This is a genomic window from Marinobacter sp. ES-1, from assembly GCF_000475255.1.
Classification (GTDB): Bacteria; Pseudomonadota; Gammaproteobacteria; order Pseudomonadales; family Oleiphilaceae; genus Marinobacter; species Marinobacter vinifirmus.
In genome coordinates this window covers 1-86,139 of record NZ_AXBV01000013.1, presented here as the reverse complement: position 1 = coordinate 86,139, position 86,139 = coordinate 1, and the positions used below count along the sequence as shown (strand labels likewise).

90 protein-coding genes and 2 pseudogenes are annotated in these 86,139 nt (G+C 53.2%); 79 read left to right on the top strand and 13 right to left on the bottom strand.

All coding sequences use genetic code 11. The annotated features are described in order from the left end of the window. The first annotated feature begins 145 nt into the window (after window positions 1-145). A complete protein-coding gene (locus Q668_RS17335; RefSeq protein ID WP_152521751.1) occupies window positions 146-634 on the top strand; it encodes a pilin in 489 nt (162 codons plus the stop codon). Window positions 635-923: 289 nt separating this feature from the next. On the opposite strand, the gene Q668_RS00995 is transcribed toward Q668_RS17335, so the two are convergent. Beyond that, a complete protein-coding gene (locus Q668_RS00995; RefSeq protein ID WP_227498246.1) occupies window positions 924-1,922 on the bottom strand; it encodes a transposase in 999 nt (332 codons plus the stop codon). A gap of 233 nt (window positions 1,923-2,155) precedes the next feature. Here Q668_RS00995 and Q668_RS00990 point away from each other — a divergent pair, with 233 nt between their 5' ends. After that, entirely contained in the window at window positions 2,156-2,461 is a 306-nt protein-coding gene (locus Q668_RS00990; RefSeq protein WP_022987718.1) for a BrnA antitoxin family protein, read from the top strand. Between the two features lie 209 nt (window positions 2,462-2,670). Further along, window positions 2,671-3,144: a DUF4124 domain-containing protein gene (locus Q668_RS00985; RefSeq protein ID WP_022987717.1), complete on the top strand. Its 474-nt coding sequence runs from the start codon at window positions 2,671-2,673 to the stop codon at window positions 3,142-3,144. A gap of 55 nt (window positions 3,145-3,199) precedes the next feature. Here Q668_RS00985 and Q668_RS00980 read toward each other — a convergent pair whose 3' ends face one another. Further along, the gene (locus tag Q668_RS00980) at window positions 3,200-3,574 is read right to left on the bottom strand and encodes a helix-turn-helix domain-containing protein (RefSeq protein ID WP_022987716.1); all 375 of its coding nucleotides are present in this window, start codon (window positions 3,572-3,574) and stop codon (window positions 3,200-3,202) included. After that, window positions 3,571-3,693 (bottom strand): type II toxin-antitoxin system RelE family toxin, encoded by a 123-nt coding sequence (locus Q668_RS17710; protein WP_152521750.1) that lies wholly within the window; start codon window positions 3,691-3,693, stop codon window positions 3,571-3,573. Before Q668_RS17710 ends, Q668_RS00980 begins: the two co-directional genes overlap by 4 nt. On the opposite strand from Q668_RS17710, the gene Q668_RS00975 reads away from it, so the two are divergent. Continuing rightward, window positions 3,661-3,906, top strand: a complete 246-nt coding sequence (locus Q668_RS00975; protein WP_413771523.1) for a type II toxin-antitoxin system RelE/ParE family toxin — start codon at window positions 3,661-3,663, stop codon at window positions 3,904-3,906. The genes Q668_RS17710 and Q668_RS00975 overlap by 33 nt on opposite strands. Before the next feature lies 1 nt (window position 3,907). Then, a complete protein-coding gene (locus Q668_RS00970; RefSeq protein ID WP_022987715.1) occupies window positions 3,908-4,210 on the top strand; it encodes a helix-turn-helix domain-containing protein in 303 nt (100 codons plus the stop codon). Between the two features lie 94 nt (window positions 4,211-4,304). On the opposite strand, the gene Q668_RS00965 is transcribed toward Q668_RS00970, so the two are convergent. Together Q668_RS00965 and Q668_RS00960 are read right to left on the bottom strand one after the other, a co-directional pair. Beyond that, entirely contained in the window at window positions 4,305-5,387 is a 1,083-nt protein-coding gene (locus Q668_RS00965; protein WP_036218757.1) for an IS630 family transposase, read from the bottom strand. A 157-nt stretch (window positions 5,388-5,544) separates the two neighbouring features. Then, window positions 5,545-5,826, bottom strand: coding sequence for a pyrimidine/purine nucleoside phosphorylase (locus tag Q668_RS00960; RefSeq protein WP_022987713.1), 282 nt, complete (start codon window positions 5,824-5,826; stop codon window positions 5,545-5,547). A 91-nt stretch (window positions 5,827-5,917) separates the two neighbouring features. Here Q668_RS00960 and Q668_RS00955 point away from each other — a divergent pair, with 91 nt between their 5' ends. The 3 genes from Q668_RS00955 to Q668_RS00950 all read left to right on the top strand — a co-directional run bounded on the left by Q668_RS00955 (window position 5,918) and on the right by Q668_RS00950 (window position 7,014). Continuing rightward, on the top strand, window positions 5,918-6,376 hold the full coding sequence (locus tag Q668_RS00955; protein ID WP_022987712.1) for an alpha-ketoglutarate-dependent dioxygenase AlkB family protein: 459 nt from the start codon (window positions 5,918-5,920) through the stop codon (window positions 6,374-6,376). A gap of 93 nt (window positions 6,377-6,469) precedes the next feature. Then, a complete protein-coding gene (locus tag Q668_RS16705; RefSeq protein ID WP_081697530.1) occupies window positions 6,470-6,715 on the top strand; it encodes a type II toxin-antitoxin system CcdA family antitoxin in 246 nt (81 codons plus the stop codon). Then, a complete protein-coding gene (locus Q668_RS00950) occupies window positions 6,715-7,014 on the top strand; it encodes a CcdB family protein (RefSeq protein ID WP_022987711.1) in 300 nt (99 codons plus the stop codon). The genes Q668_RS16705 and Q668_RS00950 overlap by 1 nt, the downstream gene beginning before the upstream one ends. A 46-nt stretch (window positions 7,015-7,060) precedes the next feature. Here Q668_RS00950 and Q668_RS00945 read toward each other — a convergent pair whose 3' ends face one another. From Q668_RS00945 to Q668_RS00935, 3 genes are all read right to left on the bottom strand, one after another. Further along, entirely contained in the window at window positions 7,061-7,699 is a 639-nt protein-coding gene (locus Q668_RS00945) for a c-type cytochrome (protein ID WP_022987710.1), read from the bottom strand. A gap of 146 nt (window positions 7,700-7,845) precedes the next feature. Next, on the bottom strand, window positions 7,846-9,174 hold the full coding sequence (locus tag Q668_RS00940; RefSeq protein ID WP_036218755.1) for a membrane protein: 1,329 nt from the start codon (window positions 9,172-9,174) through the stop codon (window positions 7,846-7,848). After that, window positions 9,167-9,706: a hypothetical protein gene (locus Q668_RS00935; protein WP_152521749.1), complete on the bottom strand. Its 540-nt coding sequence runs from the start codon at window positions 9,704-9,706 to the stop codon at window positions 9,167-9,169. Before Q668_RS00935 ends, Q668_RS00940 begins: the two co-directional genes overlap by 8 nt. 184 nt (window positions 9,707-9,890) lie before the next feature. Here Q668_RS00935 and Q668_RS00930 point away from each other — a divergent pair, with 184 nt between their 5' ends. Beyond that, on the top strand, window positions 9,891-11,252 hold the full coding sequence (locus Q668_RS00930; RefSeq protein ID WP_022987707.1) for an MBL fold metallo-hydrolase: 1,362 nt from the start codon (window positions 9,891-9,893) through the stop codon (window positions 11,250-11,252). Window positions 11,253-11,278: 26 nt separating this feature from the next. On the opposite strand, the gene Q668_RS00925 is transcribed toward Q668_RS00930, so the two are convergent. The 4 genes from Q668_RS00925 to Q668_RS00910 all read right to left on the bottom strand — a co-directional run bounded on the left by Q668_RS00925 (window position 11,279) and on the right by Q668_RS00910 (window position 13,008). After that, a complete protein-coding gene (locus Q668_RS00925) occupies window positions 11,279-11,497 on the bottom strand; it encodes a hypothetical protein (RefSeq protein ID WP_022987706.1) in 219 nt (72 codons plus the stop codon). A 252-nt stretch (window positions 11,498-11,749) separates the two neighbouring features. Then, the gene (locus tag Q668_RS00920) at window positions 11,750-12,031 is read right to left on the bottom strand and encodes a type II toxin-antitoxin system RelE/ParE family toxin (RefSeq protein ID WP_022987705.1); all 282 of its coding nucleotides are present in this window, start codon (window positions 12,029-12,031) and stop codon (window positions 11,750-11,752) included. Next, window positions 12,003-12,278: a type II toxin-antitoxin system ParD family antitoxin gene (locus tag Q668_RS00915; protein ID WP_022987704.1), complete on the bottom strand. Its 276-nt coding sequence runs from the start codon at window positions 12,276-12,278 to the stop codon at window positions 12,003-12,005. Before Q668_RS00915 ends, Q668_RS00920 begins: the two co-directional genes overlap by 29 nt. Before the next feature lie 58 nt (window positions 12,279-12,336). Further along, window positions 12,337-13,008 (bottom strand): transposase, encoded by a 672-nt coding sequence (locus Q668_RS00910; protein ID WP_022987703.1) that lies wholly within the window; start codon window positions 13,006-13,008, stop codon window positions 12,337-12,339. A 241-nt stretch (window positions 13,009-13,249) separates the two neighbouring features. Between Q668_RS00910 and Q668_RS00905 the strand changes: the two genes are divergently transcribed. The 6 genes from Q668_RS00905 (at window position 13,250) to rfaH (ending at window position 16,859) form a co-directional block, all read left to right on the top strand. Beyond that, window positions 13,250-13,588 (top strand): helix-turn-helix domain-containing protein, encoded by a 339-nt coding sequence (locus Q668_RS00905; protein ID WP_036218751.1) that lies wholly within the window; start codon window positions 13,250-13,252, stop codon window positions 13,586-13,588. After that, a complete protein-coding gene (locus tag Q668_RS00900; protein WP_227498245.1) occupies window positions 13,575-14,834 on the top strand; it encodes a type II toxin-antitoxin system HipA family toxin in 1,260 nt (419 codons plus the stop codon). The genes Q668_RS00905 and Q668_RS00900 overlap by 14 nt, the downstream gene beginning before the upstream one ends. Window positions 14,835-14,938: 104 nt before the next feature. Beyond that, the gene (gene cysQ, locus Q668_RS00895; protein WP_022987700.1) at window positions 14,939-15,706 is read left to right on the top strand and encodes a 3'(2'),5'-bisphosphate nucleotidase CysQ; all 768 of its coding nucleotides are present in this window, start codon (window positions 14,939-14,941) and stop codon (window positions 15,704-15,706) included. Between the two features lie 78 nt (window positions 15,707-15,784). Continuing rightward, window positions 15,785-15,985 (top strand): hypothetical protein, encoded by a 201-nt coding sequence (locus Q668_RS00890; RefSeq protein WP_022987699.1) that lies wholly within the window; start codon window positions 15,785-15,787, stop codon window positions 15,983-15,985. Beyond that, window positions 15,976-16,131, top strand: coding sequence for a type II toxin-antitoxin system PemK/MazF family toxin (locus tag Q668_RS17705; RefSeq protein WP_022987698.1), 156 nt, complete (start codon window positions 15,976-15,978; stop codon window positions 16,129-16,131). Before Q668_RS00890 ends, Q668_RS17705 begins: the two co-directional genes overlap by 10 nt. Before the next feature lie 248 nt (window positions 16,132-16,379). Next, window positions 16,380-16,859: a transcription/translation regulatory transformer protein RfaH gene (gene rfaH, locus Q668_RS00880; RefSeq protein ID WP_022987696.1), complete on the top strand. Its 480-nt coding sequence runs from the start codon at window positions 16,380-16,382 to the stop codon at window positions 16,857-16,859. A gap of 183 nt (window positions 16,860-17,042) precedes the next feature. On the opposite strand, the gene Q668_RS00875 is transcribed toward rfaH, so the two are convergent. Continuing rightward, window positions 17,043-19,082: a vWA domain-containing protein gene (locus Q668_RS00875; RefSeq protein ID WP_022987695.1), complete on the bottom strand. Its 2,040-nt coding sequence runs from the start codon at window positions 19,080-19,082 to the stop codon at window positions 17,043-17,045. Between the two features lie 729 nt (window positions 19,083-19,811). Between Q668_RS00875 and Q668_RS00870 the strand changes: the two genes are divergently transcribed. From Q668_RS00870 to Q668_RS00580, 64 genes and pseudogenes are all read left to right on the top strand, one after another. Then, the gene (locus tag Q668_RS00870; protein WP_036218749.1) at window positions 19,812-21,308 is read left to right on the top strand and encodes a capsule assembly Wzi family protein; all 1,497 of its coding nucleotides are present in this window, start codon (window positions 19,812-19,814) and stop codon (window positions 21,306-21,308) included. Window positions 21,309-21,399: 91 nt separating this feature from the next. Next, window positions 21,400-22,521 carry a polysaccharide export protein gene (locus Q668_RS00865; RefSeq protein WP_022987693.1) on the top strand — a complete coding sequence of 374 codons (1,122 nt, stop codon included), beginning with the start codon at window positions 21,400-21,402 and terminating at the stop codon, window positions 22,519-22,521. Between the two features lie 6 nt (window positions 22,522-22,527). After that, window positions 22,528-22,962: a low molecular weight protein-tyrosine-phosphatase gene (locus Q668_RS00860; RefSeq protein ID WP_022987692.1), complete on the top strand. Its 435-nt coding sequence runs from the start codon at window positions 22,528-22,530 to the stop codon at window positions 22,960-22,962. Window positions 22,963-22,977: 15 nt separating this feature from the next. Then, complete coding sequence (locus Q668_RS00855; RefSeq protein WP_022987691.1) at window positions 22,978-25,182, top strand: polysaccharide biosynthesis tyrosine autokinase; 2,205 nt, start codon at window positions 22,978-22,980, stop codon at window positions 25,180-25,182. 137 nt (window positions 25,183-25,319) lie between these two features. Next, window positions 25,320-26,849, top strand: a pseudogene (locus Q668_RS00850) (ATP-binding cassette domain-containing protein); the annotation flags it as partial. A 283-nt stretch (window positions 26,850-27,132) separates the two neighbouring features. Further along, window positions 27,133-28,206 carry a dTDP-glucose 4,6-dehydratase gene (gene rfbB, locus Q668_RS00845; RefSeq protein ID WP_036218774.1) on the top strand — a complete coding sequence of 358 codons (1,074 nt, stop codon included), beginning with the start codon at window positions 27,133-27,135 and terminating at the stop codon, window positions 28,204-28,206. 190 nt (window positions 28,207-28,396) lie between these two features. Next, window positions 28,397-29,278 (top strand): glucose-1-phosphate thymidylyltransferase RfbA, encoded by an 882-nt coding sequence (gene rfbA / locus Q668_RS00840; RefSeq protein ID WP_022987688.1) that lies wholly within the window; start codon window positions 28,397-28,399, stop codon window positions 29,276-29,278. A 1-nt stretch (window position 29,279) separates the two neighbouring features. Continuing rightward, entirely contained in the window at window positions 29,280-29,843 is a 564-nt protein-coding gene (locus Q668_RS00835; RefSeq protein ID WP_022987687.1) for an acyltransferase, read from the top strand. After that, window positions 29,840-30,970: a dTDP-4-amino-4,6-dideoxygalactose transaminase gene (rffA, locus tag Q668_RS00830; protein WP_022987686.1), complete on the top strand. Its 1,131-nt coding sequence runs from the start codon at window positions 29,840-29,842 to the stop codon at window positions 30,968-30,970. The genes Q668_RS00835 and rffA overlap by 4 nt, the downstream gene beginning before the upstream one ends. Next, window positions 30,963-32,087: a hypothetical protein gene (locus Q668_RS00825; protein ID WP_022987685.1), complete on the top strand. Its 1,125-nt coding sequence runs from the start codon at window positions 30,963-30,965 to the stop codon at window positions 32,085-32,087. Before rffA ends, Q668_RS00825 begins: the two co-directional genes overlap by 8 nt. Window positions 32,088-32,137: 50 nt before the next feature. Beyond that, window positions 32,138-33,328 carry a UDP-N-acetylglucosamine 4,6-dehydratase gene (locus Q668_RS00820; protein WP_022987684.1) on the top strand — a complete coding sequence of 397 codons (1,191 nt, stop codon included), beginning with the start codon at window positions 32,138-32,140 and terminating at the stop codon, window positions 33,326-33,328. A gap of 7 nt (window positions 33,329-33,335) precedes the next feature. Further along, entirely contained in the window at window positions 33,336-34,496 is a 1,161-nt protein-coding gene (locus tag Q668_RS00815) for a LegC family aminotransferase (protein ID WP_022987683.1), read from the top strand. Between the two features lie 17 nt (window positions 34,497-34,513). Then, entirely contained in the window at window positions 34,514-34,948 is a 435-nt protein-coding gene (locus Q668_RS17700) for a MaoC family dehydratase (RefSeq protein ID WP_022987682.1), read from the top strand. Between the two features lie 10 nt (window positions 34,949-34,958). Beyond that, entirely contained in the window at window positions 34,959-35,768 is an 810-nt protein-coding gene (locus Q668_RS00805) for a GNAT family N-acetyltransferase (protein WP_022987681.1), read from the top strand. Further along, window positions 35,758-36,933, top strand: a complete 1,176-nt coding sequence (gene neuC / locus Q668_RS00800) for a UDP-N-acetylglucosamine 2-epimerase (protein WP_022987680.1) — start codon at window positions 35,758-35,760, stop codon at window positions 36,931-36,933. Before Q668_RS00805 ends, neuC begins: the two co-directional genes overlap by 11 nt. After that, the gene (locus tag Q668_RS00795; RefSeq protein ID WP_022987679.1) at window positions 36,923-37,612 is read left to right on the top strand and encodes a PIG-L deacetylase family protein; all 690 of its coding nucleotides are present in this window, start codon (window positions 36,923-36,925) and stop codon (window positions 37,610-37,612) included. Before neuC ends, Q668_RS00795 begins: the two co-directional genes overlap by 11 nt. A 2-nt stretch (window positions 37,613-37,614) precedes the next feature. Next, window positions 37,615-38,685, top strand: coding sequence for an N-acetylneuraminate synthase (gene neuB / locus Q668_RS00790; protein WP_022987678.1), 1,071 nt, complete (start codon window positions 37,615-37,617; stop codon window positions 38,683-38,685). Next, window positions 38,675-39,349: an acetyltransferase gene (locus Q668_RS16695; protein WP_081697529.1), complete on the top strand. Its 675-nt coding sequence runs from the start codon at window positions 38,675-38,677 to the stop codon at window positions 39,347-39,349. Before neuB ends, Q668_RS16695 begins: the two co-directional genes overlap by 11 nt. A 3-nt stretch (window positions 39,350-39,352) precedes the next feature. Next, window positions 39,353-40,408 (top strand): nucleotidyltransferase family protein, encoded by a 1,056-nt coding sequence (locus Q668_RS00785; protein ID WP_022987676.1) that lies wholly within the window; start codon window positions 39,353-39,355, stop codon window positions 40,406-40,408. After that, entirely contained in the window at window positions 40,401-41,102 is a 702-nt protein-coding gene (locus tag Q668_RS00780; protein WP_022987675.1) for a cytidylyltransferase domain-containing protein, read from the top strand. Before Q668_RS00785 ends, Q668_RS00780 begins: the two co-directional genes overlap by 8 nt. A gap of 84 nt (window positions 41,103-41,186) precedes the next feature. Then, window positions 41,187-42,080 (top strand): glycosyltransferase family 52, encoded by an 894-nt coding sequence (locus Q668_RS16690; protein ID WP_161628518.1) that lies wholly within the window; start codon window positions 41,187-41,189, stop codon window positions 42,078-42,080. A gap of 97 nt (window positions 42,081-42,177) precedes the next feature. Beyond that, a pseudogene (locus Q668_RS00770) lies at window positions 42,178-43,105 on the top strand (IS5 family transposase). 183 nt (window positions 43,106-43,288) lie between these two features. After that, window positions 43,289-44,281: a glycosyltransferase family 2 protein gene (locus Q668_RS16555; protein ID WP_022987671.1), complete on the top strand. Its 993-nt coding sequence runs from the start codon at window positions 43,289-43,291 to the stop codon at window positions 44,279-44,281. Between the two features lie 4 nt (window positions 44,282-44,285). Then, on the top strand, window positions 44,286-44,858 hold the full coding sequence (locus Q668_RS17695) for a glycosyltransferase (protein WP_152521748.1): 573 nt from the start codon (window positions 44,286-44,288) through the stop codon (window positions 44,856-44,858). 351 nt (window positions 44,859-45,209) lie between these two features. Continuing rightward, the gene (locus tag Q668_RS16685) at window positions 45,210-46,094 is read left to right on the top strand and encodes a capsular polysaccharide synthesis protein (RefSeq protein WP_081697527.1); all 885 of its coding nucleotides are present in this window, start codon (window positions 45,210-45,212) and stop codon (window positions 46,092-46,094) included. Between the two features lie 90 nt (window positions 46,095-46,184). Then, entirely contained in the window at window positions 46,185-47,270 is a 1,086-nt protein-coding gene (locus Q668_RS00760) for a glycosyltransferase (RefSeq protein ID WP_022987670.1), read from the top strand. Next, window positions 47,267-48,385, top strand: a complete 1,119-nt coding sequence (locus tag Q668_RS00755) for a glycosyltransferase (RefSeq protein ID WP_036218747.1) — start codon at window positions 47,267-47,269, stop codon at window positions 48,383-48,385. The genes Q668_RS00760 and Q668_RS00755 overlap by 4 nt, the downstream gene beginning before the upstream one ends. After that, complete coding sequence (gene asnB / locus Q668_RS00750) at window positions 48,385-50,349, top strand: asparagine synthase (glutamine-hydrolyzing) (protein ID WP_022987667.1); 1,965 nt, start codon at window positions 48,385-48,387, stop codon at window positions 50,347-50,349. The genes Q668_RS00755 and asnB overlap by 1 nt, the downstream gene beginning before the upstream one ends. 48 nt (window positions 50,350-50,397) lie before the next feature. Then, window positions 50,398-51,438, top strand: coding sequence for an EpsG family protein (locus tag Q668_RS00745; RefSeq protein WP_022987666.1), 1,041 nt, complete (start codon window positions 50,398-50,400; stop codon window positions 51,436-51,438). Window positions 51,439-51,622: 184 nt separating this feature from the next. Further along, the gene (locus Q668_RS00740; protein ID WP_227498244.1) at window positions 51,623-52,210 is read left to right on the top strand and encodes a YdcF family protein; all 588 of its coding nucleotides are present in this window, start codon (window positions 51,623-51,625) and stop codon (window positions 52,208-52,210) included. Between the two features lie 68 nt (window positions 52,211-52,278). Beyond that, on the top strand, window positions 52,279-53,310 hold the full coding sequence (locus tag Q668_RS00735; RefSeq protein ID WP_022987664.1) for an NAD-dependent epimerase/dehydratase family protein: 1,032 nt from the start codon (window positions 52,279-52,281) through the stop codon (window positions 53,308-53,310). A gap of 29 nt (window positions 53,311-53,339) precedes the next feature. Beyond that, window positions 53,340-54,431: a glycosyltransferase family 4 protein gene (locus Q668_RS00730; protein ID WP_227498247.1), complete on the top strand. Its 1,092-nt coding sequence runs from the start codon at window positions 53,340-53,342 to the stop codon at window positions 54,429-54,431. 111 nt (window positions 54,432-54,542) lie between these two features. Further along, entirely contained in the window at window positions 54,543-55,559 is a 1,017-nt protein-coding gene (locus tag Q668_RS00725; protein ID WP_022987662.1) for a DUF2235 domain-containing protein, read from the top strand. Window positions 55,560-55,744: 185 nt separating this feature from the next. After that, on the top strand, window positions 55,745-55,996 hold the full coding sequence (locus Q668_RS00720; protein WP_022987661.1) for a DUF2442 domain-containing protein: 252 nt from the start codon (window positions 55,745-55,747) through the stop codon (window positions 55,994-55,996). Between the two features lie 177 nt (window positions 55,997-56,173). Further along, a complete protein-coding gene (locus Q668_RS16680) occupies window positions 56,174-56,413 on the top strand; it encodes a type II toxin-antitoxin system ParD family antitoxin (RefSeq protein WP_081697526.1) in 240 nt (79 codons plus the stop codon). A gap of 307 nt (window positions 56,414-56,720) precedes the next feature. Continuing rightward, entirely contained in the window at window positions 56,721-57,005 is a 285-nt protein-coding gene (locus Q668_RS00715; RefSeq protein WP_036218763.1) for a type II toxin-antitoxin system RelB/DinJ family antitoxin, read from the top strand. Then, entirely contained in the window at window positions 56,992-57,261 is a 270-nt protein-coding gene (locus Q668_RS00710; RefSeq protein WP_022987659.1) for a type II toxin-antitoxin system YafQ family toxin, read from the top strand. The genes Q668_RS00715 and Q668_RS00710 overlap by 14 nt, the downstream gene beginning before the upstream one ends. A gap of 212 nt (window positions 57,262-57,473) precedes the next feature. Then, window positions 57,474-58,217, top strand: coding sequence for a phosphoribosyltransferase (locus tag Q668_RS00705; RefSeq protein WP_022987658.1), 744 nt, complete (start codon window positions 57,474-57,476; stop codon window positions 58,215-58,217). Window positions 58,218-58,493: 276 nt separating this feature from the next. Then, window positions 58,494-59,621, top strand: coding sequence for a Fic family protein (locus tag Q668_RS00700; RefSeq protein WP_081697525.1), 1,128 nt, complete (start codon window positions 58,494-58,496; stop codon window positions 59,619-59,621). Between the two features lie 197 nt (window positions 59,622-59,818). Further along, a complete protein-coding gene (locus Q668_RS00695) occupies window positions 59,819-60,187 on the top strand; it encodes a GxxExxY protein (protein ID WP_036218735.1) in 369 nt (122 codons plus the stop codon). Between the two features lie 62 nt (window positions 60,188-60,249). After that, the gene (gene pgm, locus Q668_RS00690) at window positions 60,250-61,815 is read left to right on the top strand and encodes a phosphoglucomutase (alpha-D-glucose-1,6-bisphosphate-dependent) (RefSeq protein WP_022987655.1); all 1,566 of its coding nucleotides are present in this window, start codon (window positions 60,250-60,252) and stop codon (window positions 61,813-61,815) included. A 264-nt stretch (window positions 61,816-62,079) separates the two neighbouring features. Continuing rightward, window positions 62,080-63,141: a UDP-N-acetylglucosamine--undecaprenyl-phosphate N-acetylglucosaminephosphotransferase gene (gene wecA / locus Q668_RS00685; protein ID WP_036218733.1), complete on the top strand. Its 1,062-nt coding sequence runs from the start codon at window positions 62,080-62,082 to the stop codon at window positions 63,139-63,141. A gap of 466 nt (window positions 63,142-63,607) precedes the next feature. Continuing rightward, complete coding sequence (locus Q668_RS00680) at window positions 63,608-65,017, top strand: lipopolysaccharide biosynthesis protein (RefSeq protein ID WP_036218730.1); 1,410 nt, start codon at window positions 63,608-63,610, stop codon at window positions 65,015-65,017. A gap of 214 nt (window positions 65,018-65,231) precedes the next feature. Beyond that, window positions 65,232-66,338, top strand: coding sequence for a glycosyltransferase (locus tag Q668_RS00675; protein ID WP_081697523.1), 1,107 nt, complete (start codon window positions 65,232-65,234; stop codon window positions 66,336-66,338). 28 nt (window positions 66,339-66,366) lie between these two features. Further along, window positions 66,367-67,122: a hypothetical protein gene (locus tag Q668_RS00670; RefSeq protein ID WP_022987651.1), complete on the top strand. Its 756-nt coding sequence runs from the start codon at window positions 66,367-66,369 to the stop codon at window positions 67,120-67,122. 38 nt (window positions 67,123-67,160) lie between these two features. Further along, window positions 67,161-68,432, top strand: coding sequence for a hypothetical protein (locus tag Q668_RS00665; protein ID WP_152521746.1), 1,272 nt, complete (start codon window positions 67,161-67,163; stop codon window positions 68,430-68,432). 15 nt (window positions 68,433-68,447) lie between these two features. Beyond that, window positions 68,448-69,551, top strand: coding sequence for a glycosyltransferase family 4 protein (locus Q668_RS17690; protein ID WP_081697522.1), 1,104 nt, complete (start codon window positions 68,448-68,450; stop codon window positions 69,549-69,551). Beyond that, window positions 69,551-70,810, top strand: a complete 1,260-nt coding sequence (locus tag Q668_RS00655; protein ID WP_022987647.1) for a glycosyltransferase family 4 protein — start codon at window positions 69,551-69,553, stop codon at window positions 70,808-70,810. The genes Q668_RS17690 and Q668_RS00655 overlap by 1 nt, the downstream gene beginning before the upstream one ends. Before the next feature lie 25 nt (window positions 70,811-70,835). After that, the gene (locus Q668_RS00650; RefSeq protein WP_022987646.1) at window positions 70,836-71,432 is read left to right on the top strand and encodes a sugar transferase; all 597 of its coding nucleotides are present in this window, start codon (window positions 70,836-70,838) and stop codon (window positions 71,430-71,432) included. After that, complete coding sequence (locus Q668_RS00645) at window positions 71,432-72,058, top strand: acetyltransferase (RefSeq protein ID WP_022987645.1); 627 nt, start codon at window positions 71,432-71,434, stop codon at window positions 72,056-72,058. Before Q668_RS00650 ends, Q668_RS00645 begins: the two co-directional genes overlap by 1 nt. A gap of 6 nt (window positions 72,059-72,064) precedes the next feature. Then, a complete protein-coding gene (locus tag Q668_RS00640) occupies window positions 72,065-73,240 on the top strand; it encodes a DegT/DnrJ/EryC1/StrS family aminotransferase (RefSeq protein WP_036218727.1) in 1,176 nt (391 codons plus the stop codon). 14 nt (window positions 73,241-73,254) lie between these two features. Continuing rightward, entirely contained in the window at window positions 73,255-75,219 is a 1,965-nt protein-coding gene (locus tag Q668_RS00635; RefSeq protein ID WP_022987643.1) for a polysaccharide biosynthesis protein, read from the top strand. A gap of 108 nt (window positions 75,220-75,327) precedes the next feature. Continuing rightward, window positions 75,328-75,603, top strand: a complete 276-nt coding sequence (locus Q668_RS00630; RefSeq protein WP_022987642.1) for a type II toxin-antitoxin system Phd/YefM family antitoxin — start codon at window positions 75,328-75,330, stop codon at window positions 75,601-75,603. 15 nt (window positions 75,604-75,618) lie between these two features. Further along, on the top strand, window positions 75,619-76,050 hold the full coding sequence (locus tag Q668_RS00625) for a putative toxin-antitoxin system toxin component, PIN family (RefSeq protein ID WP_036218724.1): 432 nt from the start codon (window positions 75,619-75,621) through the stop codon (window positions 76,048-76,050). Between the two features lie 24 nt (window positions 76,051-76,074). Beyond that, complete coding sequence (locus tag Q668_RS00620; RefSeq protein WP_022987640.1) at window positions 76,075-77,739, top strand: MBL fold metallo-hydrolase RNA specificity domain-containing protein; 1,665 nt, start codon at window positions 76,075-76,077, stop codon at window positions 77,737-77,739. Window positions 77,740-77,824: 85 nt separating this feature from the next. Next, window positions 77,825-79,087, top strand: a complete 1,263-nt coding sequence (tviB, locus tag Q668_RS00615; protein WP_022987639.1) for a Vi polysaccharide biosynthesis UDP-N-acetylglucosamine C-6 dehydrogenase TviB — start codon at window positions 77,825-77,827, stop codon at window positions 79,085-79,087. A 160-nt stretch (window positions 79,088-79,247) separates the two neighbouring features. Next, window positions 79,248-79,505, top strand: a complete 258-nt coding sequence (locus Q668_RS00610; protein ID WP_022987638.1) for a helix-turn-helix domain-containing protein — start codon at window positions 79,248-79,250, stop codon at window positions 79,503-79,505. Continuing rightward, a complete protein-coding gene (locus tag Q668_RS00605; RefSeq protein WP_022987637.1) occupies window positions 79,502-80,710 on the top strand; it encodes a type II toxin-antitoxin system HipA family toxin in 1,209 nt (402 codons plus the stop codon). The genes Q668_RS00610 and Q668_RS00605 overlap by 4 nt, the downstream gene beginning before the upstream one ends. 103 nt (window positions 80,711-80,813) lie before the next feature. Then, complete coding sequence (locus Q668_RS00600; protein ID WP_022987636.1) at window positions 80,814-81,182, top strand: histone-like nucleoid-structuring protein, MvaT/MvaU family; 369 nt, start codon at window positions 80,814-80,816, stop codon at window positions 81,180-81,182. A 246-nt stretch (window positions 81,183-81,428) separates the two neighbouring features. Next, on the top strand, window positions 81,429-82,319 hold the full coding sequence (locus Q668_RS00595) for a DUF6160 family protein (protein WP_036218721.1): 891 nt from the start codon (window positions 81,429-81,431) through the stop codon (window positions 82,317-82,319). A 21-nt stretch (window positions 82,320-82,340) separates the two neighbouring features. Next, the gene (locus Q668_RS16670; RefSeq protein ID WP_081697521.1) at window positions 82,341-82,571 is read left to right on the top strand and encodes a DUF4160 domain-containing protein; all 231 of its coding nucleotides are present in this window, start codon (window positions 82,341-82,343) and stop codon (window positions 82,569-82,571) included. Next, window positions 82,552-82,794 (top strand): DUF2442 domain-containing protein, encoded by a 243-nt coding sequence (locus Q668_RS00590; RefSeq protein WP_022987633.1) that lies wholly within the window; start codon window positions 82,552-82,554, stop codon window positions 82,792-82,794. Before Q668_RS16670 ends, Q668_RS00590 begins: the two co-directional genes overlap by 20 nt. Before the next feature lie 52 nt (window positions 82,795-82,846). After that, on the top strand, window positions 82,847-84,295 hold the full coding sequence (gene sbcB, locus Q668_RS00585) for an exodeoxyribonuclease I (RefSeq protein ID WP_022987632.1): 1,449 nt from the start codon (window positions 82,847-82,849) through the stop codon (window positions 84,293-84,295). A 401-nt stretch (window positions 84,296-84,696) separates the two neighbouring features. Continuing rightward, window positions 84,697-85,908, top strand: a complete 1,212-nt coding sequence (locus Q668_RS00580; RefSeq protein WP_022987631.1) for an argininosuccinate synthase — start codon at window positions 84,697-84,699, stop codon at window positions 85,906-85,908. The last annotated feature ends 231 nt before the right edge of the window (window positions 85,909-86,139 follow it).

Genomic DNA, 86,139 nt, shown 5'->3' with positions numbered 1-86,139 from the left:
TTACTTTCGAACCCATTAGTAACATTTTCTTGCATTTGGCATGGGGCCTGCTTAAGTTACCGCACGCTCAGCGCGGAAACGGGGCAAAGCTCCACCGCCCCGGAGCTGGATAAACGAAAAAATGACAACTCTTGAGGTTGATAACATGCAAAAGATTCAGATGAACAAAGGTCAGCAGGGTTTTACTCTGATCGAACTGATGATCGTTGTGGCGATTATTGGTATTTTGGCGGCTGTGGCTATTCCGGCTTATCAGGATTACACCATTCGTTCAAAAATTGTGGAGCCTGTAAACGCTGCTGGAGCTGCTAAGGCTTCGATTTATGAAGTTTACGCAGCATCCGGATCTATGCCTGCTGGAGATGCCTCAAAAGGTTTGGCGAAGGATCTTAAAACAAATCTTGAAGCTCTCGATACAGTAACCGCGGTAGAGTTTGAATCAGCAACAGATACCTTCGCTATAGTAATGACTTTGGCTGATCTTGGTGGCTCAACTAGCTCTAACAATAGACTTACATTCGTTTATACCGGTGCAAACACTGGCCTTTCTGTAAATTGTGCCAGTGATTCAGGTGCGACTAAAGCAACCAACGTTGACGAAAAATACCTGCCTCAGGCATGTCGAGCTTCATAAGATGATCATGGACAGGCACTTGATCAATATAAGATGATCATGGACAGGCACTTGATCAATCATGGATCAATCATGGACAGGCACTAGCCTGACCAGATCCCCAAAGGCCCGGCGGTTTCGACCCCGGGCCTTTGTCGTTTCTGGCCGTTTGTCTACTGCGTCTATTTCGGGGTTATGGCAAAGCAGCGCCAGCAACTCGCGGCGAATCCTGGAAATTCCTGGATTCTAGGCGTGTGAAGTGCTCGGCAGGTCCGCCGATAGTTAAATTTGAAAAAGAAGGGGAGGGAGCCTAAGCCGCTTGTCGTCGCCGTCCAGGATTTCGGTAATCCTGATAGCTATCTTCAAAGGCAGTCGCCCGGTGGCACCACCGTTCCGGGTCCAGATTCAGTCGTTCCAGAATCGGCAGTGCGTTTTCGACAATAGCGCCCCGTTTGTCACTCCGGCTGATCCGCCCGGTGCAATCCACCAGTTCCAGGTAATCTGCAAAGCTGAACAGGATGCCTCGCTGGAAGCCGTTTCGAATCACGCCTTCAAAACCCAGCAGCGGTTTTAACGGTACCGCAAAATCATTCAGTGCCTGCTGTTCCGTCTGTCGTGCAATGGCTTCCGCCAGATTGAAGCTAGGATGAATGCGTTCCTTAATGCTGGTGTGGTCGGAAGTTTCTGGAGTCTCCGCCATGGCGGCCCGGATAGGGTTCAGGTCAACATAAGCCATGCAGGAAAGGAGGGCTTCTTCGGTATCTAGAGCCTGGGATTTGAATCTACTCTCCCAGAAATGCCCCGTGCACTCATCTTCCCGGTTGGCTTGCCTCGCAATTGGTTCATTCAGGCATTTCATAAACCAGCTCAAATCCGCCAACCGCTGCCGGAAGGTTTCCGAGTACGCCTCCACTCGCCGAAGCTCTGCCGTACACAGCTCATCACCCCGGTGATATCGCTGCACCAGTGGTGGCCCCTTGTAAAGGCTGCACCAGCGCGCCAGCACCTCATCCATACTCCAGGGTTCCACCTCATCCGGGCTGAGCTTCACCACCAGGTGGTAGTGGTTCGACATCACCGCATAAGCTGCGACATCTACCGCAAACACAGATGCCAGAAGCCGGATTCGCTCTTCAATCCAGCCCCGCCGGTGCTCATAACAGCGCCCGGTGGCGCGGTCCTGCCCGCACAGGAATGTGCGGCGCACGCAGCGTGAGATCACGTGGTAGAAGGGGGTATCTGAAACGCTGACCAGTTCTGCTCTGGCTTTGGGCATGGTGGGGTCCTTGTCTTCCGTGACTGTTGACATGGTCATATCATGCATCAATAATTCGGATCTGTATAGATGTACAGTATTTTGGTGTTTTAGTGTGTTTCCCTTATTTCTGCTATTTCTCAAACTCTATTTTTGTATGTACAATAAATCCAGATGAATATTGAATTCGATCCAAGGAAGGATGAGAAGAACACTGAAAAGCACGGTGTTTCGTTAGCTGATGCCGCCAGGCTCGAATGGGATTGGGTGTGGTTTATGGAGGCTTTATGCAGACAAAATCTAAATCAGGTCGGAAGTTTACGCTGCCCTCGAGTGATGAAGAGTCTGGCATTAACGAGGGGATTGCACAAGACGCAGATACACGCGAGCTCACGGAAGAAGAGTTCCGCCGGTTGCGTCCGGTTGGTCGGCCCAAAGCGGAGACCACTAAAGAACGGATAACTATCAGACTTTCACCGGAGGTCGTTGAGCAGTTTCGCGCCACAGGCAGCGGCTGGCAAACCCGAATGGACAAGGCGCTTCAGGAGTATCTGAGAACCCACAGTCAGTCCGATATTGAGAGGTTGGGATAATGCACAACAATCGAGGGAATCTACTGCGCTAGAATTTGTCGAGGGAATCTACTGCGCTAGAATTTGAGCACAGCGTGATTCATGGACAGGCACTAGCCTGATCATGGACAGGCACTAGCCTGATCAATCACGCCACCAGCCATCTTTTACACTCTTTCACCAACACCCCTCCAGATTTGCGCTATGGTAAGCATAAAAAGGAGGTTAGCATGCTCAAAAGGACGCTGCTTTTAATTAGTCTTTCCATCCCCACCCTTGGTCACACTGCAGTTTACCAATGCAAGACCAACGGCCAGACGGTGTTTTCAGACCAGCCCTGCGGCGAAGATGCCCGGCGCATTCAGGTTAAAGCCCCGGCACGCATTGGCGGAGGCTCAATGTTGGGTAAGAGTGGCCAGGAATTTCTCGATCACAGGGACCGGAAAAGTGAGGTCGAAAGCATAGACCGGAGTATCGAGCGCCTGGAACGTCAGAAAGCCCGTGCAAAAATGAACATGGACAACGCGCTCATTCGCTATCAGCGGCAAAAAGCCAACGCCAACAACAACCTGGCCGGTGCCACCTGGGAAGGCTCGTTAGCTCAGGAAGCAGAGGTGCTTCGCAAGCGGTATCAGGCAGAGATTGACGGAGTTAACCGGGAAATCGACCACCTGCGTGCGGAGCGGCGGCGAATACTTCAATAACCGGGTCAGACCCCGCTAAAGATCATGGACAGGCACTAGCTTAGTGCTAGGTCAACTAAGCTAAATCGTCCATCCCAACATCAAGCGCCTCGGCCAGGGCTTTCAGAACTTTGGTGGACGCAGTTTTGCCAGTGTTCTCAATCTGGCTGATGTATGACTTGCCAACTCCGGCCGCCTTGCCAAGGGCTTCTTGGGTCAGCCCCCGGTATTCTCGCCAGATCTTCACCGGGTGTTCTTTCCCGGTTATCAGGCGTTCGGCAATGTCTCCCGGAACGGTTTCATCCTCGCCGATGGCCAGCTCCTTCATTGCAGCGCTGGCGTCTGCAGCATCCTGCGCATCTTCAGCAAGTGCCAGCAGCTCGAGATACTCGTTGTAGGGCACCACGGCATATTCTGGTTTGCCTTCTCGTTCAATAATTTGAGCACTCATTTGTAAACGTCTCCTCTTGTGCCTATCTTCAGCACCAGTACCACCAATTCACCGTTATCAATACGGCATATTGCCCGATAACTCCCTTGCCTCAGCCTCCAGAAGGGCTGGCCTTTCATTGGTTTCCAGTCGCCTTCATAATGAAAGAGTTGCGGGTGCAAAGTAAAGGCAGGCCCATTCGGGCATTCTTTGCATTCGATCCTGCCCGTACAGGCATAATTCTCTGTGCTGGTGAGAAGACAGGAAAAGACAAGCGGTTTTATGATGAGATGATTCCACTGGCAGATCGAGAATTTACCGCCCATTTGGAAATGCTCAAGGGAGGAATCTGATATGGCAAGTTCTTTGGACGCACTGCTGGCTAACGAAAAGCCGGAAGTTGTCAGGCAGGCGCAGCTAAAGGCTGATCGCATACTTATGGAGATTCGTCTCAGCGAGGTGCGTGCATTATTGCAGAAAACCCAGAAGGATATGGCGGAGGCCATGGGTGTGACCCAGCCTACGATTGCGAATATGGAAAAGGCTGGTAAAGACTTGAAGCTATCATCTATTAAGCGATACGTGGAGAGTGCGGGAGCGAAAGTCCGTCTGGATATTGAGCTTCCTGATGGGACTCATCTGGCCATTCCTCTGTAAAAGCACTGGCTGATTTTCGTGCGCGTCATACTAGCTATGGACAGGCACTAGCTTATTCGTGGACAGGCACTAGTGTCCCGTCTGGGTAATCCCTTTATTTATTATCAATAACACTCAGCTTTGCTCGCGTCACTGAAGTCATAATCGATTCTGCACTCTTGTGCCAGCGGAACGGCTTTGCCAGTTTCTCATTGTGAGTTTGGATAAAGCGACGAATCGCCTTCTTCAGTTCGCCGACACTGGTAAAAATGCCACGATACAAAGCGCGGCGTTCCAGTTGACCAAACCAACCCTCCACGGCATTCAGCCAAGAGGCGCTGGTGGGTGTGAAGTGAAGCTTGAACCGGGGATGTTTTTCCAGCCAGGCTTTCACCTCTGGTGTTTTGTGAGTCGAGCTGTTGTCCAGAATCAGATGAAGGTCCTGCTCTTTCGGTGTTTCTCGATCAATTTGTCTCAGGAAATCGAGAAACTCTTTGGCGCGGTGGCGTTGTGTAATGCGCCCAATCACTTCGCCGTTCAGGATATTCAGGGCCGCGTATAAGCTGGTCGTCCCGTGCCTCTTGTAATCGTGGGTACGGCGCTCGATCTGGCCGGGTTTCAGTTGCAGCTTTGGTTGAGTGCGATCCAGTGCCTGGATCTGCGTTTTTTCGTCAACCGACAGCACCAGCGCGTTATCCGGCGGATTCAGGTACAGGCCAACGACATCGAAAACCTTCTCAGCAAAGTCCGGATCATTGCTTATTTTGAAGGTTTTCAGCCGGTGCGGTTTCAGGTCAGCGGCTTTCCAGATCTGATGCACTTGCCAGCGACTGACACCGGCATATTCGGCCATCAACCGGATGCTCCAGTGGGTAGATTCCTTGGGCACCTTTTTGACCGTGTCATCAAGAATTGCTTTAACCTTTTTCTGATCCAGCTTTCTGGGTTGTCCAGGTCTTGGTGCATCCCGAAGACCGCTCAGGCCCTGTTCGGTGTAACGATTACGCCACTTAAATACCGTGGCCGTCGTGGTTCCCAGTTGCTCCGCAACGACTTTGGGTGATTCACCGGCATTCAGGGCCAAAACGATTCGTGCTCGCAGAACAAGATTCTGACTCAGCGTGCTTGTTCGCAGCCAGCTTTCCAGCTCCAGTTGATCGTTTACCGTAAGATTAAAGGGTGCTGGTTTCCGGGCCAAAACAGAGTCTCCGAGCTCGTGAACAATAGCTCGAATTGTAGCACATTTTCGCTTAGGAATTAACCAGACGGAACACTAGCTTATTCGTGCGTAGCTGCATGGACGAACGGGTCGTTCGTATTATGAACGAAGAGTAAGCGGGTCAGACCCCCGCAGCTTATTCGTAAGTGCAGAAGTAAGCCGTATCCACCTCAGCCTTCACCTTAAAACTGGTATTCGCTGCCACCTCAAAAGCCTTTCCGGCATCGTATCGAACCCAGTTCTCACTGCCCGGCAGCTGAACCGTCAGCGCGCCACTGACAACCGTCATCACTTCCTTTTGGCTGGTACCGAACTCATACTCACCCGGGCTGATGACGCCCACGGTGGCAGGTAGTGTCTCGCCCTGGAAGGCGATGGATTTTACTTTGCCGTCGAAGTACTCGTTTACACTCAGCATGGCCGTGATTCCTTATAAATTGGGCGGCTAATATACTGCAAGATCCCGTGGACAGGCACTTGTTAATTACTTGTTAATTAACGAGGGCACTATGGACCTCTTCGACCAATTCACCCCGCCAGAAAACCTGCTGCCCTGGTATGGCGACCGGCCGTTTGCTTATACCTATTCAAGGGCCACCAAGCAGGCGCTGCCCTGGGTTCCGGTGCTGGCGGAGTTGAAAGCGCTGGTCGAGCAGTGCAGTGGCGAGCCCTATAACTCCTGCCTGCTCAATCTTTATCATAGCGGTGAGGAGGCAATGGGTTGGCACAGTGATGACGAGCCCGAGCTGAAAAAGCACGGCGCAATCGCTTCGGTGAGCCTCGGGGCGCCGCGGCGGTTTGTCTTCCGGCACAAGCAGAGCAAGGATCAAATAAAGCTAATGCTGGAACACGGTAGCCTGCTGGAGATGAAGGGAAGTACCCAGGCCTTCTGGCAGCACAGCCTCCCGGCGACGAAGACGGTGCAATCGCCGCGGATTAATCTGACATTTCGGGCTATGGTGGTGTAGCGGGGTCAGCCCCCCGGTACATTGCCTGTTCACTGTTGATGCCCAAGAACCATGCGCATATACTGATTCAAATACTGTTCGAGGGGGCATGCCATGCGAACTACTGAAGTTGCGAAATCCGTACGTAAACCAACGAATCTGTCGCTGGATAGTGCTCTTCTTAAAGAGGCAAAATACCTTGGAATCAATGTCTCGCGGTCTGCAGAGGCAGGAATTGCGGAAGCAGTCAAACTTCATAAGCGGAGCAAATGGCTTAACGAGAATGCCGAAGCGATTGAAAGCTCGAATGCCTATGTTGAAGCCAACGGCTTGCCTCTTGCACGACATCGGCAGTTCTGATGTCCCGTTTCGATATTTTTGAAAATGAAGAAGGGGCAGGGTACCTGCTGGATGTACAGTCCGACCTTCTCAGTGGCTTGAACACACGAGTAGTCGTGCCGTTACTGCCCAAATCGTCGGCGCCATTCCCTGCGCAGAGGCTCAATCCGGTGTTCAGCATCAACGGCATGGAAGTCGTCATGGCTACTCAATATATAGCCGCTGTACCGGAAACTGAGTTGCGCTTTTGCTCCGGTAGCCTTGCTGAGCTGCAGGATGAGATTGTCGCAGCACTGGATATGCTGTTTTTGGGCTTTTGATTCCACCCCACCAAATGTACCGGGGGTCTGACCCCCACCCCAAAAATCACAAGGTAGTCAAAAACGCCGCCAGCTCCTCAACATCTCCGGCCGTTAACGGGGCGGCAATCCCAATCATCGGTGAGCTCTGCGCCGCCGGGTCCATCTCTTTGAAGCGCTTCAGGGCGATCTTGATGTATTCCGACGGTTGGCCAGCCAGGCGCGGCATATCGCGGAAGCCTTCGGCCTCTTTGCCATGGCAGGCAGAGCACTTCGCCTGAAACTTGGCGCGGCCAGCGTCGATCAGATCGGGAGCAGGGCTGGTGCGGGGCTTGGCTTGTTGCAGGGAGTAGTACACAGCAATGTTGATGCGCTCTTCCACGGTGAGGGTTTGCGCCAGCTTGCTCATCACGTAGTCTTCACGCACGCCGTTGCCGAACTTCTCGAATTGCTCGAACAGGTAAAGCGGGTGCTGGTCGGCCAGATTCGGAATGTAGTCACGCCTGCTGTTGCCGTCTTTCCCGTGGCAAGAGCCGCAAAACAGGATGCGCTCCTTGCCCGCAGCATAGGCGGCATCGCGCCGGGAATCATCGGCCATAATCGATTCCAGCTCACTCAGAGCTTGGTGAACCGATTGGGAAAACGCCACCGGCGCCGCCATCATTCCGGCTACCATCAACCCGCCCATACACAACTTCCGCAGCATCTCGCACCCTGCCATCTGAAAATTGTGCCAAGAATATAGACATACCCGCAGGCCATTCTTGCTAAAGATCAATAAAATCCAACTTGGGGTCAGACCCCCGATACACTTTGCCGGGCAAAATGTACGGGGCTGACCTGCTTCGTTGATTATCTGATGGAAACCTCGAACTCGCCGGATTCGTTGTCTTCTGTTACTTCTACGTCAAACATCATGTGCGAGGGAGCATCGCCGGTGGGTTCGCCAAGCGTTACGCTTCTGGTGCCCAGAGCGCCGTCTTTAAAGGAGGCAATCTGCAGTGTCGCTGTTCTGCCATCTGCGCGACTGTAATTGGCGATGCCAACCTGGTAAGTACCGGTTTGCAGGGTTTCTGCTTCACAAGATGCGAAATAGTGTTCGGGGCCATTGGCTGTGGTGTTATCAACATCCAGGTAGCCGGATTGTCCGCTCATGGTCTGATAGAAGACATGGGAACCGCCGGGTTCATACACGTGCAGGTCGACATCGCCAGTACCGTTCCAGGTCAGTGTGGCGGTAAAGAACCCTGTCTCGGCTTCTGCCGGCATCTCTGGTGGTTGCACAGCTGCCAGTTCATTCTCGATATCTCCCACAACTGCGGCACCAATATTCAGTGCAGGGTTAAGGTAAATCTCCAGAAGCCCGTGCCCCAGGATGTCTGTTTCACCATTCAGGCCCGCCGGGCGATCCAGATAGGCTGGGATAATGTCAGTTATGTCCTGCACACCTCCGGTAGCCCGAAGGGCGTTGATGACAAGGTCTTTGTCCGCGAGGCGATGAGGCCCGTTGGCCATGGGTGTCGCTGGTGCAATATGTACCAGTTTCAATGATTCGGCATCGGTTTGAGATGCAGCATAATCATAAGCGGAATTGGCAAAGAGGTTCCCTTGTGAATGAGCGACCATCACTATCTGTTTACCCTCAACTATCCAGGTATCAAGACGTGATTGATGCTCTGCGTAGTTGTTGAGAGTTGGCGGATTGTCTGCCAGTGAAGTCAGTGATTCCACGATAGATGCACGGTACCAGTCCAGGAAGTCATCGCGAATCTGGGGCAGGGTGGTTGCCAGTTGCCCCAGCTTCTCCCACCAGGTGCCGCCACCGTTGATGAGTTCCAGTGCGAGCTCGAAGCGGCCGTGAAGTATCTGCTCCTGCTCGAGAACCCGTTGCTGGAAAGTTTCTACGAAATCTTCGAGGCCGTTGGTGTGGTTATACATGACCTCGTAGCGAATGTTCTCGCCGTCGGCTCGTTCGTTGCCATGAATACGGCGAAACTCATTCAGCGCACGATGAGCTTCGGCGCTAGTGGTCTGCACCCCATTAAAAAATGCAAAGATAATTCCCGAATCCCGGCAAAGATTCCTTGTTTCAACAGCTTGTGCCCATGCCTGAATAGGCATTGCTGCTACCAGCAAGATGGCCATTCCAACGCTGACAAACTTCCGTGTTTGCTTATTCACAACTGTTTCCCTCCGGCAGCGACCAGGATGAACCATCCAGCGCTTTGTTGAACTCCATGTACTGTTTCAATCGTTCTTCTGTGTTGAATGTAACGGCTTCCAGGTTCCGGGACACGACAGCCGGTTCCGCGCCAGAGTTGGCATCACCAAATACCTCGTAAATACAGGCAGTGGCGCGAGAGATCAGCTGGTTGGTTTGGCGAACGGCCGTGGGGTTTGTAAGGTCTGTACTCAGCACCGACTGATTTGCTTTTGCCGCCTGGTTAGCCGCGGCAACCTGTTCGGTGTCGGAGAACTGGAGGGAAATGTATTCGTCGATATCATCACGAATGCCATTAGTGTCGGTGTCCGTACCGGGCAGTGATGCACTTCGATCGAGTTTGGGTATTTCTCCGGAGTCCTCAAGGGATTGCAGTGTAACTGCAGGGGGTGTTTCCGGTGGTTGAGAGGCGGATTTCGAGGTGTCGCTGTCGTTATCTCCACATGCGACAAGCGCCAGTGCCAACGGCAGGCACAGCAGTTCCGTCTTCATGTTCAGCTCCATTGAAATGTCAGGATCGTCATTGAACCCGGCGCGATTGTATACATAACTTTACATTCATATCAATTGGGGGTCAGACCCCCAATACATTTCACCCCGCAAAATGTTTTTGGGTCTGACCCGCAGTACGGGGTAAGCTGGAAATATCATTCAGCAGACAAGGACATACACGCCTATGAAACTTCGCTTCCTTGGTGGTACTGGCACCGTAACGGGCTCCCGTTATTTGCTTTCAGATGACTCCCATCGCCTGTTGGTCGACTGCGGTATGTATCAGGGCGTGAAAACCCTGCGGCGGCGGAACTGGGCGAAGTTTCCGGTGGATCCTTCCAGCATTGATGCGGTGGTGCTCACCCATGGGCACATTGACCATTCCGGCTACCTGCCGGCGCTGGTGAAGAACGGGTTCAAGGGCAAGATTTACTGCACTAAGGCCACCCATGAGCTGTGCAAGGTGTTGCTGCCGGATGCGGGTTTCCTGCAGGAAGAGGATGCCAAGTACGCGTTTCGGAAGAAGTTTTCCAAACACGAACACCCGGAGCCGCTGTTTACCGAGAAGGATGCCTGGGAAGCGCTCAAGCACTTCGAATCCCTGCATTACCACGAGAAATTCGAGCCGGTGAAGGGCTTTGAAGTTACCTTCACTCCAGCCGGGCATATTTTGGGCTCGTCGTGCGTGCATGTTCACCACAAAGGCGCGGATCGCACTGTGGTGTTCAGTGGCGATGTGGGCCGGCAGGATGACATCATCATGCGTCCGCCGGAGCCGTTACAGAAGGCGGATGTATTGGTGTGCGAGTCCACTTACGGCGATCGTACCCATGGCGAGTCTGACCCGGAGCGGGATCTGGCGGAGATTATCACCAAGACGGCCGGGCGTGGTGGTATCACGCTGATGCCCGCGTTCGCTGTGGGTCGCGCGCAGATGCTGCTATACGTGGTGCACAAACTGATGGGCGAGGGCAGAATTCCCAAGCTGCCGGTGTACCTGAACAGCCCCATGGCCATCAAAGCCACGGAGATCTTCATCAAGCACCATAAAGAGCACAAACTGAACCATGCTCAGTGCGAACTGATCGATGACAAAACCCAGTTCGTGCGCACGGTGGAAGAGTCCATCGAGCTGGATGCCGCCCGATATCCCTGCATCATCATCTCTGCCAGCGGCATGGCCAGCGGCGGTCGCGTGCTGCACCATCTGAAAACCCTGCTGCCGAACCCGCGCAACAGCGTCGTCTTCGCCGGCTTCCAGGCCCCCGGCACCCGTGGCGATGCCCTGGTAAACGGCGCCGAAGACGTGAAAATTCACGGCGAATACTGGCCCGTGAAAGCGGAAATCCACAACCTGAACTCAATGAGCGCCCACGGCGACTACAATGAAATCCTCGCCTGGCTGGAGCAGGGCCACCTGAAGCCCGAGCGCGTGTACGTTACCCACGGCGAAATGCTCGCCAGCGATACCATGCGCAAGCGCATTACTGAGAAATTTGGCTGGCATGCGGAGGTGCCGGAGTTGTTTGAAGAGGTGGAGATCTGAACCCGGCTTCGCCGCCTGCCGTATTCTCAAGCCACCTCGGAAAGTTGCTTCTCCAGACTTTCCGGCAGCGTAATGCGGACAAACAGCTGCTCGGGGAAGAGGTAATCTTCCCCGGATTCATCGATCACCCGCAGCATCCCGACGGCCTTCGCCTGTGGGTCATCGATGAGTTCATAGAGCTTACGCGGCTCAAGCGATGCCTCGTAGCCCTCATTGCTGGTACAAACCACAAAATGATGAGACATAGTATTACTCCAGAAACCGCTTGATCTTAAACTCTTTCTTACCAATACCTGAAGCTTCGTACCAGTGCACTTCCGCTTCCATAGCCTAATCAAACCCAGGAAACCCGCTCCCGCCGAATCACATGCTGGGGCATCCCGGCCGGACAAATCCTTGGTCGGCGGGGTATCACACATTACTTGTGGGTTAGTTTGAAAGTACAACAATCTGTCTCGCCCCTCTGTCAGCGCCATTCGCCAAAGCCTGAAACGCCGCTAAACCCAATCCTCTCGCTCATGCCGAACACGGATAATGAATATGCCGCCGGTATCTATAATTTGATAGATAACGATATGCACCCCAAAAGGGTGGATTCTCACCGGCGGCGATAGTTCCAGCCGCTCTGGCGCTGCAAGTGGGTTGCTGGCAAGGAAATCAAAGCAAGCTTCCAGTCGTGCATGGTATTTGGCTGCTTGCAATTCTCCGAAGTTTTCCAGCCCGTGCACGTAAATAGAAATAACATCTTCTTCAGCCTTCCTGCTGAGAATGTACCCCATCACTGTCACCATCCATGGCTAGCTTTTTAGCAACAGCTCTCAGCTCATCCATAGAGCGTGTTCCCGGCCCGCTGGCAATGCCGGCGGTAACGAGAGCTTGCAGTTCTTCAACTTTACGCAATCTGTCCTGATCCTTGCGAATCAGATCCCTCACGTAATCGCTGGTATTCGAATAGCGCCCGGATTGCGCTTGCAGCTCCGCCCAGTGTTTCATGGCTTCGGGCAGGGAAATGTTCATGGTTGCCATAAATAAGCCCTCCTGACGGTAAATTATGGCAAAGATTGCCAGTCGAGGCACGTATGAATCAAATCCAGGAAACCCGCTCCCGCCGAAACCCCACCGGCGCCGTCCCTGTACCCGCAGCATCCCCATACCGCTCCTTCATCCGCTTTTGGAAACCCTCAGAACCCAGCGCCAGCCCGGCAATCGCGGAATAGCGAATCTGGTCTTCCACCGCCTCCGGCATCGGGCTGACCACAAAATTGCGATAACTCACCAGCCGCTGATCGGCATCCGGCTGCAATTCCAGGTAACAAGGGTGGGGCACATGAAAGCGCGAACCGCTGCCGTAGGCATGGCATAAATAGCTGGACCACTGGTATTCGCCGGCGTAATCCACCATGCCCGCCTTCACCGGGTTCAGTTCAATGTAGCGCTGGCATTGCAGGAAATACTCCTCGGTATCCACCAGGCAAGACTTGAAACGCCCCTCCCACAAGCCTCCGGTGCGCTCGTACCGGGCGTTGTAATACTGCGCGTAAGACTGCCCGATCGACTTCATAAAAGCCGACAGCCCGTCATCAGTCTTCGGCGTTACCAGCAGGTGAGTGTGGTTGGTCATGAACACCCACGCGTGAATATCTACCTCGAACTTCTCCTGGTAGCGCGTGAGATACATCGAATAGGTGGCGAAATCAGACAAATCCTGAAAACAAACCTGCCGGTTATTGCCCCGCTGAATCACATGCTGGGGCATCCCGGCCGGACAAATCCTTGGTCGGCGGGGCATCACACATTCCTTGTGGATTAATTTGAAAGCGCAACAATCTGCCCCAGCTGCGCCAAAATTTCAAGCCCGGGTCAGACCCAGAATACATTTCACCCCGAAAAATGTACTGGGGGTCTGACCCCGTTTTGAAAGCTGGCAGGTTGCAATTTCATCATAATGAGCTATTAATAACTCGCAAGGGCTTAAAATGGGTTTTTTATAAATCACTATGTCGAAAATAAGTAGCAGGCCATATTCCAGATACAATCGAACAGCCCTCGAGCTGCTCGCTACGTCCATCCGAAGTGAGCGCCTCCGGCAAAAACTGACAGCACAGGAGCTGGCAGAGCGGGCGGGCATATCTCGAAGCATGCTTCAGCGTATCGAAAAAGCAGACCCAGCCTGCGCCATTGGTGCGGTGTTCGAGGTGGCTACGATTCTTTCGATCCCTCTTTTTGAGGAGGATCCTGCAGCGCTTGGAAGGGCTCTGGCCACTGCAAAACAGACGCTGGCCTTGCTGCCAAAGTCGGCAAGAAAACCAAGGACGGAAGTGGATGATGATTTCTGATAGCGAAGCGTATGTCTGGATCTGGCTGCCCGGTCAGGTTGAGCCGGTTGTGGCGGGCCGGCTGGAAGCGGAGAACGGTCGGCTCAGCTTCACATACGGTAAGAGTTACTTGAGCCGAATTGAGCAAACGCCGGCAGCCATTCCGATCTATGAGCCGGAACTACCATTGGGCAAGGGTGTAATCCAGCCGCCTGATGGATTGGAAATGCCTGGTTGTATTCGGGATGCGGCGCCCGATGCCTGGGGCAGACGGGTCATCATCAACAAGCGCCTTGGTCTGAAGGGTGCAGGTGTAGATCCCGCACGGCTGGATGAAATCATCTACCTGCTCGAATCCGGCTCCGACCGAATCGGAGCTCTGGATTTTCAGCGTTCGCCGACAAACTACGAGGCGCGAGCTGCAAAAAATGCCACCCTTGAAGAATTGCTAGCATCGGCCGACCGGGTTGAAAAAGGAATTCCGCTAACGCCGGAGTTGGACCAGGCGTTGTTCCACGGTAGTTCCATCGGTGGCGCCCGGCCCAAGGCACTGATTGAAGACGGCGGAAAAAAATACATCGCCAAATTCTCCTCAACTACCGACATCTACAACGTAGTCAAAGCCGAATACATCGCCATGCGTTTGGCAGCCATAGCGGGGCTAAGTGTCGCGCCGGTGCGGCTGACCTCCGTGGCCAATCGGGATATCCTGCTGATCGAGCGCTTCGACCGAGAGCACACAGCCAAAGGCTGGGCCAGAAAAGCCGTGGTATCGGCGCTCACCATTCTGAGCCTTGACGATATGATGGCGCGCTACGCCAGTTACGAAGACTTCGCTGAAATCATACGGCACCGGTTCGCAAACCCCATTGAAACCCTTCGAGAACTCTTTACCCGTCTGGTATTCAACGTCTTGTGCGGCAACACCGATGACCACGCCAGAAACCATGCAGCCTTCTGGGATGGTCGGCAACTTCAACTTACGCCGGCCTACGACATTTGCCCCCAAGGCAGAACCGGCAACGAAGCCTCTCAGGCCATGCTGATTGCGGGCCACAACAATCTGAGCCAGCTGGCCACCTGCCTGAAGGCCGCATCTTCATTCCTGTTGCCCCCATCAGAAGCCGAAGACATCTTCGACCACCTGATCAGCACCATAAACACCCACTGGGCCAACGTGTGCGACGAAGCAGCGCTGAGCACCGTAGATGCAAACCTCCTGTGGCAGCGCCAATTTCTCAACCCCTTCTCCCTGCAGCGCTACTGAAGCCCGGGTCAGACCCCCAATACATTTCACCCCGCAAAATGTACTGGGGGTCTGACCCCCAAAGTTTGTTAACATGGGGGAAAACGGTCAGGCAGGATGCAATCATGCACTACAGCTCCATACTTCCGGATGTGATCAGGCTGGCGGATGAGGCCAGTGAGAAGGTGCTTCATATCTACGAGTCCGATTTCAAGGTGCGGTACAAGGAAGACAATTCGCCGATTACCGCGGCGGATGAGGCGGCTCACGAGATCATCTGTAAGGGCCTGCGCAACATCAGCCGGGACATTCCGATTCTTTCGGAGGAAGGCGCGGAGATTCCCTGGGAAGAGCGCAAAAGCTGGCGCCGGTTCTGGCTGATCGACCCGATTGACGGCACCAAGGACTTCACCCAGCGCAGCGGCGAATTCACCGTGAATATCGCCATGATCGAAGACGGCGTGCCGGTGATGGGCGTGGTTACGGCACCTGCTCTGAAAGAAGCCTTCTGGGGGATCAAAGGCGAAGGCGCCCACATGCGCGACCGCACTGGTCGGGTACACCGAATCCGCGTGGCAGAACCCCGGGAAACCCTGCGGGTAGTCGCCAGCAAAAATCACCTGAACGACGAAACCCGCGCCTTCATCGACACACTCGGCCCCCACGAAACCGTGCAGGCCGGCAGCTCCCTGAAATTCTGCCGCATCGCCGAAGGCCATGCCGACATCTACCCGCGCATGGGCCCCACCAGTGAATGGGACACCGCAGCGGCCCATGCCATTCTTCTCGCGGCTGGGGGGCAGGTGCAGACGGTGGATGGTAAGCCGTTGGTGTATGGCAAAGAGGATATTTTGAATCCGCACTTTATTGCGGCGGGTGGGTGGTATTTTTAACGAGCGGGCCAGACCCCCGGTACATTTTGCTTTGCCAAATGTATCGGGGGTCTGACCCCGGATAACGGGGCAGAAGTTATGTACGCAATTGAGTTTGAAGCCCAGATCAAAGATGGAGTGGTCAAGATTCCCGAACAGTACGCGCGGTTAATGAATGCGCACGCTCGGGTAGTTGTGCTTATAGATAATGCCGACCAGGAAACGAAAGCGATGTCTGAGCATTCTGCGAGCACCATTGATGAGTGGAAGGATCCACAAGAGGACGAGGTATGGACATAAAGCCCGGCGATGTCGTGCTTTGCGAGTTTTACTTTTCAGACTTTCAAAAGAGCAAGCGCCGGCCGGTAGTGGTGTTGAAAGATAACTTGCCCTTTGATGATTTCGTAGGAATCCCGATAAGCAGCAAGATTGAGAAGCTTACGTGATCTCCAAGGCTGTGGTGCAGAAGAAGTATGGTGAGCTGACAGAATCCCGCTTTGAGCAGCTGCATGGGGATTTTTGCCGCTACTTTGGCTGTTGCTGAGTTTGGACGACAGGCGCTGGCAGAAGGGTGGGGTCAGGCCACGTGGGGCCCGACCCCTTTGTAGCCTGAAAGTTTTAAAGCGGGTCAGACCCCCGATACATTTTGCCTTGGCAAATGTATCGGGGGTCTGACCCCGGATTGGGGAATGGGATGACCTGGTACGCGTTACAACATAAGCCTGCGCAGGGCGATCGGGCGGTTCAGCATTTGCAGAACCAGGATGTTGCCTGTTTCTACCCGAAGATTGAGGTGGAGAGGGTGAAGGGCGGCAAGCGGGCGAAGCGGCTGGAGCCGTTATTTCCGGGGTATGTATTTGTGAACCTGGAGCAGACGAACCCTATGTGGGCGAAGCTGCGGTCTACCCGGGGGGTGATTCGGGTGGTGAGTTTTGCCAATAAGCCGGCGGCGATTGCGGATGAGGTGATTGATCACATCAAGGCCAGCATGGATAAGGTGGCGGAGCAGGGTGGTATCAAGCCGGGGCAGGCGGTGGAGCTGGATGATGGGCCGTTTAAGGGCATCGGGGCGATTTTTCAGGCTTACGATGGGGAAGAGCGGGCGATTGTACTCATAACCTTTATGCAGAAGCAGCAGCGGGTTAGTGTGCCGGTTTCGGCGATTCGGCCTTAGTGGAGATGGGGTTGGCTCTGGAGTAGGCAGGGAGTCTGACCCGTAGGGTCAGACCCCTTTGTCAGACCCCTTTGTAGCCTGCAGGGTAAGTAGCACCTGGCTTGCGGGCTACTCAGGGGTCGGGCCCTACGTGGCCTGACCCCTCCCTTTTGAAACTCAGGGTCAGACCCCTTTGTAGCTGGCTTAGTTAATTACCTCATATCGAATTGTGATCACATCACCACCCACTGGCAGTGCGGTGCCGCGCAGCAGTACGGTGTTCGACAGCGGGCGGTAGATCCAGCCGTTTTGGGCGTCCTGGCTTACCGGAACTACGGTGCCGTTTTTGCGCACTTCGATGGTTACCGGGTCTACGTTTTCCGGCAGTTCGAAGCGGTTGCTTACGCCGCCGGCGTTTTTGGAGATTTCTTCCATGAACGCGCTGAAGTCCTGGGTGGCGCCGATGTTGCCGAAGGAGCCGCCGGTGGCCAGGGCCAGGTCATCGTACTGGCTGTTGGGCGCGTCGTTCTCGTCAACCAGCGAATACACGGTGTAGCCACGTTCGGTGAACAGGTTGATCTGAGGATCAAACTCCGCACCACCTGCCGAGCGGCGGGTGTACTGGCTGGGCTCGTCGCTCAGGATCACCACAGACAGTGAAGAACCACTGCGTGGGTAACCCTCCGCAGTCACCACGCCATCCTCCGCATCGCCCTGTGCGGTCGACAGCAGCGCCTGCTCAGCGTTATAGATGCCGGTTTCGGTTGCAGAACCGTAGGTGCCCTGGTTCACCACATCATCACGGAACTCCTGCAGATCATTGGTGAACGCACCGTCTTCATTGGTGTCGGCCAGTTCAATGGTTTCACCGGTATTAATCGTACCAATCTGGAAATCCAGGCCGGAACTCTGCATCACATTCACAAACGAATCCGCCGCATCCGCCAGCGATTGTTGGTCGTCGCTCATACTGCCGGAATTGTCGATCACAAACAGGAAGTCCGCCAGGTTGCTGCCGCCTTCCACGGTGAATTGCTGTTCACCGGCGGTACGGGTAACACCCGGGGCAGACACGTTGCGGCCGCTGTTCAGGCGGGAAATCGCGTTCTCCCAGGTGTTCAGCTTGGCGGCCGGAGTTACAGATGCAATCAGCACCAGCTTGTCGTCATCGGCTTCTGGGGTGCCCTGGTCCTGATACACCACGGTCATGAACAGGCGGAACTCGGTTTCAGGCGTTTCAGAAGCCAGGCTCGCCGGCAGGCCGGTCACTTCGCCGCCCACAGCGTTCACGCCCAGCAGTGAAACCAGTGCATTGGCCACCTCAGTAGGCTTGGCGCCGTTGGTTACCGATAGCGTATAAACGCCGTTGTAGATCATGCCGCCGAATAGCTGGCCGGTAGATATGTTTGCAACCGACAAGCCGTTGTCCCCCAGGTTAATCTGATCGGCGAAGTTCTGCAGCACGTCGCGCGCATCAGAGCCAGCAGACATCACCGGCCGCTCAGCCACAAACGAGGCTACCTCGCGGGTGGCCAGCGAGCTGGCGGTAGTATTAGTGGCTTCCATCGTGCTGGCCGAACTGGCGAAAGCCATGCGTACCGGTTGAGACGTAGCCGGAGCCGCGAATGCCTGAACAGACGCCGGTTCCGCCACTGCTTCCGAAGAACCGGCAAACATCATCGCACCGTCGAAATCGCCGCCCGGCTGTTCTTCCGGCACATCGAATTCCGCAGGAACAGAGACCGCTGCCGAGCCGGTCGCTACCGTTTCTACCTCAGTGGTGTTCTCCTCCGGTGTGGAGGTGTCTTCGCCTGTGTCAGCGTTGCCATCCGGCACCACATTACACACGTCAAACGACTTCTCCACCGTGCCATCGCGCACGGCCTCCACCAGGTAGCCGCCGCTGGCACAGCGCTCGCTGCCGGTATCCAGCGTGGTCACCCGCAGAAGGTCGCCGTCCATGTTTTCCACAACCGTGCCGCTGCAAATCTGCACCCGGTCGGTAACTTCATCGGCATCCAGAATGCTGTTGAAGTTGGCATCCAGCCCTGCGGCAATCTCTCGGCCGCCTTCCGGGCACACGCCGTTGGCTGGAATGTTCCCGGCCACGGCAAACAGCCCCATATCGTCATCATCGGGAATGTAAGCCCCATCGTTATCCGTAAGCCAGCAACCGCTCAAAGACAACGAAGAAGCCGCCATAGCAGCAGCCAGCGCAGACCGCCCAAACCTTACCTTGTTCATCCTTTAACTCCTTGGTGTTTTTGTTCCGGGCAGGGGAAACCGCAAACGCCTGCAAGCGCACAGGCGAAAACCCACACCAGGCAGCCCGGGCCCTGGTGCGAGAAGAGAGAAAACTGTGGGAGAGAGAAAAACTGCATGAGGAAGAATCCTTTCTTGTGTCACTACTGGCCGAATCCTTCGGCCGACATGTAGAGAGTAGTGGCATAACTGGAGTGTTTCAAGTTTGCATTTAAATTTTATCGTTTGTGGGGTTTTATGCTTTACTTGGTGAATGGCGCTGGGTTGGGTGGGGAGTCTGACGCCTTTGTAGCCTTTGGGTCATGTGCGCCAGACCTTGCAGGCTTCAAAGGGGTCGGGCCCTACGTGGCCTGACCCCACCCTTCTGCCGGCGGCGATCTCCTGGTTAGAGAATGGCTCTGGAGAAGGCAGGGAGTAGGCAGGGAGTTCGGAGTAGGCAGGGAGTCTGACCCGTGGGGTCAGACCCCTTTGTCAGATTCCTTTGTCAGATTCCTTCGCAGATTCCGGTTTGCAATTTTTTACATTGTTTTTGAGGTGTAAGTCCTTGATTTTGAATTATTGGCCTAAGATGTCACTTGTTTGTAACACCGGAACCCGTACAATCGCGCCGGTTTTCGAGCAAATCCTCATAACCCTGACAAGGAGTCAGTTGGGAAATCTTCCCTCCGGCACAGCCGCTGCCCCCTTGTCCATACGTTGAACAGTCTTCTTATGCCCTCAAAACACTGGACCCTGGTCGGTGGGGCGGTAGCGTGCCTGACGGCGCTTTCCTACACCGCGACTACCCATGCAGCCCCCTGGATTGAACCCGGCGACAGCCGCACGCGTTTTGCCTTGCAAAAGCTGGCGGACCGCGGCCATTTTGATCGTACGGTATCCACCTGGCCGGTAATGTGGAGCACGGTGGCGCAAGACATCAACCCCAGCGTTACCTCAGACCCAACCGCCACCGCAGGCGCCATGGCCTACCTGAATGCCGAAGAACGGGCGCAGTTCCGCACAGGCACAAGGGCCGAATTCATCCTGGCGGGCAGCACTGAGCAGCCCCTGGTACAAGGCTTCGGCAACGCGCGGCAGGAAGAAGGCCAGGCCACGCTGGACTGGCAATGGCAGGGCGAACACTTTGCCATCGGCCTGTCACCCACCGTGGTGGCCAACCCCACAGACGACGAACAATACCGCTACGACGGCAGCTACCTGGCCGGCACTCTCGGTAACTGGGTATTGGGCGCAGGCGCCATCGAACGCTGGTGGGGCCCGGGCTGGCAGTCCAGCCTGATTCTCTCCAACAACGCCCGGCCCATGCCCGCCGTATGGCTCAACCGCAAGCGGGATCTGGCACCAACCTCCAAATGGCTCAGCTGGATTGGCCCCTGGAACCTCACCGTGTTCGCCGGCCAGTTTCAGGACAAACGCACCATCGATAACGCCAAACTCATCGGCATGCGCTTCACCTTCCGCCCTGTGCAAGGGCTGGATATCGGCCTGTCCCGCGCCATTCAGTTTGGTGGGGAAGGGCAGCCGGAAAACAGCTCCGCCCTGTGGGATGCGCTCATCGGTAAAGAAAACGGCCAGCAAGGCGAAGGCCAGGACCCCGGCAACCAGCTCGGCAGCATTGACATCCGCTATGGCTTCGCCTTGGGCAACCAATCCATGGGCCTGTACACCCAAATGATGGGCGAAGACGAAGCCGGCGCCTTCCCGGCCCGCAAATCCTGGCTGCTGGGCACAGACTGGACCACCGGCCTGTTCAACACAGACCAGCAATGGTTCCTGGAATACAGCAACACCACCGCCGATGACTTCCTGGGCGATGCCATGCCCAACGTCACCTACGAACACTTCCAGTACCGCACCGGTTACCGGCACCACGGCCGCAACCTGGCCAACAGCTTCGAAGGCGATGCCGAAACCCTCACCCTGGGCGCGCACCAGTTCTTCGACAACGGCAACAACCTCTCGCTAACCTTCAGCTACGCCGAATTTAACAGCGATGGCCAGGTACGCGCGCAAATGCCAGACCCAGACGTGCGCTACTACATCCCCGCCACCCACCAGAAAACCGGTATCGTCAACCTGGGCTACGGCACCGCCCTGTTCAACGGCCGGCTGGACCTCAACCTGCGGGGCACCGAAAAGAAAATCCAGCTTGCAGGCATAGAGCTGGACCAATGGTCCGCGAGTGCCAGCTGGCGCTACCGTTTCTGACCAACGCCTGAAACCTGACTAATGCAACAAATCCATAATCCGGCTATCATCACCGGCCTGATAACCAAAAAAACATCCCGGCATTTCAACTATGGTATTGCGTACACTCATCACCCTGGCCGCCGTGCTGGCACTGTCCGGCTGTGCCTTTGCCCCCGGCTCGCACATCAACACCAGCGGCTGGAACCCGGATTACCAAAGCCCACCGGAAGAAGACTTCACCCACCTGGTACAAGTAAAACGCATAGGCCCAGACACCCTGCGCAACGCCATCGTGGCCGACGTACCGCCACCGGCGCCAAACCTGGTTCGTGAAGACAGCGACTACCAATACAAAATCGGCATTGGCGACGTACTGCAAATCACCGTATGGGACCACCCGGAACTCACCATACCTGCCGGCTCCAACCGCAGTTCGCAGGAATCCGGTAACGTGGTTAATGAAAACGGCACTATCTATTACCCCTACATCGGCTACGTGCAAGTGGCCGGCTTGACCACCCAGGAAGTGCGGGAAGAAGTCGCCAGCCGCCTGGCCCGCTACATTGAAGCTCCGCAAGTTGATGTCTCAGTTGCGGATTTTCGCAGCCAGCGTGTCTATGTAAGCGGCGCGGTTGATGAACCCGGTGTGTACCCGCTCACTAACGTACCCACCCGGCTGGTGGATGTGGTCAGCCTGGCTGGCGGGCTGGAAGAGGGCGCAGACTGGCGCAATGTAACCCTTACCCGGGATGGCAAAGACTACCGCCTGTCACTTAAAGCCATCTACGAAACCGGCAACAAACTGCATAACGTACTTCTGCAGCAGGGCGACGTCATCAACGTCCCTCTGGGCGATGACCAGAAAGTCTTCATGCTGGGCGAAGTGGGCAGCACCAAAACCCTGCCTATGGGCCGCAACGGCCTCACCCTGGCCGAAGCGATATCCAACGCAGGCGGCCTGAACGAGCGCCAGTCTGATGCCACCGGCGTATTTGTGGTGCGCCGTACCGAGAATGCTGACCCAGACAGCGACCACCTCATCGACATGTACCAGCTCAACCTGAAAGACGCCACTGCCCTGGTACTGGCAGACGGCTTCACCCTTAACAACCGCGATATGGTGTACGTAACCGCTGCCCCGTTGGCGCGTTGGAATCGCGTTGTGTCGCTGCTGGTGCCGTCGTTTACCGCCCTGTTCCTGGGTGACCGCGCTGTAAACCTGGGCGACTAACCCCGTATGTTCAACCGCATACTCGTGCTCTGCACCGGCAACATCTGCCGCAGCCCGGTGGCTGAAGCCATGTTCAAAGCCGGCCTGCCGGGTAAAGCGGTGGAGTCCGCCGGCCTTGGCGCGCTGGTAGACCACCCAACAGACCCGAGCGCAGCGGAACTGGCCCGGCAAGCCGGCCTCGATGTGAGCGAACACAAAGCCCGCCAGGCCACCACCGCCATGTTCAGAAATGCAGACCTCATACTGGTAATGAGCGAAGGCCAGAAAGCCCGGGTAGCAGAGCTGGACCCAACCGCCTCCGGCAAAACCATGCTCATTGGCCACTGGCTCCCGGGCCGGCCAGACATCCCGGACCCCTACAAAAAAAGCCGCGAAGCCTTCGCCCACGTACACCAACTACTCGAAGAAGCCGTAACCGCCTGGCTTCCCCGATTGAAATAACTCCAAGAGCCACGAATGACCCAAGCAAACAATACCGCAGCAACCAACCGGCAAGACAACGACGAAATCGACATCGGCTTTCTGCTCGGCAGCCTGTGGGACCACAAAATTTTCATTGCAGTCATGGCTGTGATATTCACTGCCGCTGGTCTGGTGTACGCGACACTCCAAACGCCCATTTATCAGGCAGACGCCCTGGTACAGGTAGAAAAGAAATCCGGAACCATTCCCGGAGCAGATATGGGTCAGATGCTGGGCGGCAATGGTGGCAGCGATACCAGTACAGAAATCGAGATTTTCCGCTCCCGCATGATTTTGGGGAAAGTGGTTAACCAGACCGATCTGGATATCGCCATTCAGCCCACCAGCCTACCAATACTCGGAGACTGGCCGCGGAGAAAAGGCATAACCCGCCCGGGATTCATGGAAGGCAAGCCATCCGTGTGGGCAGGTGAAACACTGGAAATCAAAGAGCTGGTTACCAGCCACGCAACCAACACCATGGTGATGTCGTTGCAGTCTCTGGGTAACGGCCGTTATCTGCTGAAGGACACACAAGGCAGCGAGTTAGGGCAAGGTATGGTTGGCCAGAAGCTCACGGTGGAAGAGCCCTGGCTGGAACTGACCGTTGCGGAACTCAACGCGCCAGCCGGAGCCGTATTCACCGTTGTAAAAAGAAGCCACCTATCCGCCATCGGCGGCCTGAAAGGGCGGCTTGGTATTCAGGATCAGCGCGGTACCGGTATTCTGCGACTTACGCTGAGCGGGCCAGACAGGGACGAGCTGGTGCGAAGCCTGAATGCCACGACCCAGGTATTTTTAACGCAGAACGTTGCCCGTCAGGCGGCCGAGGCTGAAAAGAGTCTCGAGTTTCTGGAGGAGCAGGCTCCCAAATTACGGGAACAGCTCAACGAAGCCGAAAACCGCCTGAACGAATACCGCCTGCAAAGCGACAGCATAGACCTCAGCTTTGAAACCCAGAACGCCCTCAACAGCCTGGTGAGCATCGAAGCCAGCCTGAACGAACTCCAGCTGCAGGAAACCGAACTGGCCCGGCGCTTTACCCCCAACCACCCGGTGTACCGCTCCCTGCTTGAAAAGAAAGAACAACTGCTGCGTGAAAAAGCCCGCCTGGAAGAGCGCACCGGCAACCTGCCAGAAACCCAGCAGCAAATCCTGCGCCTGAGCCGGGATGTACAAGTCACCCAGGAAATCTACGTGCAACTGCTCAACCGCATGCAGGAGCTGCGCTTGGCCCGGGCCGGCACCGTGGGTAACGTACGCATACTGGACGACGCCGTAGTGCAAGGCCAGGTAGCCCCCAAGCGCAACCTGATCGTCGCCGTGGCCGGCATGAGCGGCCTGCTGCTGGCCATGATCATCGTACTGCTGCGCGCCGCCTTTAACCGGGGCATCGTATCGCCGGAACAGCTGGAAGACCTGGACCTGCCGGTCTATGCCACCGTGCCTCTGTCTGAAGAAGAAAACCGCCGCAGCGCCAAAGGCAAGAAAGCCGGCAAGCGCAAAGCCAAATCCAAAGGTGGCCTGCTGGCCGTACGCAACCCGGCCGACCTCTCCATAGAAGCCATCCGCGGCCTGCGTACCTCTTTACACTTCGCCATGATGGAAGGCAGCGACAACCGCCTGGTCATCACCGGCCCAAGCCCCGCCATCGGTAAAAGCTTCATGGCCAGTAACCTGGCCGCCATCTGCGCCCAGGCCGGCCAAAAGGTGGTGGTGGTCGACGGCGACATGCGCAAAGGCCACCTAAACGAAGCCTTCAAACAGGATTCCCACAACGGCCTTTCGGAAGTGCTCTCCGGCAAACTGGAATTCGCACAAGCCGTAAAAACATCTGAAGTAGAAGGTCTGAGCTGGGTAAGCCGAGGCAGCGCCCCGCCCAACCCCTCAGAACTGCTCATGCAGGCCAGATTCACCGAGTTCCTGGATTACCTGAGCGAACACTTTGACCTGGTAATCATAGACACCCCACCGATCCTCGCGGTAACAGACGCCGCCATCATCGGCAAACAATGCGGCACCACCCTGATGGTCGTGCGCTTTGGGCAAAACACCCCCAAAGAAATCCAGATAGCCGAAAACCGTCTGGCCACCGGTGGCGTTACCCTCAAGGGCACAATCCTGAACGCCATGGAAAAGAAAGCGGCGACCAGTTACGGGTATTACGGGTACTACAACTACTCCTACAAATCCGAGTAAGCAGGCTACAAAGGGGGCTGACCCCACGCCCCCACAACCAGCAATCTACAAAGGGGTCTGACCCTACGAGGTCAGACCCCCACCAAAGCCAGCGACAATCACCAATCCAGCGCCAATCACCAAAAAAGCACCCATTAATGTTCACCCAGCTAAAAGAACTCTACTCCCTCCTAACCAACGAGCAGCGCAAAAAGCTCCGCCGCCTCCAATTCCTGGTCGTCCTCATGGCCTTCGCAGAGCTGGGCAGCGTACTCTCCATCGGCCCCTTCATGGCCCTGGTAGGAGACATGAGCCAACTCCAAGGCGACGGCATAGTAGGCGACATTTACCGCATGAGCGGCTTAGAAGACCCCCGCACATTCCTGTTCTGGACAGGCATCGGCGTTCTGGTGGCCCTTACCATCGCTGCACTCATTTCCATGTTCACCATCTGGCGCCTGTCCATGTACGGTGCAAGGGTTGGCGCAGAGCTCAGCAGCCGCCTGTACAGCCATTACATGCACCAACCCTGGCTTTTCCACGCCAGTGGTAGCAGCAGCCAACTCACCAACCAGATTGCACAGGAATGCGGGCGAATTACTAACGGCATCATCAACCCGTTAATGCAGATGAACGCCCGCATCGTGATGGCCGCACTCATGGCCGTAGCAATCTTTATCTTCAACCCGGCAGTGGCTATCACCGGATTAGTCATCTTCGCAGTAGCCTATATGGCCATGTACAGAATCGTGCGCCAACGCCTGATCAGAAACGGCGGCACCATCACTTCTGCCCAGCGTATGCGCTTCAAGTTAATGGGGGAAGGGTTCGGCGGCATTAAGGATGCACTCCTGCTTGGTAGGCAGCAGGTTTTCACGGACCGGTTTGATCAAGCCAGCATCCGCTTTGCCGATGCCCAAGGCAAAAACCAGGTAATGAGCCAGGTACCCCGCTTCGTCATGGAGCTAGTGGCCTTTGGCAGCGTAATCTTCCTGATTCTGTACCTGCTCGCCGCTCACGACGGCAACCTGGGCACCATACTGCCATTGCTCTCCGTCTATGCCCTGGCAGGTTTCAAGTTGCTTCCGGCCTTTCAGCTAATATACAGCAGTATTTCCGGCATACGAGGTAACCTGACTGCCTTCGAAGGGCTCCGCGATGACCTGAGAGCCAGCGCAACAGCAACCCTTCAGCTTGCCCCCAGTGAGAACTCCGGCGAGCATTTAGCCCCCCGCAAGACTATCGAACTCAAAAACGTACAGTTCACCTACCCCGGCAAAGCAGAGCCTGCGCTTCGGGATTTAACGATCAACATAGGCGTCAACCAAGTTATCGGCCTTGTAGGCGCCTCTGGCTCAGGAAAGTCGACAGCTATAGATATCTTGCTTGGCCTCATCCAGCCGGAAAACGGTGAGTTACTGATCGACGGTAAACCGATCACGAAACAGCAGCTCCGCGCCTGGCAGAATTCCCTGGGATTCGTGCCGCAATCCATCTTCCTGGCCGACAGCAGCATCCGCGAGAACATAGCTTTCGGCTTGCCCCCCGAGTTGGTAGATGAAGAAAAGGTACAGCGAGCAGCCACCATGGCCCATTTGGATGAGCTACTGGCAGAGCTGCCGGAAGGATTAAACACCAGAGTCGGGGAGCGGGGTGTTCAGCTTTCAGGTGGCCAGCGCCAGCGCATTGGCATTGCCCGTGCGCTCTACCACGATGCAGATGTTCTTATTCTGGATGAGGCCACCAGCGCACTGGATGGCATTACGGAAAAACTGATTATGGACGCAATTCATGATTTCTCCGGCAAGAAAACCATCATCATGATTGCGCACCGTTTGGCTACCGTTAAAAAGTGCGACTCCATCTACCTTCTGGCCAATGGCCAAGTGACAGATCAGGGAACCTACGCCGAACTTTGCCAGCGCAACGATGTTTTCAAGCGGATGGCAGATCATGCCTGAGAAGAACTCTATGAAACTCCTAGTCACCGGCGGCGCCGGCTTCATAGGCTCCGCCGTAATTCGCCACATCATCACCCACACCAACGATGAAGTGGTCAACCTCGACAAACTCACCTACGCCGGCAACCTCGAAAGCCTGGCCGAGGTCAGCGATAACGAACGCTACAGTTTCGAACAAGTCGACATCTGCAACCGCGCCGAAGTAGACCGCGTACTGGCCCAACACAAGCCAGACGCCATCATGCACCTGGCGGCCGAGAGCCACGTAGACCGCTCCATAGATGGCCCGGCAGACTTTGTCGAAACCAACATCGTAGGCACCTACACCCTGCTGGAAGCCACCCGCCAATACTGGCAGGCGCTGGAAGCCGAAAAGAAAGCCAACTTCCGCTTCCACCACATCAGCACAGACGAAGTCTACGGCGACCTCCCGCATCCGAGCGAAACGCCAAACGCGGAAGAGCACCTGTTCACCGAACAAACCGCCTACGCCCCCAGCAGCCCGTACAGTGCCAGCAAAGCCAGCTCAGACCACCTGGTACGCGCCTGGCAACGCACCTACGGCCTGCCGGTACTGGTCACCAATTGCTCCAACAACTACGGCACCTACCACTTCCCGGAAAAGCTCATCCCGTTGATGATCCTCAACGCCCTGGAAGGCAAGCCGCTCCCGGTATACGGCAAAGGCGACCAGATCCGCGACTGGCTGTTTGTGGAAGACCACGCCCGCGCCCTCTACAAAGTCGTCACCGAAGGCCAACCCGGCGAAACCTACAACATCGGCGGCCACAACGAAAAACAGAACATCGACGTAGTGCACACCATCTGCGACATCCTCCAGGAACTCCGCCCGCAGGAGCGCAGCTATCGGGATCTGATTGCCTTTGTGCAAGACCGCCCCGGCCATGACATGCGCTACGCCATAGACGCCAGCAAAATCCAGAAAGAACTGGGCTGGGCCCCCGAAGAAACCTTCGAAACCGGCATCCGCAAAACCGTCCAGTGGTACCTCGACAACCTCGACTGGTGCCAGCGCGTACAGGATGGCAGCTACCAGCGCGAACGCCTGGGAACAAACAATTGATTTGCCACTAAATCCACGAAAGAACACAAAAAAATCTTTTATTCTTTATTTTTATTTCGTGTCCTTTAGCGGATTTCGTGGCAAAAAAAGTCTCGAAGGGGTCTGTCCCTACGTGGACAGACCCCCATGGCACCAAATTTGATCAGCGGGTGGTCCCCTCACACTCCGAATTGAAGTCAAGGAAGCAAAAGTGAAAGGAATAATCCTGGCAGGCGGCTCCGGCACCCGCCTGTACCCCATAACACTCGGCACCTCCAAACAACTCCTGCCGGTGTACGACAAACCCATGATCTACTACCCGCTCTCTGTACTCATGCTGGCGGGCATCCGGGATATCCTCATCATCACCACCCCGGAAGATCAGGCCGGCTTCAAGCGCGCACTCGGCACCGGCGAACAATTCGGCATCAACCTCAGCTACGAAATCCAGCCAAGCCCGGACGGCCTAGCTCAGGCCTTTATCATCGGCGAAGAGTTCATCGGTAACGACAGCGTGTGCCTGGTACTGGGCGATAACATCTTCTACGGCCAAGGATTTACTCCCAAGCTTCATGAAGCGGTGGAGCAAGTGAACAAACAGGGTGGGGCTACTGTGTTCGGTTACCAGGTAAAAGACCCGGAAAGGTTCGGCGTGGTTGAGTTCGATAGTGCTCAAAAAGCTATTTCTATTGAAGAAAAGCCCACTAAGCCAAAATCACACTTTGCGGTTACTGGTCTTTATTTTTACGACAACAAAGTGATCAACATTGCCAAATCTGTTCAGCCATCAAATCGTGGTGAACTGGAAATTACAGACGTGAACCGGGCGTATCTTGAAAAAGGCGAATTGAAGGTAAACCTGTTAGGCCGAGGTTTTGCGTGGTTGGATACTGGTACCCACGAAAGCCTCCTGGAAGCGGCACAATTCGTAGAAACTATCGAGAAACGCCAAGGTTATAAGATCGCCTGCTTGGAAGAGATTGGTTACAACCAAGGGTGGTTGAGTCAGCAGCAGCTTGAACAGCAAGCTTTGCAACTCCAAAAAAACAACTATGGAGATTATTTGAAGGCTTTGGCGAGGGGCGAGGAATAGGATGGCTTATCTGTCTAAAGAGCAGCTTTTGTCGATGGGCTTCAAGGCTCTAGGTGAGAGCGTAAAAGTCAGTGACAAGGCGAGTATTTATAATCCTGATCAGATTGAGCTAGGTGATTTCTCAAGGATTGATGATTTTTGCGTGATATCGGGCCGCGTGGCTATTGGAAAGTATGTTCATATTGCGCCCTTTTGTTTGGTCGCGGGGGGCGAAAAGGGCATCTTTATGGACGACTTTTCCGGGCTGGCGTACGGAGTTCAGGTGTTTTCACAATCGGATGACTATTCCGGTCGAACGCTAACGAACCCTACCGTCAGTGACAAATTCAAGTGTGAGCGTAAAGCCGCGATTCGAATTGGCAGGCACGTGATTATTGGTGCAAGTTCGATGGTATTTCCAGGTGTAGATTTGGCTGAAGGGTGCTCCGTCGGTGCGATGACTCTAGTGAACAGAAGCACCCAACCCTGGGGTATCTATGCAGGCAACCCCGCCCGAAGAATCAAAGATCGCAAGCAGGATCTTCTAGAACTCGAAGCGCAATTTTTGAAAGAGCAGCAAAAATGATCCCGTTTAACAAACCGCCTGTTACGGGTGCTGAAGAGCAATATATCAAACAGGCGCTGGAGAGTAACAAACTCTCCGGCGATGGCCCTTTCGGCAAAAAATGCCAGAACTGGTTTGAAGCCAACCTTCCAGCCAAGAAAACACTGCTGACTCCTTCCTGCACTGCTGCACTCGAGCTGGCTGCCATCTTGATCGACATACAGCCCGGCGATGAGGTCATCATGCCGAGCTACACCTTCGTAAGCACGGCAAATGCCTTCGTACTCCGGGGCGCAAAGATCGTTTTCGTGGATATCCGGCCCGATACCATGAATATCGATGAACGCCTGATCGAGGCAGCAATCACTCCCAAAACCCGAGCCATCGTGCCTGTGCACTACGCTGGTGTTGCCTGCGAGATGGACTCCATCATGGCCATTGCAGGGCGCCATAACCTTTACGTGGTTGAAGATGCAGCTCAAGGCATGATCAGCAGCTACAAAGCGCGTGCGCTGGGAACCATCGGCCATCTGGGAGCTTTCAGCTTCCATGAAACCAAGAACTATACCAGTGGCGGTGAAGGTGGTCTGCTGATCATCAATGATGAGCGTTTCGCAGAGCGTGCGGAGGTCATTCGGGAGAAAGGCACCAACCGGAGCCAGTTCTTCCGGGGTATGGTAGACAAGTACCAGTGGGTGGATATTGGCAGTAGTTATTTGCCGAGCGAATTGCAGGCCGCATACCTGTGGGCTCAGTTGGAGCATGCAACCGAAATCAATGAATCACGCCTGAACGCCTGGCAATATTACTGGCAACACCTGCAGCCGCATGCGGAACAGGGGCGCATTGAACTTGCAACCATTCCAGGCGCCTGCGCTCAAAACGCCCATATGTTTTACCTCAAAACCTCCGGGCTGGAAGAGCGTACCGCGTTGCTGGAGCATTTGAAACGCCGGGATATTCTTGCAGTATTTCACTATGTGCCGTTACATACCGCCAAAGCCGGTGCTGCATTCGGGCGATTCCACGGCGAAGATCGCTTCACTACCGCCGAAAGCGAGCGGTTGGTGAGATTGCCAATGTTTTTTGGCATTTCGGAACAAGAGCTAAAACAGGTTGTCGAGGCGGTTATTTCTTTCTATGAGTAAGAATTTGATGGACTTGGACGGGAAACACGTATTTTTTATCAGCGATCGCGACCGCTTTTTTTACCTCTTTGGCGACGCATTGATCGCCAGGCTCGGTTTGCCAGCTGAATGCATTGTTTCAGTTGTATTCAAGAGTGGCATGAAGCCAGTCAGTTCGCCCAGATTAATCGACGTCGCCTACGTGAATTATGAAGATGTAGGAATTGAAAGTTTATCTAAGGCCAAAAGCTTGACGTTCATGTCTTTGAACGAATGGAACTCTCCAATTGTTAAGCGATTAATTGACGCTCATGACGAATTTCTTGAGAAAATTCACATTTTCATCACCGATGATGAGGTCGACCGCTGGAAAATTAATCATGCTGCTAATGGGCAGTTATTAGAAGACCCGAGTTTACATATTTCATCTGATTGTATTTCTGTGCTTAAGCGGGTTAGGTATTTTATAGCCCCGAAGCCCTACTTTCACGATAAAATACGTGAGGTTTCGAACAGGCGTGATATTGAGTTTATAGATGCCAGTATCGTTTTTGATGTGCTACCTCACGAATATTCAGAAATGATGCGTCGAGTATTTTGTGAGAACTTTGAGTATGGAGTCGGGAACCATCGCGTCCTTGTGGGCACCAAGGGATATTCTTGGAAGGATTTATTTAAGTTTCTAAAGAATCCTGTTTTCCAAAAATATGCGCCAAATACCGATTTTTTTTGTTTCATTAGCCCGAGTCGAAGGCTTATTGTCGAAGCGTTCGGACTATACAGAAAGATTATTGGTCGCGATTTTTTTAATATTACCTACTTAGCTCCAATGTCGCCTCAGATGTATAATTCAATGTTAGCTTCATGCACCCACCTTATCCTTCAGGATCGTGGTGGGGCGAGTACTGCCAGACTTTTTGCCAAGTGGGGCCGAGGCCGAATTGCAGTACGTAGGAATTCTCCAAATCATACCTTTTTAGAAAAATGCTATGGCGTTGACCTATACGTTTTTGATCATGAGAAAGACATAGATGCCAATTTTTTTAACGGAAGTGGCTTTGATCCTATCGAAAGTGCAAAAAATGTGTGTGCTGAGGAACTGAGGTCTCTATCTGTCCTTGCATCGCTGTATTCTTAATTGATTCACTACTACTTTAGCCCTCGCTGTCTCTGATATCCAGGTAAAGCATGACTTCAATCCTAACCCTCATCGGCCGAGAAAAAGAACTCTTCTCCAACGACATTACCAACCACGAAAGCCAACTAGCCGAAATCGTCAGCTCCTCCCGCTTTCTCGTCCTGGGCGGAGCCGGCTCCATAGGCCAGGCCGTCACCAAAGAAATCTTCAAGCGCAACCCCGCCAAACTCCACGTAGTAGACATCAGTGAAAACAACTTAGTGGAACTAGTGCGCGATATCCGCAGCAGCTTCGGTTACATCCCGGGCGATTTCCGCACCTTCGCACTGGACATCGGTTCGCTCGAGTACGATGCATTCTTTAAGGCGGACGGCGGCTACGATTACATTCTGAACCTCTCCGCCCTAAAGCACGTGCGCAGCGAAAAAGATCCATACACCCTCATGCGCATGGTGGATGTAAACGTTTTCAATACCGACAAAACGCTGCGGCAGGCGATTGATGCTGGCGCCAAAAAATACTTCTGTGTGTCCACCGACAAGGCGGCCAACCCGGTCAACATGATGGGCGCGTCCAAGCGCATCATGGAAATGTTCCTGATGCGCAGAAGCCTGCAGATGGACATTTCCACCGCCCGCTTTGCCAACGTAGCGTTTTCTGATGGTTCCCTGCTGCATGGTTTTAACCAGCGCCTGGAAAAACGCCAGCCGATTGTTGCGCCGAACGATGTTCGTCGTTATTTCGTTACTCCGAAAGAGTCCGGTGAGCTGTGCCTGATGTCTTGCATCTTTGGCGACAATCGGGACATCTTCTTCCCGAAGCTCAGCGAACAGCTTCACCTGATTTCGTTTGCCGATATCGCCGTGAAGTACCTGGAGGCAAAGGGCTTTGAGGCGGTGCTGTGCAGTGATGAAGACGAGGCCCGGGAACTGGCGAAAACCCTCCCGGAGCAAGGCAAGTGGCCATGCCTGTTCACCTCCAGCGATACCACCGGTGAGAAAGACTTTGAAGAGTTTTTCACCGATCAGGAAACACTGGATATGGAGCGCTTCGAGAATCTTGGCATCATCAAGAACGAAGCCGATTTTGATGAGCAATTGCTAGCGGAGTTCGAAGATCGAATTGCCGCGATGAAGCAAGACCTGGACTGGACCAAGCAGGACCTGGTGGACCTGTTCTACCGCATGATTCCGGATTTCGGGCACAAAGAAACCGGCAAATATCTCGACAGCAAAATGTGAGGCAGCTTTGAGCGACCAACTGATCCGGTTTGTCAGAGACTATTTCGGAACCAACGAGTTTATCCCGCTTCACGCCCCGGTATTTCCCGGCCGTGAGAAGGAATACGTGGCTGACACCATCGAGTCTACCTTTGTCTCCAGCGTTGGCGCCTATGTGGACCGGTTCGAGCAGGATATGGCCGGTTACACTGGCTCGCCCAAGGCGGTCGCCACGGTCAACGGAACGGCCGCCCTGCACATTGCGTTGAAGCTTGCGGGCGTAGAGGCGGGTGATTTGGTCATTACCCAGCCGCTTACCTTTGTGGCCACCTGTAATGCTATCGCCTACTGCAATGCTGAACCGGTGTTTATCGATGTAGACCGTGACACTCTGGGGCTGTCCGCCAAGGCGCTCGAAGCCTGGCTGGACGAGCATACAAAGCTGGACTCCGAAGGCGTTTGCCGCACCCGCGCAGATAACAAGGTGGTTCGGGCCTGTGTGCCCATGCACACCTTCGGCCATCCTGCGGACCTGGATGGGCTGGTGTCGGTCACCCGCCGCTGGAATATTGCGTTGGTAGAAGACGCGGCCGAATCTCTGGGTAGCTATTACAAGGGTAAGCACACCGGTACCTTTGGCGCGCTGGGCACGCTCAGCTTTAATGGCAATAAAATCATGACCACCGGTGGCGGCGGGATGATCCTGGCCGGCGAGGCGTTGGCCACTCGCGCCAAACACCTGACCACCACCGCCAAGAAGCCGCACCCCTTCGAGTACATACACGACGAGCTGGGGTATAACTACCGGTTACCCAACCTGAATGCTGCACTGGGGTGCGCCCAGTTGGAGCAGCTGGAAACTTTCATCGAGGCCAAGCGGGCCTTAGCTGCCGCTTACGAAGGGTTCTTCTCAGGCACAGACCTGGAGTTCGTGAAGGAGCCTGCAGACTGCCGCTCGAATTACTGGTTAAGCGCGGTAATCTGTGAGGACAAAGCCCACAGAGACGAGCTGCTTGAATCCACCAACCAGCAAGGGGTCATGACCCGGCCCATCTGGGCGTTGATGAACCATCTGGCCATGTATCAGAGTTGTCGCCGTGGTGATCTGAGTAATTCGGAGTGGCTGGAAGCGCGGGTGGTGAATTTGCCGAGTAGTGTGGTTATCAGAAACTCTAGCGCAGTCGTTTAGAACAAGGAGCAATAGTGATGAGCCTAGTTCCAATCACCGATCCTAATCTCCGAGAATCTTTGCTGGGATCTTGCTATACAGCCTGTAAGTTGATGGATGATGAGTCCGTAAGGGGGTTCGCAGAAATCTCGGGCGACACTAACCCCATTCACCTTGATGATGATTACGCATCTGAGTCGCGATATAAGAAGAGGATTGCGCATGGCTTACTTTCCGCTTCCTTGTTCTCCGGTATTTTTGGTACTCAGTTTCCTGGGGCCGGTTGTGTGTATGCAGAGCAATCATTAGTTTTCAAAAGGCCTGTCTACATTGGAGATGAGGTGGTCGCGACAGCGGAGCTCGTTTCGATTGATGACTCCGGCCAGTCGCTAGAGTTTGACACTCGCTGTGAAGTCAAAGGACGGCGAGTGCTCGAGGGTAGGGCGAAAGTGTTTATCCCAAAACAAAGATAAAGGGTTTTTTATGAGGACGGTTATAGTTAAAGACAAATCTGAGTTGCTTCGCTATAAAAAAGAAATTCTTGATTTGTTTCGTGAGTCATATGGAAAAGACCTGCCTAGTGATTTGTGGGATTGGGCGTATATTAATAATCCTTTTGGGAATCCTTACGCTGCATTAGCATTTGATGATGGACTTGTTGCACACTACGCCGTCATTCCATATCCATTGATGAATAAGTCGGGCGCTAAGCAAAAATCCTTTCTTTCTATGACAACCATGGTCGCGAAAACTCATAGGAAATATGGGCTTTTCACTAAGTTGGCAACCTTAACTTATGATGAGCTGAAAAAAGATGGTGCAGATTTCGTCATGGGTTTTCCAAACCAGATGTCTGCTCCGGGGTTCAAAAAGCGGCTGGATTGGGAAGTTCTCCAGCCAGATATTGTTGTTTCCGTTAATCGCGAAGAGTTAGAAGAGATAAGCAACCTTCATAGCTTAAATGAAATTGAAAAATCGTCTAAATTAGTCGTAAATCTTTCACACACTGAGATTCGTGAGTGGCGGTTAGCAAAGCCGGGAGTAACTTATTCATGGTTAGACAGTCTTGCCTATAAGTCGTACAACGAAGAGATTGATGTGATGTACTACGAGTCTGCTGCTGATCTCAGGCGGCTCCCGGCTGCTTCTTCCTACAACCTTCTTCTACCAGCAAATATTATCAGCGATATAGGCACCGTTTCTTTTGAGTATATGTTCGGTGGTCTTGGCCTAAACAAAGAATTCGACCCTAATAGTGTCCTCAGACAGATGTGTCTTTCCGATGTGTTCTGAAAAGTTGAAGATCTTTGCGTTCACCTCAATTAGGTCTGAGTATGACCTGATGAGTGCTCTGTATAAGAAGCTCGAGCAAGATAGTAGTGTGGACTTTCAGTTAGTAGTGTCAGGCGCTCACTTGGTTCCGGCGCTGGGAGGCTCTGTTTCAGAGATAGAGAACGATGGATTTAGGGTCACCTATCGGATAGAGACCTTACTTGCTGCTGACAGTCAGGCTTCCAGGGTTAAGTCAGCCGCTATACTTCAGTCAGCGGCTGTCGACATCTTAAGCAATGAAGCTCCGGATCTTGTAATGTTCGCCGGAGATCGGGAAGATGTGCTCATCTACGCATCTGTTTGCGCCTTTTTGAATATCCCCTCGATTCACTTTTTTGGTGGTGATCACGCAAAAGATGGTCATGTCGATAATCCAGTTCGCCATGCCACCTCAAAGCTCGCTTCGCTCCACTTTGTTAGTACCGAGGAACACAAAAGACGACTGTTGGCAATTGGTGAACCTGACAGTCGGATCTTTGTTATTGGGAGCGTTGCGCTTGATAAATTTATCAGCGAACCTGTTGTGCCTAAAAGTGAAGTACTAAAGCGTGTAAAAATCGATTCTGGCGCTGGGAATGGAAAAATTGCGGTTCTTATATTCCATCCAGTAGATTCTGAGCGGGAGCGAGCCGGCGCCTATGTCCATAACATGGTCAGCGTGCTGAATAGCCTTGGGTATCATGTGTGTGCAAGCATGCCTAATAGTGACCCGGGCAACCGTGCTATTCGAGAGGCGTTAATAAAGCTAAAGGGTTCAGCGAGCCTTACGGTTTACGAAAACCTGTCAAGGTCACTGTTTATCAATTTGCTGCGGTCATCAGACCTAATGATAGGTAATTCGTCGGCCGGTCTTCTTGAGGCTCCCTCTATTCCTTTGCCGGCTGTGAATGTTGGAGAGAGGCAGAAAGGCCGTCTTGCCTCAAATAACGTAGTTTTTTGTGGTGGCTCGATAAGGGCTATAAACGACGCAGTCTTGCGTACGGAATCGGAAGATTTCCTTTCACAACTTCGCCGTAGCTCTAACCCTTATGGAGACGGGCGCAGTGTTAACCGTGCTTACCGGCTGATCAAAGAGCTTCATTTTTCAAACTATGTCCGCAAGCCGGAGGATCCTCTTGAAAATTGAGTCTGTGTTTCCTGAAACGGTTCTAATAATTGCACCTCACCCAGACGACGAAACCCTTGGCTGTGGCGGTACGATCCTCAAATTAAAAGCTCGGGGTGTATCGGTTCACTGGCTTATTGTTACAACCATTGAAGGCGTTTCGGGCTTCCCTCAGGAACGAGTGCCAGTCCGTGCCCAGGAAATCGAATCCGTTCGGAAAGCCTACTGCTTTGATGGTGTGCACCATTGTTCTCTGCCCGCAGCCGCTTTGGATACTTTAGGGAAGGGCGAGCTCATAGGAGCTATCGGTGCTGTCATCAAAGGTGTAAGGCCGGATTGCATCTATATCCCCTACCGAAACGATGTCCACAGTGATCATGCAGCGGTATTTGACGCCGCAGTTTCCGCTGCAAAAACTTTTCGTTCGCCGTTTGTTAAGGCGATTTACGCTTATGAAACGCTATCGGAAACGGATTTTGGTCTGCGCCCAGACGATCCCGGATTTCGGCCCAATCTTTATGAAGATATCTCAGGGTATCTGGACCAAAAAATCTCCATAATGTCGCTGTTCGATGGCGAAATGGGGCAGTTTCCGTTTCCCCGTAGCGAGGACTGTCTTCGCGCATTGGCTACCTTGCGTGGGGCACAGGCTAATTGCCGTGCCGCCGAAGCTTTTATGATTCTTAAGGAAATACGCTAACCATGTCTGTTCTGATTATTGCTGAAGCGGGCGTAAACCATAATGGTGACAAGGAAAAAGCGTTTGCATTAATTGATGCAGCGGCCGCAGCGGGTGCTGATGCGGTGAAATTTCAAACGTACAACGCAGAACGCCTTGCCGCCATATCTGCGCCAAAAGCTGCTTATCAAAAGCAAACTACAGACTCTAGCGAATCCCAGTTTGAAATGCTCAAAAAGCTCGAGCTACCGGAGAGCTGGCATTTTGAACTCAAGCAGTATGCAGAGAAGCAGGGTATTACATTCATATCGACAGCCTTTGATCTGCAAAGCCTGACGTTTCTTGAAGGGCTTGATCTCCCCTTTTACAAAATTCCATCCGGTGAAATTACGAACGCGCCTCTTTTGCGGGCGTTTGCCAGAACAGGTAAGGACGTAATCCTGTCTACGGGTATGGCAACACTTGGGGAAGTTGAGCAAGCGCTTGCGATACTTTCTTGGGGTTATCTACGTGGTGAAGAACCTGAGTCACTATCTGAAATCTGGCAAAACTGGTCTGGCGGAGATTCCGAGAGAGTTATCAGGGAGAAGGTTTCGTTGCTCCACTGTACGTCTCAATATCCAACTCCAATGGCCGAGGTAAACCTGACGGCGATGGATACCCTAGGTTCTGCTTTTGGTTTATCTGTTGGTTATTCAGATCATACAGAGGGACTTTTAATCCCGGTCGCGGCAGTGTCTCGAGGCGCGGCCATTATAGAAAAACATTTCACACTTGACCGAGCTTTGCCTGGTCCGGATCACAGGGCCTCGCTTGAGCCGGGCGAACTGAAAGAAATGGTGAGCCAGATTCGGGCGGTTGAACTCGCTCTGGGTGACGGCCGGAAGAAGCCTCAGCCAAGTGAGTGGGATACCCGCGCCGCTGCGAGGCAACAGATTATTGCGACCGAAAATATCATGACCGGTGATCTGCTTACCGTCGATAATATCGGAACTGCGAGAGCGGGCTCGGGCGCTTCTCCTCTGTATTATTGGGATTTGGTCGGCTCAGTAGCTAGTCGAGATTACTCAAAAGGTGAACCTGTTGAGCGCTAATTCGGCCTCGGAGGCGGCCCGTGACGTCATCCTGTTAGGCGCTGGTGGACACGCGAAAGTTTTGCTGGATGCGCTGGGGCTGGCAGGCGTTCAGGTGAAGGGTGTTGTTGATCCTGTTCTTGCCGGAACAGGTACGCTTTGGCGCGGTATCCCTGTCATTGGGGATGACGGTGATCTTCTCAAGGTAAATCCCGATCAGGTAATTCTCGTAAATGGGACGGGCAGCCTTCCCTCCAGCTCACTGAGGCATCGACTATTCAACCGTTTCACGGAAGCCGGGTTTCAGTTTATGAATGTCATTCACCCTTCAGCGTTGATTGGTGCGGGTGTAGAACTGGGTGAGGGGGTGCAGGTAATGGCAGGAGCCATTATTCAGGCCGACACCGCTATCGGGAGCAATAGCATTATCAATACCGGTGCGCTGGTAGATCACGATTGTGTAATAGGGCCGGATGTTCATCTTGCTCCTGGAGTGGTTGTTTCTGGTGGAGTAACAATTGGAGAGGGTGCTCATGTTGGTACTGGATCATCGATTATCCAAGGAATATCTATCGGAGCAGGTGCCGTTGTGGGAGCTGGCACAGTTGTGGTGAAGGATGTTCGAGAACGCCATAAATTGCTGGGCCAAGCTCCCAGGCCATTAATCAAGTTGGATTCGGAGTAATTAATGAAGCCCTGGCGTAAAGCCCTCGTAAACAGCGACGCTACCTTGGAACAGGCCATTGAAGTTCTGGATAAGGCCGCACTTCGGATCGCCCTGGTGGTCGATGCCAGCGACACGTTGCTGGGTACCCTGACCGACGGTGACGTGCGCAGAGCGCTCCTGAAACACTTACCGCTGGAAACGCCGGTTAACCAGGTGATGAACGCCCAGCCCAAGACAGCGGAGCAGTCCTGGACGGAAAGCCGCATTTTGGCGGTGATGGAGCAGCACGAATTACTGCAGCTCCCCTTGGTTGATGCTGAAAAGCGCGTTGTAGGGCTGGCGAACCTGCACGACATTCTGAACAAACACCGTCACGACAACCCTGTCTTCCTGATGGCGGGCGGTTTCGGCACACGTCTGAGGCCGCTGACCAACAACTGTCCTAAGCCCATGCTGAAAGTGGGTGACAAGCCCATCCTTGAGCAAATCCTGTTGAACTTTGTTGAGGCCGGCTTCCACCGTTTCTACATCTCAACCCACTATATGCCGGAAGTGATCCGCGATTACTTCGGAAATGGTGAGAAGTGGGGCATAAGCATTCAGTACGTACATGAAGAAGAGCCCCTGGGAACCGGCGGCGCGCTGGGTCTGCTGCCTCATGACGAGATCGATCAGCCTTTGTTTATGATGAACGGCGACCTGCTGACCTCGCTGAACCTGCACAGTTTTCTGGAGTTCCATGAAACTCACAATGGTGTCGCCACTATGTGTGTGCGGGAATATGAGCATCAAGTGCCTTACGGCGTCATCACCAGCGAAGGCACCCAGATTAAATCGATGGTCGAGAAGCCCGTTCACCGGTTCTTTGTCAACGCAGGAATCTACCTGCTGGACCCTGTGCTGGTAAAAAGTGTGGAACCTGGTACCCGGATTGACATGCCAACGTTGCTGGAAGGGCAGATTGACGGCGGTAATGCCGTGAATATGTTCCCGATTCATGAGTACTGGCTGGATATCGGGCGGATGGACGATTTTCACAAGGCGCAAACGGAAGTGCAGGATCGGTTAAATGGGTGATACAGGCGATATTCTGGTTGTTATTCCCGCCCGGGGCGGCAGCAAGCGCTTACCCCGCAAAAACGTACTGCCACTGGCCGGCAAACCGCTGATCTGCTGGACTATTGAAGCGGCGCTGGAAGCGAAGCTGAATGCACGGATTATGGTGACCAGTGATGACGAGGAAATCCTGGCCATCGCCCGGCAATATGGAAGCCAGGGCGTAACTGCCTATAAGCGGCCTGATGAACTAGCTACCGATACCGCTTCAACCGCTGATGTGTTGATTGATGCGATAAAAGCCGAGCAGGCAGCAGGCCATGATCCGAAAACTTTAGTACTCTTGCAGCCGACGTCGCCGCTTCGCAATGCCGAGGATATTCGGGGGGCATTGGATGTTTATCGGGAAGGTAGGTGTGAAAATACGGTTGTAACGGTTTGTGAGGTAGATCATCCGACCGCCTGGGTTGGGACGATTGCTGAGGGGGCGAGGCTTGAGGGAATTGATCTTAGCGGGAAGCGTTCTCAGGATTATCAGAAGGAGTATCGGCTGAACGGGGCGGTTTATGTGGCTCGGGTTGATTGGTTGGTGAGTTCAGGGGTGGTTTTTACGGAGCGTTTGTGTGCTTCGGTGATGCAGAGAGAACACTCAGTTGACGTAGATGAGTTGCTGGATTTAAGGGTCTGCGAAGCTGCTTTATCTAATCAAAAATAACTTGATGTTTGAGTGTGTTTAATGGGCAAGTCGCCGAATCTCTTGATTGTACGGACTCCATTTCAGGCTTGGTTTTGTCTTCAATTGATCGATCATCTGGACATAGCTAACTACGACCTCCTGTATATTACCCATAACAATTCAGAAGAAGATAAATCCTATTTTAGTCGTTTATCCAGCAGTGCCACGATCTCTGACTATGCTTACCTTCCACCAGAGCGATTTGATCTCTTTACGCACCTAAAGCTTCGGTTAAGGTTGCGTTCATGGTTCCGTGATTGTGGTTATAAGAATGTATATGTTGCTAGTATAAATTCGCTCGTAATAAATGCACTTGTCTGTAGGCTTTCGTTTGCTAAACTTTACACATTTGATGACGGTGCGGCTAATTTAGTTAGAGGTGGCCCCTATTATGCTGATCCTGCTACAAATAGAATGAAGCTTTACAGGAGCCTTTTTAGAGGTTTGGCGGTTGAAAAGATTAGAAAGAGAATAGCACGGCATTACTCATTGTATGAAGGGTTTGGAAATATAGTCGATGATAACAGGATGACGTATTTGCGGGGGTGGCGGAACGAGTTTGAGCTAGTTCGTGATATAGGATTTTTAAGAAAACGCACGAAAAGATACTTCATTGGAGCGCCATTTGAGGAAGTAATGTCTAGCCGAGAGATTGAAAAGATGATCGATTTCATGCTGGTTGTGGGCATCGATGGTTATATTAAACACCCGAGGGAGAAAAAAGAGCTACCGATAGGTGGCCTAATAATTGATAAGGGCGGCAGGATAGCTGAGGAGGTTATACTTGAAGACTCGGCAGGGTGCGAGGTGGAATTGTATGGTTTTTTGAGCAGTGTAATGATCAACTTGCGGGGTGTTTCCGGAAAACGGGTGGTTTTCCTTCCTGGTCATCATAGATTAACGGGGGTTGGTGAGCTTGCTAGAGAGTCAGGCTGTCAAGAGGTCTATTTAAACTGACTTGAATTTCATTCTATAAAAACCTAGTGAGACTCTGAATAAGTCCCAAGATCAGCGATAATATGGCCATCTTCAACCGTATAGGATCGTTGCCTCCATGGATCAGATCACCTTCTCCGAAGCTGAGTACCAGACCAAGAAGCGCAAGACGCGTCGCGAGATCTTTCTGGAACGGATGGACAGACTGATTCCTTGGAAGCAGCTGGAGAAGAAGGTAGCCCGGTATTACCCCAAGGGCCAGAACGGACGGCCTCCGTATCCCCGGTCTGCCATGCTGCGCGTCCATTGCATGCAGTTGTTCGATAACCTCAGTGATCCCGCCATGCAAGACGCCCTGTACGAGATCGAATCCATGCGCCAGTTTGCTGGTCTGAAGCTGGATCACCTGCCGGACGAAACCACGATTCTCAAGTTCCGCCATTTTCTGGAGCAGCATGGCTTTGGAAAGGCGCTGTTCAAGGAAGTGATCAAGCACCTGGAGAAAAATGGCCTGATGCTGCGCGAGGGCAGCATTGTTGATGCCACCATAATCTCGGCACCCAGCTCCACCAAGAACAGTACCGGCAAGCGTGATCCGGAGAGGCACCAGACTAGAAAGGGCAACGAATGGCACTTTGGTATGAGGATGCACATTGGTGTCGATGACACGCTGGGTCTGATTCATAGCATCGATACCACCGCTGCCAACGTTCACGACATCGTGCCCACCGACAAACTGCTGCATGGTAAAGAGCAACGAGTTTTAGGCGATGCCGGTTACCTTGGCATTCAAAAGCGGGACGAGCATAAGCACCGCGAAAACGTCTCCTGATTCATTGCCAAATGACCTGGCACCCGACAAGCTTAAAGCAGAGAAAATCAAAGCCAGCGTACGTGCCATAGTGGAGCATCCCTTCCGCTACATCAAGCAGGTCTTCGGTTACAGTAAAGTCCGCTATCGCGGCTTGGCCAAGAACAACAATCGGCTGCATTTGCTGGCCGCGTTCAGCAGCCTGCTTATTGGTGAAAAATATCTGCTGGCGTAGGGCTAGTCTGTCCGTTTTCCGCCAAAACGGCGGGAAACGGGCAAACAACACACAAACAACTGGAGGTTGGTGTCTGAACTCTCGGTTTTTTGCCGGCTTATGCCGATGCTGGTGAAAATTGGCGGTTATTCAGACCTTCCCTAGAGAACTGGTGGTGAATAATTTTTGTATAAAGGTTGGGTTATGAGCAATATGTTCTTCTCCGTTGTTATCCCTCTTTTTAATAAAGAGAAGTATATAGAACGTGCTATTGCAAGTGTTTTGAAGCAGGAGTTTAATAACTTTGAATTAATTGTAGTTGATGATGGCTCAAAAGATGGGAGTGTGGCAAGGGTTGAGTCTTTTAATGATCCGAGGCTGAGGCTTGTGAGGCAGAGTAATCAAGGAGAGGGTCCTGCCAGAAACTCTGGTGTGAAAGAGGCATGCGGCAAGTGGGTGGCTTTTTTGGATGCAGATGATATGTGGATGCCCTCCCACCTATCTTGCTTAAAAAAAGCCATTGATGCCTTTGAAGGCGTTGGGATGGTTAGTTCTGGCTCAATTGAGGTTGAAAATGATATTGTTCCTGAAATGTTGGGAGGCCTTAGTCAGCGAGCGCCACGTCTGGTTAATTATTTTTCTGAGGCATCTAAGACCATCGGGGTAATAAATAGTTCTTCGGTCGCTGTGCGGAGGGATGTGTTTGCAAGGGTAGGCGGTTTTGAAAATTACAAAATGGGGTGCGACTTAGAGTTTTGGGCTCGAGTTGCTTTGGAATATCCTGTCTCAATTATCGATGAGTTGACATCGGTATATTTTAGAGGCACTGGGGGCGTCATGGAGAGTCAAGACAATGAGCCCACGTTAGAATCTCGCCGTTTGCCCGCTTCTTTAGGAGAGATTAGCCCCTCGGTGTCAATGTTGTCCCAACGCCTGAATGATCTTCCTCTGGAAGGTGAATGTCGCGAGTCGGTTGTGGAGTACATTAATTCACGATTGGTCCAGGCTATGCGAGGAGCATTGTTTCAGGGTGATATTGCTAGAGTTAAAGCTTTACGGGCCCTTTGTCTTAGTCCTCTAGTTGGCGCTCAGCAGCGTGCCTGGTGCACCTTAGCTCGTTTGCCTACCTTTGTTTTGGTCGCAATGTCTCACGTTAGAGCTCTCTCCAAATGGATTTATCTGAGATTAAAGAGGTAGTAGTTTGTCAATCTGCATATATTCACCAAGTGAAAAGATTTGGGGCGGTGGTCAAATTTATATCGATAATTTGTGCCGCTACCTGAATCGCAACGGTATGGAGGGGGTTATTTCAACCTCTGAGCCTGATAGTTTTTCGTCTCCAACCATCCGAATGCCGTCAGTTTCAAGTAAAAGAGAGCGGCTCCTTAAAGCGCCATTGCTTGCCAAATCTCTCAAGAGACGAGGTGTTGAGGTTATCGTACTCAACGATCTTTCCTCCTTATGGCTTGCCCCCATCTTCCGGTTTTACGGATTAAAGGTAGTCTCTTTACTCCATCTTTACCTGCAGCGGAAAAATAAAGCCGGGCTTGGGCACGGGTGGCTGGAGTTCCATATGTTGCGGATGGCAAGCCGTTTCGCCCACCGAGTGTACAGTGTAAACAAAGACAACCAGGAGTCATTCCCGGTCTCGGTGGAGCATGGTCACCTCAATATACTATCGAGGAAACATGGGAAACATGGGAAACATGGGAAACATGGGAAACATGGAGCAGCTAGCGAGAGATCGCGGACAGACACAGAAACCTATACGTGAGCTTTCGGACGTATCGCCATCACTCGCAATGCTAGCGCAGTTCGCTGAGAAAGATCCGTCAATTCTACGGCGAGAGGATATTCGTCTTTATATTAACGGTCGATTGCGGAGTGGAATGCGTGGGAACATTCGGCAAAGTATGCCTTCACGTGCACGGGCTCTACGTCGATTGATGATAGAGCCAGTTGACAATCATGTAAGATTGCTCGGTTTAGCTTCCTGGTGTCCGATCGTGGTTCTCAAGTTCTTAAATTTTGGCTATGGTTTGCTGCGAACCTAAAATCGTTTCGTTTTATTAGTGTTGATATTAATTATCCTAACTTTGATTAAAGTGAGATTTTGGGGTTGAGAATGTTAAGGAAGTTTCAGGCCATTAGATCCTCGGTTAAATATATTGGATTATGGAAAACATTTTTCCGTTTCTTGCCTTCCCGTTTTATTTCTTCAAGTAATTATAAAGCCTATTGTAGGCGCTGTTATGTTGAGTCATGCTGCCATGAAATTATAAATGAAAGTTTAGATTTTGATTGGAGCGGTAAGGTAGTTAATCGAAATATATTTGTATTTTGGTTCCAAGGTTTCGATGCTGCACCTGAAACTGTAAGACAGACTTTTAATTCCTTGAAGTCCACCCATGGTGACAGTTTTGATGTAATATTTGTCGACAAATTTAATGTTGGCGATTTTTGTGAAGATAGTCAAGCCAATGTCGATATGGTAGAGTCTGGCTTGCTACACCCGGCTCATTTTAGTGATATTCTACGTTTCTCTTTAATATATAAGCATGGAGGAGTCTGGCTTGACGCTGGAATGTATTACTTAGATGATATTGGTGAAATGCTAAAAGGAAGGTTAAGAAGTTTACAGGTCCTGGATAGTCAGTCTAGTTCAGTGTATGTTTCAAAAGGTCGTTGGTCTGGTGCTGTCTGGGGCGGACTAAAGGGGGACCCCTTTTTTTTGAGTGTAACGAAATGTCTTAACTTATTACATGCGATTAGCGGTCCTTCCATAGAGTTCCTTATCATGGATGATGTTTTGGATTTAATTATATCAAGGTCAAATTCTATAGCGAGTCAATTAACTGACTCTCCATCCGTGCGTAATATATATAGCCTTCAGCGGTCTATAATTCAAAATTGTTGCTCAGGCCAAGTCGTAGCTCAAAATCCGATTGGTAAATTGACTCATAAATACGATGATCTTAATTCCGAATTTCTCTCATTGATAATGAAGTGATTATCTGGGCGTTGTTTAATTGTGTGGTATGAAATATTTTCAAAATCTATTTTGGCTTTTAAAGTATTTATATAGGGGAAAGGTAACGCTTTGACAGTTTGCATTTACTCTCCCAGTGAGAAAATCTGGGGCGGCGGACAGATTTATATCGATAATTTGTGCGGCTACCTGAATCGCAACGGTATGGAGGCGGTTATTTCAACCTCTGAGCCTGATAGTTTTTCATCTCCAACCATCCGAATGCCTTCCGTTTCAAGTAAAAGAGAGCGGCTCCTTAAAGCGCCATTGCTTGCCAAATCTCTCAAGACGAGAGGTGTTGAGGTTATTGTGCTCAACGATCTTTCCTCCTTGTGGCTGGCCCCCATCTTTCGTTTTTACGGACTAAAGGTAGTCTCTCTACTCCATCTTTACCTGCAGCGGAAAAATAAAGCCGGGCTTGGGCACGGGTGGCTGGAGTTCCATATGTTGCGGATGGCAAGCCGTTTCGCCCACCGAGTTTACAGTGTAAACAAAGACAACCAGGAGTCATTCCCGGTCTCGGTGGAGTTCGTGGGGAACTTTATCTCACCTTGGTTTTTTAGCGCGTCTGGTTCGGATGAGAAACAGTACGACGTGGGCCTGATTGCACGCTTGTCAGCTCAGAAAAATATTCCCCTTTTCGTAAAGCTCCTGGCGAGGTTGAACGACGTTTCCGAGCGGCCCATCACGGGGCTGATCGTGGGCAAGGGAGAGGAAGAAGCTCTGGTGCGCCATGAGGTCGAGCGCTTGGGCATGCAGGAGTTGATTGAGCTTCGTCCGTGGGTAGATAGGCAAGATTTGCCGAGCGTTTACGACCAACTCAGGTGTTTCGCTATTACCAGCCATCACGAAGGCTTTGCCACTACGTTGCTCGAGGCTCATGCCCGTGGAATACCTGCAATTACTACCCACAGCGCTGGCTACTGTGCCGAATTTGTAGAGGGAGTTGATCCAGTTACCGGTATAGCCTTTGACCCCCTTGATGTGGAGTCCGAGACGTTTGTTTATGATGTGATCGATCTGATCGAAAATAGTGGCTCATATCATGAAGCTTGCCGTCTTAAGGCAGAGCAATTTACCGAAGAGAGAGTGCTCGGGCATATCCAGGCTGGAATTGAGTCATTGATCGGACGGCGCTCTACTAAGGCTGGAGAATGAAAGTGCTACTCGTGATCACCAGTCTGGGCGTTGGCGGCGCCGAGCGATTGGTGACGTCTTTGGCGGATCGCTACGCTGCCATTGGTCATGAGGTAATGCTGGTTCGGTTTCATGGTGAGGCCGAATTGCGCCCTGGCGACCCGCGGGTGCGGCTCGAGAATCTGGACATGCGCCGCAGCCCAGTGGGTGTGCTGGTTGCAATGCGGCGATTGCGCCGATTGGTTCTTGAATTTCGACCAGATGTAGTAAATAGCCATTTGGTGCATGCCAATATCCTTACCCGGCTGTTGCGGCTCGTCACGCCCATTCCCAGTCTGGTATCCAGTGCCCACAATACCAACGAAGAAGGGCGCTTTCGAATGTTGGCCTATCGCTTAACAGATCGATTGGCGGATATATCGACGAATGTTTCTGAGGAAGCAGTTCAAGCATTTGAGAGCCAAAGAGCTCTTTTGCCGGGTCGAATGTATGCCATACACAATGGCATTGATACAGAGGATTTTGTCTTTGATCAGAACGCACGGGATCGCATCCGGACGGAGCTTTCGTTAAGCGACTCTACCCCTCTGATTATTGCAGTCGGGCGTCTGTGGGAGCCAAAAGATTACCCCAGTTTGTTGATGGCTATGTCCGATTTGGCTTGCAGGTCTGTCAAATTCAGGTTGGCAATTATTGGCGATGGGCCGCTGCGAAGTGAGTTGAAAGAACTTGCCCACTCCTTGGGCATTGCTCACCAAGTGGACTTTTTGGGTGTTCGGCACGACGTTCCCGCACTGATGTCTGCTTGCGATGTGTTCGTCTTGTCCTCCGCCTGGGAAGGTTTCGGCTTGGTTGTGGCCGAGGCTATGGCCTGTGAGCGAGTTGTGGTGGCAACGGATAGCGGCGGTGTAAGAGAGGTGGTTGGAGAGGCCGGATATCTGGTGAAGCCGCGGGATAGCGAAGCGTTGTCCGGTGCGATAGGCCAGGCGCTGCGTTTGTCCGATGTCGAACGTAAATTAATGGGAGAGGCGGCCCGCGCAAGAGTTATCGAGAAGTTTTCACTGGCGGCAACAGCTGATCGGTATCTCGCCGTCTTTCGTGGTGAGACTCCACAAATGGCAGAAGGTTCGCGCTGATGTGCGGCATTGCAGGCTTTTGGGCTTTGGGGCGCCCGGATGAGTTGGTGGCGCGGCGCATGGCCGATGCCATTGTCCATCGCGGCCCCGATGACAGTGGTGTGTGGAGCGAGCCTGAAATGGGCCTGGCACTGGCACACCGGCGGTTGTCGATTCTCGATCTTTCTCCTGCCGGGCATCAGCCGATGGCATCGGAATGTGGTCGTTACGTCATTGTGTTTAATGGCGAAGTATACAACCACTTGGAGCTTCGAAAGCGGCTGCATTTGGCCTCGGGCGTTGATATCCCCTGGCGGGGCCATTCGGATACCGAAACGCTTTTATATGCCTTCCGTGAATGGGGCATTGAGAGTGTGCTTCGACTTGCCAGCGGTATGTTCGCCATTGCGGTGTGGGATCGGGAGGAGCAATGCTTGACGCTGGCCCGGGATCGGTTTGGTGAGAAGCCTCTCTATTACGGCTGGGTGGGTGGTGCCTTTGTATTTGCGTCTGAACTCAAAGCCTTGAAGCAATACCCCGGGTTCCGGGGTGAACTTGAATCTGGGGTGCTGGAGCGTTATCTGCGTTTCGGCTGTGTAGGTGGTGAGCAGAGTATTTTCAAAGGGGTGAGTAAGTTACTGCCCGGGTCACTTCTGAGGGTTTCTCTGGCAGACATGAAGGCGGGAAAGTGCCCTCAGCCTGCAACATGGTGGTCTGCCGTTGATGTCGCTCGTTCTGCTCGCCAGAGCGCCCCAGAATCGCGCGAGCAGGCGTTGAATAATGTTGAGGGGGCTCTAAGTGCCTCTGTTCAGCGCCAAATGGCGGCGGATGTACCGCTGGGTGCGTTTCTCTCAGGAGGTGTGGACAGTTCTCTGATAGTGGCCCTGATGCAGGGCCAGTCAACCCGGAAGATTCGAACGTTTTCGGTAGGGTTTGATGACCCGCGTTATGACGAGTCAGAACATGCAGCTGCCGTGGCTGCGCACCTTGGAACGGAACATACCACGTTGCGGGCAACCTCCCAGATGGCTCTGGATGTGATTCCGAAACTGCCCGATTTATACGACGAGCCGTTTGCAGATTCCTCTCAGATACCTACCTTTCTGATCTCCAGCCTCACACGGCAGCATGTCACGGTTGCGCTTAGTGGCGATGCAGGTGATGAGCTGTTTGGGGGGTACAACCGTTATGTATGGGTGCCCCGAGTCTGGGGTAAGCTTGCGCGTATGCCAAAACCCTTGCGACAAGCTCTGGCTCGTATGCTGAAGAGCGTAACCCCCAGTGGATATGATCGCTTAATGGGGGTGGGTAGCCGCATTCTACCTTCCCGTCTTCATATCCGAACTTTTGGTGAGAAGCTCTACAAACTGGCGGATGTGCTGGCTTGCACTTCTGACAGGGCACTTTATGGTGGCTTGGCCTCCATGAATCGCCACCCTGAAGACTTGCTGGAATCTGAATATTGTTCTGGTAAACCTGTAGAGCAGTTATATCCCGCGTTGGCCGGGTTTGATCAGGTGGAGTGGATGATGTTGATGGATACCCTCAACTTCATGGTGGACGATGTTCTGGTAAAGGTTGACCGTGCGAGCATGGCAAGCAGCCTTGAAGTTCGGGCTCCTTTTCTTGATCCGGATGTGTATGCTGCGGCCTGGCAATTGCCGCTGGATATGCGGGTTCGAAATGGCGAGGGCAAGTGGGCTTTGCGACAGATTCTTTACCGCCATGTGCCCCGTGAGCTGATCGAGCGACCCAAGATGGGCTTTGCCGTGCCGCTGGATGACTGGCTGCGTGGACCGTTGAGAGAGTGGGCAGAAGATCTTTTGAGTGCGTCTTCCCTTGCTATGGTACCTGCACTCAACCCCCGTGCGGTGCAGGCCATGTGGCGAAACCATTTGCAGGGTAAGGGCCATTTTGCACAGCAGCTATGGACGGTGCTGCAGTTGAGCGCTTGGGCAAAGCGGTGGCAACCATCTGTTGGTTAGGTCGCTGTCGATTGGCTTGGTTTTTGGTTTTCTTACCTTAGGAAATTCATGATTCCTTACTGGTTGTTTTTTCTTGTACCGGCGGGCGTTGTGCTGGCTAATCGTCGGTTGACCGAGAAGTCCAGGCTTTATTCCTGGGGTCTTGTTTGGTTTCTTTTCTCTCTGGCTATAGGTTTGCGTTATCAGGTTGGGGGGGATTGGTTCAACTATTTGAGACTGTTCGAGCAATACTCCGATAAGAGCTTTTGGCAGTTGATTTTTGGTGAAGATCCAGCCTATTACCTGCTGAGCTGGCTAGTGGCACAAGCCGGAGGTTCCATCCTTTGGGTGAACTCAGTTTGCGGGATGATTGTAATGGCTGGGGTGGTGCGCTTCGCCAAAGCCCAGCCGCTATCCTGGCTCGCATTATTGGTGGCAGTTCCGTACCTGATTATTGTTGTTGGCATGGGTTACACCCGGCAGTCGGCAGCCTTGGGGTTGCTTCTCATCGGGCTGGTATCACTCGGTAATGGTCAGATGCGATGGTTTGTTTTCTGGGTGATGCTCGGAGCAGCTTTCCATAAGTCAGCTGTTCTTATGTTGCCTGTTGCCGCTTTGGCTTCCACCACGAATCGCGGTTGGAGCTTGCTCTGGATTGGCCTGATGTCTCTGATTGGAGGGTATCTTTTTGTATTCGATTCTGCGGATGCGCTGTGGGCTAACTATGTTGAGGCCGATTACCAATCTCAGGGTGGATTGATCCGGGTCCTTATGAATGCGGTTCCCGCAATGTTGTTCTTCGTCTTCCGGCGATATTTGGGATTGACGGAAGCGGAGGATAAACTTTGGTTCTGGATGGCCTTGCTGTCTTTGGTCTGCATTCCCTTAGTTGTTTTGTCCTCTACAGCGACCGATAGGGTCGCGTTGTACCTCATTCCGATTCAGATGTTTGTCTTCGCCCGTTTACCGTTTGTGGTGACTGATCCACGGCATCGTGGCTTGGTTGCGCTTGGGGTAATTGGATATTACGGGCTTGTGCAGGCGGTTTGGTTGTTTTTTGCGACGCATGCTTATGCGTGGTTGCCATATCGGAATATTCTTTGGCTCTGAGTATTCAAGAGGCGAGTAGTCCATGTTTGTAGTCTCCAAGCTCGCCATAGTATTGATATCGCCTTTGGGGGCATCTCTATTCGGTGGCCTGTTGGCTGTAGTTGCAGCTCTTACGGGCCGCAGGCGATTTGCCGTCTGGCTCGGCGCTTTGGCGTTAGTGTGGCTGTGGTTTTGGTCTTTGCCTGTGGCCAGCAACTGGGTGCGCGGCTATCTGGAAGATCAACACCCACCCATGGCGGTTCATGAAGTGCCCCAGGCAGAGGCTATTGTGGTGTTGGGCGGCGGTGTGTCGCCTGCCGGCCATGGCGACCTGTATCCGAACCTTGAATCCGGTGCTGATCGGGTTTGGCATGCCGCCCGGTTGTTTCATGCTTCTAAGGCACCATTGGTGCTGCTGACCGGCGGCAGTGATCCTTCGCACAGTGCTGCGTCTGAAGCTGAAGCTATGGGCCTGTTTATGCGGGATCTGGGAGTTCCCGGCCAGGCCTTGGTTCTGGAAAATCGGAGCCGGAATACCAGCCAGAATGCAGAGTATTCGGCGGATATTCTGGCAGAGCAGGGCATTAACCGGATTCTTCTGGTTACGTCTGCCTATCACATGCCAAGGGCGAAGGGATTATTCGAGGCTCAGGGGCTTGAGGTTATTCCGGTAGCGACCGACCACGAAGTACTGTCCCGGCCTTTGTGGCGAAACCTGCTCCCTGAAACCAGTGCACTGGATGGGAGTAGCCGGGCGATCAAAGAGATTGTCGGGCGTTTGGTGGGGCGCTAACTATCTCTTCCGTATTTTTTGTGTCTTTTCGTGGTTTTCGTGGCCAATAAATTCTAAAAGGTTCTCTGATGCTGTCTGCTGATAATCGGCGCTACCCCCAACTTCTCGACCAACTCCCCAGCCAACCCAAAACCTGGCTAATCACCGGCGCAGCCGGCTTCATCGGCTCCAACCTTCTGGAGCACCTGCTGAAGCTGAACCAGCGCGTAGTAGGGCTGGACAACTTCGCCACCGGTTACCAGCGCAATCTGGACGAGGTTCGCAGCCTGGTGTCTGCAGAGCAGTGGGCGCGGTTTGATTTCATCGAGGGCGATATCCGCAACCTGGAAGATTGTGCCCGGGCCTGCGAGGGTGTGGATTACGTGCTGCACCAGGCCGCACTGGGTTCGGTGCCCCGGTCTTTGAATGATCCTGTCACCACCAATGCGGCCAATATTACCGGCTTCCTGAACATGCTGGTGGCGGCGCGGGATGCGGGGGTGAAGAGTTTCACTTATGCGGCGTCCAGCTCTACCTATGGCGATCACCCGGCCTTGCCGAAGGTGGAGGAGAACATTGGCAAGCCGTTGTCGCCTTATGCGGTCACCAAGTATGTGAATGAGCTGTATGCGGAGGTGTTCGCCCGCAGTTACGGCTTCAAGGCCATTGGCCTGCGTTACTTCAATGTGTTCGGCAAGCGCCAGGACCCGGATGGTGCCTACGCCGCAGTGATTCCAAAATGGACTGCCGCCATGGTGCGCGGTGAGGATGTGTTCATCAACGGAGATGGCGAGACCAGCCGGGATTTCTGCTTTATCGAGAATGCGGTGCAGGCCAACCTGCTGGCGGCCACGGCGGAGGATTCTGTCAAGAATGAGGTTTACAACGTGGCGGTGGGTGACCGCACCACGTTGAATGATCTGTTCGCCGCGCTGAAGAGTGCCCTGGCGGAGAACGGCGTAGTGTATGACAAAGAGCCGGTGTACCGGGATTTCCGGCCGGGGGATGTTCGGCATTCCCAGGCGGATATTGGTAAGGCGGCCAGTAAGCTTGGGTATGCGCCGGAGTTTCGGATTTTTGAGGGGATTGCCAGGGCCATGCCTTGGTATCTTGAGCATTGAGCGGGCAGGCGGGTGCGCTTTTGAAGCCGGTGGTTTTTCTTACATCTAATACCTCCTGGTATTTGTATAACTTTCGCGCGAGTACGATTCAGGCGTTGCGTGAGCAGGGTAACCGGGTGATTTGCCTGTCGCCGCCGGATGACTTCAGCCAGCGCCTGGTGGATGAGCTGGGGGCGGAGCACATTGCCTTGCCGCTGGATGGCAAGAGCACGGGTGCGGTGCAGGAGCTGCGGAGCCTGCGGTTTATCTGGGCGGTGATGCGCCGGTATCAGCCGGATTTTGTGTTCAACTTTACGGTGAAGATGAACATCTATTGCGGCCTGGTGTGCGCGCTGCAGAAGATTCCGTTCGCCAACAACATTTCCGGCCTGGGTACGGCGTTTATTCACGATTCCTGGCTGTTCCGGCGGGTGCGGCAGGTGTATGGCCTGGTAAACCGCCGGGCGCAGCGGTTGTTCTTTCAGAATGAGGAAGACCTGGAGGTGTTCCGGGGCAAGGGGATGCTGGGGGATACGCCCTACACCCTGTTGCCGGGCTCCGGCGTGGATTTGCAGCGGTTTCAGGCGTCGCCCCTGCCGGAGGGCGGGCCGTTCACCTTTATTATGATTGCCCGTTTGCTGGGGGATAAGGGCGTTCGGGAATATGCCGAGGCCTGCCGGCAGTTGAAAGCCGAAGGGCTGGATGTGCGCTGCCTGTTGGTGGGGCCGCTGGGGGTGAGTAACCGCACGGCGATTTCCGAAGAGGAGGTTCGCCAGTGGCAGGCCGAGGGCATTGTGGAATACCCGGGTGCCACAGACGACGTTCGCCCGCTGATTGAGCAGGCCCATGTGCTGGTGTTGCCCTCTTACCGCGAAGGCATGCCCCGCACCGTTCTGGAAGCCGGCGCCATGGGCCGCCCGGCTATAGTGACCGACGTACCCGGCTGCCGCCATGCCATAGAGCCGGAGGTGACCGGGTGGTTGTGTGAGGTGCGCAGTGCGGAGTCTTTGGCCGGGGTTATGCGGCGGGTTTTGGGGATGGATGCTGCTGAGGTGCAGAGGGCTGGGGAGGCGGCTCGGGGGAGGATGGAGGAGCGGTTTAGTGAGGATGTGGTGGTTGGGGCTTATTTGGGGTGTTTGTGATTTTCTTTGTTCGTGTTTTTTCGTGGATTTCGTGGCAAACAATCAATAAAGAAGGGTAGGGGCAAGCCCTATAAAAGGAATTCCAATTAACTCCAGGGAACAGGAGGCACTATGAAAAACATCATCATTTGTTCAGACGGAACCTGGCAATCGCCGGAATCCGACACCTCTACCCACGTTCTGCGCCTGGCTGAGGGCATTGCCCCGGAAGATGCGGCCGGTAATAAGCAGGTGGTGTTTTACGACTGGGGTGTGGGTTCGGAGGGGGACAAGTTCTCCGGCGGTATTACCGGCAAGGGCATCGACAAGAACATTCAGGATTGCTACCGCTTTGTGGTGCATAACTACGAGCCGGGGGATGCGCTGTATCTGTTCGGGTTCAGCCGCGGTGCCTATACCGTGCGTTCTCTGGCGGGGCTGATTCGCAACTGCGGGATTTTGCGGCGCGAGCATGCCGAAAAGGTGGGCCATGCCTATGCCCTGTACCGCAACCGAGGCCCGGCCTCTGCCCCCGGGCGGCAGAAGGCGGGGACCTTTCGCAGGAACTACGCGGTGGCGGATGTGAGCCGTATTCACTTTATCGGCGTGTTCGATACCGTCGGCGCCCTGGGCATTCCCGCGCCGTTTCTGGGTACCCTGGGTACCAGCCGCTACCTGTTCCACGACACCGAGCCCAGCCGCATCATCAACCACGCCCGCCATGCGGTGGCCATAGACGAAAACCGGCAGGATTTCGAGCCTACCCTGTGGAGCCCCAAGGCGGGGATTGATTTGCAGCAGGTGTGGTTTGCCGGTGTGCATACCGACATCGGCGGCGGCTACCCGGACCACGCCCTGGGCGATATCCCCGGCGAGTGGATGGCCCGCGAAGCCCAGGCCTGCGGCTTGGGCCTGGAACCCCACTTCCTCCTGCGCCTGAACCCGGATTATGCAGGGCGGCAGCATAATGAGTACAAGGGCTTCTATAAGGCCATGGGGCGTAAGCACGTGCGGGCGGTGGAGCCGGTGGTGCATGAGAGCGTGCGGCGGCGGTGGGAGGATGATTCGGTGCCGTACAAGAGCCCTGGGTTGGCGGAGTTGGTTGGGCGTTTGGGGTGGGGTGGTGTGAGTTTGGTTGGTACGGATTAAAGATTTTTTTGCCACGGAAGGACACGGAAGAAAAGAACTGAAAGCCTCATGGCCACGGACACTCACGGACACTCACGGACGCTCACGGACAAAGAAAAAAACATTTTTTAGTTTTTCGTCCGTGTGGGTCTGTGAGTGTCCGTGGCCAAAAAGGAATTTCCATTAACTCCAGGAGGATGCGTGGCATGACTATTTCGCCTGAGAAAGTCTGGTTTGATGAGGATAACCTTTGGGTGTTGTTGTCAGATGGCCGAACGGTTGGTGCGCCTCTTGTTTGGTTTCCCCGTTTGTTGAATGCTGATAGTGCCAGCCGCAAAGATTATGAGCTGAGTGTTCATGGTATTCACTGGGATGCCCTGGATGAAGACATCAGCGTGCATGGGCTGTTGGCTGGGTGGGGGGATCAGACTCACCCAAAGCGTGAGAGTGTGGCTTAGTTTGTGCGCCAAGCGGGTGGGCGTTGTGAATTTTTGCCACGAAATCCACGAAAGGACACGAAAAAATAAGAATACTTTGCCGCTGCGGGGTACGACCCCTTTGTAGCCAGGTTGGTTTGGCGGGTCAGAAGGAATGCTATCCTGCACCAATAGTATGATCTTTGGGGTGGTGTGCTTATGACAACTGTTCGCAAGACAATCACTTTGACAGATACCCAGAGCAACTGGGTTAAGTCTCGGATTGCTCGTGGTGATTTTACAAACGATAGTGAGTACTTTCGTGATTTGATCCGGAGGGATCAGGAGCGCAGTGCCGGGTTGGAGCAATTACGGGCAGCGTTGCTGGAGGGAGAGGAAAGCGGTTTGAGCAATCGCACGCTGGAGGAGATTCGTCGGGCAGCCAGGGATTCTGCGTAATCAAGGTGTTGGGGTGGCGCTGGAATAGCTGGCAATCGCCGGAACCCGGCACGTCTACCCAGGTTCTGTGCCTGAGCCCGGATTATGCGGGGCGCCAGCACGTGCGGGTGGTGTGGGTTTGGTGGGTGACTGTTAAAGGCTTTTTTGCCACGAAAACCACTAAAGGACACGAAAAAATAGGAATACTTTGGCTAGAAAAAGGAATTGCAATTAACTCCAGGGAGCAAGGAAGCGCTATGAAGAGCATCATCATTCGTCCGAAATTTGCGTTACAATGTCTGACAACGTAAGACAAATGGAGCGCGTCATGAAAACCGAGATGCTTAGTGCCCGTATAGACCACGATACCAAGGTTGCGTTCTCGCATATTTGTGACGAGGTTGGCCTTAGCCCGTCACAAGCCATTAAATTGTTTGCTCGTGCGGTTATTAATCACGGCGGGATTCCCTTTGAGATCAAGGTGCCGCAGCCGAATGAAACGAGCACTGCTGCTATGCAGGAACTCAGGGAAGGGAGGGGGCACCGCGCGGAGTCGCTGGATAGCCTTTTAGAAGAGCTCACGGATGGCAAAATCGCGCATGCACAGCCTTGAATACTCAACCCAGTTTAAAAAAGACTTCAAAAAGATAACGAAATTGCCCATCCCGGATATTGTCGAGGTGGGACGCATTATCTCTAAGCTGCAGCGTGATGAGCCACTGGAAGACAAGAATGTCGACCACGCTCTGACCGGCAACTGGCATGGTTTCAGGGATTGCCACATCAAGCCAGACCTGGTTTTGATCTACAGGGTTGATAACGGCACGCTGCAGCTGGCGAGAATTGGCAGCCACAGTGAGCTTTTTTAGAGAAAGCCTGGTCAAGAAAAGGAATTCCAATTAACTCTAGGGGGGGAGGTGTGGATTTGGTGGGTGACTGCTAAAGACTTTTTTGCCACGAAATCCACTAAAGGACACGAAAAAATAGGAATACTTTGGCTAGAAAAAGGAATTCCAGTTAACTCCAGGGAGTAAGGAAGCGCTATGAAGAGCATCATCATTCGTCCGGAATTTGCGTTACAATGTCTGACAACGTAAGACAAATGGAGCGCGTTTACGCAATACCCCCCGATGCGCAGCATTTTCATCTTTTTAGTACTGATGAGGATCTAAAAGCGCATTCGTCATACACTGCAGCCAAAGGCGGTGACCCAAATGCCGCACTTGAGTTGATCGAGGATCTTGCTTTCGATTTTCTGTACGGTCTTCGAAGAGAGTTTCCAGAGGGTGCGATATTTGTCTCGCCTTTTGCGAGGGAGGCATCGGGTGATAATGCGTTGCCGCTTATTTTATCGCTCATGGCTGCAGAGATATTCAACGGTGAAAGTGAAACCGATATCGTTCAGCTGCAGCGTGTTTTTCATACAGGTGCTGATCCGATGGAGAGGCTGCGCTTGCGGCCATCGTTTGAAGGTGCGGTGAAGAGCGGTGCTCATTATGTTCTGGTTGACGATGTTACGAGCATGGGAGGCACTCTGGCAGAGCTTGCGAATTATCTGCTGCTCCATGGAGGGCAGGTTCTTGGTACACTGGTGTTAGCTAACGCTGGTCGTTCTAAGGATTTTCGGCCAGCTAAACAGCATATAAGGCTATTACAGGAGCGTTTTGGAGATGAAATCAGACAAATCTTCGGAATACACACGTCCGCCCTCACAGCTAACGAAGCAGGATATCTCGTCGGCTTTCGAACAGTTGACGAGATCCGAAATCGATGCCTTAAGGCAGAAAAAGAGACACATCTCCGCTTGCTATCAAAAGGTTATTGAAGCTCATATTAAGCAACGTTTGTCATCAGTCTGAGTCTGAACACTGATTGGTGATGGCTGAGGCTGGGGGTTAAGGGCTTTTTTTGCCACGAAATCCACGAAAGGACACGAAAGGGTTAAAAGATAAAAAAACGTTTTTTAATAATTTTTTCGTGTTTTTAGTGGATTTCGTGGCAAAAATTCTCTCTAAGAAGGGGCGCCAGCTTTGGTTGAGCCGTTAAGTTTTTTCTAACGGCTCATTATTTCATGCTAAAGTGAGCCGATAGATATCTGCTAATGGCTCATTCGATGTATACATGGCAACTGGACAACTGGCCTGCTTACAGCTTTGATCAGAACTCTGCAGAGCTCTGGACGAGTAAGGCTCTTGCGGCGTCTCATAAGATTCTTGGGGCGATGGCGGTTGTGCCGGAAAGCCTTGGTAGCGAAGCGAAGTTGGATCTTCTGGTCAGCGCTGCGATCGAAACCAGTGCGATTGAGGGCGAATCGCTTAATCGCGCGGATGTGCGCAGCTCCATCAAGAATCATTTTTTGAGCCCCAATGAGAAGATGGCGGTACATGACCCGGTAGCGGCAGGTATCTCCGCTCTGATTCTTGAAGTGATGGACCTTTACGAAGAACCATTAACAGCGGAACGCCTGCACCACTGGAATGAACTGGTGCTTCCGGTGCACAATTCTGGCCCGTTTCTGGGCCCGGCCGGCATGGCGGGGCAGTGGCGTACCCATCCAGATGCCATGCAGATAGTCTCTGGCCCCGTTCACAATCCAACGATTCACTTCGAGGCCCCGCCTTCTGTGCGTGTGCCCGAGGAAATGCAGCGGTTCCTGGATTGGTTTGAGGATGACTCCCGCGCCTTACCTGGTGTGGCGCGTGCGGCGATTGCTCATCTGTGGTTTGAAACGATTCACCCCTATGAAGACGATAATGGCCGGGTGGGGCGGGCTGTTGCGGATGTGGCTGTGTGCCAGATGCTGGGGCAGCCGCTGATGATGAGCCTGGCGACGGTGTTAAGTCGGCATCGGAAGGCTTATTACCAGCAGCTTAACAAGGCGTCGAAAGATACGCTGGATGTGACGCCTTGGGTTAATTGGTTTGGCGAGCGGGTTGTTGAGGCGTTGGAAGGTGCGTTTGATGTTATTCAGTACGTGGTGAAAAAGGCCCGCTTCTGGGACGGGCTCGACACTGAATCGCTGAATGACCGACAACTTAAGCTGATTCGCAGGATGCTGGGCCAGGATGCGCCGAGCTTTGAAAATGGGATCAATGCGGCGAAATATCAGAATTTAACGCGTTGCTCCAAAGCCACGGCTACCCGGGATCTCCAACACCTGGTTGCGGAGGGTGTGCTGGCGCCCATTTATAGCAAAGGGCGCTATGCTCGGTATAAGCTGGACTTGTGATTCTGTGGGTTAAAGACTTTTTTGCCACGAAATCCTCGGAAGGACACGGAAAAATGAAAAGATAAGGACTGTTTGGCCACGAAATCCACGAAAAAACACGAAATTAAAGATAGAAAGCTTTTGGTTTTTCTTATCAGTCATCTTTGTTCGTGTTTTTTCGTGGATTTCGTGGCAAAAAAAATCAGTAAAAGGACTAGATGATGCTCAAGGAAAAAGAGCTTTGTTACCGGATTACCGGTTGTGTATACGAGGTTTATCGCCACCTGGGTTGTGGTTTTCTTGAATCGGTGTATCAGCGGGCGTTGGTACACGAATTGCGGGCTGCTGGGTTGGCTGTGGAGTCTGAAGCCGCGGTTACCATCAACTACAAGGGCCAGCCCCTAGCCGAGCACCGTTTGGATTTACTCGTGGAGAATCGCATTATCGTTGAGCTAAAGGCCCAGCAAAAAGTCCCGCTCGCAGCAGAATCCCAGTTAATCAACTACTTGAAGGCGACAGGTCTGAAACTCGGCTTGTTAGTCAACTTTGCTTTTCCCAAAGCCACAGTAAAGCGCATCATTTATTAATCTCTCAATTTTTTCGTGTCCTTTCGTGGATTTCGTGGCAAAAAAAGGAACTCTCTCCACCAATGAACAAAGTACTGGCAGCCTACAAAGAACACACCCCCAACCCCCAGAACCCCGCTGAAAGAGTATCCTTCGGCACTTCCGGCCACCGCGGCACGTCGCTGAACCGCAGCTTCAACCGCTACCACATCCTGGCCATTACCCAGGCGGTGGTGGACTGGCGCAGCAAGCAGGGCATTACCGGCCCAATGTATGTGGGCAAGGACACCCACGGCCTGTCTGGCCCGGCGATGGATTCGGTGTTGGAGGTGTTGGCGGGTAACAGTGTGGTGACGCGGGTGGATGCTGCCGGTGGCTTTACGCCTACGCCGCTGGTGTCTCATGCCATTCTGGTGCACAACGCCGATAAGCCGGCGGCGCTGGCGGATGGGTTGATCATTACGCCCTCTCACAACCCCCCGGAGGATGGCGGGATTAAATACAGCGGCCCGGACGGCGGCCCGGCGGGTACGGATGCTACGGGCTGGATTGAGCAGCGCGCGAACGAATTGCTGGAAGTCGGGCTTGCGGGCGTGAAAACCTCGCCGCGCCGGCAGGCGGTGGTGGCGGCCGAGCCCTGGGATTTTGTGCAGGAGTACGTGCAGCGGCTGGGGCAGGTGGTGGATATGGACGCCATTGCCAGCAGCGGACTGAAGCTGGGTGTCGACCCCATGGGCGGGGCAGCGCTGGCGGTTTGGGATGCCATTGCCAAGCACTATGGCCTGGACCTTGAAGTGGTCAACCGCAACCAGGACCCGGATTTTGCTTTCATGCCCCCGGACCACGACGGCAAGATCCGCATGGATTGCTCCAGCACTGCGGCCATGGCCAACCTGCTGACCATCAAAGACCGCTTCGACCTGGCCTTTGGTAATGATCCCGACGCCGACCGCCACGGCATTGTCGACGCTGCCGGCCTGATGAACCCGAACCATTACCTGGCGGTGTGCATCGATTACCTGCTCAGCCACCGGCCGCAGTGGGGCGCGGGGCTGAAGGTGGGTAAAACCCTGGTGTCGTCTTCCATGATCGACCGCGTGGTAGCCGGGCAGGGCCGGGCGCTGTACGAAGTGCCCGTGGGCTTCAAATGGTTTGTGGAAGGCCTGCACACCGGCCAGCTGGTGTTCGGCGGCGAAGAAAGCGCCGGGGCGAGTTTTTTGACCTTCGACGGCCAGCCCTGGAGCACCGATAAAGACGGCGTTATTTTGTGCCTGCTGGCGGCGGAGATTCGGGCCAAGACCGGCAAGTTGCCCAGTGAATACTATTCGGAACTGACGGCTAAATACGGCGCACCGGTGTACCGCCGCAAAGACTTCCCCGCGACGGTGGAGCAGAAGCACAAGCTGAAAACCCTGAAGCCGGAGGACTTGCCGTTTACCGAGCTGGCCGGAGACCCGATTGTGGAGGCCATGACCACGGCGCCGGGCAATGGTGCGGCGATTGGTGGGCTGAAGGTGACGACCCGGAACGGGTGGTTTGCGGCGCGGCCTAGTGGGACTGAGGATCTTTGTAAGACTTATGGGGAGAGTTTTTTGGGGGCGGAGCACCTGGGTCAGATTTTTGTGCAGGCTGAGACGCTGCTTAGGTGAGGAGTCTGCGAAAAGGGCGCGAAGGGGTCTGACCCCGGTGGGGTCAGACCCCTTTGCCGGGCCCCGAAGGGGTCTGACCATCTGCCAACGCCATTCTCCCTGACCATCTCCTTGGTAAAACAACGTTAAATCCCTCCGGGTATGTAACGTAAAGTTAACACCTCCGCTATACTGTCTACTTTGTGCTCATAGCACAGGGTTTGTTTAGCAGCTAAGGTGGTCCCCCTGCTTAGTGGCATTATTGAATTAACGAGAGACCTACACATGGAAGCGGCTAGTTCCGTCGGCCTTATGGCTGGCTTTTTTTCTTATCTCTCATTGTTTTTCCTGCGCCCGATTGCTTGCAGGGTGCACTTGTTGGATACGCCTGACCACCGGAAACTCCACAAGGGGTCGGTGCCGCTGATTGGTGGCTTGAGTGCTTTTATAGGCGTGAGCGTGGCCTGGATGATTGGCATGCCGCTGATCAGTGGCCATGGGCTGTTCCTGATTTGCGCCGCGCTGCTAGTGATTGTGGGGGCAGTAGACGATGCCCGGGACCTTCCTGCGAAATTCCGCCTGGGTGTGCAGGTTCTTTTGGGCGCTGTACTGACTTTTGGCTCTGGTACCTCGCTGGTAACCTTTGGTGATTTGCTGGGTTTTGGGCCCATTGAGCTCGGTATTCTCGGGCCTTTGGTGACCATTGCCGCGGTAATTGGTGCCACCAACGCCTTTAACATGGTGGATGGCATCGACGGCCTGGCTGGTAGCCTGTCGCTGGTGGCGCTGGGCTCTTTGGCGTTGTTGTTCAGCACGTCCTCCGGTTTGGTGGCTGAGCTGGCGCTGGCGGTTGGTATAAGCTGCGCGCTGGTGCCTTACCTGATGGCTAATCTGCGCATTCCCCCCTTCCGTAACCGCATTTTCATGGGCGATGCGGGCTCTATGTTCATCGGCTTTGCCGTGGTGTGGCTGCTGGTAAACGCCACCCAGCCCGGCGAAATGGCCATGCGCCCGGTAACCGCCCTGTGGATTATCGCCATCCCTTTGATGGATATGGTCGCCATCATGGTACGCCGCGCCCGCAAAGGGCAGTCGGTAATGAAGCCAGACCGTGACCACCTGCACCACATCTTCATGCGCGCCGGATTCTCCGACCGCGAAGCCCTGCTGATGATCACCATAGTGGCCATGCTGTTCGCCAGCGTTGGACTGCTTGGTGAGTTCTTCCACCTGCCCGAGTGGCTGATGTTTGCGGCGTTTGTTGGATTGTTCGCGCTGTATGACTGGTCGCTTAGCCATGTTTGGCGGTTGTTGGTGGTGGTTCGGAAGAAGGTTAGTCATCAGTAGTTGTTTTTTGGTGCATCGCTCCCCTCCTGACGGATACAAAGGGGTCTGACCCTACGGGTCAGACCCCACCCTTCTCTTGCGGCCATCTCCCACCAAGCACCAAACCCCCGCCAAACTCTTTACTCCCGGTAACTGAATTTCCGCCATAACTAACGTAGAATTGCGCCGTTTATTAACAGTATTTTGTGTGCATGGATCGGCCTCCCATCTGGGGTGGCGTGAATGCTTATTGCCTGACTACGCTGATTTGGGTTGGTGGGGCGGTAGCGTGCCTTGGCGTTCCGGACACGATCTTAATTATTATGAAAGTAAAGCGAGATGACTCTGAAGGTATATATACGGGAATCATTCGTGCAGCAACCGGGGCGACTTGGCTATAGCGCGGGGGCTTATTGGCTGGGTTAAGAGTTATCAGCCTAACGTATCCGTTACTCTGTTTCCTCTAAGACATATCTGAGAAATATCTGTGACACCTAAGCAAATTGCAGCTTTCGCTATAGGCCCTATTGGTGGCGCCGTTATCGGCCTTATCTCCCTGCCAGTTATCACCTGGCTTTTCTCTCAGGAAGACGTCGGTCGGATGGCCATGCTTCAAGTCACCCTCAGTTTCAGTATTTTACTATTCAGCTTGGGGCTAGACCAATCATATGTCCGGGAGTTTCACGAAGCAGAGAGCAAGCCCGCACTGTTGAAGTGCGCGATGCTCCCCGGGCTGGTGTTGTTGCTGGGTACCGTCTCGGCGCTGCTGTTACTCGGTGGGAAACCGGCTGATTGGTTGTTTGATGTACCTGCCTTGCATCTGAGTTTGTTAGTAGCCGTGGCTTTGATAGCCAGTTATATCGCTCGGTTCTTGTCGCTTGTACTTCGAATGAATGAGCGTGGCTTGGCGTTCTCAATGAGCCAGCTGCTCCCAAAACTGCTTTTGCTCGTCATTATTGGAGTCTACATTACTGTAGGCGCCGATAAAGACCTGACTAACCTTGTGCTGGCGAATACCGCAGCCATCGCCTTCGTTTGCGCAATCTTCGGATGGAATACTCGGTCAGACTGGTATCGTGGTATCCGAGCCACGCTAGATATCGATCAGCTAAAAGGCATGCTCCGCTTTGGGCTACCGTTAATTTTGGGTGGCTTGGCGTTCTGGGGCCTCACTGCCATAGACAAGGTGTTCCTGCGCACTCTCGCTAGCTTCGAGGAGTTGGGCGTTTACTCGGTGGCCGTCAGCTTTGCTGCCGCAGCCACCATTCTGCAGGGCGTCTTCTCAACTGTTTGGGCGCCCACTGTTTACAAATGGGCCAGCGCAGGCACGGGGCTGGAGAGCGTACACAAAGTAAGCCGATATATTTTGGCTTTGGTCACTCTGGGCTTTGCCTTAGCCGGATTGTTGTCCTGGGTAGTCACCTTCTTCCTGCCAGCCAACTACGAGCCAGTGCAGTGGATCGTGGTGTCCTGCATGGGATACCCCTTGCTTTACACGCTTTCTGAAACAACCGTTGTAGGCATCGGCATCTCCCGGCGCAGTTCCTTCTCGATGCTAGCAGCCATTACCGCATTTGCGATTAACTTGGTTGGAAACTGGTGGCTCATCCCCATCTTCGGCGCCGCTGGCGCTGCGGTGAGTACCTGTGTTTCCTTCTGGGTGTTCTTCTTTCTGCGAACCGAGTTCTCAATCTACCTTTGGAAACCTATGCCCCGGCTTGTGCTGTACTCCTTCACCCTGGTTTGTGTTGCCGGCGCAGCAGTTTTCACACTTTGGGGCCAGGTTTTGAAGGGTTGGATGGTTGGGTATTGGTTGGTTGTGCTGGTGTGCTGGGCGGTAGCCTTTCGGGAGGAAGTTCTAGAGGTGGCTGGTTTCTTTCGGCGGAAGGTAGTCTGAATAATGTGCAAGTGCGTTACACTAAATGACAGAATGTCGTATTGCCTGTCCGCTGCACTAACTTATTTATGCTTTAATCGATTATTAAATATTTGGGGCTCTTGTGTCTAAGGTACTGTTAGTTACATCGCGATTTCCGTATGGCAATTCGGAGCAGTTTCTGGAGCATGAGCTACCGTATTGGGGTAAGGAAGAGCTTAAGATATTACCGCTCATGTCAGATAGCGAAACGGAGCGGGCATGTGGCTTTTGTATTAGTGATAAATTTAATATTTCACGGTTAAGTCGATCCGAGAAAATAGTTTCAGCACTTTATATTTCTTGCGACATGGAGTTTTGGAAGGAATTGCTTTTTATAGTTTCAAGATGTAAATTTAAAAGTTTTAGACCCCTTCTTATATATGCAATTCTCTCCAATCGCCTGTACCTAAAAATAAATAAAGCCAAAGCGGAGTTGAAGCGCGCCGAAGTGGTTTACTGCTATTGGAGCAACTGGTCCTTAAGAGCCTTTGCAATGGCAAAGCGACGGATTCCTAACCTGTCTTTTAAGCTCATAACGAGATCCCACCGAGTAGACTTGTACGCTTATGCTATGCCTGGTGGCTATATGCCGTTTCGGCACAGGTTTTACCGCCAAGTTGATGCATACTACCCGATCTCAGAAGATGGTAAACGTTATCTTTCGAAGAATTACGGAGTACCTGCTGACAAGATAAAGATCCATAGACTTGGAGTGCCAAAAAAGATGGTCTCAGATCCAGGAGCGGAGCCAATCCGTGATGGCATCAAATTAATCAGTGTCTCGTACGCGAAGCGGGTCAAACGCCTAGACCGGATTGTAGATGCTATTGCGCTAATCCATCGTAAGTGCCCCGAAACCAAGGTGTCGTGGGTGCATATTGGCGGGGGGGAGCTTCTTCCAGAGATCCAAAAATACGCTGTTAGTCAAGGGGTTGAGTGCGAATGGTTGGGAATGCAGTCCAATGAATTTGTCTTGAAGTACCTGTCCAAGGCTCAGAGAGCGATTTTCGTGAATGTTAGTGATAGCGAAGGCGTTCCGGTGTCGATTATGGAGGCGCTTTCATTCGGAATCCCTGTGGTTGCTACGGATGTCGGTGGCACTGGAGAGCTGGTCAGCAAACGTGTGGGCAGGTTGATAAAGGCCCCATTTGAAATAGAAGAGATCGCTGACGGGCTTATTTCAGTTTATGAGAACTATCCCAGCCCTCGTGAGCTAGAAGGCGTCTATATGGCAAAGTGTAGTGGTAAGAACTATGAAAGTTTCATCGATGATATATTGAGTATGAAGTCAAATTATTAAGCTGCTTCTGTTTTTTTAAGGGAATTTTATGAATGGTTCAGTAGATTCTCAGCCTTTGAGTCTAATTGATCTTGTCAAGATACTCTATTTTCGACGATATGTGTTTTTAGGTGTTTTCGGCCTAATTATGTTACTAGGGATCTGGTACGTAATGTCAAAGGATGAAGCGTACCAGTATAGCTCGTTCTATTCATTGGGGGTTTTGGCGGACGGAGAGTATCTGGAAAGTCCAAAGACGATGGAGTTAAGGGTTAAGGAAATCGGGTATCCTGCTGTTCTAGAGAGGCAGCGATCCTCTGGTGACGGTGCAGCTAATATTGACGTTGTGATTGATTCCCCCCCCAACTCTGGGATGGTCAGGCTTTTGACCTTTGCGCCCGAAAGTATCGAAGAAGAGGTAGTTGAGGTCCACAAAGCATTAATTGCATTTATTGATTCGCGCCAGACCAAGCGATATGAGCACCAGAAGGAGGAGTATGAGACTGAGTTGAAGTCCGTGCTAAATATCCTGAACGCTGAGCCCAGTGGACCATTTAATTCCGCCTCCTTGCCAGTGTTGTTGCAGGAAAAGGCCGAATTGGAACGCTCTCTGAGGTCGATGGTTCCGGGTGATGCAATTGTGACCGCTCGGGTGAGCGATGAACCTGCAGGGCTCTCGAAGGTTATTATAGTACTGGGTTTGCTTATTCTAAGTACTGTTTTTGGCTTGATAATTGCCTATGTTGCGGAATTTTTAGCACTGGTGCGCGATTCCTTGAAAAGAGATTCTCGATATGGTGGATAACCTTGTGATAATCCATCGCTCGCTGTGAGCATGCTGCAGTGAATCAAGTACCTTTGCGCGGTCTTTTCTTCCTTGCGGCATATGCGATTATCTTTCCGAAGGTTCCTGCTTTTGGGATTGGGCTGGGCTTGGACGATATATTGGCATTGCTGTTGTTTCCTTGCTTGATGTTCCACGTTTTGGTTAATTCGGGGCGCAAGTATGTTTGGGAGTTTTGGTTAGTTGTATTGCTGTTTTTGGCTTTTATAGGCATTTATTTTTTTTTAGGAAGCTGGAAGAATTACCAAAGGCTTGGTGTTGTTCGGTATCCGACCGAACTTTGGCAGTATGCGAAAAGACTATCTTTTTTCTTGCTTGGCTTCTTTTTTGTATTAAATGTCGAGAGAGGTGAAAGTAAGGCAATAAAAACTGTGTTATGGGCCTATTTTTTAATTTTGATGATTGGAGTGCTGCAGTTAGTTGCTGGTTCGATAGGAGAGTTTTTAGCTCAGCTTTACGGTAGAAGTGAGCACCAGGTTGAGCGGCTAGTGGATAGAACGTTCTCTGCGAAAAGAGTCTTTGGAACTGCAGGGCATCCAAATGCCTGGGGCGGGTTCTCTCTATTTGTATTCTCTGTCGTTGCTCCATTCTTTCTTGATGGAAGAGCTTTCTCAAGGCGAACACGTTTGCTCCTCGGAATATTGGTTGGCTTCGCTTTAATTAATGTTCTGTTTTCGAGCTCAAGAGCGGCTATTCTGGGGCTTGGTATGGTTTCGCTTTCACTTTCGGTGTGGTATCTGTTTACTTCAAGGGTTCGCGAACCAACCAAGGCTTTGTTGATATCTGCTTCAATGCTTTCAGTTTTCATTTTTCTTATTTCATTTAAAGAGCGAATTTTTAACCTAATATTCAGGTTTTCAGTTTTGTTTGAAACCATGGGTGGTGGGCGCGACGAACAAATAAGGGCTGGGCTTTCAGTTCATCATGGGATGTTTGATAGTTTAATTGGTTCAAGCAATTATGTGCAGAGAGTATTAGGGGTGTCTCATGGAGTAGAGGTGGAGCCTGTTTATCTATTTATAAATTACGGTTTCCTAGGAGTCTCCTTTATTTTCCTGATTATGGCTTCGATTTTTTATTGCGGCATGCGTCTGGCTTTTTCTGGGCATTATTATGCGCCCATTGGCTTAGGGGTTATGCTAGCCATTGTAGGGTATTCTACTTTTTCTTTGGGGTATTTTTTCTTTCAAGAGTTGGTGGTTGGTACGCCTTTTTGGTTGTACGCCGGTATTTTTATGGCGTGTTACCAAAGATCCTTAAGTCATCGATAAATTAGTGTTGGTCTGATGCTTCATTTTTCGAATAATTATATTTCCAGCAAGGTTCATGGTAATCTTGTTGATGCTCTTGGCAGGTTGTTCGGTAAACAGCATGTGCTCGTCCCAGTTCGTCGTCAGAGTGACGTTGGAGTTAATGATTCGAGTCAGCCTGGGGTTCACGTTCATTATTATCCATATCCAAACTTACTTAGATACTTCCCTCTGATCAAAGTTCTTTTTATTTTTCTTCGATCCTTGTCCAAGCTTAATTCTGACTTAGTTGAAGGTGCGAGGCAGTCTGGGTGTCTTGCGCATAATCTTTGGAGTGATGGGGTTCCGGTTCTTTTGCTCTCAACCGTCTGCCGTTTCCGATACCTTGTGGTGGTAAGGAATACTGACATTAATGTTTTTGTTCCTAAGCTACCCCATTACAGGTGGTTAGTCAGGTTGGTAATAAAGAGGTCTGAGGGTCTGGTTTTTATTAGCCCTGCTCACAAGAAAAGGTTTGAACGGAGTTGGCCCGGGCTTATTTCTTCAGCACGTAAGGTTGAGGTGATTCCTAATGGGGTAGGTGAATTTTGGCATCGTAACCGGTTGACCAATACCATCAGGCGACCGGTTAGTGCTTGTTTTGTTGGAAAATTTGATGAGAACAAGAATCTGAGAAGATTAGTTCAGGCAGCAGAGCTGTGTTTTGCTCACGACCCGGCGTTCCAGCTCGTTTTGGTTGGTGGCACAGAGAGCGAGTTTCTGAAGATTACTGGGGTTCGGGCTGTTCCGGATTATGTTGATATCAGGGGTTACCTTGCTTCGCCCCAGGCGTTAGCTGACATACTTCAACGGTGCCGTGTTTTTGTGATGCCGTCCTTACGGGAAACGTTCGGCTTAGTATTCATCGAAGCGTTATCTCAAGGGTGCACGCTCGTGTGCTCAAGAGGGGAGGGTATAGATGGTTTCTTTGAGTCGGAGTATGTGCAGTCGGTTGACCCGACCAGCTCTAAGGAAATTTATAAAGCTGTGGAGCGAATGTTGTCTAGTTATGAGAAGGGTTGCTCAATTGACTGGATGCACGAACAGCTCGATCACTTCGCGTGGCCTACGATCGCGGATAAATATAACAGGCTATTTTAATGAAAGTAATTTACCTCCACCAATACTACACCTCCCCAGAAATGGCCGGCGGCACCCGTTCCTACGAAATGGCCCGCCGCATGGTAGCTGCCGGCCATGAAGTCCATATGGTCACGAGCTATCGCGAACCGGATGGCAGCCGGCAGGGTTGGTTTCAAACCAACGAGGCTGGTATCCAGGTGCACTGGTACCCTGTGCCGTACTCCAACCATATGAGCTTTATTCAGCGCTTGAAGGCTTTCTTCTCTTTTGCCTTGGCTGCCCGCAAAAAAGCTCTCCAGTTGGATGCCGATATTATTTTCGCAACCAGTACGCCGCTAACCATTGCGCTGCCTGCGGTCCCTGCTTCCCGAAAGAAAAAGATCCCCATGGTGTTCGAGGTGCGGGATCTCTGGCCAGAAATGCCAATTGCTGTTGGTGCGTTGAAGAACCCGCTACTCAGGTTCGCGGCTCATCGGCTCGAGCATTGGGCCTATCACAATGCGGAAGCCGTGGTCGCGCTTTCTCCTGGCATGAAGGAGGGCGTATTGCGTACGGGGTATCCTGCCAAGAAAGTTGCAGTGATTCCCAATAGCAGCGACAACGCGGAGTTTCAGTACAACGCAGAAGTCGGCGCAAGATTTCGGGCGCAGCGTGAGTGGCTGGGTGAGAGGCCTTTGCTGGTTTACACCGGTACCTTTGGGCCAACCAATGGCGTTGGCTATATGGTGCCGGTTGCGCAGGAGTTGCTTCGCCTGAATTCAGGTGTTCGCATTCTTTTGGTGGGTGAGGGTAAGGAAAAGTCAGGGATAATCGAGCAGGCTGAACAAGCCGGTGTGCTGGGTAAGAATCTGTTTATCGAGGGAATGCTCCCGAAAAGAGACATTCCCGCCCTATTAAGTGCGGCCGATATGGCTTCTGCACTGTTTATCGATCTTCCAGAGATGCGGCCAAATTCCGCAAACAAGTTTTTTGATGCCCTGGCTTCTGGCACGCCGGTTATGCTCAATTATGGCGGCTGGATGCATGAAATGGTTCAGGCTAAAGGCTGCGGGCTTGCCATGTGGCGCCAATCTGCTGCCGATGTGGCCGCAGAATTGGATAAAAAGCTTCATGACAAGGAATGGTTGGCGCAGGCTGGAAAGTCTGCAAGGCTGCTGGCAGAAGAACACTTTGATCGCGATGTGCTTGCGGACCAACTAATACAGGTTTTGCAGGCAGCTGCTGATGGGCAGGCTGAGTTGGCGGCGCAGATCGCGCCGGGTGAATACCGCTTTTAATTCTGGCTATGGATGCTGAATTCTGATGATTAAAAGGTTGTTTGATATTGCCGCGGCTGGGGTTGGGCTTCTAGTGCTTGGTCCCGTTTTTGTCGTAGTTGCTTTTTTGATCCGCCGCAAACTCGGGTCCCCCATCTTCTTTCGCCAAACCCGCCCCGGCCTGGACGGAAAGCCGTTCGAGATGGTGAAGTTCCGCACCATGCTGGATGCCACGGACAAACACGGCAACCCCCTGCCGGATGACCATCGCATGACCCCCTTCGGCAGCTTTCTGCGCGCTACCAGCCTGGATGAGTTGCCGGAACTCTGGAATGTGCTCAAGGGCGATATGAGCCTGGTAGGCCCGAGGCCGCTGTTGATGGAATACCTGCCGCTTTATTCGAAGGAGCAGTACCGCCGCCATGAAGCACGCCCGGGTGTGACCGGCTGGGCCCAGGTGAATGGCCGCAATGCGATTTCCTGGGAAGATAAGTTCAAACTGGATGTCTGGTATGTCGATAACCAATCTTTCTGGTTGGATTTGAAGATACTGTTCCTAACGGTAAAGAAAGTGCTGGTTCGAGATGGCATCAGTGGTGAAGGTGAAGTGACGATGTCAAAGTTTACCGGAACAAAAGACTGATGCGGTTAGCGATTCTTGGCGCCAGTGGTCACGGCAAGGTGGTGGCGGATGCCGCCAGTTTGAGTGGTTGGGTGGAGATTGTTTTTTTTGATGATGCCTGGCCTGCCGTTGCCAAGAACGGTCCTTGGGAGGTTGTTGGCAGAAGCCCGGATTTGTTGGCCAAGGCTGCTGAGTTTGACGGCGCGGTTGTTGCGATCGGTAATAATGGTATTCGCATGGCCAGGCAGCAGGAGTTGGTGTCTGCCGGGCTGAAGTTGATCTCCGTGATTCACCCTTCTGCGATTGTCAGCCCACATGCCTCGGTGGGTGCCGGAAGCGTTGTGTTTGCCAATGCGGTTATTAATGCCTGCGCCAATCTGGGCGCCGGCTGTATTGTAAATACTGGCGCAGTAGTAGAGCACGATTGCGAGGTGGGAGACTTTTCCCACCTTAGCCCGAACGCGGTACTTGCTGGTGGAGTTACCGCTGGGCAAAAGGTTTGGGTGGGTGCCGGCGCCATCGTGAAGCAGTTAGTTGTGCTGTGCGATGAGGTTACAGTCGGTATGGGAAGCGCTGTATTGAGAGATGTTCCTGCCGGTAAGACTGTTGTTGGCGTTCCAGCTCGCCCCATTAATTTTCAGGATTGAGTTTTTATGTTGAATACTGCGTTTTCGCCTTGGCCTTCTTTTACTCAGGAAGAGGCGGATGCTGTCTCTGCTGTGCTTTTGTCAAACAAAGTGAACTACTGGACTGGCACCGAAACCCGCGAATTTGAAAAAGAATTTGCCGCGTTCGCTGGTACCGATCATGCGGTAGCGGTTGCCAACGGTACGGTGGCGCTGGACTTGGCTCTGAAGGGGCTGGGCATAGGTGCTGGCGACGAGGTGATTGTTACGTCTCGCACTTTTCTGGCGTCGGCTTCGTGTATTGTGAATGCGGGAGCTACGCCGGTATTCGCGGATGTAGATCGGGATTCCCAGAACATCAAGGATGAAACGGTTCGCCCCTTGGTAACTGAACGAACCCGGGCCATTATTTCAGTGCATTTGGCCGGCTGGCCGTGTGATATGGATAGCCTGAATGCCCTGGCCAGAGAGCACAACCTGTTCGTTATTGAAGATTGTGCCCAGGCCCATGGCGCTACCTATAAAGGCCGGCCGGTAGGTTGTTTGGGAGATGTGGCGGCCTGGTCGTTCTGTCAGGACAAGATCATGACCACGGGTGGGGAAGGTGGCATGGTGACTACCAATAACCGCGAATTGTGGTCCGGCATGTGGTCATTCAAGGACCATGGCAAGAGTTGGGAAGCGGTTTATGAGCGCCAGCACCCGCCGGGGTTCCGTTGGTTGCATGAGAGTATTGGCACCAACTGGCGGATGACGGAGATGCAGGCAGCCATTGGTCGCATTCAGCTGACCAGAATGCCGGACTGGACTCGTGCCAGGCAGGCTAACTGCGATTTAATCTGGGCTGAGGCCTCAAAACATAAGGGCGTGAGGGTGCCTGTTGTGCCTGGCGACATTGGCCATGCTGGTTATAAGTGCTATGTGTTTGTTGAGCCTGCCGGATTGAAGGCAGGGTGGGATCGCGACCGCATTATGGCTGCCATCATTGAACGGGGCGTGCCGTGTTTTTCCGGTTCTTGTTCTGAGGTTTATCTTGAGAAATGTTTTCAGGATTTGTCCCTCGCGCCTGCAGAGCGGTTGCCTGTTGCCCGTGAGTTGGGGGAGACCAGCCTGATGTTTTTGGTACACCCCACGCTGACTGAGGCTGAGATGGCGAAAACAGTGGAAGTACTTTCCGGGGTTATGGCAGAGGCCTCTTGCTGAAACAGGGAGTTGTGGTGAGAAATAAGCTGATCAATCGCATCCTGCATCTATCCCGACCCAAGAAGCGGGCGATTTCCGTTGTAACGGATTTTGTGCTGCTGTCGCTGGCCATTTGGGCGGCGTTTGCCTTGCGATTCGAGAATTCCGGGTGGATACCCTCGGAAAAGCAGCTCTGGGTATCGCTGGCTACCGTAGTGGTGACGGTTGGAGCCTTCATAAAGCTCGGCCTTTATCGGGCCGTGATTCGATACATCAGTGAACATGCTTTTCTGGCGATTCTTGTTGGCGTTGTTTTCTCGAGTATTGCGCTGATTGTTTTGGGGTTCTTGTTCCAGACGTTGGTGCCCCGTTCCGTGCCGGTTATCTATGGGGCTTTCGCCTTCATGCTTGTTGCGGGTACGCGTTTTGGTGTGCGCACAGTCGTTCGGCGCCGTGGTGATCGCTCCAAAGACGGCGTTCTGATTGTGGGTGCGGGGCCGAAGGGAATGCAGTTGGCTTCCGCCCTGGCACAGGGTGTGGAATACCGGCCGCTTGGTTTTGTGTCGATGCTGGAAGCCAACCACAAGTCCATGATCGGCAATTTGCCTGTCTACTCTATGGAGTTCATCGATAAGGCGATTCGGGAGTTGGATGTTTCTCGAGTGTTGCTTGCGATAGAGGACTCTGAGCCGGTTAACCGCAAACAACTCATGCAAACCCTCGAAGGCCTCTCCGTCCCGGTTCAAACCGTACCTTCAATGTCGGAACTGGTTGCTGGCCTGGCCCGAATCAACGACATTCGGGATTTGGAAATCGAAGATCTCCTGGGGCGGGACCCGGTTCGGCCGGATGCGGCCATGGTGTCCCAAAGCCTGTTCGGCAAGGCGGTGCTGGTGACCGGTGCCGGTGGCTCCATTGGTTCCGAGTTGTGTCGGCAGATTCTGCGTCACAAGCCGTCGAAGTTAGTGCTGCTCGAGCAGTCCGAGTTTTCGTTGTATGCCATCGAGCGCGAGTTGCAGTCGATCAACCAGATCGAGGCGCTGGGTGTGTCTTTGCATGCGGTGCTGGGCAGCGTAACTCATCGTCGCCGCTGCGAGGCGGTGATGCGGGCTTTTGGTATTCAGACGGTTTACCACGCGGCGGCCTACAAGCATGTGCCTCTGGTTGAACACAATGTGATTGAGGGTGTGCAGAACAATGTGTTCGGTACCTTCCATACGGCTGAGGCGGCGATTGCTACGGGCGTTGAGCGCTTTGTTCTGATTTCTACCGATAAGGCGGTTCGCCCGACCAATGTGATGGGGGCATCCAAACGCATGGCGGAGCTGGTGCTTCAGGGCCTGGCCCAGCGGCAGTCCGGCACTGTGTTTTCGATGGTGCGCTTTGGCAATGTGCTGGGGTCTTCTGGCTCGGTTGTACCACTGTTCCGGGACCAGATTCGCGATGGCGGGCCGGTAACGGTGACTCACCAGGATATTATTCGCTACTTCATGACCATCCCCGAAGCCAGTCAGTTGGTGCTGCAGGCCGGCAGTATGGGGAAGGGTGGTGAGGTGTTTGTGCTGGATATGGGTGAACCAGTTAGAATCGCCGACCTTGCCCGCAAGATGATTCACCTGATGGGCCTGGAAGAGAAAACTGAGGATAACCCGGACGGTGATATAGCGATTATCTACACCGGCTTGCGCCCGGGTGAGAAATTGTACGAAGAGCTGCTGATTGGTGATAATCCGCAAGGTACGGCTCATCCTCGGATTATGATGGCGCGGGAGGTTTCTCTGCCGTGGGCGGAGGTGGAAGATTTTCTGAGCAAGTTCGCTCATGCCAGCCAGGCGTTTGATTGTCAGGCGGTTATTGAACTCTTGAAGCAGGCGCGGACTGGCTATGCGCCGAATGGCGAGCTGGCGGACCTGGTTTGGTGTAACGGCGGGCAGGGGGTGAATGAGGCCAGGCCGGATGGCAAGGTGCTGAAGTTTGGGGTTTCGCCGCAGGATGTTTGAGGGCTCCAGCTGAACTGTGTTTGGGTAGGTACCATACCCAGACAAGCCTCTGGCGTTTAGTGTCTGGTAGCGATATGATCATTATGATTGATATGGTTGGAGGCTGCCATGATTACTGAAACCAGCGCAGTGAAATTCCGCCAGAACCTGGGCGAGATGATAAATCAGGTTCAATACCGGCATGATAGTGTCTTGATCAAGAAAGACGGCAAGCCCGTGGCCGCTTTAGTGGATGCTCGTTTGTTCAACCGTATTCGTCGCCTGGAGGCTCGGTTTGATGCGTTGAGCGCCCGCCTTGAGCAAGGGTTTTCCGGGGTTCCTCAGGATGAGGGGCTTCGGGAAATAGAGGATGCTGTTTCCGGCGTCCGGTCGGAAAACCCTTAGGAGTTTTAACCAGGGATGGCTTCTATTCAGGTAGTTCTTGATACCAATGTAATAATTTCAGGTTTGGCATACCCTTCAAGCATTCCCGGAAAAATCATGCAGGCTTGGCGTGGCGGGGCACTGGATGTGGTTCTCTCCGAGTTTATTCTAGGCGAAATTCGCAGGGTACTGCCGCGGCTGGCTCATCGTCATGGCATGACCGAGTCTGAAATTGATGACTTTGTGGATATTCTCAGTTTTCTGGCGGAGTTGGTTGATCCGGAGGCTTTACCCGACGGTGCCGTGAGGGATGAAAACGATACGCCGGTTTTGGGCACGCTTCTGGCAGGAATGAAGCTCCATGGCGTGGATTACCTCGTAACGGGCGATAAAGACCTGCTTGTCTTGGCTGATGAGTTCCCGGTGATAACGCCGGCAGACTTTTGGGCCAAGCATGGTGGATTATAGTACCAGGCAACAAGGAATGTTGAGATGATTGAGATTTTGCACCATGGTGCGGTGAATGGGGTGACTGGCTCTTGCCATGAGCTTCGGCTTTCTATAGCTGATATCGGTGCCATGGGGGTCTGTCCACGTAGGGACAGACCCCTTGTCGACCTTGGGCTGCTCAATTCGCAGGCTACAAAGGGGTCTGACCCTCTGGGGTCAGACCCCACCCTTCTGCCAGCGCCGGACTCCCATCTGGGCATCCTGATAGACTGCGGCCTGTTCCAGGGCCAGGAAGACAAGCAGCGCGCCAATGCTGGCGACCTGGCCATCGACTTCTCCATCACCCACATCCGCGCCCTGGTGGTCACCCACGTGCACATAGACCACGTAGGCCGGATTCCCTACCTGCTTGCCGCCGGCTTTGATGGCCCTATCATCTGCTCCGAGCCTTCGGCCATCATGCTGCCGGAAATTCTGGAAGACGCCCTGAAAATTGGCTTCACCCGGGACCGTTCGCTGATCAACCGCGTGCTTGATCTGATCCGCGCCCGCATTGTGCCGGTGCCTTATGGCCAGTGGCATGAGGTGTTTAATGAGGGTGAGTGTTCGCTTTCGGTGCGTTTGCAGCGGGCCGGGCATATTCTTGGGTCGGCGTATGTGGAGTGCGATGCCCGGGCCGGGAATTATGATGAGCGTGTGGTGTTCAGTGGAGACTTGGGTGCGCCGCACTCGCCGCTGCTGCCGGAGCCGGTTTCGCCTGAGCGGGCAGACCGTTTGGTGATTGAAAGCACTTACGGCGATAAAGATCATGAAGACCGGGAAACGCGGCGTTACCGGTTGAAGCAGGTGCTGGAACATGCGCTGGCGGATGGGGGGACGGTGTTGGTGCCGGCGTTCAGTATTGGGCGGACGCAGGAGTTGTTGTACGAGATTGAAGGGCTGATCGCTGAGTTTGGTGATGAGCCTGTTGCTGAGCTTGGTGCCAGCGGGGTCAGTCCACGTGGGGACAGACCCCAGTCAGACAATAAGCAGAATTCGCAGGCTACAAAGGGGTCTGACCCTTTGGGGTCAGACCCCACCCTTCTGCCTGAGCCCATCTCCGGTAAACCTCTCACCTGGGACCAACTAGAGATAGTTGTAGATTCCCCCCTGGCCGCCGAGTTCACCAAAATCTACCGGGACCTCAAACCCTTCTGGGACGCCGAGGCCCGCGCCCTGGTGAAAGCCGGCCGCCACCCGCTTTCCTTCGAACAGCTCACTGTGATCAACTCCCACGAAGACCACCTGAATGCCGTAGAATACCTGGCCAAATCCCACCGCCCCTGCGTGGTGCTGGCCGGTTCCGGCATGTGCGCCGGGGGCCGGGTGGTGAATTACCTGAAAGCTATGCTGGGCGATGCCCGTAACGACGTGCTGTTCGTCGGATATCAGGCTGCCGGAACGCCGGGCCGTGATATTCTCACCTATGGCCCTAGAGGTGGTTGGGTAGAACTTGATGGCGAACGCTATGATATCCGCGCCCAGGTTCACCAGGTCGGCGGCTATTCCGCCCACGCGGGGCAGAGTGATTTACTGCGCTTCGTGGAAGGCATCCCCGACGCGCCCAAACAGATTCGTGTAGTGCACGGCGATGACGACGCTAAGCGGGCACTGCAAGCAAAGCTGAAACAAATGGTACCCGGCACCGAAGTCCTGGTACCCCATTAATTTTAATTCGGGGTCAGACCCCCGGTACATTTGGCATGATGAAATGTATCCGGGGTCTGACCCCCAAACGCAGTTTGGAGGATGGATGAAGAAGATTGCGGTTGTTGGCCTTGGCTATGTGGGGCTGCCGTTGGCGGTGGCGTTTGGCGAGAAGCGTGAGGTGGTGGGCTTCGATATCAATGCTGGCCGTATTGCTGAGCTGAAGGATGGCGTGGATTTCACCCGCGAGGTTTCCCGTGAGGAGCTGGGGGCGGCGAGTAAGTTGTCGTTCACCGACTCTCTGGACGGCATTGCCGATTGCCAGATTTACATCGTGACGGTGCCGACTCCGATTGACGAGTTCAAAACCCCGGACCTGACGCCGCTGGTGAAGGCCAGTGAGAGCGTAGGCAAGGTGCTGAAGGCCGGCGATATCGTGATTTACGAATCTACGGTGTATCCGGGCGCGACCGAAGAGGTGTGTGTGCCGGTGCTGGAGAAGGTTTCCGGCCTGACGTTCAATAAGGATTTTTTTGCCGGCTACAGCCCGGAGCGGATCAACCCGGGCGACAAGGAGCACCGGGTGACCACCATTATGAAGGTAACATCCGGCTCTACTCCGGAGATTGCGGACGAGGTGGATGCGTTGTATGCAGGCATTATCACTGCCGGCACCCACAAGGCCAGTTCCATCAAGGTGGCGGAAGCGGCGAAGGTGATCGAGAACACCCAGCGCGATCTGAACATCGCCCTGATGAACGAGCTGTCGATGATCTTTGCGCGGCTGGGGATTGATACCCACGAAGTGCTGGCGGCTGCGGGCACCAAGTGGAACTTCCTGCCGTTCAAGCCCGGTTTGGTGGGCGGCCATTGCATTGGTGTAGACCCGTATTACCTGACCCATAAAGCCGAGGCGATTGGTTATCACCCGGATATTATCCTGGCTGGCCGCCGAGTGAATGACAATATGGGCCCCTATGCTGCCGCGCAATTGGTGAAGATTATGATTAAGCGCGGCCTGACGATTGCCAATTCCCGCGTACTGGTAATGGGCCTGACCTTCAAGGAAAACTGCCCGGATTTGCGTAATACCCGGGTAATTGATGTGGTTGAAGAGTTGCGCGATTTCGGTTGCTCCGTCGATGTAACCGACTGCTGGGCTGATAATGCCGAAGCCGAACACGAATATGGCATCACCCTGGTAGATAACCCGGAGAAAGGCAGATACGACGCTGTATTCCTGGCCGTTCCCCACAACGAATACGCCGCCATGAGCGCTGAAGAGCTGCGCAGCTACACCGGCGACAACGGCGTGCTGTGTGATCTCAAAGGCGTGTTGCCGCTGGGGCAGGCGGATTTCAGGCTTTAACGCCAAACTAATCTCCCGACAAGCGTCTCCCCTGGAACGGGGTCAGACCCCCGGTACATTTCATGATGCAAAATGTACCGGGGGTCTGACCCCGTTTTTTTGTTTTTGTGAATATACGCTACACTCAATTACCGGAAGATAAATTGAGGATTATATTCACGTGAATATCACCGAGTTGTCCGTTCTCATCCGAACCGAGCGCAAGCGCGCCGGGCTTTCGATGCAGTCTCTGGCGGAGCTGGCGGGGGTTGATCGTACTACGTTATCCCGGCTGGAGAATCAGCGGTTGCCGGAGCTGGGCTATGCGAAACTGGAGCGTATCCTGGCGGTGCTGGGGCTGGAGTTTGCGGTAAGGCCTGCCGGTGCGTTGCCTACGCTGAATGATCTGAAGCGGGATAGAGGGCAGGGCGACGTATGAGTAGCTTGCATCGGGCTGTTGTGGAGGTTTCCGGAGAGGTTGTAGGCGATCTGGCGGCGCCGGGCCGGCCGGAGCCTGCTGTTTTTATGTATGGGGCGGAAGTGCCGGAGAGCTCGGCGGTGTCTGTGACCATGCCGGTGGCGGGGCAGGTGTATTCCTATGATGGCTTGCATCCGGTGTTTGCCCAGAATCTGCCGGAAGGTTATCTGGGCGATATCATTCGCAAGCATGTGGCCAAGCTTTATGGCTCGGGTGATCTGACCGTTCTGGCCGCCTTGGGGCGGCACCAGGTTGGGCGCGTGGTGGTTTCTGACCCTGGCGCAGAAGCGGGTAGTGAATTCGCCGATGGGGAGTCTTTGTCGTCGCTCTTGAGTGCGGATAATGCCGGGCTATTTGAGGAGCTTCTGGATAAGTACGCCCTTCGATCCGGAGTGTCCGGCGTGCAGCCAAAGGTGCTTGTGCCCGGCACGATCAGCGAGAAAACCACACTTCGAACCCGCGGTTATATTGTAAAGACCTGGGGCGACGATTATCCCCAGTTGGCGGCTAATGAATATTTCTGCATGACAGTGGCCAAAGCCTGCGGTTTACCGGTTCCGGATTTTTATTTGTCGGATAACGGGCGTTTGTTTGTTATGACCCGCTTTGACCGCGATGATTCGGGCAATTGGCTGGGTTTTGAAGATGCCTGTGTGTTGCAGGGCCTTTTGCCTGCAGACAAGTATTCTGGCAGTTATGAAAAACTGACCAAAACCATGAGGGCGTATCTTTCTCCTGAATATCGGGTTCGGGATTTGCGGTGGTTGTTTCTTTCTGTGGCGGTGTCGTGGGCGGTTCGCAATGGTGATGCTCATTTGAAGAACTTTGGCTTGCTGTATGAGAGTCCCTTTGCGAAAAGGTGGCTTGCGCCGGTGTACGACATTGTTTCAACCACACCTTATCTGAGCGGGGATGTTCCTGCGCTGACTCTTCAGGGCCGGAAGGTTTGGTGGCCGGTTGATTATCTCGTGCAGTTTGGCCGACTGTCTTGTGGTATGTCTGCGTTGCAGGTTTACAAAGATCTTGAGTTGCTGGCCAGTAAGTTAGAGTTAGTGGCGCAGGATATCGAGCATTATTGCAAGGCCAATCCGGAGTTTTGTGAAGTGGGCGGTGTAATGGTTAATACTTATCAGGCAAGTGCGCAAGAGATCATGAAGAGTCTTTAAACAAATAACTTTGCCATACCCCTATTTGTTTATTATTATTCCGCCCGACACATGGTCTTTATGATCTTTGTTTAAAACCCCACAGATAATAGGTTTTAATTTCATGGCAAAAATTAACGATTATTACCAGAAGAAACAGCTGATGGAAAAGCTGGCTGCAGAGCTGGAGAAGCTGGAAAAAGATCAGGCTTTGAAATCCGAGCTGGAGTTTGAAAACAAGGTTCGTGATTTGATGAAGCAGTTCGACAAGTCTCCGAAAGACGTGCTGCAGATTCTGGCTGCGATTGATCCCACCATTGCTGGCGGCAAGGTTGAAGCGCCTGCTGGCACCCGTGCCAAGCGCCCCCTGAAAACCTACAAGAACCCGCACACCGGTGAAGTGGTTAAAACCCGTGGCGGCAACCACAAGACTCTGAACGAGTGGCGTGACAAGTACGGTAAGGAAGCGGTTCAGAGCTGGCAGGAAGCCTGATTTCAGAGTGAGTGTGAACGGCATCATGGAAGGTGTAAGTTAACCTTCGGGTAATGAGTGGATGTGATGCTGTTCACTCTTTGATTGGCTTTGTCTGAGTATAGTGAGGATTGAGGTTCGCCAGAAACAGTTTGTTACACAGAATAAAGCGAACCCCGTGCCAGCACCGGAAAAACATAATAAACGGGCGGCATAGCGAGCTGGGCGTTGAAATCGGCTCACTAAAACAATTCAGAGACACGAACTATGACAAAGTTAGCGTATGGATGCGCTGCCCTTGCCACGCTCCTGCTGGGTATTTCGCCCGTTGCTCAGGCGGAGCTTGAACCTATTTCTGATAACAGAATGGGGGAGGTTACCGGGCAGGCCTTTATGAACATCGAAAATATTCCCGGCAATGGGGTGGATTACACCCGAATGACGCTGGGTATTGATGTTGAAACCCGCGTTAATATTGACGACATTCAGGTCGGCCAGATTGATGGCGGCACTGACTTTTCCGCACAGCACCTCGCACTAGGCCATATCGCCCGCAACGACGGCGAAACCTTCAATGGCGTTACCTATAACAAAGGCGAAGCTATTCCTTTTGAAGCCCGTAAGCCCTATATCGAACTGGCCGAAGATTCTGCCGGGCTGAAGGGGTTCCGGATGGGGTTTGCGGAGGCTCGTGGGTCGGTTTCTTCTCATACTGCGAGTTTTAGTGGCAATATTACCGGGCTGAAGATTCGTGACGATGAATTTGACAACAGTGTATATGACGCGACTCTTTATGCAGGAGCCGGGCTGGCTGAGACGAGTAACCGGGCAACGCATGTGGGTTTAAAACTGCCGGGTGTCGATACTACTTGTAACGAAGGTGCTGGCTGCGCGCCCCTCACAAACCTGCGTTCAGTGACCGTCGGTGAAGACAGTGGTATTGAGGGTGTGAGTGGCTTTACCGATGGGTTCTTTATCGGTTTCCAGCGTGACGGCATGGATTGGCAGAGTCTGGATGGTGCCAATACCATCAATGCTGGAAAAGGCGTGTTCATCAACTTACCGGTTAATATGACGGTAGATATGAGCCAGCTGACTGGTGATGGCGTAGACCGCTTTCGCACACACCAGGTGGATTTGGGCAACAATCTTTTCTGACAACTCACATAAGTGGCAAGGATGCCAACATTACTTCTCCTGAATGGATTCAAATTCTTCTTCTACGCCAATGATCATCCTCCTGCCCACGTGCATGTGCTTAAAGGCGAGCGATGGGCTAAGATTGAAGTGGTTTCTTTGGCCGTCAAATACAGCACGCTGAAGAATCAGGAATTGAAAGAGTGTCTTTCGATTGTAGAGAGCCATCAGTCTGAGTTTCTGGAGAAATGGAATGCCTGGTTTCAAAGGTAAATCCGTTCACATCGATGATCGCCACCTGCACGTCGAGCTTGAGGACGGGCGGGTAATTTCTACGCCTGTGCATTGGTATCCGGAGTTAGAAAAGGCGTCTATCTCAGAAATTCGCCAGTACCGGTTTATTTGCGACGGCACGGGCATTGAGTGGCAAGCGCTGGATTACCATTTGAGTATTGAGGCGATGTTGTCTGGCAATGCCCGGCAAACTGCTGCGTGATTTTGCTACACTCCTGCCTCATCTGATTCATTGATTCGCAGGAGTCTCCCCCTTGATCCGCTCTTTCTACTGGCACGACTACGAAACCTTCGGCGTAGACCCGGTGCACGACCGCCCCTCCCAGTTTGCCGGTGTGCGCACGGATGCGGATCTGAACATCATCGAAGACCCGCTGGTGATTTACTGCAAACCCGCGGATGACTACCTGCCTTCTCCCCAGGCCTGCCTGATTACCGGCATCACCCCGCAAAAGGCGCTGCAAGACGGCTATCCGGAAGCGGAGTTCATTGCCCAGATCAACGAGGCGTTCAGCCAGCCCGGCACCTGTGCGGTTGGCTACAACAGCCTGCGTTTTGATGACGAAGTGACCCGCCACACCCTGTACCGCAACCTGCGCGATCCATACGGACGGGAATGGCAGAACGGCAATTCCCGCTGGGACATTATCGATATGGTGCGGCTGACTTACGCCCTGCGCCCGGATGGCATCAACTGGCCAAAGAAAGAAGACGGCAGCCCCAGCTTCCGGTTGGAAGAGCTTACCGTGGCCAACGGCATTGCCCACGATGCGGCCCACGATGCGATGTCTGATGTGTTGGCGACGATTGCCGTGGCCAAGCTGATCAAGGAAAAACAGCCCAAGCTGTTCGACTTTGTGCTGAAGCATAAAGACAAGCATTCCGCCCGCCAGATGCTGGATACCGCAACGCTGAAGCCGGTGTTCCACATTTCTGCCAAGTACCCGGCCACACGCGGTTGCTGCGCGCTGGTGGCGCCGGTGGCGGATCACCCCACCAACAAAAACCAGGTAATTGTCTACGACTTGCGGGAAGACCCGGGCGAGCTGATCAACGCCAGCCCGGAGCAGATCCGTGAGCGGGTGTTTACTTCACAGGCGGAGCTGGGGGAGGGCGTTAGCCGGTTCCCGCTCAAAGGGGTGCAGGTTAATAAATGCCCGGTGCTGGCGCCGGCCAATATGCTGTCCACCTTATCCAAGGAACGGCTGGCGGAGCTGGAGCTGGACGGCGACGTACTGCGCACCAACCTGGCCAAACTTCGCAACGCCCCGGACCTTCCCGCCCGCATTGCCCAGGCCTTCGACCACCAGTTCGACGGCAGCGACCTGACCGACCCGGACGAGCAGCTCTACGCCGGTGGCTTTATCAGCAATACCGATCGGGAGAAGCTGAACTGGCTGATCTCCGAACCGGTGGAGACATTGGGTGAACAGGAAGTCCGCTTTGAAGACGAACGGCTTCCGGAAATGCTGTTCCGCTACCGGGCCCGCAACTACCCGGCCACCCTGGATGGCGCGGAAATGGAACGCTGGGAGCAGTTCCGAAGCCAACGGCTGATGAGCCCCAAAAAGGGCTGGCGCTCGCTGGAGGCCTATGGGTTGGAGTTGCAGAAACTGGCGGCCGATCCGGAGCTTTCGGACCGGAACAGGCAGATTCTGGAAGACCTGCATCTTTATGGCGAATCGATCATCCCTTATATGTAAGGACTTTCTTGGCCACGGAATCCACGGAAGGACACGGAAAAAGCAAAGACTAAAGATTTTTTTGCCACTAAAACCACGAAAGGACACGAAAGGATTAAAGCATTTTAGGCCACGGACGCTCACGGACAAAGAAAAAAGCGCTTTTGGGGTTTTCGTCCGTGTGGGTCCGTGAGTGTCCGTGGCTAAAAAGTCAGTTTTCCTGTTCTCTATTTTTTCGCGTTCTTTCGTGGATTTAGTGGCAAATCATTATTTTTTCCGTGTCCTTCCGTGGATTCCGTGGCAAAAAATGGTCTTTAGCATTTCTTTCCGTAGCCCTCGGTCGAATAGCCATTCCCCCGGCCATCCCGTACAATATGGCGCTTCTATTTAATACATCCATTCTGTTCAGTCTGGAGCAAAGCATGTCTGATATTAAAAAGGTGGTGCTGGCCTATTCCGGTGGCCTGGATACTTCCGTTATTGTTCGGTGGTTGCAAGACACCTACGGCTGCGAGGTGGTGACTTTCACCGCCGACATCGGCCAGGGCGAGGAAGTTGAGCCGGCGCGTGCCAAGGCGGAAGCGCTGGGCGTTAAGGAAATCTACATCGAGGATTTGCGCGAAGAGTTTGTGCGCGACTACGTGTTCCCGATGTTCCGCGCCAACACCATCTACGAGGGCGAGTACCTGCTGGGTACCTCCATTGCCCGCCCGCTGATTGCCAAGCGTCTGATCGATATTGCCAATGAAACCGGCGCCGATGCGATTTCCCACGGTGCGACCGGTAAGGGTAACGACCAGGTGCGTTTCGAACTGGGCGCCTATGCGCTGAAGCCAGGTGTGAAGGTGATTGCTCCCTGGCGTGAGTGGGATCTGAACTCCCGCGAGAAGCTGTTGAAGTACTGCGAAGAGCGCAACATTCCGGTGGAAATGAAGAAGGGCAAGAGCCCGTACTCCATGGACGCCAACCTGCTGCACATTTCCTACGAAGGCATGAACCTGGAAGATCCCTGGGCGGAAGCCGAGGAAGACATGTGGCGCTGGAGTGTGTCTCCGGAGGCCGCTCCCGAGAAGCCGACTTACGTTGAGCTGACCTACAGGAAGGGCGACATTGTTGCCGTTGATGGTCAGGAAATGAAGCCGCACGTGGTTCTGGAAACCCTGAACAAGCTGGCCGGCGAGAACGGTATCGGTCGCCTGGACATCGTTGAGAACCGCTACGTGGGCATGAAGTCCCGCGGCTGCTATGAAACACCGGGCGGCACCATCATGCTGCGCGCCCACCGCGCCATCGAGTCCATCACCCTGGACCGTGAAGTGGCGCATCTGAAAGATAGCCTGATGCCCCGCTACGCCGAGGTGATCTACAACGGCTACTGGTGGTCCCCGGAGCGTGAAGCCTTGCAGGCGCTGATCGACCAGACTCAGGAATACGTGAACGGTACCGTTCGCCTGAAGCTGTACAAGGGTAACGTAGACGTTGTTGGCCGGAAGTCTGAAGACTCCCTGTTCGACGAGAAGATTGCGACCTTTGAAGAAGACCAGGGTGCGTACGATCAGAAGGATGCGGAAGGCTTTATCAAGCTGAATGCGCTGCGGCTGCGGATTGCGGCTGGTAAGGGGCGTAAGCTCTAAGTAATAAAAAAGCCAGCTCATATGAGCTGGCTTAAAATTATTCGGAAAGAACGAAAGTGCCTGAAAAATTCGTTAATCCTGTGGGAGAGTACCCATACGGCGGCGGAGGTACTGCACGGCTCCTCCGCCATGGGGGGATACTGCTTCATTCCACGATGCTAGATTAAGGCCTTCCGTTCTCTCTGTCTGTTTGTGATCTGTGTCGCAGTGTTACCCAACACACCGTAAAGC

Coding starts and splice junctions, on each gene's coding strand:
- Q668_RS00650 (WP_022987646.1), top strand. CDS start 70,836: ATGATTAAAAGGTTGTTTGATATTGCCGCGGCTGGGGTTGGGCTTCTA.
- Q668_RS00755 (WP_036218747.1), top strand. CDS start 47,267: ATGAAAGTGCTACTCGTGATCACCAGTCTGGGCGTTGGCGGCGCCGAG.
- Q668_RS00970 (WP_022987715.1), top strand. CDS start 3,908: ATGGCAAGTTCTTTGGACGCACTGCTGGCTAACGAAAAGCCGGAAGTT.
- rfaH (WP_022987696.1), top strand. CDS start 16,380: ATGACCTGGTACGCGTTACAACATAAGCCTGCGCAGGGCGATCGGGCG.
- Q668_RS00720 (WP_022987661.1), top strand. CDS start 55,745: ATGACTATTTCGCCTGAGAAAGTCTGGTTTGATGAGGATAACCTTTGG.
- Q668_RS00935 (WP_152521749.1), bottom strand. CDS start 9,706: ATGAAGACGGAACTGCTGTGCCTGCCGTTGGCACTGGCGCTTGTCGCA.
- Q668_RS00865 (WP_022987693.1), top strand. CDS start 21,400: ATGGTATTGCGTACACTCATCACCCTGGCCGCCGTGCTGGCACTGTCC.
- neuB (WP_022987678.1), top strand. CDS start 37,615: ATGTCTGTTCTGATTATTGCTGAAGCGGGCGTAAACCATAATGGTGAC.
- wecA (WP_036218733.1), top strand. CDS start 62,080: ATGGAAGCGGCTAGTTCCGTCGGCCTTATGGCTGGCTTTTTTTCTTAT.
- Q668_RS00600 (WP_022987636.1), top strand. CDS start 80,814: ATGGCAAAAATTAACGATTATTACCAGAAGAAACAGCTGATGGAAAAG.
- Q668_RS00960 (WP_022987713.1), bottom strand. CDS start 5,826: ATGCTGAGTGTAAACGAGTACTTCGACGGCAAAGTAAAATCCATCGCC.
- pgm (WP_022987655.1), top strand. CDS start 60,250: ATGAACAAAGTACTGGCAGCCTACAAAGAACACACCCCCAACCCCCAG.
- rffA (WP_022987686.1), top strand. CDS start 29,840: ATGATCCCGTTTAACAAACCGCCTGTTACGGGTGCTGAAGAGCAATAT.
- Q668_RS00695 (WP_036218735.1), top strand. CDS start 59,819: ATGATGCTCAAGGAAAAAGAGCTTTGTTACCGGATTACCGGTTGTGTA.
- Q668_RS17710 (WP_152521750.1), bottom strand. CDS start 3,693: ATGAAAGGCCAGCCCTTCTGGAGGCTGAGGCAAGGGAGTTATCGGGCA.
- Q668_RS00925 (WP_022987706.1), bottom strand. CDS start 11,497: ATGTCTCATCATTTTGTGGTTTGTACCAGCAATGAGGGCTACGAGGCA.
- Q668_RS16680 (WP_081697526.1), top strand. CDS start 56,174: ATGACAACTGTTCGCAAGACAATCACTTTGACAGATACCCAGAGCAAC.
- cysQ (WP_022987700.1), top strand. CDS start 14,939: ATGCACTACAGCTCCATACTTCCGGATGTGATCAGGCTGGCGGATGAG.
- Q668_RS17705 (WP_022987698.1), top strand. CDS start 15,976: ATGGACATAAAGCCCGGCGATGTCGTGCTTTGCGAGTTTTACTTTTCA.
- Q668_RS00905 (WP_036218751.1), top strand. CDS start 13,250: ATGTCGAAAATAAGTAGCAGGCCATATTCCAGATACAATCGAACAGCC.
- Q668_RS00590 (WP_022987633.1), top strand. CDS start 82,552: ATGCCTGGTTTCAAAGGTAAATCCGTTCACATCGATGATCGCCACCTG.
- Q668_RS00605 (WP_022987637.1), top strand. CDS start 79,502: ATGAGTAGCTTGCATCGGGCTGTTGTGGAGGTTTCCGGAGAGGTTGTA.
- Q668_RS00890 (WP_022987699.1), top strand. CDS start 15,785: ATGTACGCAATTGAGTTTGAAGCCCAGATCAAAGATGGAGTGGTCAAG.
- Q668_RS00995 (WP_227498246.1), bottom strand. CDS start 1,922: ATGTCAACAGTCACGGAAGACAAGGACCCCACCATGCCCAAAGCCAGA.
- Q668_RS00715 (WP_036218763.1), top strand. CDS start 56,721: ATGAAAACCGAGATGCTTAGTGCCCGTATAGACCACGATACCAAGGTT.
- Q668_RS00950 (WP_022987711.1), top strand. CDS start 6,715: ATGTCCCGTTTCGATATTTTTGAAAATGAAGAAGGGGCAGGGTACCTG.
- tviB (WP_022987639.1), top strand. CDS start 77,825: ATGAAGAAGATTGCGGTTGTTGGCCTTGGCTATGTGGGGCTGCCGTTG.
- Q668_RS00930 (WP_022987707.1), top strand. CDS start 9,891: ATGAAACTTCGCTTCCTTGGTGGTACTGGCACCGTAACGGGCTCCCGT.
- rfbB (WP_036218774.1), top strand. CDS start 27,133: ATGAAACTCCTAGTCACCGGCGGCGCCGGCTTCATAGGCTCCGCCGTA.
- Q668_RS00870 (WP_036218749.1), top strand. CDS start 19,812: ATGCCCTCAAAACACTGGACCCTGGTCGGTGGGGCGGTAGCGTGCCTG.
- Q668_RS00705 (WP_022987658.1), top strand. CDS start 57,474: ATGTCTGACAACGTAAGACAAATGGAGCGCGTTTACGCAATACCCCCC.
- Q668_RS00655 (WP_022987647.1), top strand. CDS start 69,551: ATGAAAGTAATTTACCTCCACCAATACTACACCTCCCCAGAAATGGCC.
- Q668_RS00735 (WP_022987664.1), top strand. CDS start 52,279: ATGCTGTCTGCTGATAATCGGCGCTACCCCCAACTTCTCGACCAACTC.
- Q668_RS00625 (WP_036218724.1), top strand. CDS start 75,619: ATGGCTTCTATTCAGGTAGTTCTTGATACCAATGTAATAATTTCAGGT.
- neuC (WP_022987680.1), top strand. CDS start 35,758: ATGTGTTCTGAAAAGTTGAAGATCTTTGCGTTCACCTCAATTAGGTCT.
- Q668_RS00915 (WP_022987704.1), bottom strand. CDS start 12,278: ATGGCAACCATGAACATTTCCCTGCCCGAAGCCATGAAACACTGGGCG.
- asnB (WP_022987667.1), top strand. CDS start 48,385: ATGTGCGGCATTGCAGGCTTTTGGGCTTTGGGGCGCCCGGATGAGTTG.
- Q668_RS00805 (WP_022987681.1), top strand. CDS start 34,959: ATGAGGACGGTTATAGTTAAAGACAAATCTGAGTTGCTTCGCTATAAA.
- Q668_RS00990 (WP_022987718.1), top strand. CDS start 2,156: ATGCAGACAAAATCTAAATCAGGTCGGAAGTTTACGCTGCCCTCGAGT.
- Q668_RS00595 (WP_036218721.1), top strand. CDS start 81,429: ATGACAAAGTTAGCGTATGGATGCGCTGCCCTTGCCACGCTCCTGCTG.
- Q668_RS00945 (WP_022987710.1), bottom strand. CDS start 7,699: ATGCTGCGGAAGTTGTGTATGGGCGGGTTGATGGTAGCCGGAATGATG.
- Q668_RS17700 (WP_022987682.1), top strand. CDS start 34,514: ATGAGCCTAGTTCCAATCACCGATCCTAATCTCCGAGAATCTTTGCTG.
- Q668_RS00780 (WP_022987675.1), top strand. CDS start 40,401: ATGGGTGATACAGGCGATATTCTGGTTGTTATTCCCGCCCGGGGCGGC.
- Q668_RS00825 (WP_022987685.1), top strand. CDS start 30,963: ATGAGTAAGAATTTGATGGACTTGGACGGGAAACACGTATTTTTTATC.
- Q668_RS00580 (WP_022987631.1), top strand. CDS start 84,697: ATGTCTGATATTAAAAAGGTGGTGCTGGCCTATTCCGGTGGCCTGGAT.
- Q668_RS00920 (WP_022987705.1), bottom strand. CDS start 12,031: ATGGGGTACATTCTCAGCAGGAAGGCTGAAGAAGATGTTATTTCTATT.
- Q668_RS00875 (WP_022987695.1), bottom strand. CDS start 19,082: ATGAACAAGGTAAGGTTTGGGCGGTCTGCGCTGGCTGCTGCTATGGCG.
- Q668_RS00985 (WP_022987717.1), top strand. CDS start 2,671: ATGCTCAAAAGGACGCTGCTTTTAATTAGTCTTTCCATCCCCACCCTT.
- Q668_RS17335 (WP_152521751.1), top strand. CDS start 146: ATGCAAAAGATTCAGATGAACAAAGGTCAGCAGGGTTTTACTCTGATC.
- Q668_RS00980 (WP_022987716.1), bottom strand. CDS start 3,574: ATGAGTGCTCAAATTATTGAACGAGAAGGCAAACCAGAATATGCCGTG.
- Q668_RS00675 (WP_081697523.1), top strand. CDS start 65,232: ATGTCAGATAGCGAAACGGAGCGGGCATGTGGCTTTTGTATTAGTGAT.
- Q668_RS00955 (WP_022987712.1), top strand. CDS start 5,918: ATGGACCTCTTCGACCAATTCACCCCGCCAGAAAACCTGCTGCCCTGG.
- Q668_RS00630 (WP_022987642.1), top strand. CDS start 75,328: ATGATTACTGAAACCAGCGCAGTGAAATTCCGCCAGAACCTGGGCGAG.
- Q668_RS00900 (WP_227498245.1), top strand. CDS start 13,575: ATGATGATTTCTGATAGCGAAGCGTATGTCTGGATCTGGCTGCCCGGT.
- Q668_RS17690 (WP_081697522.1), top strand. CDS start 68,448: ATGCTTCATTTTTCGAATAATTATATTTCCAGCAAGGTTCATGGTAAT.
- Q668_RS16670 (WP_081697521.1), top strand. CDS start 82,341: ATGCCAACATTACTTCTCCTGAATGGATTCAAATTCTTCTTCTACGCC.
- Q668_RS00645 (WP_022987645.1), top strand. CDS start 71,432: ATGCGGTTAGCGATTCTTGGCGCCAGTGGTCACGGCAAGGTGGTGGCG.
- Q668_RS00710 (WP_022987659.1), top strand. CDS start 56,992: ATGCACAGCCTTGAATACTCAACCCAGTTTAAAAAAGACTTCAAAAAG.
- Q668_RS00855 (WP_022987691.1), top strand. CDS start 22,978: ATGACCCAAGCAAACAATACCGCAGCAACCAACCGGCAAGACAACGAC.
- Q668_RS00745 (WP_022987666.1), top strand. CDS start 50,398: ATGATTCCTTACTGGTTGTTTTTTCTTGTACCGGCGGGCGTTGTGCTG.
- Q668_RS00620 (WP_022987640.1), top strand. CDS start 76,075: ATGATTGAGATTTTGCACCATGGTGCGGTGAATGGGGTGACTGGCTCT.
- Q668_RS00860 (WP_022987692.1), top strand. CDS start 22,528: ATGTTCAACCGCATACTCGTGCTCTGCACCGGCAACATCTGCCGCAGC.
- Q668_RS00700 (WP_081697525.1), top strand. CDS start 58,494: ATGGCTCATTCGATGTATACATGGCAACTGGACAACTGGCCTGCTTAC.
- Q668_RS00785 (WP_022987676.1), top strand. CDS start 39,353: ATGAAGCCCTGGCGTAAAGCCCTCGTAAACAGCGACGCTACCTTGGAA.
- Q668_RS00820 (WP_022987684.1), top strand. CDS start 32,138: ATGACTTCAATCCTAACCCTCATCGGCCGAGAAAAAGAACTCTTCTCC.
- Q668_RS00640 (WP_036218727.1), top strand. CDS start 72,065: ATGTTGAATACTGCGTTTTCGCCTTGGCCTTCTTTTACTCAGGAAGAG.
- Q668_RS16685 (WP_081697527.1), top strand. CDS start 45,210: ATGTTAAGGAAGTTTCAGGCCATTAGATCCTCGGTTAAATATATTGGA.
- Q668_RS00725 (WP_022987662.1), top strand. CDS start 54,543: ATGAAAAACATCATCATTTGTTCAGACGGAACCTGGCAATCGCCGGAA.
- Q668_RS16705 (WP_081697530.1), top strand. CDS start 6,470: ATGCGAACTACTGAAGTTGCGAAATCCGTACGTAAACCAACGAATCTG.
- Q668_RS00910 (WP_022987703.1), bottom strand. CDS start 13,008: ATGCCCCAGCATGTGATTCAGCGGGGCAATAACCGGCAGGTTTGTTTT.
- Q668_RS00835 (WP_022987687.1), top strand. CDS start 29,280: ATGGCTTATCTGTCTAAAGAGCAGCTTTTGTCGATGGGCTTCAAGGCT.
- Q668_RS16555 (WP_022987671.1), top strand. CDS start 43,289: ATGAGCAATATGTTCTTCTCCGTTGTTATCCCTCTTTTTAATAAAGAG.
- Q668_RS00670 (WP_022987651.1), top strand. CDS start 66,367: ATGAATGGTTCAGTAGATTCTCAGCCTTTGAGTCTAATTGATCTTGTC.